Origin of the sequence: Pseudomonas sp. CROZ-RG-20F-R04-15, assembly GCF_022662375.1 — a bacterium.
Taxonomy (GTDB): domain Bacteria; phylum Pseudomonadota; class Gammaproteobacteria; order Pseudomonadales; family Pseudomonadaceae; genus Aquipseudomonas.
In genome coordinates this window covers 287,098-380,687 of the sequence record NZ_JAKNQL010000003.1, presented here as the reverse complement: position 1 = coordinate 380,687, position 93,590 = coordinate 287,098, and the positions used below count along the sequence as shown (strand labels likewise).

The 93,590-nt window shown below is 59.3% G+C and carries 85 protein-coding genes and 1 pseudogene (1 of these 86 running past the window's edge); 30 read left to right on the top strand and 56 right to left on the bottom strand.

The window, feature by feature from the left end; genetic code table 11:
• The 10 genes from L8H52_RS07840 to L8H52_RS07795 form a co-directional block, all read right to left on the bottom strand.
• Positions 1-2,673: DUF6531 domain-containing protein (locus L8H52_RS07840; RefSeq protein ID WP_242206560.1), on the bottom strand; the 2,673-nt coding region annotated here is incomplete at its 3' end.
• On the bottom strand, positions 2,673-3,410 hold the full coding sequence (locus L8H52_RS07835) for a DUF4123 domain-containing protein (protein ID WP_242206558.1): 738 nt from the start codon (positions 3,408-3,410) through the stop codon (positions 2,673-2,675). The genes L8H52_RS07835 and L8H52_RS07840, both read right to left, overlap by 1 nt.
• Positions 3,400-5,442 (bottom strand): type VI secretion system tip protein TssI/VgrG, encoded by a 2,043-nt coding sequence (gene tssI, locus L8H52_RS07830; protein ID WP_242206557.1) that lies wholly within the window; start codon positions 5,440-5,442, stop codon positions 3,400-3,402. Before tssI (L8H52_RS07830) ends, L8H52_RS07835 begins: the two co-directional genes overlap by 11 nt.
• Positions 5,443-5,572: 130 nt before the next feature.
• On the bottom strand, positions 5,573-6,088 hold the full coding sequence (locus L8H52_RS07825) for an Hcp family type VI secretion system effector (RefSeq protein WP_007919523.1): 516 nt from the start codon (positions 6,086-6,088) through the stop codon (positions 5,573-5,575).
• A gap of 345 nt (positions 6,089-6,433) precedes the next feature.
• Complete coding sequence (locus tag L8H52_RS07820) at positions 6,434-7,816, bottom strand: VOC family protein (RefSeq protein WP_242206556.1); 1,383 nt, start codon at positions 7,814-7,816, stop codon at positions 6,434-6,436.
• A gap of 88 nt (positions 7,817-7,904) precedes the next feature.
• Positions 7,905-9,125 carry a glycolate oxidase subunit GlcF gene (glcF, locus tag L8H52_RS07815; protein ID WP_242206555.1) on the bottom strand — a complete coding sequence of 407 codons (1,221 nt, stop codon included), beginning with the start codon at positions 9,123-9,125 and terminating at the stop codon, positions 7,905-7,907.
• 2 nt (positions 9,126-9,127) lie between these two features.
• Positions 9,128-10,177 carry a glycolate oxidase subunit GlcE gene (gene glcE, locus L8H52_RS07810; protein WP_242206554.1) on the bottom strand — a complete coding sequence of 350 codons (1,050 nt, stop codon included), beginning with the start codon at positions 10,175-10,177 and terminating at the stop codon, positions 9,128-9,130.
• Positions 10,177-11,676 (bottom strand): glycolate oxidase subunit GlcD, encoded by a 1,500-nt coding sequence (gene glcD / locus L8H52_RS07805; protein ID WP_242206553.1) that lies wholly within the window; start codon positions 11,674-11,676, stop codon positions 10,177-10,179. Before glcD ends, glcE begins: the two co-directional genes overlap by 1 nt.
• Positions 11,677-11,758: 82 nt before the next feature.
• Positions 11,759-12,685: an alpha/beta fold hydrolase gene (locus L8H52_RS07800; protein ID WP_242206552.1), complete on the bottom strand. Its 927-nt coding sequence runs from the start codon at positions 12,683-12,685 to the stop codon at positions 11,759-11,761.
• A gap of 21 nt (positions 12,686-12,706) precedes the next feature.
• Entirely contained in the window at positions 12,707-14,161 is a 1,455-nt protein-coding gene (locus tag L8H52_RS07795) for an NAD(P)/FAD-dependent oxidoreductase (RefSeq protein ID WP_242206551.1), read from the bottom strand.
• Between the two features lie 177 nt (positions 14,162-14,338).
• Between L8H52_RS07795 and L8H52_RS07790 the strand changes: the two genes are divergently transcribed.
• From L8H52_RS07790 to L8H52_RS07780, 3 genes are all read left to right on the top strand, one after another.
• Complete coding sequence (locus L8H52_RS07790; RefSeq protein ID WP_242206550.1) at positions 14,339-15,412, top strand: diguanylate cyclase; 1,074 nt, start codon at positions 14,339-14,341, stop codon at positions 15,410-15,412.
• Positions 15,413-15,624: 212 nt separating this feature from the next.
• Positions 15,625-16,863, top strand: coding sequence for a M20/M25/M40 family metallo-hydrolase (locus L8H52_RS07785; protein WP_160039324.1), 1,239 nt, complete (start codon positions 15,625-15,627; stop codon positions 16,861-16,863).
• Between the two features lie 532 nt (positions 16,864-17,395).
• Complete coding sequence (locus tag L8H52_RS07780) at positions 17,396-17,698, top strand: hypothetical protein (protein ID WP_034152534.1); 303 nt, start codon at positions 17,396-17,398, stop codon at positions 17,696-17,698.
• A gap of 133 nt (positions 17,699-17,831) precedes the next feature.
• Here L8H52_RS07780 and L8H52_RS07775 read toward each other — a convergent pair whose 3' ends face one another.
• The 8 genes from L8H52_RS07775 to L8H52_RS07740 form a co-directional block, all read right to left on the bottom strand.
• A complete protein-coding gene (locus L8H52_RS07775; RefSeq protein ID WP_007919546.1) occupies positions 17,832-18,701 on the bottom strand; it encodes an oxaloacetate decarboxylase in 870 nt (289 codons plus the stop codon).
• 167 nt (positions 18,702-18,868) lie between these two features.
• Positions 18,869-19,903 (bottom strand): arginine N-succinyltransferase, encoded by a 1,035-nt coding sequence (gene astA, locus L8H52_RS07770; RefSeq protein WP_242206549.1) that lies wholly within the window; start codon positions 19,901-19,903, stop codon positions 18,869-18,871.
• 61 nt (positions 19,904-19,964) lie between these two features.
• Positions 19,965-20,981, bottom strand: a complete 1,017-nt coding sequence (locus L8H52_RS07765) for an arginine N-succinyltransferase (RefSeq protein ID WP_242206548.1) — start codon at positions 20,979-20,981, stop codon at positions 19,965-19,967.
• Between the two features lie 118 nt (positions 20,982-21,099).
• Positions 21,100-22,449, bottom strand: a complete 1,350-nt coding sequence (locus tag L8H52_RS07760; protein WP_242206547.1) for an APC family permease — start codon at positions 22,447-22,449, stop codon at positions 21,100-21,102.
• A gap of 81 nt (positions 22,450-22,530) precedes the next feature.
• Positions 22,531-23,283 carry an N-formylglutamate amidohydrolase gene (locus L8H52_RS07755; protein ID WP_242206546.1) on the bottom strand — a complete coding sequence of 251 codons (753 nt, stop codon included), beginning with the start codon at positions 23,281-23,283 and terminating at the stop codon, positions 22,531-22,533.
• Entirely contained in the window at positions 23,267-24,598 is a 1,332-nt protein-coding gene (locus L8H52_RS07750) for a glutamine synthetase (protein ID WP_242206545.1), read from the bottom strand. The genes L8H52_RS07755 and L8H52_RS07750 overlap by 17 nt, the downstream gene beginning before the upstream one ends.
• Positions 24,595-25,239 (bottom strand): isochorismatase family cysteine hydrolase, encoded by a 645-nt coding sequence (locus L8H52_RS07745; RefSeq protein WP_242206544.1) that lies wholly within the window; start codon positions 25,237-25,239, stop codon positions 24,595-24,597. Before L8H52_RS07745 ends, L8H52_RS07750 begins: the two co-directional genes overlap by 4 nt.
• 2 nt (positions 25,240-25,241) lie before the next feature.
• Positions 25,242-26,096 (bottom strand): MurR/RpiR family transcriptional regulator, encoded by an 855-nt coding sequence (locus L8H52_RS07740; RefSeq protein WP_007919561.1) that lies wholly within the window; start codon positions 26,094-26,096, stop codon positions 25,242-25,244.
• A gap of 329 nt (positions 26,097-26,425) precedes the next feature.
• Between L8H52_RS07740 and L8H52_RS07735 the strand changes: the two genes are divergently transcribed.
• Together L8H52_RS07735 and cobF are read left to right on the top strand one after the other, a co-directional pair.
• The gene (locus L8H52_RS07735) at positions 26,426-26,995 is read left to right on the top strand and encodes a histidine phosphatase family protein (RefSeq protein ID WP_242206542.1); all 570 of its coding nucleotides are present in this window, start codon (positions 26,426-26,428) and stop codon (positions 26,993-26,995) included.
• Positions 26,995-27,750 carry a precorrin-6A synthase (deacetylating) gene (gene cobF / locus L8H52_RS07730; RefSeq protein ID WP_242206539.1) on the top strand — a complete coding sequence of 252 codons (756 nt, stop codon included), beginning with the start codon at positions 26,995-26,997 and terminating at the stop codon, positions 27,748-27,750. Before L8H52_RS07735 ends, cobF begins: the two co-directional genes overlap by 1 nt.
• Positions 27,751-27,968: 218 nt before the next feature.
• Here the strand turns inward: cobF and L8H52_RS07725 are convergent, their stop codons facing one another.
• Genes L8H52_RS07725 through L8H52_RS07715 form a run of 3 tightly spaced genes read right to left on the bottom strand, consistent with a single transcriptional unit; the run spans position 27,969 to position 30,550 of the window.
• Complete coding sequence (locus L8H52_RS07725; protein ID WP_242206538.1) at positions 27,969-29,150, bottom strand: acetyl-CoA C-acetyltransferase; 1,182 nt, start codon at positions 29,148-29,150, stop codon at positions 27,969-27,971.
• An 11-nt stretch (positions 29,151-29,161) separates the two neighbouring features.
• Complete coding sequence (locus tag L8H52_RS07720) at positions 29,162-29,827, bottom strand: CoA transferase subunit B (protein ID WP_242206536.1); 666 nt, start codon at positions 29,825-29,827, stop codon at positions 29,162-29,164.
• 24 nt (positions 29,828-29,851) lie between these two features.
• Positions 29,852-30,550: a CoA transferase subunit A gene (locus L8H52_RS07715; RefSeq protein WP_016983257.1), complete on the bottom strand. Its 699-nt coding sequence runs from the start codon at positions 30,548-30,550 to the stop codon at positions 29,852-29,854.
• A gap of 272 nt (positions 30,551-30,822) precedes the next feature.
• Here L8H52_RS07715 and L8H52_RS07710 point away from each other — a divergent pair, with 272 nt between their 5' ends.
• Positions 30,823-31,710: a LysR family transcriptional regulator gene (locus L8H52_RS07710; protein ID WP_242206534.1), complete on the top strand. Its 888-nt coding sequence runs from the start codon at positions 30,823-30,825 to the stop codon at positions 31,708-31,710.
• A gap of 314 nt (positions 31,711-32,024) precedes the next feature.
• Here L8H52_RS07710 and L8H52_RS07705 read toward each other — a convergent pair whose 3' ends face one another.
• The 3 genes from L8H52_RS07705 to L8H52_RS07695 all read right to left on the bottom strand — a co-directional run bounded on the left by L8H52_RS07705 (position 32,025) and on the right by L8H52_RS07695 (position 36,035).
• Positions 32,025-32,867 carry an NAD-dependent protein deacetylase gene (locus tag L8H52_RS07705; RefSeq protein ID WP_242206532.1) on the bottom strand — a complete coding sequence of 281 codons (843 nt, stop codon included), beginning with the start codon at positions 32,865-32,867 and terminating at the stop codon, positions 32,025-32,027.
• A gap of 80 nt (positions 32,868-32,947) precedes the next feature.
• Entirely contained in the window at positions 32,948-34,966 is a 2,019-nt protein-coding gene (locus L8H52_RS07700; RefSeq protein ID WP_242206531.1) for a tetratricopeptide repeat protein, read from the bottom strand.
• Between the two features lie 22 nt (positions 34,967-34,988).
• Complete coding sequence (locus L8H52_RS07695; RefSeq protein ID WP_242206571.1) at positions 34,989-36,035, bottom strand: class I SAM-dependent methyltransferase; 1,047 nt, start codon at positions 36,033-36,035, stop codon at positions 34,989-34,991.
• Between the two features lie 406 nt (positions 36,036-36,441).
• On the opposite strand from L8H52_RS07695, the gene L8H52_RS07690 reads away from it, so the two are divergent.
• Complete coding sequence (locus L8H52_RS07690) at positions 36,442-37,281, top strand: DUF692 domain-containing protein (protein ID WP_242206529.1); 840 nt, start codon at positions 36,442-36,444, stop codon at positions 37,279-37,281.
• Positions 37,274-38,023 (top strand): putative DNA-binding domain-containing protein, encoded by a 750-nt coding sequence (locus tag L8H52_RS07685; RefSeq protein WP_242206527.1) that lies wholly within the window; start codon positions 37,274-37,276, stop codon positions 38,021-38,023. Before L8H52_RS07690 ends, L8H52_RS07685 begins: the two co-directional genes overlap by 8 nt.
• 118 nt (positions 38,024-38,141) lie before the next feature.
• On the opposite strand, the gene L8H52_RS07680 is transcribed toward L8H52_RS07685, so the two are convergent.
• Positions 38,142-39,449: an ATP-binding protein gene (locus L8H52_RS07680; protein WP_242206524.1), complete on the bottom strand. Its 1,308-nt coding sequence runs from the start codon at positions 39,447-39,449 to the stop codon at positions 38,142-38,144.
• Positions 39,446-40,186 carry a response regulator gene (locus L8H52_RS07675; RefSeq protein ID WP_064392669.1) on the bottom strand — a complete coding sequence of 247 codons (741 nt, stop codon included), beginning with the start codon at positions 40,184-40,186 and terminating at the stop codon, positions 39,446-39,448. Before L8H52_RS07675 ends, L8H52_RS07680 begins: the two co-directional genes overlap by 4 nt.
• 297 nt (positions 40,187-40,483) lie before the next feature.
• Here L8H52_RS07675 and L8H52_RS07670 point away from each other — a divergent pair, with 297 nt between their 5' ends.
• The 3 genes from L8H52_RS07670 to L8H52_RS07660 are packed head-to-tail and all read left to right on the top strand — an operon-like array spanning position 40,484 to position 42,297.
• Positions 40,484-40,747, top strand: coding sequence for a DUF2790 domain-containing protein (locus tag L8H52_RS07670; RefSeq protein WP_242206522.1), 264 nt, complete (start codon positions 40,484-40,486; stop codon positions 40,745-40,747).
• Positions 40,748-40,793: 46 nt separating this feature from the next.
• Positions 40,794-41,048 carry a hypothetical protein gene (locus L8H52_RS07665; RefSeq protein ID WP_242206520.1) on the top strand — a complete coding sequence of 85 codons (255 nt, stop codon included), beginning with the start codon at positions 40,794-40,796 and terminating at the stop codon, positions 41,046-41,048.
• A gap of 37 nt (positions 41,049-41,085) precedes the next feature.
• Positions 41,086-42,297 carry a cytochrome c biogenesis protein DipZ gene (locus tag L8H52_RS07660; protein ID WP_242206517.1) on the top strand — a complete coding sequence of 404 codons (1,212 nt, stop codon included), beginning with the start codon at positions 41,086-41,088 and terminating at the stop codon, positions 42,295-42,297.
• Between the two features lie 17 nt (positions 42,298-42,314).
• Here the strand turns inward: L8H52_RS07660 and L8H52_RS07655 are convergent, their stop codons facing one another.
• Positions 42,315-42,776, bottom strand: a complete 462-nt coding sequence (locus tag L8H52_RS07655) for a GNAT family N-acetyltransferase (protein WP_242206515.1) — start codon at positions 42,774-42,776, stop codon at positions 42,315-42,317.
• Positions 42,777-43,001: 225 nt separating this feature from the next.
• Here L8H52_RS07655 and L8H52_RS07650 point away from each other — a divergent pair, with 225 nt between their 5' ends.
• Together L8H52_RS07650 and L8H52_RS07645 are read left to right on the top strand one after the other, a co-directional pair.
• Positions 43,002-43,274 (top strand): DUF4242 domain-containing protein, encoded by a 273-nt coding sequence (locus tag L8H52_RS07650; protein ID WP_180699504.1) that lies wholly within the window; start codon positions 43,002-43,004, stop codon positions 43,272-43,274.
• 33 nt (positions 43,275-43,307) lie between these two features.
• Positions 43,308-44,120 carry a class I SAM-dependent methyltransferase gene (locus L8H52_RS07645; protein WP_242206513.1) on the top strand — a complete coding sequence of 271 codons (813 nt, stop codon included), beginning with the start codon at positions 43,308-43,310 and terminating at the stop codon, positions 44,118-44,120.
• Between the two features lie 152 nt (positions 44,121-44,272).
• On the opposite strand, the gene pcsA is transcribed toward L8H52_RS07645, so the two are convergent.
• Positions 44,273-44,995 (bottom strand): phosphatidylcholine synthase, encoded by a 723-nt coding sequence (gene pcsA / locus L8H52_RS07640; RefSeq protein ID WP_105709010.1) that lies wholly within the window; start codon positions 44,993-44,995, stop codon positions 44,273-44,275.
• Positions 44,996-45,254: 259 nt separating this feature from the next.
• Here pcsA and L8H52_RS07635 point away from each other — a divergent pair, with 259 nt between their 5' ends.
• The 4 genes from L8H52_RS07635 (at position 45,255) to ligD (ending at position 51,139) form a co-directional block, all read left to right on the top strand.
• Positions 45,255-46,025: a tellurite resistance TerB family protein gene (locus L8H52_RS07635; RefSeq protein ID WP_242206511.1), complete on the top strand. Its 771-nt coding sequence runs from the start codon at positions 45,255-45,257 to the stop codon at positions 46,023-46,025.
• Between the two features lie 163 nt (positions 46,026-46,188).
• A complete protein-coding gene (locus L8H52_RS07630) occupies positions 46,189-47,565 on the top strand; it encodes an iron-containing redox enzyme family protein (RefSeq protein ID WP_242206509.1) in 1,377 nt (458 codons plus the stop codon).
• Positions 47,566-47,576: 11 nt separating this feature from the next.
• Positions 47,577-48,530 carry a class I SAM-dependent methyltransferase gene (locus L8H52_RS07625; protein WP_242206507.1) on the top strand — a complete coding sequence of 318 codons (954 nt, stop codon included), beginning with the start codon at positions 47,577-47,579 and terminating at the stop codon, positions 48,528-48,530.
• Positions 48,531-48,547: 17 nt separating this feature from the next.
• Positions 48,548-51,139 (top strand): DNA ligase D, encoded by a 2,592-nt coding sequence (gene ligD, locus L8H52_RS07620; protein ID WP_242206505.1) that lies wholly within the window; start codon positions 48,548-48,550, stop codon positions 51,137-51,139.
• Here ligD and L8H52_RS07615 read toward each other — a convergent pair whose 3' ends face one another.
• From L8H52_RS07615 to sodC, 3 genes are all read right to left on the bottom strand, one after another.
• The gene (locus L8H52_RS07615) at positions 51,140-51,541 is read right to left on the bottom strand and encodes a hypothetical protein (RefSeq protein ID WP_242206503.1); all 402 of its coding nucleotides are present in this window, start codon (positions 51,539-51,541) and stop codon (positions 51,140-51,142) included.
• Positions 51,542-51,621: 80 nt separating this feature from the next.
• Entirely contained in the window at positions 51,622-51,936 is a 315-nt protein-coding gene (locus L8H52_RS07610; RefSeq protein WP_122594408.1) for a DUF2388 domain-containing protein, read from the bottom strand.
• Between the two features lie 171 nt (positions 51,937-52,107).
• A complete protein-coding gene (gene sodC / locus L8H52_RS07605) occupies positions 52,108-52,629 on the bottom strand; it encodes a superoxide dismutase [Cu-Zn] SodC (RefSeq protein WP_242206501.1) in 522 nt (173 codons plus the stop codon).
• A 247-nt stretch (positions 52,630-52,876) separates the two neighbouring features.
• On the opposite strand from sodC, the gene L8H52_RS07600 reads away from it, so the two are divergent.
• Entirely contained in the window at positions 52,877-54,490 is a 1,614-nt protein-coding gene (locus L8H52_RS07600; RefSeq protein WP_242206499.1) for a methyl-accepting chemotaxis protein, read from the top strand.
• Positions 54,491-54,629: 139 nt separating this feature from the next.
• Here L8H52_RS07600 and L8H52_RS07595 read toward each other — a convergent pair whose 3' ends face one another.
• The gene (locus L8H52_RS07595; RefSeq protein WP_242206497.1) at positions 54,630-55,061 is read right to left on the bottom strand and encodes a nuclear transport factor 2 family protein; all 432 of its coding nucleotides are present in this window, start codon (positions 55,059-55,061) and stop codon (positions 54,630-54,632) included.
• 481 nt (positions 55,062-55,542) lie between these two features.
• Between L8H52_RS07595 and mqo the strand changes: the two genes are divergently transcribed.
• Entirely contained in the window at positions 55,543-57,189 is a 1,647-nt protein-coding gene (mqo, locus tag L8H52_RS07590) for a malate dehydrogenase (quinone) (protein ID WP_242206495.1), read from the top strand.
• A 168-nt stretch (positions 57,190-57,357) separates the two neighbouring features.
• On the opposite strand, the gene L8H52_RS07585 is transcribed toward mqo, so the two are convergent.
• From L8H52_RS07585 to L8H52_RS07570, 4 genes are all read right to left on the bottom strand, one after another.
• Positions 57,358-57,960: a hypothetical protein gene (locus L8H52_RS07585; RefSeq protein WP_242206493.1), complete on the bottom strand. Its 603-nt coding sequence runs from the start codon at positions 57,958-57,960 to the stop codon at positions 57,358-57,360.
• A complete protein-coding gene (locus L8H52_RS07580) occupies positions 57,950-59,098 on the bottom strand; it encodes an ImmA/IrrE family metallo-endopeptidase (protein ID WP_242206492.1) in 1,149 nt (382 codons plus the stop codon). The genes L8H52_RS07585 and L8H52_RS07580 overlap by 11 nt, the downstream gene beginning before the upstream one ends.
• A 58-nt stretch (positions 59,099-59,156) precedes the next feature.
• A complete protein-coding gene (locus tag L8H52_RS07575; RefSeq protein WP_242206491.1) occupies positions 59,157-60,020 on the bottom strand; it encodes a J domain-containing protein in 864 nt (287 codons plus the stop codon).
• A 184-nt stretch (positions 60,021-60,204) separates the two neighbouring features.
• Entirely contained in the window at positions 60,205-60,633 is a 429-nt protein-coding gene (locus L8H52_RS07570; protein ID WP_242206488.1) for a nuclear transport factor 2 family protein, read from the bottom strand.
• A gap of 438 nt (positions 60,634-61,071) precedes the next feature.
• Between L8H52_RS07570 and L8H52_RS07565 the strand changes: the two genes are divergently transcribed.
• Positions 61,072-61,518, top strand: coding sequence for an NUDIX hydrolase (locus L8H52_RS07565; RefSeq protein WP_242206486.1), 447 nt, complete (start codon positions 61,072-61,074; stop codon positions 61,516-61,518).
• Positions 61,519-61,524: 6 nt separating this feature from the next.
• Here the strand turns inward: L8H52_RS07565 and L8H52_RS07560 are convergent, their stop codons facing one another.
• Genes L8H52_RS07560 through L8H52_RS07540 form a run of 5 tightly spaced genes read right to left on the bottom strand, consistent with a single transcriptional unit; the run spans position 61,525 to position 67,489 of the window.
• Positions 61,525-62,640: a DUF3396 domain-containing protein gene (locus tag L8H52_RS07560; protein ID WP_242206484.1), complete on the bottom strand. Its 1,116-nt coding sequence runs from the start codon at positions 62,638-62,640 to the stop codon at positions 61,525-61,527.
• A 43-nt stretch (positions 62,641-62,683) separates the two neighbouring features.
• A complete protein-coding gene (locus tag L8H52_RS07555; RefSeq protein WP_242206482.1) occupies positions 62,684-63,625 on the bottom strand; it encodes a PoNe immunity protein domain-containing protein in 942 nt (313 codons plus the stop codon).
• 5 nt (positions 63,626-63,630) lie between these two features.
• The gene (locus L8H52_RS07550) at positions 63,631-64,950 is read right to left on the bottom strand and encodes a hypothetical protein (protein WP_242206479.1); all 1,320 of its coding nucleotides are present in this window, start codon (positions 64,948-64,950) and stop codon (positions 63,631-63,633) included.
• A 41-nt stretch (positions 64,951-64,991) separates the two neighbouring features.
• Positions 64,992-65,201: a hypothetical protein gene (locus tag L8H52_RS07545; protein ID WP_242206477.1), complete on the bottom strand. Its 210-nt coding sequence runs from the start codon at positions 65,199-65,201 to the stop codon at positions 64,992-64,994.
• Positions 65,198-67,489, bottom strand: coding sequence for a type VI secretion system tip protein VgrG (locus L8H52_RS07540; RefSeq protein WP_242206475.1), 2,292 nt, complete (start codon positions 67,487-67,489; stop codon positions 65,198-65,200). Before L8H52_RS07540 ends, L8H52_RS07545 begins: the two co-directional genes overlap by 4 nt.
• 130 nt (positions 67,490-67,619) lie before the next feature.
• Here L8H52_RS07540 and L8H52_RS07535 point away from each other — a divergent pair, with 130 nt between their 5' ends.
• Together L8H52_RS07535 and L8H52_RS07530 are read left to right on the top strand one after the other, a co-directional pair.
• Positions 67,620-68,831, top strand: a complete 1,212-nt coding sequence (locus tag L8H52_RS07535; RefSeq protein WP_242206473.1) for a helix-turn-helix domain-containing protein — start codon at positions 67,620-67,622, stop codon at positions 68,829-68,831.
• A 31-nt stretch (positions 68,832-68,862) separates the two neighbouring features.
• Positions 68,863-69,495: a PQQ-binding-like beta-propeller repeat protein gene (locus L8H52_RS07530; RefSeq protein WP_242206471.1), complete on the top strand. Its 633-nt coding sequence runs from the start codon at positions 68,863-68,865 to the stop codon at positions 69,493-69,495.
• Between the two features lie 120 nt (positions 69,496-69,615).
• On the opposite strand, the gene L8H52_RS07525 is transcribed toward L8H52_RS07530, so the two are convergent.
• The 9 genes from L8H52_RS07525 to L8H52_RS07485 all read right to left on the bottom strand — a co-directional run bounded on the left by L8H52_RS07525 (position 69,616) and on the right by L8H52_RS07485 (position 79,705).
• Entirely contained in the window at positions 69,616-69,807 is a 192-nt protein-coding gene (locus tag L8H52_RS07525) for a hypothetical protein (protein WP_077572215.1), read from the bottom strand.
• Positions 69,808-70,022: 215 nt separating this feature from the next.
• On the bottom strand, positions 70,023-71,411 hold the full coding sequence (locus L8H52_RS07520; protein ID WP_242206469.1) for an amidohydrolase family protein: 1,389 nt from the start codon (positions 71,409-71,411) through the stop codon (positions 70,023-70,025).
• Between the two features lie 14 nt (positions 71,412-71,425).
• The gene (locus L8H52_RS07515) at positions 71,426-72,793 is read right to left on the bottom strand and encodes a nucleobase:cation symporter-2 family protein (protein WP_242206466.1); all 1,368 of its coding nucleotides are present in this window, start codon (positions 72,791-72,793) and stop codon (positions 71,426-71,428) included.
• Positions 72,794-73,042: 249 nt separating this feature from the next.
• On the bottom strand, positions 73,043-74,098 hold the full coding sequence (locus tag L8H52_RS07510; RefSeq protein WP_242206465.1) for a GTP-binding protein: 1,056 nt from the start codon (positions 74,096-74,098) through the stop codon (positions 73,043-73,045).
• Positions 74,099-74,173: 75 nt separating this feature from the next.
• Entirely contained in the window at positions 74,174-74,803 is a 630-nt protein-coding gene (locus L8H52_RS07505; protein ID WP_242206463.1) for a UbiX family flavin prenyltransferase, read from the bottom strand.
• Positions 74,800-76,185, bottom strand: coding sequence for a UbiD family decarboxylase (locus L8H52_RS07500; RefSeq protein WP_242206461.1), 1,386 nt, complete (start codon positions 76,183-76,185; stop codon positions 74,800-74,802). The genes L8H52_RS07505 and L8H52_RS07500 overlap by 4 nt, the downstream gene beginning before the upstream one ends.
• A 247-nt stretch (positions 76,186-76,432) precedes the next feature.
• Positions 76,433-77,338, bottom strand: coding sequence for an amidohydrolase family protein (locus L8H52_RS07495; protein ID WP_034152486.1), 906 nt, complete (start codon positions 77,336-77,338; stop codon positions 76,433-76,435).
• A 4-nt stretch (positions 77,339-77,342) separates the two neighbouring features.
• Positions 77,343-78,272 carry an amidohydrolase family protein gene (locus L8H52_RS07490; protein WP_242206459.1) on the bottom strand — a complete coding sequence of 310 codons (930 nt, stop codon included), beginning with the start codon at positions 78,270-78,272 and terminating at the stop codon, positions 77,343-77,345.
• Positions 78,273-78,781: 509 nt separating this feature from the next.
• A complete protein-coding gene (locus tag L8H52_RS07485) occupies positions 78,782-79,705 on the bottom strand; it encodes a LysR substrate-binding domain-containing protein (RefSeq protein ID WP_242206457.1) in 924 nt (307 codons plus the stop codon).
• Positions 79,706-79,823: 118 nt separating this feature from the next.
• On the opposite strand from L8H52_RS07485, the gene L8H52_RS07480 reads away from it, so the two are divergent.
• The 7 genes and pseudogenes from L8H52_RS07480 to L8H52_RS07450 all read left to right on the top strand — a co-directional run bounded on the left by L8H52_RS07480 (position 79,824) and on the right by L8H52_RS07450 (position 86,988).
• Positions 79,824-80,288, top strand: a complete 465-nt coding sequence (locus L8H52_RS07480) for a (2Fe-2S)-binding protein (RefSeq protein WP_064119992.1) — start codon at positions 79,824-79,826, stop codon at positions 80,286-80,288.
• Positions 80,288-82,501, top strand: coding sequence for a molybdopterin cofactor-binding domain-containing protein (locus L8H52_RS07475; protein WP_242206456.1), 2,214 nt, complete (start codon positions 80,288-80,290; stop codon positions 82,499-82,501). Before L8H52_RS07480 ends, L8H52_RS07475 begins: the two co-directional genes overlap by 1 nt.
• A 6-nt stretch (positions 82,502-82,507) precedes the next feature.
• Positions 82,508-83,398 carry a LysR substrate-binding domain-containing protein gene (locus tag L8H52_RS07470; RefSeq protein WP_242206454.1) on the top strand — a complete coding sequence of 297 codons (891 nt, stop codon included), beginning with the start codon at positions 82,508-82,510 and terminating at the stop codon, positions 83,396-83,398.
• A gap of 7 nt (positions 83,399-83,405) precedes the next feature.
• A pseudogene (locus tag L8H52_RS30495) lies at positions 83,406-83,501 on the top strand (metal ABC transporter ATP-binding protein); the annotation flags it as partial.
• A gap of 89 nt (positions 83,502-83,590) precedes the next feature.
• Positions 83,591-85,087, top strand: a complete 1,497-nt coding sequence (locus L8H52_RS07460) for a helix-turn-helix transcriptional regulator (RefSeq protein ID WP_242206452.1) — start codon at positions 83,591-83,593, stop codon at positions 85,085-85,087.
• A 138-nt stretch (positions 85,088-85,225) separates the two neighbouring features.
• Positions 85,226-85,483 (top strand): DUF1652 domain-containing protein, encoded by a 258-nt coding sequence (locus L8H52_RS07455; protein WP_242206450.1) that lies wholly within the window; start codon positions 85,226-85,228, stop codon positions 85,481-85,483.
• 854 nt (positions 85,484-86,337) lie between these two features.
• Positions 86,338-86,988 carry a trimeric intracellular cation channel family protein gene (locus L8H52_RS07450; RefSeq protein ID WP_242206448.1) on the top strand — a complete coding sequence of 217 codons (651 nt, stop codon included), beginning with the start codon at positions 86,338-86,340 and terminating at the stop codon, positions 86,986-86,988.
• A gap of 126 nt (positions 86,989-87,114) precedes the next feature.
• On the opposite strand, the gene L8H52_RS07445 is transcribed toward L8H52_RS07450, so the two are convergent.
• Positions 87,115-87,882, bottom strand: coding sequence for an SDR family oxidoreductase (locus L8H52_RS07445; RefSeq protein WP_034152479.1), 768 nt, complete (start codon positions 87,880-87,882; stop codon positions 87,115-87,117).
• Positions 87,883-87,904: 22 nt separating this feature from the next.
• Entirely contained in the window at positions 87,905-88,972 is a 1,068-nt protein-coding gene (locus L8H52_RS07440) for a phosphotransferase family protein (RefSeq protein WP_150648404.1), read from the bottom strand.
• Between the two features lie 190 nt (positions 88,973-89,162).
• On the opposite strand from L8H52_RS07440, the gene L8H52_RS07435 reads away from it, so the two are divergent.
• Positions 89,163-89,558, top strand: a complete 396-nt coding sequence (locus L8H52_RS07435) for a DUF4280 domain-containing protein (protein ID WP_007911072.1) — start codon at positions 89,163-89,165, stop codon at positions 89,556-89,558.
• Between the two features lie 229 nt (positions 89,559-89,787).
• Here L8H52_RS07435 and L8H52_RS07430 read toward each other — a convergent pair whose 3' ends face one another.
• The 4 genes from L8H52_RS07430 to L8H52_RS07415 form a co-directional block, all read right to left on the bottom strand.
• Positions 89,788-90,330 carry a toxin-antitoxin system YwqK family antitoxin gene (locus L8H52_RS07430; RefSeq protein WP_242206447.1) on the bottom strand — a complete coding sequence of 181 codons (543 nt, stop codon included), beginning with the start codon at positions 90,328-90,330 and terminating at the stop codon, positions 89,788-89,790.
• 12 nt (positions 90,331-90,342) lie between these two features.
• Positions 90,343-92,352, bottom strand: a complete 2,010-nt coding sequence (gene tssI / locus L8H52_RS07425; protein WP_242206445.1) for a type VI secretion system tip protein VgrG — start codon at positions 92,350-92,352, stop codon at positions 90,343-90,345.
• On the bottom strand, positions 92,349-93,335 hold the full coding sequence (locus tag L8H52_RS07420; protein WP_242206442.1) for a LirA/MavJ family T4SS effector: 987 nt from the start codon (positions 93,333-93,335) through the stop codon (positions 92,349-92,351). The genes tssI (L8H52_RS07425) and L8H52_RS07420 overlap by 4 nt, the downstream gene beginning before the upstream one ends.
• A gap of 76 nt (positions 93,336-93,411) precedes the next feature.
• Positions 93,412-93,590 carry the final stretch of a hypothetical protein gene (locus tag L8H52_RS07415; protein WP_242206439.1) on the bottom strand. It continues 445 nt past the right edge of the window, so only the last 179 of its 624 coding nucleotides appear in the window; the start codon falls outside the window, past its right edge; its stop codon occupies positions 93,412-93,414.

Genomic DNA, 93,590 nt, shown 5'->3' with positions numbered 1-93,590 from the left:
CCGGGTGATGCGGCCGAGTTCATCGCGTTCGGCGGTGACATTACCGTAGGCGTTATAGGTAAACGCACGGGTAGCACCGCCCGGCAGCGTGACCTGGGCGAGGCGATTAGCGGCGTCCCATTGATATTGGGTGATGGCGCCGGATTCTTCCTGGCGGGTGATCTGCCGACCTAGTGCGTCGTAACGATACTTGCGCTGGCCGCCATCGGGCAGGCGTTCTTCCAGCAACTGGCCGAGGTTGTTCCAGCCGAGTTGATGACGGCTGCCGTCCGGGTGGCGAATCTCCAGCAGACGCCCCTGGCCGTCGTAGCTGTATAGCGTGGCGTTGCCGTCCGGGTCGATTTGTAGGGTGATATCGCCCTGTCGGTTGCGTTGGTACTTCCAACTGGCTTTGCCGCGATGAACATCACTCACGAAGCCGTTGATGTATTCGTACGTTGTGGCTTCGTCTTCCGGCGGGATAACGGCAGTCATCAAGCCGTTGTCGTTGTAGCGGTACTCGGTGACGGCACCCAACGGATCCTTTTCCGCGATCAATTGGCCTTTGTCGTTGTAGGCCTTGAGATGCTCGGCACCGTCCGGGTCGATCTTGCTGATCAGTCGCGCCTGATCATCGTGGGTGTACACCTCTTCGCTGCCGTCGGCGTTGGTGACAGTCACGCTGCCTTTGTCATCCCAGGCGTAGTGCGCTTCCATCTGCGAGAAGTTGGCCCAGTGATGTGTGCAACGAGACAGTTTGCCTTCGTTCTCCCACTCCCAGTAGAAAGCAGCGCCGCCCGCCAGTTGCCGCTCGAGAATGACGTGCTGTTCGTTGTAGCGATAATGTTCGGCTTCACCGGCTGCGTTCTTCGCCTCGATCAGACGATGCTGGGTGTCATAGCAGTAGGTGACCAGCGTCTGCACCGTATTCCAGGCGTCTTCCAGATTGTCCGCGGGCAGGAACTGCTGATAGTCGACCGCGACAATGTGTTTGCGGTCGTAACGTAGAAGCAGGGCGCGACCGGCGCCATTGTCGAGGCGTTTGATACGACCATGGATATCGCGTGTGACGTGCAGTCGATTGCCATAGCTGTCGCTAATGGCGATCAGGGTAGCGCCTTTGCTGTTAGAGCGGAAGTGGTAGAACGATGGTCGCTTGCCGGCTTGCGCTAGAACTAGTTCCGATGGGTCGTCACCGAGAAAAATGGCGGCTTTTGAAAGGCTGTTGGTGATCGCGGGACGTTGTTCACTCGGGAGCGGGAAGGGCGTTGCGCGGTTTTCGTGGTCGGTCCAGATGACTTCATCGCCATTGATATCAATACGATGAGCCAAGGCATGGCTCCAGCCATAACCCAGCCCGCAATCAATTTCCACGGCACTGGTTCTGTAGAGACGCGTCCACTCAAACGGCAGTAGCCCGTCGAGTTGACCGTCGGTCAGCGTCAACAACTCTTCACCGGTCACCATCGAAACCGGGCACCCGTTAGTGCAAGTCTCGGCGGCAGGCTCTGCGCTTTTGTCGGCAGGTGTCTTCGCTTGCTTGGAAGCATCGTCAGCTATTTTGCCATCCGCGAGTTTCGCGTTTTTCTTTCCATCAAAACGCAACTCGGAAATTCCGTTTCTCACCTTGGCCGTCACACCCCGCGCCGCAACAGCGGTGTATTTCGCGACGTATTCCATAAAGCCATTGATGATCTTGAACAGCGACTTAACGAAACCGACCACGGCGTTGATGACAAGCTCACCGTATTTCTTCAGTCGGGCAGCGAGGTAGAGAACCCCGGTACCTTCAGCCGCAATGGTCAATACCACGCCGATGACGATGTCGATGGCGATACCGACGACCATTGCCGTGGTCATCTTCGCGATGTCGCCCGCCATCTTCATTGGCGGCAACCCTGCGAGCCAGATCACGGCGCTGCGTACCAGCAGGAACAAAGCTGCTTCATCGCTGGCCAGTAACATGGCCTTTTTCATGACGTCCGGTGTGCTTTGGGCAATATCGATTAGCTTTTGTGCGCCAGCACCGAGATCATCTTTGAATTTTCCCGGGTCTTGCAGGATGTCGAGCACCTGATTGATGCCATCCCACACACCCTTGATAGCCTCCCAGCCACCTTCAAGAATGCCGGTGCCAATCGCCATCGCGGTGCCCGAGGTGGAAAGGTTCGACCATTGTGGTTTGAAACCAGCCCACTCCTTACGCAGAAAACCTTCCAGATCTGCGGTCACGCCGCTGTAGGAGCTGAAGAGGGCGTCGATCTGCGCTGGTGTCACTTCGTTATGAACGCGGATCTCGTAGAACTTGCCGGGAATGCCGCCGGTCCACGCGGCTTTGCCCTGCGCATCGAGCGTGACCTTGCTGACCGCACCACCTTCCACGGCGACGATCTCGACTTCGATTTCGCCGATAGGAATGTCGTAAACCGACTCGAATTTACTCTCGATCAGCAACGGACCCTTGAGAGGGCACTGCGCCACGTTCGAGGTAAAGTTGCCGTCGGTCATGCTCACCGCTTTGCTGGTGTCGCCAACCTTGATCACTCGCTCCATGCCCAGCAGTGAGGGCAGGTCAGCGGCCCGACTGGCCTTGTCGGCGACCCTTGCGTACCAGGTTTTGGTTTGTTCCTGATACAGCTTCAGACTGTCCTTGAAGGTGTTCAGTTGGTTGTCAACAAAGGCAACGCGATCCATCAGCCTTGCTCCAGAATCAGGTGGTTTAACAGTGCTTCTTTAAGGTTTTTTGGAGCATCTGGCCGGCGTAGGAAACGGGCGACTTTCAACTTCAGGTTGTTCTCGGGCCAAGCGGTGTAAATGTCCGGTCGGTCTTCTTCCAGCCACTGCATCAAGTTGCTGATCAGCGTCGTCGGGTTTTCCTTGGCCAAGCCATCCAGTAACGGCTTCGGCACTTCCCACCACGGCCAATCCTTCACCTTCGGCACAACACGCGTCCCAACCTCCAGCGACTGCCCGTTAATCAGATATCGCTCAAACATCGGCATCACTTCCCCAGCCTTCTCCCCCAGCCCATGCAGAATCGGATAGATATGCCGTCCATCCCAAAACCGGAAAAACACCTCGGTCCCGTCCGGCATCTTCACCTGCGTCAGACTGCGCAGATGCTCGAACACTTCGTTCGGCTCGGAACGCGACACCGCCAGCCAGCCCCAATCGAGGGCATCGGTTTCAGCGATCCACGGCAGGAACGCGGAACTGGCTTTGAGCTCGGTGACGTAGGGCATCACTGGTTGCCAGGTGGAGTAGGGCGTGCCGCCCCAGATCGGGATGAGCTGGGCGGTGGGTTCGGTGAGATACAGGTTTTTCAGCGCGTCGGAATCACTCGCCGCACTGATGACCAGATACAAACGCTCGCCAGTCTGCAACGGCTGTTGCGCCAGCCAGTCCTTGGGCGTAATTCGATCAGATGGCACAGGCACCTGCCTTGCATTTTTCGCATTCTTCGCAGAACGGCGCGTTACGTTTGAGGGTGTTGATCTGGGCCGGGGTCAGGACCTGGCCGGCCTTGTCGGCGTCGGCCTGTTTCAGCAGGCCGGGCATCAGCGGGGCGGCGCCGGTGCCGCTGCCGGGGCTGCCGCCGGAGTTCATGTTGATCACCGGGCCGCTCATGGTCACGCCGCCGGCGTCGATCTTGATGAAGCTGCCGCCGCCGATCAGGGTCAGCTCTGCGCCTGCTTCCATTACCACCTTCATGCCGCTGCTGAGGTGGATTTCCTGGCCGGCGTCGATGAACTGGCCGGTGCCGATCTTGATGTGCTGATTGACGCCGACAGTCAGGTGGTCGTTGGCGCGCGCTTCGACTTTGCGGTCGGCGTAGACGGTGTGGTGTTCTTCGGCCTTGAACTCGCTGTAGCTGTTCTTTTCGACGGTGTCGTGGCGTTCGTTGCCGACGCGGATTTTCTGGTCGTGCTCGACGTTTTCGTCCCAGTCACGCTGGGCGTGCAGGTAGATCTGTTCCTGACCTTTTTTGTCTTCGATGCGCAGTTCGTTGTAGCCGCCACCGCCCATCGAGCTGAGGGTCTTGAAGGTGCTGCGGGTCTTGTTCGCCGGCAGTTCATACGGGACGGTGTTTTCCTTGTGGTACAGGCAGCCGCTGATCAGCGGTTGATCGGGGTCGCCTTCAAGGAAGGTGACCAGCACTTCCATGCCAATGCGCGGGATGGCGATGCCGCCGTACTGGGCGCCGGCCCAGGCGCTGGAGACGCGCAGCCAGCAGCTGGTTTTGTCGTCGGCCTGGCCTTCGCGGTCCCAGTGGAATTGCACTTTGACGCGGCCGTATTCGTCGCAATGGATCTCTTCGCCTTTCGGGCCGGTGACCACGGCGCTCTGGCTGCCGAGGATGCGCGGTTTCGGGTGGCGCAGGGGCGGGCGGTTCGGCACGTCCCACGGCGTGGCCTGAAAGCGGTTGCGGTAGCCCTGGTGGAAATCGTCTTTCAGCGCAGTGGTGTCGCTGGTTACCGACTCTTCGAGGACTTGCGGCTGTTTGCCTTCGTGGAGGACTTCGGTCAGTAACCAGAGGTCGTTCCATTTGGCTTTCGGGTGCGCGGTCAGGGCGAGGAAGTGGCCGCTGACCAGCAATGGCTGATCGCTTTTGCCTTCGGCGAGTCGGAAGTCGCTGCGATGGCGTTCGAGGGCGCGTTTGGCCAGGTGTTTGCCGCGCTCGCGGTCGATGAAGCGACCGGGGTAATCGTAGTCTTCAAGGTCGGGCAGGGCATCGCCACGGTTTTCGCTTTCGAGGGTGAGGCGCGGTTTTTCGAAGTCGTAATCGCGGCGGGTGGTGCGGCTGGTGCGGGTTTCCAGGCGCAGGTCGAAACGCTTGATCACCGGGTCGCTGGCGACCATGCCGGAGTCTTGCTGATAGGCCACAGGCTTGAGTTTCGGGAACACCGTCTGGTCATCGCCGAATACCAGTTTGTGCGCCGTCGCCGTGTGCTCGAAGTGGTAGTGAATACCTTCTTCCTCGCACAGGCGCTGGATGAAATGCAGGTCCGATTCATCGTATTGCACGCAGTAGATGCGCTCGGGATAAATCGAACCGGTCTTGAATTCGTAGGCGTTGCTTTGAATACCGTGCTCTTCGAGAACCTTGCCGATGATTTTCGGCACGCTGAGATTCTGGAAGATGCGCTGGTTGACGCGATGCGCGAGGTAAGACAATTGCGGGCGCAGGGTCACCGAGTAACGGGTCAGGCGTTTGCCGGAATCACCTTGCGCGGCGCGGTAGATCTGGCCGTGGACGCCGCTGCCGTCGGGCGACAGTTGCAGGAAGGCCGGTTTGTGCAGCAGGGTTTCGAGGTCCAGCGACGGCTGCTCACTGACCAGCTCCACCTCGAACACAAAAGGCTGGCTGATGGCTTCCCGGCCTTGCAGGGTGAATACCTGAAAGTCAGCGGAAAGACCTTCGATGGTCAGGGCAAAGTGAGTTTCATTGGCCGGCGCGAACATCCCTTGTTCCTCGTGCTGTACAGCGGCGTGAGTCGACGACCGCAAAACGGCTCAACTTACGCGAAATTCTGGAGGGCGAAAACAACATCGACCAGCAGAGCTGGCCGATGCTTGTAACGATCAGCCGTAATTAAACGACTGGAGCACGCCAGTCATCGGAACCCGAAGTACCGGATACTTCGTGGGTCCAGGTGATTTTACGGTAGGTGAACTGCACTTCTTCCAGGTGGGTGAAGTGCGAGTTGCCTGGATCCTGGCAGTTGTGCATTTTGTTGTTGATGGCGACGATGATCGCGTCTTCCAGTTTGGTGGTGTAGTAGTGCTCTTGGGTACCTTGAGCAGAAGTACGGAACCACTGGATAACGATTTCGCTCATGCGCTCGCCGGAGGTCAGAGCGGCTTGCAGCAGTGGCGAAGCCTTGTCGTAGACCTTGGTGATCACAACTGGCTTGTGAACGCGCTGACCGGTTGGCTGACCGGATTGTGGGTCACGCGGGATGATCACGTCGTGGCTGAAAGCCTGAACCATCACCTGGTCTTCGTGGCCTTCCTGGTAGGTGTTGCCTACGGAGTCAGCGGTGAAAGCGCCTGCAGTGATCAGGCCTTGTTTTTCGCCGGTAACCGACATGTACGCTGGTGTTGCCATGGGGTGCTCTCCTTGCGGAATAATTTAAGGTGCCCGGGAGGCGAAATCGCCCGGTGGGTGCCTGACTGTTATCAAGGAGCGTGCCAACAATTGTGGCGGCCATACGGGCCGGGGTGTTTGACTGATTTTTCCGGTGGACGTGAGAAATAGAGCGGCCATCCAAGGCAAAAGTGCGCAAGAAGTTGCGCAGTACTGCGCAACTTCTTGCGCACTTGGCTGCAGGCCTTGTGCGACGTGGCTCTCAGCGGTTTTATCAGGCTTTTTTGCAAAACAAGTGCGCAACTTCTTGCGCACAATGGCCACGCGCCATCATTTGGTCGAGGCGGCTGCTTCAAGATTTTCAGATCAAAAGATCGCAAGTTGTGTCAGACAATCATCAATCGAACGCTGCTGCGTCGCCGCATACAACCGCAACTCATCAATGGTCGCGCGCCCCAGCGCCTGCTCGAAGGCCTGCCGATTGGAATGCTCGCCATAATGCGCCTGCGCCGCATCGCCAAGGTTCGACTGAAAAATCCCCGCTGCGCTCACCGGCAGGAAATCTTCGTACACCAACGGTTCCGCTTTCACATAACCATCGCGCAACAAATCCTCCAGAGACGACTGCCCAAGCCCTCCAGCGGCCAGGCCTTTTTCCGTGGCGAAATAGCGAAAGTACGCCAGCTCTTGTTCGCGCATACCCTCGACACTGTCAGGAAATTCGCCAAAGTGCTGAGCCATCAGCGCGTTGTAGCGTGCGGCGTTGGCTTCGTTGGGGAAGTCACCGAGTTCATCGCGCGCGGCATTGAGCAAGCGGTCATACAGTGCCCTGCCTTTGGGCGTGAGTGCCGCGCCGCGTTGTTCGATTTCGCCGAAACGCGCGCTGTGGCTGCCACGGGTTTGGTTTTGATCAGTGAAGGCGATCGGCTCGTCCAGCGCCTTGAAACTGGTCTGGCGTAACAGGATTGGGCACTGCCGGCGCGGCGGTCCTTCGATGACGGCTTTCGGGGTGATGCCATGGGCTGGCATCTGTTCCTGCACGCTGTCGATGTCCAGTGTGCGCGGCGTCAGGTGATTGATGTGCGGGCCTTTGAATGCCACCACGTCGGCGATCAAGCGATGTTGCGCGCTCAACGTCTGATATTGCGCAGCGGTGACGGTGGCGCTGTGATGCCAGCGAAAAGTTTCCAGTGCCTGTAAGACGAATGCCTCGGCCTCGCTTTCATTCAATCCACCTGCGGTTTCAGCTTGCGCGATCAGGCGCAACGCCCCCGAGGTAAAGATCGAGCGTTTGGCCAACACGGATTCGGAAAAGGCGCGCAGCTGCGGATCTTCAATCAACTCCAGGCGCAACAACGAGGTGAACACCCGAAACGGGCTGACTTGCAGGGCCTCCTCATGCACCGCGCGAAACGCCGTGGAGTGCACCGGTACGCCCGCCGGAGTCAGGTCGTAATAACCCACCGGTTGCATGCCCATCACCGCAAACAGACGGGCGAGGGTGGCCAGTTCCGTCGCAGTACCAACGCGGATGGCGCCATGGCGCTCCATGTCCAGCCGCTGAATTTCGCCGGTGCTGTCGAGCTGCCGGGCGATGTCTGGCTGACGTGCAAGTACCTCGCGGTTGGTTTGCTCCACCAGTTGCATCAGCGCGCCATACAGCGGCACTTCTTCGCGGTACATGTCGGACATCGCTTTGGAGAAGCGTTGGCGGATCAGGTCGGGGCTGACGAACGGCTGCACGGTCATGAAAAAAATTCCTGCCACGGTCACGAAATGGATAAGGGAAAAGATCGCAGCCTTCTCGCACGCGGGCAAACGAAGAATCCTACGAACTTCATTCTGCCAACGACTGATCCACCAGTTCGATCCAGTGCATCACCCGCGTGCGCCCGGCGCTGGCCAGATGGCTCTGACAGCCGACGTTGGAGGTAACGATCAGCTCAGGGCGGCCACTCTCCAGCGCGTTGAGACGGTTGTCGCGCAATTGCCGGGCCAGCAGCGGTTGCGTCAGCGAATACGTGCCCGCCGAGCCGCAGCAGAAATGGCCGTCGGGCACGGCGGTAAGATTGAAACCCAGGCGGGTCAGCACGGCTTCCACCGCGCCGCCCAGTTTCAACGCGTGCTGTAACGTGCACGGGCAATGCACGGCAATCCGCCGTTCAGTGGCGGCGCAGATCTGCTCCAGCGGTTCCTGCGCGAGTATCTGCACCAGATCCAGCGTGCGTTCGCTGATTTCCCGGGCCTTGGCCGCATACAGCGGATCGTCTTCCAGCAAATGCCCGTAATCCTTGATGAATGCCCCGCAACCGCTGGCGGTCTGCACAATCGCTTCGGCGCCGTTGTGCAGGTGCGGCCACCAGGCATCGATGTTTTGACGCGCGCGGTCGAGCCCTTTGGCCTGGGCGTCGAGGTGATAATCCAGCGCGCCGCAACAACCGGCCTCGGCCACCGGGGTGACACTGATGCCCAAGCGATCCAGCACCCGCGCCGTGGCGTCATTGGTATTTGGCGATAACCCCGGCTGTACGCAGCCTTCAAGCAACAACACCCGCCGGGCATGACGCGGGGCAGGACGCAAACCGGAAAGAGCCAGATGCTTTGGCAGTTTGCTTTCCAGCAAGCGCGGCAACAGCGGCCGAAACGTCGTGCCCACCCGCAACAAGCCTTTGAACAATCCCGGATTCGGCGCCAATGCGCGCAGCCCCTCACGCAACAGGCGTTGCGCCGCCGGGCGCGGCACCGCGTGATCGACCACCGCACGGCCGATGTCGAGCAGGTTGTGATAGTCGACGCCCGATGGACAGGTGGTTTCGCAGTTGCGGCACGACAGGCAACGGTCCAGATGCAGTTGCGTCTGCGCCGTGGCCGGCGCGCCTTCGAGCACTTGCTTGATCAGGTAGATGCGCCCGCGCGGGCCATCGAGTTCATCGCCGAGCAATTGATAGGTCGGGCAGGTCGCGTTGCAAAAGCCGCAATGCACACAGGTGCGCAGGATCTTTTCTGCCTCGGCGGCGCGGGGTAACTGGCGCGATTGTTCGCTGAGGGTGGTTTGCATGGCTAGAACTCCGCGTACATCCGCCCGGGGTTGAACAGCCCTTGCGGATCGAGTTGCGCCTTGAGTTGCCGGTGATAGCGCAGCAGCGTCGCCGGCAGCGGCTGGAACGGCGTATCGCTGGCGCCGTGGCTGAAACAGGTAGCGTGGCCGCCCAGTTCCTGCGCGAGGATGTGGATGCGCGCCGAATCGGATTTCAGCCAGCGTTGTGCACCGGCCCAGTCGATCAACTGCTCGCCGGGCAAGTCCAGTGCCCCGAGATTATTCGGCAGTGACAGGCGCCACAGCGGTTGGCCTTCGTCGAAAAACGCCAGCCGTTGCTCATTCAGATTATGCCAAAACAGCGAATCCAACGGCTCGCCACCGAGGCGTTGATGCGCCGCCGTCACCGAGCCTTCACCGCCCTCAAGCCGCAGATACAGGCTCTGGCCATCGTGGCACGCGGCGCTGATCGGCAGCGGTTGTTGACCCCATTCGGCAAGCTTGGCCAGTGCCCGCGTGCAGTCCATGTCGAGGCGAATGCTCAGGCACTGGCGTGGTTTCGGCAGGACTTTCAGCGACACTTCGGTGAGCACGCCGAGGCAGCCGTAACTGCCGGCCATCAGCCGCGACAGGTCATAACCGGCGACATTTTTCATCACTTCGCCGCCGAAGCGCAGGTGCTGCCCAAGGCCAGTGATCACCCGCGTGCCAAGGACGAAGTCGCGCACCGAGCCCGACCACGGCCGTCGTGGCCCGGACAGACCCGTGGCGATCATGCCGCCGACGGTCGCGCCCTCGCCGAACGCCGGCGGTTCGCACGGCAGCATTTGCCCGGCAGCATCCAGCGCCGCCAGCAGCTCGGACAACGGCGTGCCGGCGCGCGCGGTGATCACCAGTTCGGTCGGTTCATAACGGACGATGCCGCAGTGGGCGCGGGTATCGAGCACTTCACCGGCTACCTCGCGGCCGAGAAACGCTTTGCTGTTGCCGCCCTGAATCTTCAGCGGCGTGGCGTTGGCCCGCGCCTCGTTGACCTGATCGAGCAGGGCGCTGGCGGCGTCGACATCGGCCATCAGAAGCGCTCCAGTTCGGGGAACGGCAATTGCCCGGCGTGAATGTGCATCGCGCCGAATTCGGCGCAGCGGTGCAGGGTCGGAATGTTCTTGCCGGGATTCAGCAGGCCTTGAGGATCGAACGCGGCTTTTACTGCGTGAAACAGACTCAACTCATCGCTGTTGAACTGCGCGCACATCTGGTTGATTTTCTCGCGGCCGACGCCGTGTTCACCGGTGATACTGCCGCCGACCTGCACGCACAGCTCAAGGATCTTGCCGCCCAAGGCTTCGGCGCGATGCAGTTCGCCGGGTTGATTGGCGTCGAACAGAATCAGCGGGTGCATGTTGCCGTCGCCGGCATGGAACACATTGGCCACGCGCAATCCGTATTCTTCGCCGAGACGGGCGATGCCTTGCAGGACACCGGGCAATTCGCGGCGCGGGATGGTGCCGTCCATGCAGTAATAGTCCGGTGACAAACGACCGATGGCCGGAAAGGCATTTTTGCGCCCGGCCCAGAAGCGCACACGCTCGGCTTCGTCGCGGGCCTGACGCACTTCGGTGGCGCCGGCGGCGGTCATGACCTCACGCACCCGTTGGCAATCGTCGTGGACATCGGCCTCGACGCCATCGAGTTCGCACAACAGAATCGCCTCGGCATCGACCGGGTAACCGGCGTGGATGAAATCTTCGGCGGCGCGAATGGCCAGGTTGTCCATCATCTCCAGTCCACCGGGAATGATCCCCGCCGCGATGATTTCGGCGACCGCATGGCCAGCCTTTTCCACCGAATCGAAACTGGCCAGCAACACTTTTGCGACTTGCGGTTTGGGCAGCAGTTTGACCGTGACTTCGGTGATGATCCCCAGCAAACCTTCGGAGCCGGTGAACAGCGCGAGCAAATCGAAACCCGCTGAATCGAGGGCGTCCGAACCGAGGGTCAGGCGTTCGCCTTCGATGGTCAGCACTTCGATTTTCAGCAGGTTGTGCACGGTCAAACCGTACTTGAGGCAATGCACACCGCCGGCGTTTTCGGCGACGTTGCCGCCAATCGAACAGGCGATTTGCGAGGACGGATCCGGCGCGTAATACAGGCCGAAGGGCGCCGCTGCCTGGGAGATCGCCAGATTGCGCACCCCCGGTTGAACTCGCGCGGTGCGCGCGGCCGGGTCGATGTGCAGGATGTTGTTGAAGCGCGCCATCACCAGCAGCAGGCCCTGTTCCAGCGGCAAGGCGCCGCCGGACAACCCTGTGCCGGCACCACGGGCAACCACCGGGACGTTTTTTTCATGGCAGAGTTTGAGCAGGGTTTGCACTTGCTCAAGTCGACGGGGCAGGGCGACCAGCATCGGCGTGGTGCGGTAGGCGGAGAGGCCGTCGCATTCGTAGGGTTTGAGTTCTTCTTCACGCCACAAGATGTCTAGATCGGGCAGCGCTTGCTGCAATGCCTTGAGGCATTCGGCCTTGTTCACCTGCGGCAACGGACCGTCGAGGCGTTCGTCATAAAGAATGTTCATCTCGACCTACCGATTTCTCGCGTGATCGTTCCCACGCAGAGCGTGGGAACGATCAGGGGCAGGGGCAGGGCAGAGTGCATTGTCATCTCTGGCTTCCCAGGAATTCGCGATACAGCCGCGCCGTATTCCCCGGCTGTTCAACCATCGGCATGTGCCCGACGTGATCCCAGACATCCACGCGCAAATTGGCGATGCCCTTGCTCCACACGGGCACGCTGCTGACGTCGATCAGCCGATCCTTGCGCCCCCAGAGCAACAGCGCCGGGCATTTTATGTCGGCCAGTTTCGGCTCCATCGGCGGGCTGGCGCGAAAATCGCGGAAGATCTCTTCCAGTTCATCGCGTTGTTGTTCGTAGCGCTGGGCGATGGCGTCCAGCACCAGGTTCGGCACCCACGGCGGCGATTCCATGGTCATCGCGTAAAACTGGCGAAACTCTTCCCGGGAATTGATCAGAAACGGGTTATGCCCGCGCGCCAGATGCCGCTCCATATCGCTAGCCTCGGGTGCGGTGACGCCCGCCGGGTCGATCAGTGCCACCGAAGCGATGCGATCCGGATAAGTCGCCGCCAGCCACGCGGCGATGTAGCCGCCCATCGAGTTGCCGATCACATGGACTTTCTCCACGCCGCAAACGTCGAGCAACTGGATCATGCGTTTGGCCTGCAACGGAATGTCGTAGCCACCGCCAGCCTTGAAGCCGGTTTCACCGTGGCCGGCGAGGTCCGGGATGATCACCCGATACTGGCGCACGAAGTGCCGGGAAAATCGCAGCCACAGGTTCTTGTCGGCGCTGTAGCCATGCAGCATCAGAATCGCGCTGGCCGCTTCATACGGCCCGCCCTGCCAGGTCGAGACGGTCATCTCGGCGATCGGCACTTCGATCTTGTGCAATTTGTACAACTTGGCCTCGATGGCCATGTTCAGGTCATACAGCCAATGACCAACCGCCGGATAACTCAACCAGCTCCAGGCCACGAAAACCGCGAGGGCGACAAACAGCAAAAGCATCGACGTCTTCCTTTTACGTGTTCAGGACAGAATGTGGTCGGCCGGTTTCAGCGTCCGGGTCAAGCGGTGATAGCTGAAACTGAAGCCGGGAAACATCGCGATCACATGACCGCTCTTGCTTTGATACCAGCTGTGGCAGCCGCCGGACTTCCAGACCGTGCGCTCCATCTCCCGATGAATCATCTCAGTGTAGGTACGTTCCGCATCACGGCGCACTTCGATGCTGCGCAAGCCTTTGGTCTGCACGGTGCGGATGCAGTCGAGGATGTAGTTCATCTGCGACTCGATGATGAACAGCGCCGAGGTGTGACCGATGCCGGTGTTGGGGCCGGTGACGATAAACAGGTTGGGAAAGTCCGGCAGACTGGTGCCCAGATACGCGCGCGGGTATTGCGCCCAGACATCTCTGAGTTGCACGGCGTTTTTTCCGCTGACCGGGTAGGAAATCACCCCGTCGGTGGCGTCGTAACCGGTCGACCAAACGATCAGATCAACATCGATGTGCTGACCGTCCTGAGTGTTGATGCCGGTTTCGTCGATGGAAGCGATGCCTTGCTCGCGGGTATGCAAGGTCACGTTGGGACGGCTCAGCGCCGGGTAATACGTGCTGGAAACCAGTACCCGTTTACAGCCGATGGTGAAGTCCGGGGTGAGTTTGCCTTGCAACACCGGGTCTGGCACTTGGCGTTTGAGAAAGCGCAGCGCGTGCTGCTGGACCATGTGAATCGCCGCTTTCGAGTATTTGAACGCGATGACCCGGGTTTCGAATTGCCAGTAAATCAGCCAGCGCAACAGCTTGTAGGCGGGTTTGCGGCCGAGCAGCCATTGCTGCAGCGGTCCGAACTGACGATCGGCGCGGGGCAGCACCCAGTGTGGCGTGCGCTGAAACACATGCAGTTGCTCGACGTGCGGCGCAATCGCCGGAATCACCTGCACCGCACTGGCGCCGCTGCCGACGATGGCCACGCGTTTACCGCGGTAGTCGTAGCTGTGATCCCAATTGTTTGTATGAAAAGTCTTGCCTTGAAAGCGATCCTGGCCGGGAAAGTGCGGGATGACCGGTTGGCTCAGCGGCCCGGTGGCATTGATCAGAAACTGCGCATGGAAGGTGCCTTTGCTGCCGGTGTACACGTTCCAGCGTTTTTCCGTGTCGTCCCATTCGACGCGCTCGACATTGGCTTGCAACTCCACGCGTTCGCGCAAACCGAACTGCTCGATGACATGCTCGGTGTAGCGCTGCAGTTCGGCCTGTCCGGCGAACATCTGCGACCAGCGGTACGGCGCGAACGACAGCGAATACAGCGGCGACGGCACGTCGACCGCCGCGCCGGGGTATGTGTTCTGGCACCAGGTGCCGCCAAGGAAGTCCCTTCGTTCCAGCAGGCGAAAATCGTCGATCCCGGCCTTCAGCAGGTTGATTGCGGCACACTGGCCGCCAAAACCGCTGCCGATGATCAACACTTGAAAGGTGTGCATGGGCCTCCTTCTTATAGTTGTTTTTCCATTTTGCTCCTTTCATGTATAGCCAAATATTTGCACTGTGTAAGGTGTTGATGGCGCTCTATTCAGCCCGCTGGCCGGTGATGGCTATTTAACGTCGCCCTGATAGACTCCCATCACATCCGTCCTGCGGTGTGCGTGATCGAGGTCCTCATGGGAAATACGGGAGGAAAGGGACTTTCATTGGCCAGGAGGCTTTATACGTCGCGAACCCTCGGGCTGTTGCTTGGGCTGCTGTGTGTTTCCGTTGCGATGTATGCGCTCGATCCGCCGCTGTGGGTCTGGGCGCTGATGCTCTTCAACGGCCTGGTCTGGCCACACCTGGCATTTCAATGGGCGCGCCGCTCCAGCGTTCCCTATCACGCCGAACACCGAAATCTGTTGATCGACGCGTTTCTTGGCGGCTTCTGGGTCGCTGCCATGCATTTCAATCCGTTGCCCACGGCGACGACCATTTCGATGATGGCGATGAACAACGTCGCTATCGGCGGTTCACGCTTTCTATTGGCAGGTTCTGCGGCGCAGTTGCTCGGGGTCGGCGTCGGGCTGGTGGTCTTTGCCCCGGCATTCGTTCCGCAGACCACGCCTGCGCAAATGTACGCCTGTTTTCCGTTACTGCTGCTGTACCCGTTGGCGCTGGGCTGGATCTGCTTTCGCCAGGCCTACACCCTCGGTCGGCATAAACGCGAACTGCTTGCCCTGAGCCGCACCGACAGCCTCACCGGGTTGCTCAATCACGGTGCCTGGAAGGATCAACTGGAGATCGCCTTTCAACGCTGCAAGCGGCAGAAGCAGGGCGCGGCGATTGCGTTGATCGACATCGATCACTTCAAGGCGATCAACGACACCTACGGCCATGTTGCCGGCGACATTGTGTTGCGGCAGTTGAGCAAGTTGCTCAAGCAGAACCTGCGGGCGACGGACATTGCCGGGCGCTATGGTGGAGATGAGTTCTGCGTGATTCTGCCGGAACTGCCGCTGTTCAACGCCGCGCAGGCCATGGAGGCGTTGCGTGAGCGTTTCGCGATTCTGGGCTATGAGCAGAACCCGGCGTTGAAAGTCAGTTTAAGCATTGGCCTGGCGGCGTACGATCCGGCGCATGCCGACGCGACGCGCTGGCTCAATGATGCCGATCAGGCGTTGTACGAGGCCAAGGCGAGCGGGCGCAACCGGGTGATCTGCAATTGTGATGACAAGCCCCGGCGGACTTTGCTGGATTCGGTCTGATCCGCTACACCACACATCCCTTGTGGGAGCGAGCCTGCTCGCGAAAGCGCTGGGTCAGCCAACATTGATATCGCCTGACACGACGCCTTCGCGAGCAGGCTCGCTCCCACAGTTTGTTCGGTGGTGGTCAGGGAGAGGTCGCATTCGGTGTAGAGCCTAGCGCCGATGTCGGGTACGGTTAAATCCCCCCGACGCGAAACAAGGATCGCTTCATGACGTTCTCATTTTCTCGCTCCCTGCTGGCCGCCAGCCTCGGCCTGTCTCTCGCATTCTCCGCTGCCCACGCCTTCGCCGAACCGCACAAACAAGTGCTCGCCGATGCCGAGCAATACCAGCCAGAAGCCCTGAAATTGCTGGAGCGGCTGGTCAATATCGACTCCGGTTCAGGTTACGAGCCGGGCCTCAAGCAAGTCAGCGACATCGCTATCGATGAGCTGAAAAAACTCGGCGCCACCATCGAACTGGTGCCGAACACGCCGGAAAAATCCAACCATGTTCTGGCCACGTTCAAAGGCACCGGCAAGGCGAAAATCCTGCTGATGGCGCACATGGACACGGTGTTCAAGGAAGGTTCGGCGGCCGAGCGGCCGTTCCACATCAAGGACGGCCGCGCCTACGGGCCGGGGGTGATGGATGACAAGGGCGGCATCGTTGCCGGGATCTACGCGCTGAAAGTCCTGAAAAACCTCGATTTCAAGGACTACGCGCAGATCACCTTCCTGCTCGATGCCAGTGAAGAAACCGGCTCGGACGTCGCCACCGACCTGATCAAGAAAACTGCCAAACAGCATGACGTGACGCTCAATCTGGAGCCGGGACGCCCGGCAGACGGTCTGGTGGTATGGCGTAAGGGCAGCGCGACGGCGCTGGTCGAGGTCAAGGGCAAAGCCGCACACGCCGGTGTCGCGCCGGAACTGGGGCGCAACGCCGCGATGGAGGCCGCGCACCAGATTCTGCAACTGGGCAAACTTGGCGATGAAGCGAAGAAAACCACCATCAACTTCACCGTGCTCAAGGCCGGCGATCGCACTAACGTGATCCCCGATCAAGCCACGGCCAAGGCTGACGTGCGTGCTGCGGTGCCGGAGGAGTTCGACCGGATCGAGAAGGACCTGGCGAGGGTGTCGCAGGACAAATTGATTCCTGAAACTGAAGTGAAGACTTCATTGCAACGCGGCTTGCCACCGATGCCGCAGACGCCCGAGTCGGATCGTCTGATGGCCATGGCTCAGGGGATTTACGGCGAGATTGGCCGCAAGTTGACGGAGGAGGGCAGTGGCGGCGCGGCGGATGCCAGTTTGTCTGCCGGGGTCGGCACGCCGACGCTGGACGGGTTCGGGATTGTTGGCGGCAATATTCACACGCCGGAGGAGTACGCCGAAGTGGCGAGCGTGGCGCCGCGGATTTATCTGTTGTCGCGGATGATTATGGAGTTGGCCAAGCCGCGGTGAAGGTGTGATCGTTCCCACGCTCCGCGTGGGAATGCCTCAACGGACGCTCCGCGTTCGGCTTTGTGTGGGACGCGGAGCGTCCCGGGCTGCGTTCCCACGCGGAGCGTGGGAACGATCACTAAGCCGCGGTGAGGTGGTTTGCGGTGTGATGAAGTCGGCGGGGTGCCAGATAAATCGGCCCCTCACCCTAACCCTCTCCCAGAGGGAGAGGGGACTGACCGTGTAGTTTGTGGTCCATGTGGCAACCGGCAGATGAAGTTGAATGCAAATTCGCATTCAGCGCGGTCTCTCACGTCGGCGTAGCTCCCAAGCATCCCCCAATCAGTTCCCTCTCCCTCTGGGAGAGGGCTAGGGTGAGGGGCTTTTGTGGGAAAAATGGAAGTCGCGAACGGCGTACAGAAAATACCGAAAAGTCCGACAGAAGCGCTCATTGCAGCCGTTGAGCGCTGCTCTTATAGTCTCGGCTCGCAGAAAACTCTGCGACGATCTTGGCCGGTCGAATACAGAACCTGACCTTTCTGGAGTGAACTCTATGACCGACCAAGTAATGCCCCGCTTCCTCCCCATCGACACCTACGACGCCGAATCCCCGGTGCTCTTCCTCAATACCCATTCAGAACTCAGCGACATGGCCGCCTGTGCGATGCACCGGTTTGTGGTTGTGCGCGATCTGGCCGACACCTTTGCCAGTCTCAACCTCAAGGGTATTTCCGATTGTGATCTGACGCGGGTGACCAGCGCGGTGCATCTGTTGATGCGCGAGGGCTGTGCGATTCTGAATGTGATTCAGGCGCGGGCGGTGCAGCGGGAAGAGGCTTACAAGACGCCGGTTTAGCGGTGTAGCGGCGGACGCCTTCGCGAGCAGGCTCGCTCCCACAGTGGATCTTGGGTGAACACAATATTCGTGTTCGACACCGATCAAATGTGGGAGCGAGCCTGCTCGCGAAAGGGCCGGTAAAGCGTGTGCATCACTCCTTGACGCTCATGTATTCCTTGGCCCAGAGAATGTATTCCTCCGGCTGGGTATAGGTGTGCGTCAACTCGGTCGCGCTCAGGTCCGAAGCCTGGGTAAAGATCTGCCGCTGCTCGCGCAGGCTGTCGTACGTCGCTTTGATCGCCGCAAAGTAAGCGCCGTGGCCATCAATGGTCACGCGTACACCGAGTTCGGCCAGTCGTTTGTCATCGCGCAACGCCGGGTTGCCGTAGGTCACCAGCATCAACGGTACGGTCAGGTGTTCGGCGATTTGTTCGAGTTGATCAAAATCCTGAATCCCGACCATGCAGATGCCGTCAGCCCCGGCCGCCTGATACTGGCGAGTGCGGCTGATGATTTCCTGGTTCGGCAGGATGCCGGCGTTGGTACGGGCGATGATCGCCATTTCCGTATCAACCCGGGCTTCCAGCGCTGCGCGGATCTTGCCGACGCCTTCGGCAACGGTGATCAGGTCGGTGGATTTGCGGCCGAATTGCGCCGGCAGCAAAGTGTCTTCGATGGTCAGGGCGGCGACGCCGGCGCGTTCCAGTTCGACGATGGTGCGCATCACGTTGAGGGCGTTGCCGTAGCCGTGGTCGGCGTCGGCGATCACCGGCAATTGGGCGACGCGGCCGATGCGGGTGGCCTGTTCGGCGAACTCACTGAGGGTGATCAGGGCAAAGTCCGGGGCGCCGAGCACTTGCAGCGAGGCCACGGAACCACCGAGGATCCCCACTTCAAAACCCAGGTCAGCGGCAATGCGCGCGGACATCGGATCGAACACCGAAGCCGTGTGATAGCAGGTGTCGGAAGCCAGCAGTTGACGGAAGTTACGGCGCAAATCTTGATGGGAAAGCCTGGTCATACGAGTTCCACCAATACAAAGGAATGGAAAGGCTTGAACAAAGGTGTCAACGCCGAAGAATGAAAAGGCTATCACGCGAATGGGTCAAGGATCATGACGAATTTGCAAGGGACAGGTTGTCGCGGACTCTTTTGCTGAAAGGATTTACCTTTTTGCGGTGGTGACCGTCAGGCCGCCACCGCCTGTTGCTGTTGATTGGGCAGCATCGCCGCGCGCACCGAATTGCCCGGTTGCAGCTGCAAGCGCTTGGCCGTGAGGCGGTCGATCACCAGGCTGCTGCCGACCCGGCGGGCGCGGGCGACGGTGATGCGGCAGTTTTCCAGACGGCGGTTGTGAATCAGCCACAACGGCGCCTGTTCATCCGGGCTGCCGAGGCTCAAGGTCAGCTCAAGACTTTCGCGCACGGTGCGGATATTGCGCACTGGCGCCTCGATCACCGGACCGCCGTCGAAAATGTCGATGTAGCCTTTGTGGGTAAACCCTTCGGCCTGGAGGATTTTCAGCGCCGGCTCGGTATTCGGGTGGGCCTGGCCGATCGCCGCCTGGGCCTGTTCGGTGAGCATGCAGGTGTACAGCGGCTGGCGCGGCATCAGTTCGGCGATGAACGATTTGTTGCCAAGGCCGGACAAGTGATCGGCATGGCTGAAGTCCATTTGAAAGAAATGCCGGCCCAGACTGTCCCAGAACGGCGAACAACCGTGTTCATCGGCACTGCCGCGCAGTTCGGCAATCATCTTCTCGCCGAACAGGTGCGGGAATTCGGCAACGAACAGCAAACGTCCCAGCGACAACAGACGGCCGTTGCTGCCGTGGCGCTGTTCGTGACCGAGAAACAACGAGCACAGCTCCGACTGGCCGGTCAGTTCATTGTTGAGGAACAGCGTCGGGATCTGCCGTTGAATGCCCAGATCCGGCGCCGAACTCACCGTCAGCCCGACTCGATAGTTGTACCAGGGCTCGCGCAGGCCGACCGCCCCGGCCAGTGCGCTGACGCCAACTACACGCATATCGTCGTCTTCGAGCACAAACAGATAGTCCGCGTCGGCGCGTTCCACCTGTTCGGCAAACGCCCGCTGCGCCCAACGGACCCGGTGGGACAGGCGATCTTCGTTGGCCGGCAGGGTGGTGAACCCCGGGCCGGCCTGTTGTACCAGCGCCAGCAAGGCAGGCAGGTCGCTGACTTTGACCGGACGGACAATCATGCTGTAACTCCTTCTGCGCGCCTGTTCGGGCACTGTCGTTGACTGCGCAACCGGGCGGGTTTCACAGGGCAATCAGCCGGATCGGGCTGCCATCGGTCACGTTCAGCGCCGCACACATCGCAGGGGTGAGGGACAACGGTTGATCGGGTTGGTAATTGAGCTCGGCAATGATGGCGCGGAAGCCGTGCAGCGCGTCATTGCTCAGCAAGAAACGGCCACGGGCATCGATCTGGGGTCGTTGCTGCACCGTTGCAGTCTGACTGAGGGCAATCGAACGGATATTGGCGGTACGCGCATACAGGGTCGGGCCGGCGTCGAACAGGTCGATGTAGCTGTTGGTTTCGAAGCCTTCACGCTCAAGGATATCGAACGCTTCCTGACCGTCCGGGTGAATACGACCGATACAGTCCTGCGCCACTTGCGGCAGCATCGGCACGTAAATCGGGTATTGCGGCATCAGTTCGGCCAGAAACGAGCGGCTTTGCAGCCCGCAAAGACGTTCAGCCTCCGCGTAGGGCAGGTCGAAGAAGTGTTTGCCCAGTGCATCCCAGAACGGCGAATGGCCTTCCTCATCGCTGTAACCGACGATCTCGGTAATCACCGCCTCGGCAAAGCGCGGTGCATGAGCGGCGATGAACAGCAGGCGCGCCCGTGACAACAACTCGGAAAACGGCGTGCGTACCAGATTGGCGTCGATGTGAAAGCCGCGCAGCAGCGTGTGATCGTTGAGGTCGTGGCACAGCGACAGCGCTGGCACGCCGTGTTCGATGTTCAACTCGCGGGAAGCGCTGGTGAAATGGCGGTTGCGCAGGCTGTAGAACGGCTCGTCGAAGCCTGCCGTAGCCAGAATCTCCGAGCAGCCGCGCAGGCGCTGACCGTCCAGATCTTCCAGCACGAAAAAGTAGTTTTCCGGGCCGTGGGATGCCGCTTCGTTGGCGAATGAAGCACACGACGCGGCGATTTTCGCGCGCAGGCGCTCGCTGTCGTCCGGCAGGGAAGTCACGCCCACCAGACTGTCGCGGGCCAATTGTTGGAGCTGGGGCAGGTCAGTCTGCTCGACTGGGCGTAAGACCAGCATGGATGTACTCCTGTATCAAAAGGTTTGGCGATGTCGCCGAACCTGACTATCACTGTCGGTGTCCACGCGATAAATCGGCGGTCGCCTGATTTGTTGTCAGACGCCGCTCTTTTTCTTGTCAGCCGTTGCTCGGATCAGGCAGCGCGGTGCCGGCGCCGAGTTTGTTGAGGAAGAACAGGTACACCAGACCCAGAGCAATCCAGATCAGGCCGAGTTTTTGCGCATCGACGCCCATGTTGTACATGATGGCCGCGACGATGATGAAACCGACCACCGGGCAGATCAGGTGACGCATGACCTGACCGGACTTCTGCCGACGCCAGTAGTAGTTGATCACTGTCAGGTGCAGCAGCATGAATCCGCTGAGCGCGCCGAAGTTGACCAGCGAGGTCAGGGTGTCGACCGAGTTGATGAACAGGTAGCAGATCACCAGCGACAGCACCGCCACCAGGTAAATACTCAGGTACGGCGTGTTGTGTTTCGGGTGCACCTTGGCCAGCACTTTCGGCAACTTGCCGTCGCGGGCCATGCCGAACAGCAGGCGCGAAACCGCGGCTTGCGAGGTGATGGCCACGGCCACGCCCCAGGCCAGTGCCGTCGCGACAGCAGTCAGGGTCGCTAGCCAACTGCCGGCGGCGATTTCGGCGATTTCATAGAACGCGGTGTCGGCCGATTTGAAACCCATGCCGGCCGCCAGATCGGTGGCGATCCAGGTTTGTGCAACGAAAATCACGCCCATGACTACCAGGGTGATCAGTGCGGCTTTGCCGACGCTCTTGCCCGGATCGCCCTTGATTTCTTCGGCGAGGGTGGAGATCGCATCGAAGCCGAGGAACGACAGCACCGCAATCGATACCGCTTGCATCAGCAGGGCGAAGTTGAAGGTTTCCGGGTGATACAGCGGCGCCAGAGTCAGCTCGCCGTTACCGCCACCGTTGTGCAGGGCATTCCAGGCGTAGAACAGGAAAATGCCCAGCACCACCAGTTGCGCCAGCAGGAAGATGATGTTCATCCGAGCGGTGAAGGTGATGCCGCGCAGGTTGACGAAGGTCGCGCTGACCAGAAACGCCAGAATGAAGCCGACTTTCGGGATGTCCGGGTACAAATGGTTGAGCGCCATTGCCGCATAAACGTAGAGCAGCGGCGGGATCAGCAGGTAATCGAGCAGCATCAGCCAGCCGGCGATAAAGCCGACGTGCTGATTGAGGCCGCGCTGCGCATAGGAATAGACCGAACCGGCAATCGGAAAAGCCTTGGCCATGCTGCCGTAACTCAGCGCGGTGAACAGCATCGCCACCATGCCGATGATGTACGCCAGCGGCACCATCCCCGGCGCCTCGGCATTGACGTAGCCGTACACCCCGAACGGGGCGATGGGGATCATGAAGATCATCCCGTACACCACCAGGTCGGTCAGCGTCAGGCTCCGTTTCAACTCTTGCTTGTAGCCGAATTCTTCAATTTCCATGAAGCGCAACTCCTTGTCAGCCAGTCGGTCGTTTTAGTTGTTATCGGTCCATCGTTTACAGCGTCAGCAGTCTTTCATTCATTACAGCAATGGCGCGAGGTATCCGGCCCAGCGCGATACGGCTTCGGGACTGCGCAGCAAGTCGTTGCGCACCTCGATCAGCACCGAGTCGAGGCCCCGGGCATCGCCGTGTACGGGCACGGTCATGTCGCCCAGTGGATCAATCTTGTACGGCTGATTGCCGGCCACTTTCAGTGGGTGTTCGCCGAGACCGTCGAGCAGGCGTTGCGCGTAGGCCTTGGCCTGACCGAACAGCACGCCGACTTCCAGCGGTCGCGGCTGGCCGTAATACACCGGGGTGAAACTGTGAATCCCTACCACACGCACCGCTTGGCCTTGTGCGACACGTTCGTCGATCAAGGTCTGCAAGCGTGCGTGGAACGGTTTGAACAGCGTTTGGCGGCGGTATTCGCGGGTGGCTTCGTCCAGCTCGCGGTTGCCCGGCACTTGATAAATCTCGCTCTGCGCCGGAATGCTGTCCGGGGCGTGGCGTGGCCGATTCAAATCGATCAGCAGGCGCGAATAGTTGGCGCTCAACAGGGTTGCGCCGAGCCTCTGCGATAACTGCTCGGCCAGTTGCAGGGCGCCAATGTCCCAGGCGATGTGTTCGCGCGCGGCGGCATCGTCCAGGCCCAGGTTGTTCAGGGCGTCGGGGATGTAGCGGCTGGCGTGTTCGCACACCAGAATCAACGGGTGCGTCGACTCTTCGCGGCTCAGGTTGTAGGCCGGTCGGGTGTACAACCCCAGCTCGGCGGATTCAGTACAGGCGTGCATAGTGCTCACACAAGTCAGCGGGCGAGAGCTGTTCCGTCAGCGCCAGTTCCTCGGTTTTCAGGGCGTAATAAGTGTCGAGCAGCGGCTTGGGCAGCCATTCGGTGAAGGTGCCACTGTTGCGCAGGCAATCCAGTGCCTGGGCCAGCGAGGCGGGCAGGGCGACGATGCCCCGGGCCTTGCGTTGCTCGTCGTTGAGTGAATCGGGAATTTCATCGGTGATCGCGTTCAGCGCCAGGCGTTGTTCGATACCCAGTCGCCCGGCGATCAGCAGCGCCGCCATGGCCAGATGCGGCGAGGCAGTGGCGTCCATGGCGCGGAATTCGAGGTTGAACTGGTTGGCCACGGATTTGCCGCCGAGGGTCACGGTCGGGCAGATGCGCAGCGCCGCCTCGCGGTTCTGTTGGCCGAGACAGGCGTAGGACGCGCTCCAGTGATGCGGCTGCAAGCGCTCGTACGACACCGGCGTCGGTGCGGTGAAGGCACAGAGTGCCGGCAAGTAATGCAGGATCCCCGCCGCCCAATGCTGGCCGAGGCTCGACAGACCATTGCTGGTGCCTGCGTCGTAGAGCATCGGCACACCGGCCAGATCGAGCAGGCTGACGTGCAGGTGCACGCCGTTGCACACCGCGTCGGCAGCGGTTTTCGGCGCAAAGCTCAAGTCCAGGCCCATTTGCCGGGCGATCTCGCGGGTGATCTCGCGCACATTGACGGCGCGATCCGCCGCCGCCACGCCGAGCGTCGGGCGGCAGGTGATTTCGTATTGGTGCTTGCCGTATTCCGGCAGAAACATTTCCGGCTCGACACCGCCGGCGCGCAAGGCGCTGAGCAGCCAGCCGCCGAATTCGGCGCCCTGACGCTGAGCCTCGAGGGAGAACGCCAGATGTTCGGCGAAACCGGCGTGCAGATTAAACTCGTGTTCGAACGCGGCGTTGACCTGCAAGCCCAGTTCATCGCGATAACGCTCGATTTCATCGCGCAGCAACGTGCGCGGGCAGGCGCCCCACGGACGGCCATCGGTTTCGCGAATATCGCCGTGGATAAAATCCAGCGCCGGCGCGTTGGCGTCCGGGCCGTTGCCGACGGTGACGCGGCTGCTCAGATCGGGAATCAACCGCAGGTCGCCATAAGCGCCCCATGGATTGGTCGAGGCGATGATGTCCTGCGGCGTCAACGCGCTGTTGGCCGGCACCCAGCCGCAACCCGCCGCTTGATAATGCTCAAGCTCATCGGTGGGGAACGAGCGGCCCCGGGTAATGCCGATCAGGTCGGTGGTGACCAGGGTGGTCATCGGCAGCGGCGTCAGGCGCGTGCTCATGGTCGCATCTCCTGCAGGCGGCTGATCACGGTGTCGGTGTCGGTGATCCAGCAGTAACCCTTGATCGCATTCAGGCAGGCGTCATGGCGTTCGGCGCTGTAGGTGGCGCAAGCGTCCTCGACCAGCGTGACCAGATAGCCGCGGTCAGCAGCGTCGCGCACGGCCATGTCGACGCATTGGTCGGTGACAATACCGGCGATGATCAAATGGCGGGTTTCGAGGTTGCGCAGCACGTAGTCGATGTTGGTCGAGTTGAAGACGCCCGATGATGTCTTCGGCAGGACGATTTCGTTTTCCACCGGGGTCAGGTCTTCAATGATCCTGGCCTGCACGCTGCCTTTGGGCAGGTGCATGTCCGAGAGTTTGTGGTCGAGCGAGCGGTCGCGACCATCGGCGGTGAGGCTTTCGATAATGGTGTGCAGCACGTTCTGCCGCGCCTCGCGAAACGCACTGAGCAAGCGACGTTGATTGGGCACCACCTGCATGTGCGCGCGGGTCAGGAAGTACTCGGCGTCAGGGCCGTTGAGGTGCGCGTCGAACTGCGGTTCGAGCCAGGCACGCTGCATATCCACCAGCAACAGCGCGGTGTGATCGGTGACAAACGGCAAGTCCCGCGGCGAGCGGTGGGGAAGGCTGAACATCCTTATTTATCCTCCAGCAGGTGGGTGTTGAAGTCGTTGCGCAGGGCATCGATGCCTTCCAGGCGATCGGCGAGGTTTTCGGTGCGCAGGGTCAGGCAGGCGATCAGTGCTTCGACCTGAGCCAGCGCCGGCACCATGGTGTCGAACGGCGAGGCCGATTCCACCGGGGCGCTGATGATCAGATCGGCCAGTTCGCGCAGCGGCGAAGCGTAGATATCGGTGAACAGCACCACGCGCGCGTTGTTGTTCTTCGCGGCACTGGCGACGCGCAGGGCCTGAGTCTGGTAGCGGCGGTAGTCAAACAGCAGCACCACGTCCTGGCGTTGCAGATCGAACAGACGATCGGGCAGTTGCGCGTTATCTTCCAGGGCAAAGCAGCCGGGCCGCAGCAGGCGCAGGTGATTGAGCAGGTAGGTGGCCATCAGACTGCTGAAGCGCCCGCCGAAGCAGTACACCTGATGCCGCGCATCCAGCAGCCAGTCGGTGAGAATGCGCACGTCTTCCGGTTGGGTCAGCGATTGGGTTTCGACCAGCAGGCGATGGCTGTCGCCCAGATAGTGGCTCCAGGCGTCGTCCTTGTGCTGATGGGCGCGGGGTTGCAACAGCGTGCGCGGCGAGCGCAGCCGGTGGTCCATGTCGCTGAGCAGGGCTTCCTGGAATTCGGCATAACCGCCGAAGCCGAGTTTTTTCACCAGTCGCACAATGGTCGGATCGCTGACGCCGGCATGTTCGGCCAGTCGCGCCATCGGCCCCAGACCGTTGCGTGGGTACTGATCAAGCAAGGCGCGAACGACTTTGCGCTCCGACGGCGTAAGATCCAGGCCGGGGTCGGTGATCAGGTCTCTGAGAGGGGGCATCCGGGCTCCTGCTGGATGAGGGTGTTGAATTCGCTTCATAATCCATTAAAACAGTATTTATGTAACTGACGTTACATGTCTAGTGAATTTTTCAGTGTGTTGAAAAGGCTTCAGAATGGAGCGAGACGCCCGTGTAACAAGGGCTACACAGAGTTCGACCAGTCTTGTAGTCCATTGCCCGCGAGCGTGTCAGAGATTGCCGTATTTCAGCCTTGGTTCGCTGTTGCCGGGATTTTCCAACAGCCCCGCAGCCCTTGGTTTACGGCACAATTGCCGATAGAACGGCGTTGCGCCGTTGATTTTCATGAAGGCCTACCGGAGCAATCCCTGTGCAGACCACTCGTTTGACATTGATTTGCCATGCGCGAACCGTCGCACAAAAATTGGCGTGTTTTCCTACGAATGAACCTGTTGAAAATAGCGTGTTGGCGCCAGGGTCTTTGGCTGACCGTTTCGATGCCTCGCGGCGCTTGAATTGCGCGCCGGAACTGCGCACGCAACAGACGGCGCAGTGGTTTGGTGCAGATGCGCAAATTGAAGAGGCGCTGCGCGATTGCGACTGGGGCCGCTGGCACGGGAAGTCGATAAAATCCCTGCAAGCCTCGGAAGACGCTGCGCTGCATGCCTGGCTGGTAGACGCCGACGCCACACCCCATGGCGGTGAGTCGGTGACGCAGTTGTGTGAGCGCGTGGCGCAGTGGCTGGCCAGTCTGCAAGGCACTTCGGGACATGTGGTGGCGGTGACGCATCCATTCGTCATCCGCGCCGCGCTGATCCACGTGATGCGCGGCATTGCGTTTCATGACATTGATGTCGAACCGTTATCGATGGTCGAACTGCGCTTCACCGGGCGCTGGCGGCTACGCTTGTCAGGCCTCGACGTTAAAGGAGCACTTTGATGAAACAACTGCTGGTGATCGGTATCGGTGCCGGTAATCCCGACTACATCACGATGCAGGCGGTGAAGGCGCTGAATCAGGTCGACGTGTTCTTCCTGATGGATAAAGGCCAGAGCAAGGACAAGCTGATCGACTTGCGTCGCGAGATCTGTGAACGCTACATCGACGACCCTGACTATCGCCTCGTCGAAGCCCACAGCCCGGAGCGTGTGCGGGGCGATGTCGACTACACGGCCAGTGTCGATGATCTGAACCGCGCCAAGCAGCAGACCTTCGAACGCCTGATCAATGACGAATTGTCTGACGGCCAGTGCGGCGGTTTTCTGGTGTGGGGCGACCCTGCGTTGTACGACAGCACCGTGCGTATCCTCCAGACGATTCTGGCCTCGGGCAGGTGTGCCTTCGAGTTTGCGGTGATCCCCGGGATCACCAGTGTTCAGGCGCTGGCGGCGCAGCACAAGGTGCCGTTGAACACGATCGGTCACTCGATCGAAATCACCACCGGGCGGCGTTTGGCGGCCGGACAGGTGAGTGATACGGACAGTCTGGTGGTGATGCTCGATGCCGAGGATTCCTATCATCAGGTCGCCGATCAGCAGACCGAGATCTACTGGGGGGCGTATCTGGGCACGCCGGACGAGATTCTGATCAGCGGCAGGCTGGCGGATGTCGCGGAGGAGATCGAGCGGGTGCGCAAGGCTGCGCGGGCGGAGCATGGGTGGATCATGGATACGTACCTGCTGCGCAAGCCATAGATTTTCGCTGACCGGGCGGGCCCCTTCGCGAGCAGGCTCGCTCCCACAGTGGAACGCATTTCAAAATGTGGGAGCGAGCCTGCTCGCGAAGGAGCCGCAACATTCAAAGCACATTTCGAACAGGCAAAAAAACACCCGGTGCAACGCAAGTCGCACCGGGTTTTTGTTGCCAGCAAGCGGCGGATGTCGTGGATCCGCCGATCACTGTTGAACTCTGGTTATGCGCGTTCCAGCGCCAGTGCCACACCCTGACCGCCGCCGATGCACAGGGTCGCCAGACCTTTTTTCGCATCACGCTTGATCATTTCATGCAGCAGGGTCACCAACACGCGGCAACCCGATGCACCGATCGGGTGACCGAGGGCGATGGCGCCGCCGTTAACGTTGACCTTGTCCAGATCCCATTGCAGATCCTTGGCCACCGCCAGCGATTGTGCGGCGAACGCTTCGTTGGCTTCGATCAGGTCAAGTTGGTTGATGTTCCAGCCGGCCTTGTCCAGGCAGCGACGGGTCGCCGATACCGGGCCGATGCCCATGATTGCCGGGTCAACGCCGGCGTTGGCGTAGGCGGCGATTTTCGCCAGAACCGGCAGGCCGAGGGCTTTGGCTTTCTCGGCGCTCATCAGGATGACCGCAGCGGCGCCGTCATTCAGCGACGAAGCGTTGCCAGCAGTGACGCTGCCGTCCTTTTTGAACGCCGGGCGCAGTTTCGCCAGGGATTCGGCGGTGGTGTCGCCACGTGGTTGCTCATCGACCTTGAACGCCACTGGATCGCCTTTGCGCTGCGGGATCAGGATCGGGGTGATCTCATCGACAAAGCGACCGGCCTCAATCGCGGCGGCGGCTTTCTGCTGCGAGGCCGCGGCGAAGGCGTCCTGTTGCTCACGGCTGATTTCGTATTTGTCGACGAGGTTCTCGGCGGTGATGCCCATGTGGTAGTCGTTGAACGCATCCCACAGACCGTCGCTGATCATCGTGTCGACGATTTGCGCGTGGCCCATGCGCAGACCGGTGCGTGCGCCCGGCATCACGTAGTTGGACAGGCTCATGTTTTCCTGACCGCCGGCGATGATCACCTCAGCGTCGCCGCAACGGATCGCCTGTGCGCCGAGGTGCAGGGCCTTGAGGCCCGAGCCGCAGACCTTGTTCAGGGTCAACGCCGGCACCGCGTGCGGCAGGCCAGCCTTGATCGCTGACTGACGCGCCGGGTTCTGGCCGGCACCGGCGGTCAACACCTGACCCATGATCACTTCATCGACCTGCGCACCGTCCAGACCGGTTTGTTCGAGCAATTGGCGGATCACCGCCGCGCCCAGATCAACGGCGGACACGCTGGCCAGCGAACCCTGGAAACTGCCGATCGCGGTACGCGTGGCGGCAACAATTACGACGTCTTGCATTTTCGAATTCCTCACTCGGCAGCGAACTGCATTTCCGGTACGTGATCCGGGACGATCAGTTTACCAGCGGTTTTGGCGACGATTTCCTCGACGCTGACGCCAGGTGCGCGTTCCTTGAGGACAAAAGCGCCATTTTCGATCTCGAGGTAGGCGAGGTCGGTCAGCACGCGCTTGATGCAGCCGGCACCGGTCAGCGGCAGACTGCATTTGGCGAGCAGCTTGGACTCACCGTCCTTCGATGCGTGGGTCATGATCACGATGATGTTGTCGGCGCCGGCCACCAGATCCATCGCGCCGCCCATGCCCTTGACCAGTTTGCCGGGGATCATCCACGAAGCGATGTTGCCTTCGACGTCGACTTCGAAGGCGCCGAGTACGGTCAGGTCGACATGACCACCGCGGATCATTGCAAAGGATTCGGCAGAGTTGAAAATCGACGCGCCAGTGCGTGCGGTAACAGTCTGCTTGCCGGCGTTGATCATGTCGGCGTCGATGGTGTCTTCCGTCGGAAAAGGGCCCATGCCAAGCAGGCCGTTTTCCGATTGCAGCATGACTTCCATGCCTTCGGGAATGTAGTTGGCGACCAGGGTCGGAATGCCGATGCCGAGGTTCACATAAAAGCCGTCCTGCATTTCGCGGGCGACGCGCTGAGCCATTTGTTCGCGGGTAAGTGCCATGTTTTTATTCTCCGTCAGCCTGAATTATTTGCGGATGGTGCGCTGTTCGATGCGTTTTTCGAACGTGCCGCAAATGACCCGATCGACGTAGATGCCCGGGGTGTGGATCTGCGAGGGGTCGAGTTCGCCGGGTTCGACGATTTCTTCGACTTCAACCACGGTGATCTTGCCGGCGGTGGCGGCCAGCGGGTTGAAGTTCTGCGCGGTGTGACGGTAGATGACGTTACCGAAGTGGTCGGCTTTCCAGCCTTTGACGATAGCGAAGTCGCCAGTGATGGACTCTTCCATCAGGTACTTGCGGCCCTTGAACTCACGCACTTCCTTGCCTTCGGCGACCGGGGTGCCGACGCCGGTGGCGGTGAAGAAGGCCGGAATACCGGCGCCGCCCGCGCGCATTTTCTCGGCGAGGGTGCCTTGCGGGGTCAGGATGACTTCGATGTCGCCTTTGAGCAGTTGCTCTTCGAACAGCTTGTTTTCGCCGACGTAGGAGGCGATGACTTTACTGATCTGGCGATCGGTGAGCAGCACGCCGAGGCCAAAACCGTCGACGCCGCAGTTGTTGGAGACGACGGTGAGGTCGCGGGTGCCTTTGCGCTTGATCTCGGCGATCAGGTTTTCCGGAATGCCGCACAGACCGAAGCCGCCGGCGATGACGGTCATACCGTCCTCAAGCCCGGCCAGGGCTTCCTCATAGGAACTCACACGCTTGTCGAAACCTGCCATATGCACCTCTTTTATTATTTGCGGGCGGCTGGCTAGCCGAATGGTTGGAGTGTCGCGCTGGAGGATATATTTGTTAAGTTGATTTTTGAGGTCGATTGATTGATAAAGCTCAATAGTCGCGTTATGGCTTGCCGCTTAACGCTTTGATCGTTCCCACGCTCCGCGTGGAAATGCCTCTAGGGACGCTCTGCGTCCAGTGACGCGGAGCGTCACGGGCTGCATTCCCACGCAGGAGCGTGGGAACGATCATGTACCACGCCTGAGGCTTCAGTATGACCATCAAACAGATCCGCGCCTTCCTCGCCGTGGCCCAGAGCCTGAGTTTCGCCGTCGCCTGCGAGCGGCTGCACCTGTCGCAATCAGCTTTGAGCCTGACCATCAAAGCGCTGGAAGAAGGATTGGGCGGACGCCTGTTCAGCCGCAACACGCGCAATGTGGCGCTGACCGCAGAGGGCGAATCGCTGCTGCCACTGGCCCGGCGCCTGATTGCCGACTGGGACAACGCCGAAGACGAAATGCGTCAGCGCTTCAGCTTGCAGCGCGGGCGGGTAACGCTGGCGGCGATGCCGTCGTTTGCCGGCAATCTGCTGCCGCCGATCCTCAAAACGTTTCGCGCGCGCTATCCGAACGTCAACGTCACGGTCAACGATGTGATCAACGAGCAGGTGCTGGAAATGGTCCGTGACCGTCAGGTGGAACTGGGTGTGGCGTTCGAGCCGATGCAAAACACTGCCATGACGTTCACGCCGCTGTACATGGATCGCTTTGTTGCGGTGGTATCGAAGGATTCGCCGTTGGCGCAGCGCGGCGAGATCGATTGGCAGACGTTGCTGCAGGAGCCGTTCATTACCTTGCAGCGGCCATCGACGGTGCGGGTAATGCTCGAAGAGCACTTGCAGGCGCGGGGCATGAAGTTGCCGGTGGAGTTTGAAAGTCATCAATTGGCGACGGTCGGGCGCATGGTCGCCAGCGGTCTGGGGGTCAGTGCCGTACCAGCGTTGTGTGCCGGGCAGATGCAGGAGTTGGGCGCCCATTGCCTGACGTTGGATGACTCGGTGGAGCGGGCCATTGGCGTGCTGACAGAGCCGGGCAATGAACTGTCGGCGGCGGCGCAGGCATTGTTCGATATTCTCCAGGCGGAAGATCTGGGGCGACTGTGAGATCTACCCCCTCACCCCAGCCCTCTCCCCCTGGGGCGAGGGGGAGAGGGAGCCAGTCGGGGATTTCTCAAATCCTGAGTTCGACTCGAAATTTTCAGGTTGATGTATCGCGTGAGAACAACTCGGTCAGTTCCCTCTTCCTTGGTAGAGGGCGAGGGGGGAAGGGAGCTGATCGTGGGTTATTGAGATTGTGAGCTCGACTCAGTATTTTCAGGCCGCCGTATTCAGACCTGACAACTCGGTCAGTTCCCTCTCCCTTGGGAGAGGGCTAGGGTGAGGGGCTGGGCCTTAAGTCGAACCTGGATTGCAGCAACTCACCGAATCAGTTGCCGTACCAATAAAGGCAACAGCTGTTCACACGACGCTTCAATCTTCAAATCCAGCAAATCATCCGCCCGTGTCTTGCCCAGATTGATCGCAATCAACGGTTTGCCGCGATCGGCAATTACCCGGCACAAACGAAACGCCGAATACGCCATCAACGAAGACCCCACCACCAACATCCCTGCCGCATTTTCCGCCGCCGCCATCGCCCGTGCCGCCGTGGCTTGCGCGACGTTCTCGCCGAAAAACACCACGTCCGGTTTCATCCGCTCACCAAAGCAATGCGGGCAGTGCGGCACTTGAAAACGCGCCTCGAACGCCGGGTCGAGCAGGGTGTCGCCATCCGGCGCCTGCACCGCATCAACGCCAGCCAGATACGGATTTTGCAACTCCATCACTTGCTGAATCGAATCACGCTCACTGCGCTGGCCGCAGTCCAGGCACAGAACCCGATGCAAGCTGCCGTGCAACTCGATCACATCGTGACTGCCAGCCTGATCGTGCAGGGTGTCGACGTTCTGAGTGATCAAATCGCGGATCAACCCATTGCGCTGCAAATCGGCCAACGCTTCGTGAGCGGCATTCGGCTGCGCCTGACGCACCCTCGGCCAGCCGAGCATGGCGCGTGCCCAATAGCGGCGGCGTGATTCAAGGGCGGCAAGAAATTCCTGGTACATCATCGGTTGCCGGCCGCGGCGTACACCGTCGCTGTCGCGGTAATCCGGAATGCCCGATGGCGTGCTGATGCCGGCCCCGGTCAATACGATGAATTCGCCTTCAGCCATGGTCTGGAGCAGGTAGTCGAGATGCTGATGAATGGGACTGGCAAACATGCTGAACGCTCCGCAGATTCATGAAGTCGAGGCCGGTTGACCGAAACAATCCCCGGCGAGCAGCGCCACGCCGAACACCTTCAGGAAAACTCGACACCTCGCAGGTTGAAATGGTTGGCTACTCTGCTTTCGCGATTGACAAGAATCAGCCGGAAATTGCCATCATAGTTTTCCTGAAAGCTTTCGAGGCCACCCATGATTCTGGGTGTCGTACCGGTAATCGTGAGTGCGTTGATCTGGAGCGTTATCAGGCAACGGTCTGGCAACACCCTGATCTTCCCATGATTCAACTTATTGTCTTCGTTGTCCGTGTCTGAAGCGATCAACAATAATGCCTTGAGGAAGTCTTCGCGGGTGTCGTACACCTTGGTGATATGCGGGACCAATTCACCCGTTCGCAGGGGCAGGGTCCCTATGCTCACTGAGTCGTTATTGGGCCAGGAGACCATCACGCTGAGATCGTTGTAACAGAATTTCAACTGTTTATCCGTGCTTCGTTCAATTGTGATCAGGCTGCTGCTGCTTCCTCCAGGAACGGTGATTTCAAGAGATTGGCCGACGTTCAGTTCCAGCAGTTTTTTCTCGTGATGGTTGATCAGCAAGCCCACACCGGATACATCGCCCAGTGCAAGGCAACAATAGGCCAGGCCCGCCAGGCTGATGGCGTTGTCGCCGTCACTGCTCAAAGCCCTTTCAAACAGCCCAGCAGCGTCTGAATGGTCACCGAGGAATCTCAGAATTTCACCTTTCTGCGACAACGCATCCGCTGCACCTGGGTCCAGAAGCAGGGCCTGATTGATGTGATCCAAGGCATTATTACAATCGCCACTCAAAAACAGGCTTACTCCACAATTCAGATGTGCAGAGCTGTTGTCGTTATTCAGTGCCAGTGAGCGTTTGTAGAAGTCAGTGGCCTTGGGCAAGTCCTCTTTTTGCCAGAACACGCCGAGGTTGTAGAGCAGCGCAGGATCAGAGGGGTTGATGGCGTAGGCGGCTTCGAAATGATTGAGACCTTCTTTTTTGTCATCCGTGGCGCAAGCGAGTGTGGCCAGAATGAAGTGGGCGCCAAAGCTGCGTCGGTTGCAATCCAGTGCCCGGCCGGCAACTTCTCTGGCGGCGGGCATGTCGTCCAACATGTCGTGCAACATGGCGCATGCAAGAAATATCTCATCGGTTTCAATGAACTCCGACAAGGACGTGTAGATTTTCAGCGCTTCGCGCAAATCGCCTTTTTTCTGCAAAATTTCTGCATGAAGGATTTTTTCCGCAATCTTGTCCAGCAGTTGCGGCGCAGCCCCTCCCACGGAATTTAGGACTTTCTGAGCCATTGGCACTTCAAACGAAGAAAAATGGCTCTCGATAATATGGACGTCAGCGGTGAACCCGGAAATAACCGCAAGCAACTGCTTTTTGTCGAAGTAATTTCTTTCGCTGCGAGCGTTGGCGAACAGGCTAAGCAGTTTACTGATGCATTCGTCAGTATTCACGAGTTGCCGTCTGCTGTTGGCTATGCGGTGGATATTGTGCGCGATGTTTTCATACAGGCCGGCGCGAGGCACATGTTGCAATGACCAAGAGGAAGGGATGTCGGGTAAGTGGAGTTTTTTAACGACGACCGCAAAATCAGCGTCTATTTGACGTTTTCTTTCTGGCGCCTCGCCGCTGGCTTGAGCGTTTCTATATTGCGTTAAATACGCTAGGAACGTTTCCACCTCTTTTTTGATGCCGGACCCTATTAACAGCTGGTTCTCGGCAACGTGGGCTTTTATCAGCGCCGAGGACAATTCACTGTCTTTTACTTGAACATTGATGCGCTGGTGGTGGAACAAGAGGCAGAAGTCGTCCTCCGTTTCGATGCCGATGCTTTCAAATTCGTTGTCTTGCAAACTCTGCACAGCCTTGAGCAGTGCGCAGTGGTCTTGATATCTGTAGCCGTCCGAAGAAAAGGCACCGGCGGTGTTTTTTCTGGAGAAGTAATCCATGCCGACAGCCGTTCCTGTTCGAAAAGACAATATGTTCGGCGATGGGATCTGAGCGTGTCCAGTATTCCCATGACGAATCTGCACCGAATCGGGCGGTGATCGGTGCAGTTCGTTCATGGTTCCGACGCATCCGAAACACTTACTTGCGCGCCTCCAGAATCAGATTGAACGGCGTTTGCGTGGCCCGACGGAACTGCTTGAACCCAGCCTCGAAAAATACTTTACGCAAGCGCATTTCCCCGGCTTGCGCACCCAGGCCGAGGCCGACTTCCTGCGACAGCGAGTTCGGTGTGCAGATAAACGTCGAGGCTGCGTAGAACAGCCGCCCGACCGGGTTGATGTTGTCGTCCAGCGTGTCGTTGGCGAACGGTTCGACCAGCAACACCGTGCCGTCGTCCTTCAGTGAATCATAGGCGTGACGGGCGGCACCGACCGGGTCGCCCATGTCGTGCAGGCAGTCGAAATAGCAGATCAGGTCGTAGTCATTGCCCGGGTAGCTTTTCGCCGAGCCCTGAAAAAACTTCGCCCGGCTGCTGACGCCTCCTTCCTCGGCGCGCTGGGTGGCGACGGTGATCGAGGGCGCGTGATAGTCGTAGCCGACGAAGCGCGAGTTGGGAAACGCCTGGGCCATGATCACCGTCGAGGCGCCGTGACCGCAGCCGATGTCGGCGACTTTGGCGCCTTCCTCCAGTTTTGCTACCACACCGTCCAGCGCCGGTAGCCATTCGGCGATCAAGTGGCCCTTGTAGCCGGGCCGGAAGAAGCGCTCGGTGCCGCTGAACATGCACGGATGGTGATCGCCCCACGGCAGGGCGCCATTGCCGCGCATGGCTTTGACCAGTTTGTCCTTGTCATGGAAAAACGACGCCACCACGCCGAGCCCGCCGGCAACGTAGACCGGCGAGTCTTCGACGGCCAGGGCCAGCGCCTGTTCTTCCGGCAAACGGAATTGGCCGTCATGGTGCTCCATGTAACCCGATGCCGCGTGAGCGCTGAGCCATTCGCGCACCAGACGCGGGTTGCAGGTGGTTTTAGCGGCAAGGGCATCAGCACTGATCGGCTGACTGTCGGCCATCGCCCGATACAAACCGAGCTCTTCGCCGACGATGACATTGGCCAGCATCGCCGCGCCGCCCATGTCGTTGACCAGTTTGCCCATGAATTGGTTGAGCTTCGCCTCGTCCATCATGTGTGCTCCTGAAACAGGATCACGGTCCGGCGGCGTTGAAGGTCGAGGCGTGCGCCACCGGGCGGTGGTCACGGAGTTGGGCAGGGCACGGCTGACGTCCTGCGTCCCCCTCGACTGGGTAATAAAGGAGTCTAGCCCCGGTCTGGGGGGGACGCTGGATTTGTGAACACTGAAATACCTGTGGGAGCGAGCCTGCTCGCGAAGGGGCCGGCACAGTCAACGTCGTTGTCGACTGTTCAGCAGTCTTCGCAAGCAGGCTCGCTCCCACAGGTTTTTCAACGTGTATCACTGTGTATCGCGGTTGATGAGAGATACATCGAGCTGCAAATGTTTAGTCAGTTGTACACACCAGCGATACAGCCAGCGCTTCAACTGGAGAAAACCCACTGCTGAGGTACTCCCTATGCAAACGCCTGTCTCATTACTGCAACCGAGCGTCGGCCTCGGCCTGCGCCGTGGCCTGCTCAAAGACCTGCAAGCGGCTCCAACCGGTGATTTCGATTTCCTCGAAGTCGCCCCGGAAAACTGGATCGGCGTTGGTGGTGCCCACGGTGCGGCGTTGCGTGAACTGGCTGAACGCTACCCGTTGTCCTGCCACGGCTTGTCGCTGTCGCTCGGTGGCTCGGCGCCGCTGGATGTCGGGTTCCTGCAGGAAATCCGGGTGTTTCTCGATCACTACAATGTGCCGCTGTACAGCGAACACCTGAGTTACTGCAGCGATGACGGGCATCTCTATGACTTGCTGCCGTTGCCGTTCACCGAAGAAGCGGTGCACCACGTCGCCGCGCGAGTCCGTCAGGCTCAGGACATTCTCGGCCGGCGTCTGGCCGTGGAAAACGTTTCCTACTACGCCGCACCGCGTCAGGACATGGACGAGGTGAGCTTCACCAACGCCGTTTTGCGCGAGGCCGATTGCGACCTGCTGCTGGACGTCAACAATGTCTACGTCAATGCGATCAACCACGGATTTGATCCGCAAGCGTTTCTCGCCGCTATCGAGCCGGGCAGGGTGGTCGGTATGCATGTGGCTGGGCATTTCGATGAGTCCGATACGTTGAAAATCGATACTCACGGCGCCTCGGTGAAACCGGTGGTGTGGGCGCTGCTGGCCGAAGCCTATGCGCGGTTTGGCGCGCAGCCGACCTTGCTTGAACGGGATTTCAACTTTCCGGCGTTTTCCGAGCTGGTCGTCGAGTTGCAGACCATTCGCCACTTGCAAGCGGAGGGTGGCTTTCGTGGATAACCTGATGCAGCAACAACAGGCGCTGACTCGATATTTGCGTGATCCCGAACATCAGACGCCCCCGGCCAACATGAATGCGGCGCGGGTCAACGTCTATCGCGATCTGGTGTTCAACAACGTATCGCAACTGTTAAGCGGCACGTTTCCGGTGCTGATCCGCATTATCGGGGAGCAACGCTGGGGTCTGCTGGTGCGCGGCTTTTTGCGCGACTGGCGGGCGCAGACCCCGAAATTTGGAGAGATTGCCGAAACGTTTCTCGACTATCTCGCCACGCAACCGCAGGTGCTGCGAGAGGGGCAGTGGCCGGCGTTCCTGCTGGAGCTGGCGCATTACGAATGGGTCGAGATGGTCCTGCAGCAATCGGATGCCCAAGCGCTGCCGGCAACGGATCCGGCACAGTTGCTGGAGCGTCCGCTGCAGATCTCGGCACTGGCCTGGCCACTGGCGTATGTCTGGCCGGTGCATGAACTCGATCCGGATCATCAGCCAGCCACGCCACCGGCGCAACCGACGCTGTTGCTGGTGCGGCGTACGGCGGACTGGAGCGTGAAGTTTTCCGAGCTGAGTCCGCTGGCCTGGCGCTTGTTGCAGCGCATCACCGAGTTTGCACCGTTGACGGGGCGCGAGCAGTTGCAAGCCCTGGCGCAGGAGGCCGGGCAGCCTGCCAGCAATTTGTTCAAGGACAACGGCCTGATGTTGTTGCAGCAGATGCATGAGGACCAGGTGATCGGCATAGCTTGAATGGATACAAGCCATTGTAGGAGTGAGCCTGCTTGCGATTGCGTCCTTCCAGTCAACCCGCATTGAATGGAAGGACGCAATCGCGAGCAGGCTCACTCCTACAGGGTTTATGTAGCCTTCAAAGATTGAGAGGGAGTTTCAGTTCCGCACACAACCCGCCACCCTCGCGGTTGCTCAAGGTCAACGAGCCACCCAACGCCATGGCCAGTTGCTGGGCGATCGCCAACCCAAGGCCGGTGCCGCCAGTGTCGCGATTACGTGAGTTCTCCACGCGGTAGAAAGGTTGCAGCACTTGCGCCAGTTCGGCGTCGGCGATGCCCGGGCCGCGATCCATGACAGTGATCGCCAGACTGCCCTTATTGGCTTCGACCCAGACTTCGGCGGCGCCGGCGAACTTCAGCGCGTTGTCGGTCAGGTTCACCAATACCCGGCGCAAGGCATGGGGCCGAGTGTCGATGACCGTTGCACTCTTGCCGACCAGTTGCACCTGCTTGCCCATGTCCTGATAGTCGAACACCAGGCTTTCGAGGAAGGAATCCATGTTGGTGCGGCGGCTTTCTTCGGTCGAGCCATGGATGCTGCGTGCGTAGGCCACGCCTTCGCGCACCAGATGTTCCATCTCGCTGAGGTCATTCCACAGTTTGTCTTTCTCCGCCGAATCGTCCATGAACTCGGCGCGCAGTTTCATCCGCGTGATCGGCGTTTGCAGGTCATGGGAAATCGCCGCCAGCAGTTGCATGCGTTCTTTGAGGTAGGCGGCGATACGCGCCTGCATCGCGTTGAATGCACGCGCGGCGTAAACCACTTCGGTCGGGCCTTTTTCGTCGAGGCTGATCGGGTGGGCGTTGGGATCGAGGGTTTCCACGGCGTTGGCCAGACGGGTCAAAGGGCGGATCGCAATGCGCACCGCCAGCCAGGTGCAGGCGAGCATCAGCGCCAACTGGCCGAGCAAAACCACCGGCAACCACGGCGACAGCGGGGCCATCGCCGGGCGCACGTCGATGGTCACCGGGCTGCCGTCGCTCAGGCGCAAATGGCCCTGAAAGTGTTTTTTCGGTCCGGGAATATCGGTGAAGGTCAGCGGGTATTGCTCGCCGATGGCTTCGGTGATCGAGGTGACGGCGATCGGTACATCACTGGCGCCGATCGGCGTACCCGCTTCGCCTTCGCTCAACAGATAGCCGTAATTGGCCCGCGCCAGACGCGTGAGCCAGGCCGGACGCTCTTCGGCAGGCAAGCGATCGAGGATCGCAATCGAGGTCGACACGTCGGTTTGCAGATTGCCGAGCATGGTGTTTTTCGCACTCTGGTAACGCTCGTAATACTGCGCACCGAACGACAATGCCTGGGCCAGCAGCAAGCCGATCAGGAAAATCAGCGACAGGCGCGAGGCGAGGGTGCGCGGCCAGTGCAGATTGCCGGTCATGCCGGCGCCCCGAGAATCTCGACCGGCAGCGAGAACACGTAACCCTCGCTGCGCACGGTCTTGATGTAGGCCGGCTCGCGCGCATCATCGAGCAGACGCTGGCGCAAACGGCTGACCAGCAAATCGATCGAGCGGTCGAACAGGTCAGCGTCACGGCCCTGCGTGAGATTGAGCAGTTGATCGCGGCTGAGCACCCGTTGCGGGTGATCGAGAAAAACCCGCAGCAATCGATATTCGGCACCGCTGAGGGCGACCATGGTGCCGTCCTTGTCGAGCAGGTGGCGGGCCGAGGTATCCAGTTGCCAACGGCCGAAGGCGAGCAAGCGACCGGCCTCGGTGACCACCAGATTCGGCGGCAGCATCCGCGTGCGGCGCAGCACGGCGTTGATCCGCGCCAGCAGTTCGCGGGCGGCGAACGGTTTGGTCAGGTAGTCGTCGGCGCCCATTTCCAGGCCGATGATGCGATCGGTTTCATCGTTGCGCGCGGTCAGCATCAGAACCGGCGTGGCTTTGTGTTTGCCGACGCGCAATTCCCGGCACAACTGCAGGCCATCGTCGCCGGGCATCATGATGTCGAGCACGATCAGATCGACGGTGTTGGCTTCGAGAAAGCTGCGCATCTGCCGGCCATCGGCGACCACCGTGGTGCGCAGGCCGTTTTTCTTCAGGTAGTTACCCACCAGTTCACGGATCTCGCGGTCGTCATCGACGATGAGAATGTGATCGACATGTTCCATCGGGTCCGAACCTCTATCAAAGGGGAATGCCGTGCAGTCTATCGAGCCTCGTGCGGCTCGCCTGCCTGCCTTTGTATTGCAGTGTATCTGCCGTGACAACGGATACATGAGCACGCAAAAACGCGGTTTTTTCAGGGTTTTGTATCGCTGTGTATCCCTCACTGGCAGGGATACACAGCGATTGAAACGCGCCTGTTCCTGACACAGACGCGATACCTCGCGAGCCTCAAATAGGCTCCATCGAGGCACACACAGACCGCCTCGGCTCAAACCCACTGAAGCCTTGAGGAAAACGCCATGAACAACAAATCCGTAATCGCCGCCTGCCTGTTTGCCGCGCTGAACATCTGCATGTTGTCGGCCCGCGCCGAAGCCGCTCTCACCCCGCAAACCTACACCTACGGCACCCACCTGGATATCCAGAAAGTGATCTCGCTGAAACAGGACAACTCGGTGTCCTGCGGCATCGTCGAGGCGCGCATGACCTACCTCGATTCGGCCGGTCAGACCCGCGTACTCGATTACAGCAAATTTGCCGACGGTTGCAACAACGACAACTGAGTCATCAGCGGCAATCAGGCCAACTCTTTATAGAAGGATCAACACCATGAACAACGTCTCGCGCTTTTTCACCGCCGTCGCTTTCTCCCTGGCCGGTGTCGCCGCCCATGCCAACGCTGCGGTTGAACAGCATAGCTGCCACAGCGGCAGCTGCTTTCAACTGACGCCGCTGGCCAAGCAGGGCAGCGATGGCCTGATGGCTGCGGACGGCTCCAGCCGCACGCCACAGGGCCAGCTATTTGCCGAGAACGGCTCAAGTCGCACGCCGCAGAGCCAATGGCTGGAAAGCCAGAGCGTCTGAACGGCTCGTCACAATCATTGATCAAGGGTGATTCACTATGTATCTCATCGCATTTCTCGGCGGTCTGTTGACCGTGCTCAGCCCCTGCATTCTGCCGGTGGTGCCGTTTCTGTTTGCCGGTGCCCAACGCAGCCGCACCTCGACTCTGCTGACCCTCGGCGGCATGGCCCTGACCTTCGCGCTGATCTCAAGCCTCGCTGTGGTCAGTAGCGAATGGGTGATTCAGGCCAGCAACAGCAGCCGTTACGTTGCGCTGATCGTGATGAGTGTGTTCGCCCTGTCGCTGATCTCGGCGCGCATCGGTGACTGGCTGACACGTCCCTTGGTGATGCTCGGCAATCGCCTCGACCCGGACACGCGGAAAAAGGCCGGGCCGATGGGCTCGATCATGCTCGGCGTGGCCACGGGACTGCTGTGGGCACCCTGCGCCGGACCGATTCTCGGCGTGATCCTCACCGGCGCCATGCTGCAAGGCGCCAACGCGCAGACCAGTCTGTTGCTGCTGGCCTATGGCGCCGGCAGTGCGTTGTCGCTGGGCACGCTGATTTTCACCGGGCGCGGCTTGGTCAATCGCCTGAAACCGTCGATTCCGTTCACCGGCTGGTTGCGCCGTGGTGCCGGTGTTGCGGTGCTCGCGACGGCGGCGGTGATTGCCACCGGCTTCGATAAAACCTTGCTGGCGAACACGTCCTCCCAAGGCGTGGCCAGCGTCGAGAAAAGCGTGCTGGAAAACGTGCCGAAAGTGGTCGACTACTTCGTCAGCAAAGTCCGTGCGGACTCGCCGATGGAGGAGGGCAAAGGGGCGATGCCGTCACTTTCCGGCGCGGTGCAATGGCTGAACTCGCCCGAGCTGAACGCTGAAGCCCTGCGTGGCAAAGTGGTGCTGGTGGATTTCTGGACCTACGACTGCATCAACTGCCAGCACACGTTGCCGTACGTCAAAGACTGGGCGAAGAAATACGAAAAAGACGGGCTCGTGGTGATCGGCGTGCACACCCCCGAATACGGTTACGAGCGGATCATCGACAACGTCAGAGATCAGGTGGAAAAGCTCGGCATCACCTACCCGGTGGCCATCGATAACAACTATGCGATCTGGCGCAACTTCGACAATCAGTACTGGCCGGCGCATTACCTGATCGACGCCAAGGGGCAGGTGCGTTACAGCCACTTCGGCGAAGGGCGCTACGAAGCGCAGGAGCAGATGATCCAGCAGTTGCTGCAAGAGGCGAAGGCGCCTGCCGCTTGATCAACCAAACCAATGGCTCAGAGGTCGCGCACCATGAGCCATTGCTCGTTGTCCCAGGCACGAAAACGCTCCAGCACCTGCCAGCCGCGTTTGGCGTAGTAGTCCTGCTTGTTCTGTGTGTGCAGATACAGACGCGCAAACCCGCAGTCTTTCGCCTCCCGGAAAACCCCCTCAATCAAGCGTTCAGCCAGACCTTGCCCGCGTGCGTCGGGGCTGACAAACACGCAGGCCAGCCAAGGTCCGAGATCAGGGCGCAGGGCAAGGTCATCGCGTGCCAGCGCGGCGCCGCCGAGCAGGTGTTCACCGTCCATGGCGATCAGACAGGACCAGTCGCCATTGCTTTGGCCCTCGGCAAATTCACGCTGCCACTTGGCCAGCGGGTGGTCGACGTATTCGTAGGGGAATTGTTGGTGGATCCATTGAGCATAACGGTCGCTGTGGTGCATGTGGTGCGCGAGCCAATCGATTTGCAATGACATCAGTCGAGTCCGTTCCAGAAGCGAGAACGCATCAGAAACCAATAGCCGAACCTTGGCAATGCTCAAGGTGTTCCAGCCGCTTTACAGATTTCCGCCGCTCATCGGCAAACCCCCGGTTTTGCGGGGTTGACAGACGATTGGCAGGGACGCCGAGCGGTCTCGGCGCGATAGTGCAGGAGCAGGGTCACTGCCGGCCTTGCCACATAACAAGAGCGCGAGGTTGCCATGCCGAAATTCGTGATTGAACGCGAGATTCCAGGGGCCGGAAAGCTGTCGCAAGCAGAACTTCAGGCTGTGTCGCAAACGTCGTGTCAGGCGTTGCGCGAACTTGGCCCGCAGGTGCAGTGGCTGCAGAGTTACGTCACCGCTGACAAAGTCTATTGCGTGTACATCGCACCTGATGAAGAGCAGGTACGTGAACACGCCAGACTCGGTGGTTTTCCGGCCAACAGTGTGGCGCGTGTGGTGACGGTCATCGATCCGACCACGGCCGAATGATCACCGGCCCAACCTGCAGCGGAGCTCACGTTTATGAGTACCCCGATTGATCTGACTGCCTTGAAGGAACGCCAGAAAGTCGCCTGGGCCAGTGGCGACTACGCCGTGATCGGCACCACATTGCAAATCGTCGGCGAAAACCTCGCCGAAGCCTGCGACCTGCGTTGTGATGAAGAGGTGCTGGATGTCGCTGCCGGCAACGGTAATGCCACGCTGGCAGCGGCGCGACGCGGTTGTCTGGTCACCTCGACCGACTATGTCGCGGCGCTGCTGGAACGCGGCCAGGATCGTGCCCGCGCAGAGCATCTCGACGTGACGTTTCAGGTCGCTGACGCCGAGGCATTGCCGTTTGCCGATGAGAGTTACGACGCGGTGCTGTCGACCTTTGGCGTGATGTTTGCGCCGGACCAGGACAAGGCTGCCACCGAACTGGGACGGGTCTGTCGCCGTGGCGGGCGGATCGGCCTGGCCAACTGGACCCCGGAAGGTTTCGTTGGGCAGATGTTCAAGATCCTTGGCCGACATCTGCCACCGCCTGCCGGTGCCCAGCCCCCCTCGAACTGGGGCTCCGATGCCTGGCTGCACAAGCATTTCGATGACCGTGATTTTCTGCTGCGTGTGACGCGGCGCGAGTTCAATTTTCGCTATCGCTCGGCCGCGCACTTCATCGACATTTTCCGCCATTGGTACGGGCCGGTGCACAAGGCCTTCGCGGCACTCCCGCCGGAGAGCGGGCAGGCGCTGGAAAGTGATCTGGCGGATTTGCTCAATCGTTTGAACCGGGCGGGGGAGGAGTCGCTGGTGGTGCCGAGCGAGTATCTGGAGGTGGTGATTAACAAACGGTGAGGCACACAACCGATTTCAAATTTGTGGTGATCCCCTGTGGGAGCGAGCCTGCTCGCGAAGACGGAGTGTCAGACAACATCTAAGTTGAATGACACAGCGCTTTCGCGAGCAGGCTCGCTCCCACAAGGGTAAATGTAGTTGGCGCGGAATGCCTATTTCACCTGCGGCCGCTCAAACCACTCCAGCGCCGTGCGCCAGATGCAGATTCCCAGAAAATACGCCGACATCAGCAACCACAACCCCATCACCAACGGGTTGATCACCGGGTGGTTGAGCACCAGCGACAAACTGCACAGCAGCCAGATTGCCGTCACCGCAATGTTGATCGGCATGAACCGGCGCACGCGGAACGGGTGCAGGAACTTCATTCGCGTCACCGTCAGCAACGCCAGGCCGATCACGGTCAGGAAGGTGATCCACGGTCCCGGTCCGATGATGTACAAACACAGCGCGACCACATTCCACGCCGCCGGAAAGCCGACAAAGTAGTTGTCCTTGCTCTTCATATTGACGTTGCAGAAGCAGAACAGCGACGACACCAGAATCAGCGACACGGTCAGCAACAGGGTGTAGTCGGGCAACGGAATGTAGCGATAGATGAACAGCGCCGGGATGAACACGTATGTCAGGTAATCGATCACCAGATCGAGGATCGAACCGTCGAAGCTCGGCAGCACCGATTGCACGTTGACCTTGCGCGCCAGTGCGCCGTCGAGACCATCGACAATCAGCGCCACGCCCAGCCACATCAGGCAGTGGGTCGGCTGGTTTTCCAAAAGGGCGAGGGTGGCCAGAAAGGCAGTGACCACGCCAGTCGCGGTAAAACCATGGGCGCCCCATGCTTTGAGCCTGGCGATGTGTACGGTCGATATCACGGGGGCGTTCTCCAGAAAGTGAAGCAAGCCGGGTATCACCCTTGGACAATAAGGGCGCCGGCAAACCGGGTCGGGGTTGCAGCTATCGACCGGTCTGGCCGGGATAAGGTTCACCACTGATAAATCTTAGCTGGCCGGCGAAAAAAAACGCGGGCGAAATCGCCGCAGCTTCGAGTCTCAGCCAAACGGTGCTGGCGCAATGGCTGTCGGGGTCTATCGTTGCCAGACGCAGTCACTGCCCTTGCCTGAGGATGACGTCATGAACACCAGCGATTTGCTCGAACAACTGCTGCGAGGCCAGGCCTCGGCGGGACAACAATCTTCAGCCTCCGCCGGTGATGGTTTGGGCGGCCTCGGTGGCTTACTGGGTGGTCTGCTCGGAGGCGGCTCGGGCACCGCCAGCGGCGGCGGATCTGCCGGTGGACCTGGCGGCTTGGGCGGCTTGCTCGGTGGTTTGCTCGGCGGCGGTGCCGGTGGTGGTCTTGGCGGCGCATTGGGTGGGGCACTGGGCGGTGGGGGCGGCACGCAAAGTCGCTCCGGCGGCACCAACTATGCGGCGCTGGCGTCACTGGGGATGATGGCCTATCAGGCGTATCAAGCCTGGCAACGCAGTCAGGCCAGCGCGGCCCCGCAACAGGTCCCGCAAACGGCGAATCTGCTTGCCGGGCCGGAAGTCGAGGAGCACGGCCATGCTGTGTTGCGCGCGTTGATTGCGGCGGCCAAGGCTGACGGTGAGATCGACGCCCGGGAACAACAGATGATCAATGGGGAAATCAGCAAACACACCGACGACCCACAATTGCAGCAATGGTTTGATGACGAAGTCTCGAAACCGCTGGACGCCAACGAAGTCGCGCAGGCGGCCAAAGGCGATCCGGCCATGGCCGCTGAAATGTATCTGGTCAGCGTGATCCTCGTGGACGACCAGCAGGACGCCGAGCGCAGCTATCTGGATGAACTGGCCGCCGCACTGCAGATCGATCCCGACTTACAAGTGCATCTGGAACAACAGGCCAAAGGTCAGGCCTGAAGTCACGTTAAAAAAATCATTGCCACCCGCAGCTCCGCCAAGGAGCTGCTTCGCCGTCCGTCCGGGCATTTTTCACGTCGATTGAATTTTTCGCAGGCGCTGCCTCTCTGCTGCTGTAGAGGCGTGTGGAACAGCGTCCTGCCAACCGACCGAGAATTTTGCCATGACTGTCCTGACACACCTGCAGGCCGGACCTGCCCAACCGCAAGCAATGAACACCGCCGGTAACATCCGGCAGGTCTATGAAGCGTTGTTGCGTGATGATAATTCCCCGGACCTCGCTCAGGCATTTTTGCAGGAGCAACTGCAACATGCCGCGCAACTGGCCGACTCTCTGCCCGAAGATCCCACGACCTGGCACGCCTGGGTGGCCGAACACTGCGCCGATGTCGCCCGGCAATACGCCGATTACCTGCAGCAGCGCAAGGCCGGCGGGCCTCGGCAATTCTTCCGTGGCAAGGCGCAGGCACTGTATTTTCTGCAAGCGGTCGCACCGACCAAACTGGTCGATGGCGCTTGGCTCCATGGGCTGTTGCCGCGCTGGCAGGACCCGCGTTTCCAAGGCCTGCTGCGAACTTTTCTGGAAGAACTGGGCGAAGGCAATCCGGCGCAAAATCACGTGGTGATTTACCAGAAATTACTCGCCGAGCACGATTTGCAGGATGGCAGCGCCATCGACGATGAACGCTACCTGCAAGGCGCGATACAACTGGCGCTCGGTGTCTGCGGTATGGATTACTTGCCCGAAGTGATCGGCTACAACCTCGGCTATGAACAACTGCCGTTGCACCTGTTGGTCAGCAGTTACGAACTCAGTGAGCTAGGCATCGATCCCTACTACTTCACCCTGCATGTGACCATCGACAACGCCAGCACGGGCCATGCGCAAAAGGCTGTGCAGGCGGCGCTCGATCTGCTGCCCCTTGAGGCCGATCGCGGCGAGTTTTTGCGCCGGGTAGCGCTGGGCTATCGGCTCAACGACCTAGGGCAGGGCAGCCGCGCGATCATCGAAGGTTTCGACCTTGAGCGTGAGTTGCTGGCGATGCTTGAACGCAAGTGTCCGTTCGCCCAGCACATGCACTCCGATTACTGCCGCTTCGAAGGGAAGACCGTCAATCAGTGGCTCGCCGCACCGGAGCAATTGCCCGGTTTTCTTCAAGCATTGCAAGACAAAGGCTGGATCAAACGACATGAAGACCCGCAGGCCAGTCGCTTTTGGCAACTGATCGCCGGCGACGGTGCGGCGATGTTCGGCGTGTTCAATGCCTACGAAAAACAGCTGGTGCACGACTGGATTGCCGGCGACTGGACACCATCGGATAAAGCGAAACCTGTTCGGCGACACAGTCACACCGCAGCGTCCATCGAAGGGCTTGAACAGGACCCCGACGTCCATGCGCTCAACGCCGCGCTGCAAGGTCAGGATGCCATCGCGCAGATGGCAATTCTGATCCCCTGGCTCGCACCGGCCCGCCATGCACATCCGGCCGGACTGCTCGCTACCCGTCGTTTTATCGAACTCAAATCCCGTTTGCCTTAAGGAAATTGCCGATGAATCAGGAAGAACAACTCTGCCCCAACGACCTCGTGCTGCTGCAACTGGGCCGACGCTTGTTGGCAGACGGCTATCGGTTCATCACCCCGACGCCGTTGACCCATCAACGGGTCAACCAGCGTGATGAGGGGCAGATGGCCGACTCTTTGCGTGACGTCTTCGGCTGGTCGCGACCGTTCGCACCGGGATTGTTGTCGGCGGACGAACAGCGGCAGTTGCAAGACGCTCAGGTCATTGATAATTACGAAGGCCACCTGAAGAGTCGCGTGCGCTGGTCGAGCCTGGATGATTTGCTGTTCGTGCATTCGGCATTCCCCACCGAGGCGGCGGATGCGGTATTTTTTGGCCCGGACACCTATCGTTTTGCGCAACTGATCCACGCTCACCTGCAACAGAACTTCGCGCCCATCCATCGCGCGGTGGACATCGGTTGCGGGGCGGGCGTCGGGGCAATCCTGATCGGCCGTGCCCGTCGCGAGGCACACGTGCTGGCGCTGGATATCAACCCCGTAGCGCTGCGTCTGACCGCGATCAACGCCGCCTTGGCGGAGGTCGCCAACGTCGAGGTGCACGCCAGTGATCTGCTGCAGGGGGCCGACGGCGAATTTGACCTGATCGTCGCCAACCCGCCGTACATGGCCGATCCGGCAGAGCGCGCTTATCGTCACGGCGGCGGGACGCTGGGGGCGGGGCTGTCGCTGCGCATTGTCGAGCAGGCGCTGAATCGACTGGCACCCGGCGGTTCGCTGCTGCTCTACACCGGTGTGGCGATGGTCGATGGTCGCGACCCGTTTCTCGACACCGTGCTGCCGCGACTGGACGAGAAGCGCTTCGGCTGGACCTACCGCGAACTCGATCCGGATGTCTTCGGCGAAGAACTGCTCAACCCCGGTTATCAACGGGTCGACCGTATCGCCGTGGTGGCGCTGACCGTGACCCGAATTGGCTGAAGCAAGGCAGGTGCGCGATGAACAGAAACCTCGACGACTACAACCGCATGCGCGATTTTTCGGCGACTTCGGAACCGGCAGCCAACAAGCGCTCGGGTCGCAAATCCGCGAAGGATCACGCCTTGCAGTTCTGCATCCAGAAGCACGACGCGTCGCACCTGCATTACGACTTTCGCCTGGAACTCGATGGCGCACTGAAGAGCTGGGCAGTGCCGAAAGGGCCGTCGCTCGACCCCAAGGTCAAGCGGCTGGCGGTGCATGTCGAAGATCATCCGCTGGATTACGCGACGTTCGAGGGCAGCATTCCCGAAGGGCATTACGGTGCTGGCGATGTGATTGTCTGGGATCGTGGCGTATGGATTCCGCTGGAAGATCCGCACAAGGCCTACGAAAAGGGCAAGCTCAAGTTCGAACTGCAAGGCGAGAAGCTTGGCGGCATCTGGAACCTGGTGCGCACGCACATGCCGGGCAAGAAGGAGCAATGGTTTCTGATCAAACATCAGGACAACGCCGCACGGCCGCAGGATGATTACGATGTACTGCTGGCCGAGCCGGACAGTGTGCTGAGCGAACGCACGATCGTCGACAAACCCAAATTGGCCGCCGAGCAAAGCAAACCGCTGAACAAGCCAGCGGCGAAAACCCGCAAACCTGCGAGCGGCAAGCTCACCGGCGCGCACAAGGCCAAATTGCCGGCGCAGCTCAAACCAGAACTGGCCACCCTGGTCGACAGCGCGCCCGAAGGCCAGTGGAGCTACGAGATCAAGTTCGACGGCTACCGGATCATGGCGCGCATTGATCGTGATCAGGTGCAACTGTTCACGCGCAACGGTCACGACTGGACGCACAAACTGCCGCAACAGGCCGCAGCCCTGGCCGCGCTGGGATTGGAATCGGCGTGGCTTGACGGTGAAATGGTCATTGCCAATGAACAAGGCGTGCCAGACTTTCAGGCCCTGCAAAATGCGTTCGAGGCCGGGCGCAGCGGCAACATTCTCTACTACCTGTTTGATCTGCCGTATCTCAACGGCGTCGACCTGCGTGAAGTGCCGGTCGAAGAGCGTCGCGCCGCATTGGCCACGGTGCTTGGCAGCCATGAGCAGCCGTTGCTGCGCTTCTCCGAAGCCTTTGACGAAACGCCGGACGCATTGCTCAACAGCGCCTGCCAGATGCAGATGGAAGGCCTGATCGGTAAACGCCTCGGCTCGCCGTATGTGTCACGGCGCAGCAGCGACTGGATCAAGCTCAAGTGCAAGCATCGTCAGGAGTTCGTGATCGTTGGTTACACCGATCCGAAAGGTTCGCGCAGTGCGTTCGGTGCCTTGTTGCTGGGGCTGCATTATCGCGACAGTGGCGAGTTGCGCTACGCCGGCAAGGTCGGCACTGGCTTTAACGAATCGACGTTGAAAAGCATCCTCGCGCAACTCAAACCCTTGCAGGTGAAGAAAGCCGCTGTGGCCAATCCACCGAGCGGATTCGAGGTCAAAGGCGTGCACTGGCTCAAGCCAAAACTGCTGGCGGAGGTCGCGTTTGCCGAAATGACCAAGGACGGCTCGGTGCGCCACGCTGTCTTCCATGGCTTGCGCGATGACAAACCGGCCAAGGACATCACTGAGGAGCGAGCGAAACCCGTGAAGACCGCAGAGAAGAAAACCGCCGCGAAAAAAACCACGAAAAAAGCCCCAGCGAGCAAAGTCGACACCGCGCCGTCGCAACTCGGACTGGCCAACAACAAAGTGCGCATCACCCACCCGGATCGAGTCATCGACGCGGTCAGCGGCACCACCAAGATGCAACTGGCCGAGTATTACGCCAGCGTCGCCGAATGGATCCTGCCGCAGCTCAAGGATCGCCCGGTGGCACTGGTGCGCGCCCCGGACGGCATCGCCGGCGAGTTGTTCTTCCAGAAAAACGCCGAGCGCCTGGCGATCCCCGGTATCACCACGCTGGACAAAGACCTCACCGGGCAGCCAGTGATGCTGATCAACAACGCCGAAGCGCTGATCGGCGCGGTGCAGATGAGCACCGTCGAGCTGCACACCTGGAACGCCACCACGGTCGATCTGGACAAACCCGATCGCTTCGTCCTCGACCTTGACCCGGACCCGGCGCTGCCGTGGAAAAGCATGGTTGAAGCGACGGCACTGACACTGACCGTGCTCGATGAACTGGGATTGAAAGCGTTCCTTAAAACCAGCGGCGGCAAGGGCATTCATCTGGTCGTGCCGTTGACCCGCAAGCTCGGCTGGGATGAGGTCAAGGACTTTAGCCATGCCATCGTCAACCATATGGCAAAGCTGTTGCCCGACCGCTTTTCCGCAGTGTCCGGGCCCAAGAACCGCGTCGGGCGGATATTCATCGATTACCTGCGCAACGGTCTGGGCGCCACCACCATTTGTGCTTATTCGGCGCGTACCCGCGAAGGTTTACCGGTGTCGGTGCCGCTGTTTCGCGAAGAAGTTGCCGAGATCAAGGGCGGTAATCAATGGAACGTGCACAACGTGCACGAGCGCCTGGCCGAAGTTGGCGATGCGCCATGGGCCGAGATGAAGAAAACCCGCCAGAGCATCACCGCCGAGATGCGTAAACGCGTCGGGCTGAAAAAGTGATCAGGTGTCGCGCAGCAAGTCGTGGGCGTTGAGCAGTTCGAAGGCGATTTCGGGATGGTGTTCCAAGCCGCGACGAATGGCGGCGGGGATGGCCGCGCGGGTCTTGCGACACAGGCCCGGCAACTCGTCGATCTGAATGGCAATGCCACGCATCGTGCGAACTTCGTTGAAACCGGGGGAGACTTCAACGCGCAGTCCCAGTTGTTCATACATGCGTTGTTTCAGGTGTTCGAGATCGGCGAGGTCTTTGAGTTTTTCCAGCCGCGCCAGCAGGACTTTTTCTTCCTCGCGGGTCAGGCGCAGGATGCGCAAATCCGCGCCGGGTGTCTCCAGCAACGGATCGCGCCCGCAAATGCAGGCGCCGGGCGGGCAGGGTGAGCGCAGAGGCACAGAAGTCGTCATGGCCTCCATCATAGAGGCCGTCGGACAGTTTTGCCTATGTGCCTTCAGCGGCCGTCCATCGGCTGCTTCATCCGTGACAGCTACTGATTCAGGCCTTCGTAATGCACCAGAATCGCGTTGGCGAGATCTTCATCACTGGCGTTCAGGCCAGGATTGTCCTGGCGAACCTGTTGCAGCACCGATTCAAGATAAACCCCACGGATGGCCCCGCCACTGGCGACAAATGCAGACAAGTCGTCACGGGCCGGGATCACCATTTTGTGATCCTTGAAGGTCGAGTACAGCGACGCGGAGACACCTGCCGAAGTGGCGACATCACCCGCATCAACGCGGGCCAACGCCGAACCGACCGGCAGGCATAAGAGTAAAGAAGAAACGAGCACTAACTTGCGCATGACGGTGTTCCTCCACAAGCGCGAAGCAAAAAGGGAAGGACTACATAATGTGAGAGGGGCGCGGTCCGTGGGAGTTCCGTGAGGCTGGAAAGTCTGCGCTATTGCGAGTCAGACGCGGGCAACGCCATGACGGATTGCCCGGTCTTGGCCCGGTCTTGAATGTGCGATGGATCAGATCACCCCGCAAGCCATGCGGTCACCGCCACCGCCCAGCGGTTTGGGCATGTCAGCGTGGTTGTCGCCGCCGGCGTGGATCATCAGCGCATGGCCCTTGATCTCGGAGATCTTTTTCAGACGCGGCGCCAGTACCGGATAGTTGGCGATACCGTCAGCGGTCACGTAAACCGCAGGCAAGTCACCCAGATGGCCGTCGGCGTAGGGGCCGAGGTGCTTGCCGGTTTTCTGCGGATCGAAATGCCCGCCAGCGGCCAGTGCAGCACCTTTCACGCCATCCTTCATCCCGGCTTCGCAACTGCCGTTCTCATGCACGTGGAAGCCATGGATGCCGGCCGGCAGCGACTTCAGATCCGGGGTGAACAACAAGCCATACGCGGTTTCGCTGATGGTGACCGAACCGATCGCTTGGGGTGCACCGTCGGCGCTGACCAGGTTGATGGCGACTTTTTCCGTCGCCGCCTGGGCGCTGCCGATGGCCAAGGTGCCAAGCAAACCCAACCACATTGCGCGTTTCATAGGCGTCTCCTTTTGCTGCATGAGTGTTCAAAGCGACGGACTCAATAGCCTGCCGGCATTAACTGGCGGTGAAGGCGTTGGCCGTGCGCGTTGAAAAGTGAGACTTGCCGCTCATTGTGAAAGTTTTGCGGCATTTGGCCGTCATGCCGACATCTGCCGACACGCTCTGGTGCAGCAGACCTGCACAAATAGGCTTAACTGAAGGTCTGACAGGCGCTTGCGGCGCGTGGCCAAGGAGAAAACCAAGGTGTCGATCAAACTGCGTTTAGTGTTGCTGATTGTGACAAGTCTGCTGACGGCCGTGATCGTCAGTCTGGTCAGTTACGTCGGCAACCAGCGGATGGCCTCGGCGGTCAGCGACAACGCAGTCAGCATGAGCGCGCTGCGCAACCACATGGAGGCCGACATGATGCACGACGCCCTGCGCGCCGATGTCTACTCGGCGATGCTGGTCGGGCTGGGCAAAAGCACCAGCACGGCGAGCGAGGTACGTGATTCGATCAACGAGCATGCCGGGCATTTCCGTGAGGTACTCGAGGAAAACCTCAAACTGCCGATCAACCCGACATTGCGCACGGCCCTGGAACAGATCAAACCGAGCCTCGATACCTACATCAACGCGGGCGAACGGATCGTCGGGTTGGCGCTGGACAATCCTGATGCCGCGCAACAGGAACTGGGCACCTTCAACACGGTGTTTGGTCAGCTTGAAGAGCAAATGGCCGCGTTGAGCGAGTTGATCGAGTCCAATACGCGGCGGACCAGCGCTGCAACCGAATCAGCCATCCACAGCGCCAACGTTGCGCTCGGCGTGGTGTTGATCGCCAGCCTCGTGCTCCTGTTGATTCAGGGGCGCTGGGTGATTCTGAGCATCATGGGGCCGTTGAAGACCGCCAGTCGCATCGCCGAAAGCATCGCCCACGGCAACCTCAGCGAGCCGATCACCGAGCCGTCCGGCAAGGACGAAGCCAGTGTCTTGATTCGTACGCTGGCGACCATGCAGCGCGACTTGCGCAACATGATCGATGTAGTGCGGCGCAATGCTCACGGTGTCAGTGGCATGAGCGAACAACTCAGCCACGGCTGCCATCAGGTCGCCGACAGCAGTCAGCAACAAAGCGTCGCCGCCAGCACCATGGCCGCCGCCGCGAGCCAGATGACCGCGAGCATCGAGGAAATTACCCGCCATGCCGAACGTGCCCTGAGCATGGCCAATCAAGCCGAAACCCTGGCGAAAGAGGGCGGTGGCGTGATTCATCAAGTGGTCAGCGACATGGACGATATCGCGCGTTCGGCGCAACAGTCGGCACAGGTGATCCGCACACTGGATCAGGAATCCGAAGCCATTTTCAACATCATTCAGGTGATCAAGAGCATCGCCGACCAGACCAATCTGCTGGCGCTCAACGCCGCCATTGAAGCGGCCCGGGCCGGCGAGCAGGGTCGGGGTTTTGCCGTGGTCGCGGACGAAGTGCGCAGTCTCGCGGCGCGCACCAGCGCTTCCACCCAGGAAATCGCTGCGATGGTCGCGCGCATTCAGCACAGCACCCGCGAGGCAGTCAGCAGCATGGAGGCGGGTGTCGCGCAGGTCGACAAGGGCATGGCGGTGACGGCGGATGTCGAGCGGGCCATCCGCGAAATCCTCGAGGCGACGTTGAGCACGACGCAACTGGTCAACGACATCACCCGCACGATCGGCGAGCAGAGCCAGGCCAGTAACGAGATTGCCCATCAGGTGGAAATGATTGCCGGGATGTCCGAGGGCAACAGCCGGGTGATCGGGCAAACGGCGAATACGACTGATGAGTTGTCGAGCCTGGCGGGGCAGTTGGCGCAGTCGGTGGATCGGTTTCGGTTGTGACCAGGAAGATTTGTATTGCCTGGGCTGCCGCTTTCGCGAGCAGGCTCGCCCCACATTGGAATGCGTTCCCCTGTGGGAGCGAGCCTGCTCGCGAAGGCGGCAGCCCAGTCAACATCTATTCAGAGTCGGTTAACCCCGATCAGAACTTGAACGCCTGCCGCCCCACCAGCAACCACTTGCCATCCTGCTTCTGCCAGATCTGAAAGTTCTCGATCTCGGTCGGCACCACCTCGGTTCCTTTCAACGCCTGCGCGGAAAAGTGGTGGCGTACCAGCGCGGTATCGCCGGACAGGGTGATGGTCTGATTTTGCATTTCCAGGGTCTTGAACGCGCTCTTGCCGGTTTCAATGTCGGCAATGAATTCCTTCTTGTCCTGAATCTTGCCACTGGAATGGCCGTAGGTCAGGTTGGGCGCGGTGAGCGCATTCAGTTCGGCGATGTCCTTGTGCAACATTGCCTGGGTCAAATGATCGACCGCTTGGGCGACATCTTTTTCCGCCGGGGCAGCGGCGGCCATGGCGTAGCCGTTAAAGGCGCAGAGGAAACCGATGAGGAGTCGGGTTTTGGTCATGGAAGTTGTTTCCTTGTTGTTATGGGTGATGACTGCGCGACTTGTTCGTCAGTCATCGTACAACTTAGCAGGTTATCCAGAACTTAGGCACTCGTTCCACATCCTTAGTCTTCAGGGGTCATGTTCAGCCTTCGTCGGCCGATAGTGTCCTGAGCGGAAAAAGACTCTCAAGTCGGGAACAGACGCGCGGGTTTGCCCTGACGTGATATTCTTCGCGCCAACTTGGTTTGACCTTATTCAGTTTGCTTGCCTTCGGGCGGGCTGACGGAATCCCTGTCGCTCAAGTAGCTGAAGCCAATAATGATAAGAAGTCAGTTCAGAAGGGACATTAACTGAGGTCGATGCTGCATGTCGGCCTTGTGTGCCCACCCGTCAAAATTGAAGTGTGCCGGAATCTGCGACGCTAGCCTGAGCGTCATCAAAGCGGATCGCATGCAGATAACAGCGGCGGGCGGAAGGCGTTTTATCATAGGTGCAACAGATGTTTAAAAAAGTGAACACAGCCCTGCTGGGTCTGGCTTTGGCGATGGGGATGACATCCGCCAATGCTGACGAAGCAAAGAAAGTCGACGTTCTGCTGATCGGCGGCGGCATCATGAGCACCACCCTCGGTGTGTGGATCAATGAGCTGGAGCCAAGCTGGTCGATGGAAATGGTCGAGCGCCTCGACGGCGTCGCCCTCGAAAGCTCCAACGGCTGGAACAACGCCGGTACCGGTCACTCGGCACTTGCCGAGCTGAACTACACCCCGGAAGACGACAAAGGCAACGTAACGATCCCGAAAGCCGTCGAGATCAACGAAGCGTTCCAGGTCTCCCGTCAGTTCTGGGCCTGGCAGGTTCAGCAAGGCGTTCTGAAGAACCCTCGCTCGTTCATCAACACCACGCCGCACATGAGCTTTGTGTGGGGCGATGACAACATCAAGTTCCTGAAAAAGCGCTACGAAGCCCTGCAAGCGAGCCCGCTGTTTGCCGGCATGCAGTACTCCGAAGACCCGGCTGTGATCAAGAAGTGGGTCCCGCTGATGATGGAAGGGCGTGACCCGAACCAGAAAATCGCGGCCACCTGGAGCCCGCTGGGTACCGACATGAACTTCGGCGAAATCACCCGCCAGTTCGCCACGTACCTGCAGACCAAACCTAACTTCGATCTGAAACTGTCGAGCGAAGTCCAGGACATCACCAAGAATGCCGATGGCACCTGGCGCGTCAGCTACAAAAACCTGAAAGACGGCACTAAAACCGAAACCGACGCCAAGTTCGTGTTCATCGGCGCTGGCGGCGGTGCACTGCACCTGCTGCAGAAGTCGGGCATTCCTGAAGCCAAGGAATACGCTGGCTTCCCGGTTGGCGGCTCGTTCCTGGTGACCGATAACCCGGCCATCGCTGAACAGCACCTGGCCAAGGCCTACGGTAAAGCTTCGGTTGGCGCACCACCGATGTCCGTTCCGCACCTGGACACCCGTGTTCTGGACGGCAAGCGCGTCATCCTGTTTGGCCCATTCGCGACCTTCAGCACCAAGTTCCTCAAGGAAGGTTCGTACCTGGACCTGCTGACCAGCACCACCACCCACAACATCTGGCCTATGACCAAGGTCGGCATCAAGGAATACCCGCTGGTCGAGTACCTGGCTGGCCAACTGATGCTGTCGGATGAAGACCGCATGAACGCGCTGAAGGAATACTTCCCGAACGCCAAAGCTGAAGACTGGCGCCTGTGGCAAGCCGGCCAACGCGTGCAAATAATCAAGCGTGATGAAGCCGCTGGCGGCGTGCTGAAACTGGGCACCGAAATCGTTGCTGCACAAGACGGCTCCATTGCCGGCCTGCTGGGCGCATCGCCAGGCGCGTCGACCGCTGCACCGATCATGCTGAGCGTGCTGCAAAAAGTCTTCAAAGACAAAGTCGCAACGCCAGAGTGGCAATCCAAGCTGCACCAGATCGTGCCAAGCTACGGCACCCAGCTGAACAGCGATCCGGCCAAAGTGGCTGCAGAGTGGGCCTACACCGCCAAGATCCTCGAACTGCCGACACCTCCAGTGATCGGTCAGGTGGCTGCTCCGGCCGCACCTGCAGCTGAAAAAGCTGAAGCTCCGAAGGAAAACGCTGCACGTGACATGGCTCTGTAACCAGACCCCTGACACACAAAACCCACTGAACCGGCGACGGTCAGTGGGTTTTTTTATGGTAGACGGATAATCAATTCGACGGTAACTCTGGATAGGATCCTCCGACTTGACTGCACAGCAGGAGTGGGCATGTCCGGACAATGTAAATTGTAGAGTGAAAAAAGTTTTTTATATCCTCTGTTGAGGATTTGTGAAGTGCAGCGGAGTTATACGGTATTGAAGTGCAGTCTCATAAGCTTCATTAAAGTATCTTGTCAAAGGACGTCTTTCAAATGACTCATGCTCTTTAACAATGTCGGTGTGGTCTGTATCGTTGAGCTTTAAGTTGTAATGAAGCCATCCATATAGTTTTGGCGTAGTTTCTACTCGTAGAGCTAAAGTATCTTCGGAAAATTTTCGAGCCAATTTCTCATCTGTCATAACCGCAATAGTAGATAGATTGTATGACATCGCTATGCATGATAGCTCTCCGCTGCTCAATTTTTTGGGAGCTTTAAGGGCGATTGTAATCAGATCCCTAAGGTCGCAGTGTTGAATAGATATCTGGTTTTTTGATAATGCTAAATTTAAGCGCTCTTTCAGTTGGTCTTGTTCCTTGGTTGGTTGTTTTCTTGTTTTGTATAGGCATTCATAATTTACCATTGGAGTAATTATAAAGTGCACGCCAGATGAAAATGCAGCTAGACTCAGTTTTTTTGCGGATAGTATGTTCCATATGGAACAAGTGTCGACAGCTACTAATTTAGAGAAATTCCGCGGGTCAAAAGCCATGTTTGATAGTCCATCCAAATAATTTTCCAATTTCAGAAAGATCTTGATGCTCTACTCCGAGTAGTTCACACAAGCGATGGGTGCTGATCAAATTATTTTCATGTGCTTCGCAACATAGAGATACATAGTAGTCTGATAGTCCTTTTTCTAATAAATTTGTTCTTCTCTCTCGTTGTAATTTTGTTAAATTTTGAGGCGCTTCAGGGTCGACTTTTTCTGAGTTCGCCACTCTGGCGATTTTTAGCGCGTCCGCTTGTTGTGGAGTGATAATGCCTTCGTCTTTTAATGCTTTTGAGAGCGCAGAAGTACTAACTCGGAACTGTTGAGCCCAATGTACTATGGTGTTTTGGTCCCAGTGAGAAATGGATCTTAGCATTGCTGGAGGCATTAGGTAGTTTGAGGCAAAGCTGTTGGCTCGAATCTCAATAAGATCTTTTTTTGAATACTTTGTGCTGCCAATATCGTAAGTGACTCTGATCTTTTCTTTGGAGTCAAAAATAGAGTGGGCTACTTCGTGAGCTACCGAGAAGCGCTGGCGATAGATGTCTTCATTATAATTTATTAGGATGCAATGTCCCGCTATAGGATCTTGTATATATAGTCCGGAAATTTCACTGTTGCTCAGTTTTCGGCGAAAAATATGTATCCCAATTTCTCTAAAGTCAGAGTAAATATCTCGTTGTACGCTGTTGGAGGGAATCCCTAAATACTTTCTTAGCCAGCTGGCAGCATCTGCTCCGTGCTTTTTGAAGAAGTCTCCCGTCCAAATAAAGTCTGGTTTTGTTTTTTTTCTTTCTAGAATAGTCTCCAATTCATTTTCACATTGACAAAAATATAAAAATTCTTGTACGGAACGGCGATCTTGCTTGTTGAAAGTATTTCCGAAACGGCGAAATAGAATTTCCGTAAGGGAGGAAGGCGCGGGGCGCTTTTCATCAAGTAGCTGTAGAAAGTCGCATTTGTACAAAGATGCGAGTATCAAAATTTCATCACCCGTTGGTGCGGACGAACCGAGTTCTAATTCCGTCAATCGTTCGCCTGCGATGCCGCACGCATTGCTAACTTCGGAGAGGCTATACTCAAGGTTTTCTCTGCTGTTTTTTAATCGTTCGCTAATTAGTGTTAAGTCAACATTCATTTGATTTGCCTCTTTTTGTTTGGTGTGCTGGATGTAAGAGGTCTTCAGGCATGTGTGATTAATTGTCGTTTCTAGACGGCCACTCGACAATATTTTCTATGCTTGCTTTTTCCTTTTGAGAACTGATGCTTGTGCGATTTCTTTCTTGGAGATATCGCTGATTTTTTAGTACGGTTTTTGAAGTGTTTTCGATGAGAACGCTTGGTTTGTATTTTACAAGGTGTTGTTGATTTTTAATTTTTTCAGGTTTCGGAGTTGCACGGCTGGAAGGAGTTTTGCTATTTTTTATTGTACTAGAAGCTGCTGAATTGAATTGGTTGTTTGTTGTGGGTTTTGCCTTGCTAACTGAGTATTCCGCTGTGCTAATATTTTGTCCAGGTTTGCTATTGAACAGGTAGGTAGCGAAGGCTGCAGCGGCTGTAACTAATAAATAAGGGAGCAAATGACGTCGTGCATGCTTGGCGGCGCGCAGAGGAATCATAATTAAAGCTGATGTTTTCTTAATATTATTAGGGTCAATTTTTACATAGGAGGAATTGTAAAAAATCGAGGCCGAACGGGGTTCTCTGGTTTTCTCGGATGCAGATGCGGATGCGGATGCGGGTGGTGGTGGTGGTGGTGGTGGTGGTGGTGGTGGTTTAACAGACGCGCGAGCGTGCGCTCGCATCTTAAGAAACTGCTCTCTCAGGAGTTGTTTTTTTCGAGTTTCGAGTTCGGCATCATGGTTTTTTCGAAGGTCGGCGTTAGATAGCACATGATGTGCTTCATTTATTTTTTGCATAAATTCTGCGGCTTTTGAATCACCAGGGTTTTTATCCGGATGATGCTTTTGAGAAAGCGTTTTATAGGCCGCTTTTATCACTTCAGGTGGTGCACTTTCTGAAACTTTCAGAATATCGTAGTGATTGATTATGTCTTGCATTCGGCAACTGCGTCCTTGATTTGTCGATAGAGAATGATGGCACATAGCCTTCGCTCAGTCATCACAAACTAGGCTCCGACGGGGGCCTCCAGGAAAGCGCATCAAGGATGCCTTTTCAAAAAAATCTCTGCATAGGTGGGTTCAGCAGATGCATTCAATAATGCCTAGATGAGGTGGTCGAAAATTAAGTTTTGGCCTTGGCCAGATAAGCACCCAGTCGCCGTCCCATCTCCTCACCCAGCGCTTGCAATCCGCTCAACGGGCGAACCATCACCTCGAACTCGACAATCTTGCCGTGCTCATCGAAGCGAATCATGTCGATGCCTTTCAGCTCCTTCGAACCCACCTTGGCACTGAACTCCAGAATCACATTCAAGCCATCGGCAGTCGCCAGCTCACGGTGGTAGGTGAAGTCTTCAAACACCTCGAACACAGTATTGAGGATCATCGACACCACTGGCGCGCCCGGATAAGGCGTGTGCGCCATCGGCGAGCGGAACACGGCTTGCGGGTCGAGCAGGCCGGGCAGGGCGCTGAGGTTGCCGGTGCGGATCATTTCGTGCCATTTGCCCAGCGATGCGGCGACGTTGGGTTGCAGGTTCAGGTCAGTCATGTTCACTCCAGGATTTTTCTTGTTGTTGTCGCGACGGCAATGACTCTAGATCAACCACGCCGAAATTGAACCCTTGTGCCGCGATCTGAATATCGGCCCATGGCCCATGCGGATCAGATGCGCATCTGATCCGTATTTTTTCACTGGATCTGCCTCTGTTACCAGCTCAGTCATCCGCTCAAAATAGCCCCACGGTTCGGCACTCGCGGCAGTCCTTCATCCCGAAGCGCCCAGTGCACCGCAGGCTCAGCATTGAGGAGAGCAACATGAACAAGATGGCGTTTTTTCTGGGTGGTTTTCTGACACTGACCATTCTGATCGGCCTGCTCGCAACGATTTCTCCGGTCTGAGGCGACCCTTTTCCAGTGACGTCCACGGGTGTGTCGCGCAAAGCATGTTTAAATGCCGCGCCCTCACACCTGTAAATGGACTTCAGTCATGGCCGAACACCGCATTCGCGCGCTCGCACTTTGCGTTTTTCATCACAACGGCAAAATTCTGGTTAACGAATTTCGCGACCCGGTCAGCCAGCAAACCTGCTTCCGGCCCGTCGGCGGCGGTATCGAATTCGGCGAGACCAGCGCCGAAGCAATCGTGCGTGAAGTGCAGGAGGAGTTGCGGCTGTCCATGACGGACATGCGACTGCTCGGCACACTCGAAAGTCTTTTCGTTTACAACGGCAAACCGGGACACGAAATTGTCCAGGTATACGACGCGACGTTCGTCGATCAGGGCGTCTACGACAACGCACAGATCGATGGCCATGAAAGCGACGGCGCGCCCTTCACTGCACGCTGGCATGACAGCTCAAGCTTCAGCGAGCAGGCGCCTTTGGTGCCGAATGGCTTGCATGAGCTGCTGAAAAGCGCCGGATTGCTCGGATGAATTCACTCACGCTTCCCCCGACCAATACCAAAGCGTATCGCCCCAATTCGAGCCACTGAACCGAGGCATGATTTCCCCCAAATCGAAGTAACGTCGGGAGTTTGCCTGTGCAGGGCTGAACCAATAACCCGCGGCGCTACAAGGCTGACCGGCCTCTATTCGTGCTGGAGTTTTCGAATGCGCATCGTCTTGGTCGAATCGCGCGTACCAGCGCTCGGTACTGTCTTGTTCGAAGCAGTTACCGTAGGGTGAATAAGTGTGCAGTTGATCGGGTTTTGGATTACGAAGCTGTTTCAAAACACGGTTCACCGCTACGTAGGTGACGGGTAGAGGTTCATGGATAGCGCCCAGTTCGGGTAAAGCGCCGGCGCGAATGATCACTCCGCCCTGATAATCCAGCATCTCGACGTCGCCACGTCCGCTGAAGGCGTGGCGTAATCCGTCTTTGCCTCCCAGTTGCTCGGTAAATCGAGTGCCAACAATGGTGTACCAGTTGACACCTTTGATGTGATCAAGCAGTTCTCGTTTGAAGTTGTGCACCATTGAGTCAACTTCCAGACCGACATATTGCTGCGCCAGTTGAAATTCCATGGGCATGTAACGATCGAAGTCGTAGGGCAGTATGCTCGAAAGTCCGCCGTAGCCATGTTCGGCTTCAACCTGATCGCACAAGTAAACCAGCCATTCTTGAAAGCGCGCGACGCCATCGGGCTCTTTCAGGAAACTCCAGGGCAATGTCATCTTCAGGTATGAGCGTTTTTGATCGCCATGCACCTCGAACGAGTTCAGTGCGGACAGGCTGTACGCAGCAGCTTCGTTCGCGGTTGCGGCGCTGCTGATGTGCCATTCGTATTGTTCGTTCGGCCCTGACTCGCGGATTTTTTCCTGGGTTTTGCTGAATCCGGAATCTGTCAGCTTCTTGTAGCGGTCGTCGAACTGACCCTTCAGATGTTGGCCGAACTCTTCCTTGAATCGGGTGAAGCATTGCATGACATTGCGCTTGCTTTGCAGCGAGTAGCCTTCCTTGAAGTAGAGGGTTGCGATCAGCCCGAGTCGTACAACGGGGGTGTTGTCGGGTAGCTCAAATGTCAGGTTCGCAGATTGTTCACTCAGTTTGTTCAAGCTCTCCCTGATTGAGCCTTCGTCCTGAAGGACGGACTTCAACTCAAACTTCCCCCGACCAATACCAAAGCGTATCGCCCCAATTGGAGTCGTTGATCTTCGGCATGAGTTCACCCTGTTGGAAATGACGGCGGGAGTTCGCCTGAGCAGGAGTGAACCAATAGCCGGTCCGGCTGCATGCATCGCCGGCAACGATTCGGCCAACTTGTGTCACTCGTGGGCTTTGGTGATTTCTCGCATAGTCGACCAGATCTTTTGGATAAACCATATGGTCGACTTTGCTGTCGTCGATGCCATACAAAAACGCGATGGCGGCGGCCTCGATTGCCCAATAGCCAACGTAATTGCCGTCTTCTCCTTGTAAATGAGTGTCGTGCCACGGTGCTTGTTTAAAAGCGGGGTACCAGCCCTGGCAATACTTTTTCAGCAGGGCGGATGCCTCTTCGCGCGTGTCGGCGTAGATTGCTTGTATTAGCGGGGTGTATACGTCGTGATACCACTGGTCAACGTCATGACGGTTGGGCAGTACCTTCTTCAACAGGTCTTCGAATAGCGTGTCGTCCCCGGCATAACCTGCGTTGTCCAGCATTTTGACAAAGCGTATGAGCAAGTCGTTACGGTGCAGCAGAATACACAGACCGATTACTTGCACAGCTTCTTCGTACTGATCTGGCCAGTCATCGATAGCCAACGGAGAAATCTGTGGCGCTCCTTCGAAGTCGGCGAGGGTTTGCTGGCGCACTTCATATTTTTCGATCAGGTCCTCAAGTAACGGAACCAGAGACTCAACGTCCACTCCTGCGGTGTAAGTTGCCAACAATTTGTCCAAAGCCAGACTTTGGAAGTATCGGGCACGCTGGGATGCTTCTTCTTCATCGGAGTCGGATTTGAAACGATTGGTCTTGAAGAACTCGATGACTTCGTCATGTTCTTTCAGGAAGTGGTTGTACTGATGATCAGAGAAGAATTTCTGGCGTTTGCTCATTGATGTCATGCCTCAAGCTTGAGGGAGTCCCTCGCACCGTATTTTTTTGCCAAGGATTTTTTGCGCTTGTTTACAGCCGCTTTCACCTCGGTTTCGTTGTAATGAAACGCCTTGTGTGTGCGATGGGTGCTTTCTGCAAGATTCTGAAACCGCGCTTCGGCATGGTCTTTCGGGCTTGCGCTGGAATGATAAAGCGGGGAATAAAACAGATGGCGACTGTAAGAGGCCAGGACCTGTGCGGCAAGTGCGCGACCAGCCACAGCCTTGTTCAGGTTTTGGGTGATCCACTGACTGCTCATTTGAACCAGTATTTCTTTGATCTTGGCAGAGGGCGCGGGTGAGCGGCTGGATGCCTGTGGTTTGTTTTTTCCGGTTCTCATCGACGTTGAGGGCTTACTGTCACCGGCCTCAGGGGTATCTTCGATCGGTTCAAGCAGTTGGCTTGCGTCGGCGATGCGCGTTACGCCCGCTATGCCCGATTCTCCCAGTTTGGAGGCGATGCCGGGTTTTCGAGTGTTATTGGCTCTACGCATGAATTTTGGTGCATCTTCTTCGCGGCTCGCCTTCGCTTCGACAATCGCGAATTTTTCGCCGCCATTGTTCGCTGGCTTCGCGCGCCAGACCGCGTCGATACCGGTTCCATTGGCGCCGTCAGACAGTTTGTAAAGGACATGCCTGGCTTTAGGGCAGCCTCCCGAAGAGAGTTTTCCGGTTTTCGTGGCACCCGGCAGCCCTTCCAGCCATTTGCCATCTGCCCCCTTGTCATGCCCATCCCAATCCTTGCCCCAACCGAATTCGACTGCGCAGATGTAATCGGCGATATGTTCGCCGCTGACGCCCAAGCCTTCATTCAAAATGCTCGAAGGCGCCTGAACGCCGACCTTGGAGGATTCGACACGGTTGGAGTGGGTGCCGCTGGCGCCGTCCTTGCCTTGAGTGCCGACGGAGGAATCGCGGTTGGCGGGTTTTTCCGCGCGCCGCGGGTGACTGGTGCCGGACGAGGCGGCGGAGCTGTTGCGCTGCATGCCTTTCCATTTGATCAGGCGTTTTTCAACAATGCCAAGCATCGCCGGCATGTTGTCTCGGGCGGTAGCGAGGACGGTCACCACGGCGGTTTGAACCCAACCCGGCGAGCCCTTGTAAACAGAGGAACTTCTGATCGCGGAAATGATGTCGTCCATTTCTGCACGCAGTTTGCCGGCGTTGAAAATACGTGACAGGAGTTCTTCCGGACTGGTCTTGATGCCGCATTCCTGCAGAACGAACCGCAGCAGATCGAACAACACCGGGGCGAATCGTTGAGGGTTGCGGTTGACGATACGCATGCTTTTTTTCAAGCCGTCACCCGCGCCGGGTATCCAGCCGATCACTGCCAGGAGCAAGTCGAACTGGGCATCTCCTTGGCTCCGGGCGTGTCCGATTTGTACAGCAGAACGGCGGACTCGATGGTGTCGTACACGTCAATGGCCTGGCCCAGAAACGGCACCGCACCCATCGCAATGCCTTTGCCCAGTTCGATAGCCGCTTCCTGATAAGCCCCGGTGCGGTCGTCGTTGCTGCTTGCTTGTTCGCTCATGCCAGCCTCCCTGCGGCTTTTTCGACCAATGCCTGTAGATCAACGGTGGCGGGGTCGAGACCCAGTTTTCGCAGATCTTCGTCGATTTTGTCGTCAGAAGCGTCAACCACGGCCACTGCCGGACGATCATAGGGACGAGGGGCTTCACCGTAATAGACTTTGGCGGGGCCTTTTGGCACGTCTTCCAGCCGGGCGAATCCGTCGCTGTCGAGCACACCTTCGCGAGTCGAACCATCGGCGAATTCAACGCGATAAGACGCGCCGGGTACGGGTTCGAGATTGTCGTAGTGCAGGTTCAGTTCAAGCCAGGTGGGATTGGTTTTGGCCCGTTCCATCAAGTTGCCGGCCATGTCAGTCGCCGCCAGTCCGGGAATCAGCGGAGCAAGAATCCCGATCCCGGTCCCCACGCCCGGCGAGCCGCCGGTATTGATCTTCACTTCCGCGCCGCTGATGGTCACACCACCGGCGTCGACCTTCACAAAACTCCCGCCAGCCTTGGCCGTGAGTTCCATTGCGCCTTCGACCACCACTTTCTGGCCGGCGTAGTAATGGATTTCTGACCCGGCTTCGACAAACTGCGCAGTCCCCACTTTTAGGTGCTGGGTGACACCGACGGTCAGGTGATCATCCGCACGCATCTCGCTGATTCGATCCAGATGCGTAATCCGATGCTCTTCAACCTTGAATTCGCTCAGCGTGTTGGCTTCGACGGTGTCGTGCCGTTCGTTGCCGACGCGGATCTTCTGGTCGTGCTCGATGTTCTCGTCCCAGTCGCGCTGGGCGTGGATGTAGATCTGCTCTACACCTTTCTTGTCCTCGATGCGGAACTCGTTGTAGCCCTTGCCGCCCGGTGAACTCAGGGTTTTGAAGGTGCTGCGGGTCTTGTTGGCCGGCAGGTCGTAGGGGACGACGTTTTCCTTGTGGTACAGGCAACCGGTCACCAGTGGCTGATCGGGATCGCCTTCAAGGAAGGTGACGAGGACTTCCATGCCGATGCGCGGGATGGCAATGCCGCCGTACGCTGCGCCGGCCCAGCCGCTGGCGACGCGCATCCAGCAGGTGGTTTTGTCGTTGGACTGACCGTCGCGGTCCCAGTGGAATTGCACTTTGATGCGGCCGTACTGGTCGCAGTGGATTTCTTCGCCCGCCGGGCCGGTGACGACGGCGGTCTGGCTGCCGAGGACTTTTGGTTTCGGGTGTTCAAGGGCAGGGCGGTAGTGCGCGTCCCACGGGGTGGCGAGGAAGCTGTTGCGGTAGCCCTGGTGGAAATCGCTTTTGTGGTCGGTGACGTCGCTGGTGACGTTTTCGCCGAGCACTTGCGGCTGTTTGCCTTCGTGGAAGACCTCCAGCAGCAGCCACAGGTCGTTCCATTCGGCGCGCGGGTGTTCGGCCAGCGTGAGGAAATGGCCGCTGGTGAGGGTCGGTTCGTCACCTTTGCCTTCGGCGAGTTTGTAGTCGCTGCGATGACGCTCGAGCGCGCGGGTGGAAAGGAACTTGCCGCGCTCGCGGGTGGTGAAGCGGCCGGGGTAGTCGTAGTCCTCAAGGTCCGGGGCGAACTCGGTTTTGACCGCGCCTTCGGGGAGGATCTGCGGTTTTTCGAAGTCGTAGTCGCGGCGGCTGACGCGGGTGGTGCGGGTTTCCAGGCGCAGGTTGAAGCGCTTGATCACCGGTTTGTCGGCGGCCATGCCGGAGTCTTGCTGGTAGCTCACCGGTTTCAGTTTGCGGAACACGGTCTGGTCGTCGCCGAACACCAGTTTGTGGCCGCTGCTGCTGTGCTGGAAGTGGAAGTGAATGCCTTCTTCTTCGCACAGGCGCTGGATGAAATGCAGGTCGGATTCGTCGTACTGCACGCAGTAGTCGCGTTCCGGATATTCGGCGCCGAGCTGGAAGCTGTAGGCGTCGGCAAGGATGCCGCGATCTTCAAGGACCTGAGCGATGATCTTCGGCACGCTCAGTTGCTGGAAGATCTGCTGATCATGGTTGTGCCGCAGGTAGGCCAGTTGTGGCACCAGGCTGAGGCTGTAACGGGTCAGGGTCTTGCCGGAGTCGCCTTGCTCGATGCGATAGACCAGACCGTGGATCTTGCCTTCGCCGGTCGGGCCGAAAGTCAGGACGCCGGGCTTGTGCAGCAGCTCTTCGAGATTGAGGTCGGGGCGGGCGCTGACGAGTTCGAGGTCGAAACGGAACGGTTCGTTGAGGGCTTCGCGACCGGTGAAGCTGAGGACTTGCAGGTCGGCGTTGGCGCCTTCGACAGTGAAGGTAATGTGGCTAGCGTTTGCATCCAGCATGCTCGACTCCATCCATTGGAAAAGCTGTGCCGATGTTGCAACAACTGAAACAGCCGATCAAGCGTCCAAACGCGCCATAATCAGCGATCAGACTCAGCTCACGATTCAGCCACCGAGGGACGGACGAGCCATGGATTCGCTGATCAACGCCGCCGGCCGCGCGCTGTCTGCTGGTGACCCGCTAGGCGCGTTGAACTACGTCGCTCTGCGTGAGGACCCGCCAGCGCTGGCCCTGCGCGCAATTGCCATGGCTCAGCTCGGTGATCTGCCCCGCGCCAAGGCGTTGTTGCAACGGGCGATAAAGGCGTTCGGCAGCAATGAACCGCTGTCACGGGCGCGTTGTGTGGTCGCCGAGGCCGAGGTGGCGCTGGCAGCGCGGGATCTGGGCTGGCCGGTGAAGGCGCTGGAGGCGGCGCGGCAGGTCCTGCAGGAGCACGGTGACGGCGTGAACGCGGCGCACGCGCGCTATTTGCAGATTCGCCGGTTGCTGTTGATCGGCGAACTGGATGAGGCCGAAACGTTGCTGGGTGAAACTGACCCGGCGCCGTTGCCGCCGGCGCTGTGTACTGCTCATGAGTTGATCGCCGCCGGAATCGCCGTGCGTCGGGTCCAGGCACACAAGGCCAGCGCGGCGCTGGCTCGGGCGCAGGCTGCGGCGCAACAGGCCGGGATCGCCGCACTGAGCGCCGAGGTCGATCACGCCTGTCACATGCTCGCTGCGCCGGCAGCGCGGCTGATCGTTGCCGGTCAGGCGCAACGGGTGAATCTGGCGCAGGTTGAAGCTTTGTTCAACTCGTCGACACTGATCATCGATGCCTGCCGCTATAGCGTGCGCGGTGCCGGCATGACGGTGACGCTGGCCACGCGGCCGGTGCTGTTCAATCTCGCACGATTACTTGCGCAAGCCTGGCCGGACGATGTGGCGCGCGAAACGCTGTTCGCCACAGCCTTTGGTTTTCCCCTCACGGATGAATCGCACCGTGCTCGCCTGCGGGTCGAAATCGGCCGATTGCGTGCAGCGTTGGCACCGCTGGCAAACATCAGCGCGACGCCAAAGGGGTTTGCGCTGATGGCCAAGGACTTGGCACTGCTGACACTGCCGGTCGAAGACAAATACGCGGCGTTACTGGCTTTGCTCGCCGACGGCGAGGCCTGGTCGAGTTCAGCGCTGGCACTGGCGTTGGGCAACAGTCAGCGCCAGGTGCAACGCGCCTTGGAGGCTCTGGCGCGGGCGGACAAAGTGCAGGCGTTCGGTGTCGGCCGGGCGCGGCGCTGGATGACGCCACCGCTACCGGGTTTCGCGACGATCTTGTTACTCCCGGTGTCACTGGGCAATGGCTAGGCTGGACCCACACATCCACGAGGAAGTTGCCATGAAACAAGCAGATGCAGAAGTCCTTCGCGAGTACGGTCCTTTTGATGACATCAAAGGCATTCACGGCGTGACATTCGATGGCCAGCAGGTCTGGTTCGCCAGCGACGGTCAGCTCAACGCTCTGGATCCAGCCAGTGGCGAAACCGTGCGCACGATCAAGGTTGGCGCTGACGGCGGCACTGCGTTCGACGGCCAGCACCTGTACCAGATTGCCGACCGCCACATCCACAAGATCGATCCAGCCACCGGCCGCGTACTCCACACCATCCCGGCCCCGGGGAATGGTGGCGACTCAGGCATGGCCTGGGCGGATGGCTCGTTATGGGTCGGGCAGTATCGCGAGCGCAAGATTCATCAGATTGATCCGCAGACTGGCAAGATCCTGCGCACGCTGGAGTCGAACCGGTTTGTCACCGGGGTAACGTGGGCGGATGGCGCGTTGTGGCATGGCACCTGGGAGGATGATGAGAGTGAGCTGCGGCGGATCGATTCGCAGGATGGCAAGGTAATCGAGTCGCTGAAGATGCCAAAGGGTTCGGGGGTTTCGGGGCTGGAAGCCGATGGTGCCGATCGTTTCTATTGCGGTGGCGGCGACAGTGGTCGGGTGAGGGCGGTGCGTCGGCCCAAATGATGGGCGTCTGCACCGGCCTCTTCGCGAGCAGGCTCGCTCCCACAGTGATTGCGGATGAACACAAATGTTGTGAACAACTTCAAACCCTGTGGGAGCGAGCCTGCTCGCGAAAGCGCAGTGTCAGGCACCGCTGTTTCGACGACGTTCAATACCCTCCGGGCCGCCGATGTCCAGCAACCTCCTTTCCAGCAAAACATTCTCAAGTGCCTGACGCTCGACCGGCGCCATTTGGTGTTCACGTTTTTTCAGCTCCAGCAGAATCGGGCTGGACCAGGTGCGATAGGTCTGTTCGATGTTGCGACGCGACGTCATCAGTCTCTCCTTGATCAAGAGCCCGGTGTAGCTGGCAGGGGCTCAATCCGATGAGGTACTAACGTTAGTCGACAAAGCCGGAAGTCGCGAATGCGACGGCTTAATGTGGGAGCGAGCCTGCTCGCGAAAGCGTTGGATCAGTCAATGTTGCAGTGGCTGACAGTATGCCTTCGCGAGCAGGCTCGCTCCCACATTGAAGTTGAGGTGGATTGGAATCAGTCGTCGACGTCCATCAGTTGTTGGACACCTTCCCACGCTTCGGCGCGCATGCGTTCGATATCCAGCCCCGGAATCACACCGTTATCGACGACCACGCGGCCGCCGACCAGGCTGTATTTCACGGTGATCGGTTCACCCGCCACCACTGGCGCGACAGCGCTGTCGTGGAAGCCATAGAACCGTGGGTGATCGAGGCTGTAGATCACCAGGTCCGCCGCTTGCCCGACTTCGAGCGTGCCGATCGCGCCGAGGCCGAGCACCTGTGCGCCACCCGCTGTGCCCCAGTGAATGACATCTTCAGCGGTGGTCGCCGACGCGCCTTGTTCCGCCCGGTGAATCAGCCACGCGGTATTGGCTTCACCGACCATGCTGCCGGACTCGTTCGACGCTACGCCATCGACGCCCAGCGAAATTGGCACACCCGCCTCATACATTTGCGGCACCGGCGCGACGCCGCTGCCCAGTCGGGCGTTGCTCACCGGGCAATGGGAGATACCCGTTCCAGTCTGCGCAAGCATGCGGATTTCACCGGGTTGTAGATGCACGGCATGGGCGAACCAGACGTCGGGGCCGAGCCATTCGTGTTCGGCGACGAATTCCACCGGCAGGCAGTTGTATTTTTCGCGGCAGAAATTCACGTAGTTCTGCGTTTCCGACAAATGTGTGTGCAGGCGCAAACCGAGGCCGCGTGCGGTGTGGGCGAGTTCGCGCAGTAGCGTCGGCGGCAGCGAGAACGTTGGCGTGGTCGGGGCGACAACCACGCGGCGCATCGCGTCCGGGGTGTCCTGGTGGTACAGCGATTTCAGCCGTTCGATGTCGCCGACCATTTGCTCGAGGCTTTCCGGTTGCAGCGCGGTTTTCGAGAAACCCGGATGCGCGCTTGCCGACTCCAGTGCGCCGCCACGGCACAGCACGAAGCGCAGGCCGAATTCATCGGCCATGTCGAACAGCAAGTCGCCGGTCTCGGTGCTGCCGTGGGCGTGATAGAGGTAATGGTGGTCGGCGCAGGTGGTGACGCCGGACAGCAGCAATTCGACCATGCCCAGCCGCGCGGCGATCCGCGCCAGTTGCGGGGTAAAGCGGTTGAGGCGCGGGTAGGGCACGCTGGCCAACCAGCCTTGCAGGTCTTGATTCAAACCTTCGGGCACGGCTTTGAGCAGGTTCTGGAACAGGTGGTGGTGAGTGTTGATCCAGCCCGGATAGACCACGCTGTTGCGCGCGTCGATCACCCGTTCGCCGGGTTGTGGCTCAAGGTTCGCAGCCATTTCGGCAATGCGACCGTTGACCACGCGAATGTCCACGGCACCGGCCCGCGCGCGAGGCCCGCGCAGGCCGGTCATCACCGCGACCGGGTTTTTGATCAGGATGTTCTGAAGTTGAGTCATGGGGCAGCTCCAAACTAAAGGATGTGCGAGGCAGATTTGCTGGCGGTGGTTTCCGGCACGCTGACGCCATTCAGCGCGGCGTTGAGCAGCACTGACACCAGGCAAGCGATGACCACGCTGCTGTGCAGGAACGGCTGCGACCACTCGGGGAGTTGTTTGAACAAGGTGGGGGCGAGCACCGGCACCAGCGCGGCGGCGATGGTGAAACCGACGATCAGCACGTTGTAGCGATTGCGCTCGTAATCGACTTTGGCGAGGGTCTGAATGCCCGCCGCCGCGACCACGCCGAACATGGCAATGCCGGCGCCACCGAGAGCGGCGGTCGGCATCGAAGCGATGATCGCGCCGGCCTTCGGCACCAAGGCAATCGAGCACATCAGCAAGCCGCTGACCGCGACCACCCAACGGCTGCGCACGCCGGTGAGGATCACCAGGCCGACGTTTTCCATGAAGGCGATAAAGGGAAACGCGGCGAACATGCCGGCGATGGTGCTGGCCAAACCATTGGCGCGCAGACCGTTGATGACCTGTTTGTCCTCGACCGGTTTTTCAACGATGTCGCCGATGGCCACGAACAGCCCCATCGACTCGACCATCTGCACGATCATCACCACGACCATGGTCGCGATAGGTATCAGGCTGAAGGTCGGCAATCCGAAATAGAACGGGTAGGGCACGGTCAGCCACGGCGCTTCTTCGACGCTGTGAAAACTGCCCATCCCGAGACCGTAGGCCAGACCGGCACCGATCAGCATGCCAATCAACACCGCCATGTTGCGCAGCAAAGGGCTGCCATAACGGTTGACCAGCAGAATCGTCAGCAGCACCACCACCGCCACGCCAAGGAACGCCGGCGCGCCAAAGTTGCTCGCGTTGCGCCCGCCGCCGACCCATTCATAGGCAATCGGGAACAGTTGCAAACCGATCACGGTGACGATGCAACCGGTGACCACCGGCGGAAAGAATCGCCGCAATCGACCGACGAAGGGCGCCATCAGCATGGTGAACAATCCCGCCCCGATCACCGCCCCACATACTCCGGCGAACCCCACCTCGGGGTTGCTGCCGATGGCGATGACCGGGCCGACGCTGCTGAACGCCACGCCTTGCAGAATCGGCAGGCGCACGCCGAATTTCCAGAAGCCGACGGTTTGCAGAAGGGTGGCGATGCCCGAGCAGAACAGCGTGGTGCTGATCAGCACCACCGTATCGGCGTGGGACATTTTCAGGGCACTGGCGACAATCAACGGCACGGCGATGGCGCCGATGTACGAGACGGCCATGTGCTGCAGGCCGAGGGTGAGCATCTGTCTTACCGGCAGGATTCGGTCGACGGGGTGCACGGTGGATGCGGTTTTTGATGGGGATGTGGCTGACGACATGGGGAAACACCTCTGGCTGTTTTTATGCGGTAGAGAGGGGTATTCGTCTGATGCCTTTGGATCCGGAAACACTGAGATTCCTTGTGGGAGCGAGCCTGCTCGCGAAAGCGGTGTGTCAGTCGACATCACTGTTCAATGGCCCACCGCATTCGCGAGCAGGCTCGCTCCCACAGGTTTTGCAGCGTTTCGCTGATCGGCATCAGTCATTCGTGCTGCGAAGCCGCCATCCACCGGCTCCGATGCCTTGTTTCAGCCTGCCAGGCAGGCGGCGAAGCCCTGGTTCAACGCCGCGCGATCCAGGTCGCGGCCGATGAATACGATCTTGCTAGAGCGGGGCTCCGTACCCCACGCGGTCGAGGCGCGGAATTCGACCAGGCTGTGCACGCCTTGCAGCACGTAGCGCTGGTCTTCGTTGGCCACCGCGAGCACGCCTTTCATGCGGTACAGGTTGTCGGCCTGGGAGGAGCGCAGCTCGCTGATCCAGCGATGGAACGCCATCAGGTTGACTGCGCCGTCCACGGCGATGCCTACCGATGACACGCTTGGGTCGTGTTGGTGATCCTGCTCTTCAATAGAGTGCTCAGCGTGATGCTCATGGTCGTGGTGATCGTGCTGTTCCGCGCCGATTTCCATGAGCTTCTGCGTGCATTCAAACGCGCCGATGCCGAGAATTTTCGTCAGGTCGATTTGCGCATGGGTCGAGGTCACCAGATCCGCCGTGGCGTTCAAACCACGGATCTTGCCGCGCAGGTTTTCCACTTCTTCAGGGCTGACCAGATCGACCTTGTTGATGACGATCCGGTCGGCGCAGACAATCTGGTCCACCGCCTGATTGTCGACGCCGTCGAGTTGCAGATCCTCCAGATGCTGGGCGATGTGCTTGGCATCGACCATGGTCACGATGGCGTCGAGTTCCACTTCCTCGGCAATCGGGTCATTGATGAAAAAGCTCTGTGCCACCGGGTACGGATCGGCCAGACCGCTAGTCTCGATGAGAATGTGATCAAGGCGTACCGGGCGTGCGACCAGCTCGCGGACGATGCGCACCAGATCCTCGCGAACCTCGGCGGTGCAGCACACGCAGCCGTTGACCATCTCGTAGATTTCTTCGGTCTCGGAACTGAGGACGAGGTCGCCGTCGATACCGACTTCACCGAATTCGTTTTCGATCACGGCGATCTTGCGGCCGTGGTTTTCCTTGAGGATGTAGTTGAGCAGGGTGGTTTTACCGGCACCGAGGAAACCGGTGAGGATGGTTACAGGGATTTTGGTGTTGCGGGTTGGGGCGTTGAAGGGGGTAGTCATCTGGATCTCCTTACCTGTTTTTTTTGTCGGAGTACGGTCAACTGTGGGAGCTAGCCTGCTAGCGAATGCGGTGTGTCATTCAGCGGTGATGGCGACTGATCCACCGCTTTCGCGAGCAGGCTCGCTCCCACAGGGGTTTGGGTGTTCACGCCAGCGGGTGGCGACGCCGGCATCGAGGCCGAACAGGTCGAGCACGCGGCCGAGGCTGTGGTCGACCATTTGCGCGAGGTTTGCCGGGCGGGCGTAAAACGCGGGCACCGGCGGGGCGATGATCCCGCCCATCTCGGTGACAGCTGTCATGTTGCGCAAATGGGCGAGGGTCAGCGGGGTTTCGCGGGCCATCAGCACCAACGTGCGGCGCTCCTTGAGGGTGACGTCAGCGGCACGGCCGATCAGCCCGGATGAAGTGCCGGTGGCAATCTCCGCCAACGTCCTCATCGAACACGGCGCAACCACCATGCCGAGACAACGAAACGAACCGCTGGCGATCCCGGCAGCGACGTCATCGGCGCGATGGTAATGACTGGCCAGCGCAGTCAAGTCAGCGAGTTTGTAGTCGGTTTCGTGGGCCATGGTCAGCAGCGCGGCGCGGCTGATGATCAGGTGGCTTTCGATGTCCAGTTCGGCGAGCAATTGCAAAAGGCGTACGCCATAGATAAACCCGGACGCACCACTGATGCCGACCACCAGCCGTTGCCGGTTCACGATTCAAGCCCTTTGAGCAAACTGCGCGCGCGCTCCAGAACTTCCTGGTCGAGCTGCGCCTTGATCCCGTCAAACCCGGAACCGCGAGTCGCATCCAGGCCCATCCGCGACGTGGTACCATTGACCGAGGACGAAGGATCGAGCGGACTGCCCGGCAAGCCATCAATGGTGAAAATATCCAGGTGCGGCTGAAAGTGCGTGGCCAGCGCCCACAACACCTGGCTGTCATCGCTGATGTCGATATCGCTGTCCACCGCAATCACGGTTTTCAGGTACGGATCCCAGCCGAGCAGCGCCAGCATGATTTGCCGCGCCTCGCCATCGCGGCTCTGATCCAGCGCCACGTAGCAGTGAAAGTGCGTGCCGGAATTGGGGTAATGCACAGCGGTGACGGCAGGGAAACGCGTTTTCAGTTTTTCGCTCATCTCGGCTTCGCGCGGCAGGCGGGCGAGGGTCAGGTGTTCGGCGTAGCGGCCGCCCATGACGTCGACCAGCCAAGCGTCTTTGCGTTTTAACAGGGTGTCGACCCGCAGCACGTTGTTGGTCGAACGATCCGAGGAATAACCGCTGAATTCACCGAACGGGCCTTCCTCTGCATAGGCCGCCGGGTCGATGGCGCCTTCCAGCACAAACTCGGCATAGGCCGGGACACCGATGCCGTAGCGCGGGGTTTTCACCAGCTCCAGCGGCGCGCCGAACAGTCCGCCAGCCACAGCGCGTTCATCGCTGCCATACGGCAGACGCGCAGCAGCGGCGAGCATGAACAATGGATGCGCGCCGACCACCATCGCCACGCGCAACTCTTCGCCACGTTCGCGCGCGGTTTGCAGCATCCGCCACAGATGACCGCGTGAATGCAGGCTGGTCGCAAGCGCCTGGCGGGCGTGGCGCATCGAGCGGTGGTAGCTCATGTTGGCGATGCCGGTCAGCGGGTCTTCGGCAATGATGATTGCGTTGGTGATGTACGGCCCGCGATCACTGTCGAAATGCTTGAGCATCGGCAGTAGCGCTAGATCCAGCGCTTCGCCTTCGAAGACTTCATCAAGGACCGGGCCGCTTTCCACGTAGCGCGGTGCGATAGGCTGGTTGGCGCGGGTTTGAAAGGTTTCGTGCAACTGCGCAGGCGTTACGCCGAACAGCCGGGCGATGCGGGTGCGGGAGGCGAACAGATTGGTCGCCACCGGCACGCCGAGGTTGCCGACATTTTCGCAGATCAGCAGCGGATCTCGGCCTTGGGCGGCGAGGGCATCGACCAGGGCGGTAACGTCCTGATCGGCGGAAATCGGGTGGGTGACGGTCAGCACATCGTCCGGGTACTCACGGCGATAGGCGTCGATGAACACATGAAAATCCTGAGAATCGCCGAGCGTCGAACGGGTCATGGTGTCACCTCGTAAAAAGCAGGCACGCAGGGGGGAGAGGGCGTTCGCGCGGCCAGCCGTTGGCCTGCCGGACGAGCGAAACGCCGGGTCATCTTCGTGCCTGTAAAGTCGCTGTGTGCCTGGGTTGAACACTGATCCCCTGTAGGAGTGAGCCTGCTCGCGATAGCGGTGTATCAGTCGCTATCACCGCTAAATGACACACCGCTATCGCGAGCAGGCTCACTCCTACAGTGGGATATGTGTATGGCTACAGGTATGTGGTGGTCAGGCGAATATCGGCCTCGACCAGATCTTTCGGCGGTGGCGTCGGTTCGATCCCGCACAACCGGGCGATGTTGTTGCCCAAGTAATCCTCGAGATGATCCTCATCAATCCCCAGGCCCTGCGGTGCCGGTGAGCACAACACCTCCAGTTCCCGCAGCCACATCCCCGGTTCGTTCGGCGGCGAATCCGTGCCGAACACGATCTTGTTGCGCGGCAGTTCCTTGGCGAATTCGACGATCCGCGACTGGAAGCACCAGCCCGATTCGCAGTACACGTTTGGCGTGTCCATCGCCATCCAGAACGCTTCGAACGAGTAGTTGCCGCCGGTCTGGATACCGAAGTGACCGATGATGAAATTGACCATCGGGAACTCGCGGATGATCGGGTAGAACATCGTCGGAATGGTGTACGGGCCGTCACCGGTGTGGATCAGCACGACGATGTTGTACTTGGCGCAGACTTTCATTGCCGGGCGCAGCCAGTCGAGTGCGCGATCCGGGCGATAGCCGTGCATGTTGGCGTGCAGTTTGAGCATCTTGAAGCCGTATTCCTTGATGTGGAATTCCAGCTCCGCCGCACCGTTTTCCGGTCCCCAGCGCGGGTTGAAGTTGAAGTTGCCGATAAAGCGATCCGGGTACTTCATGCACAGTTCGGCGATGTACGACATGTAATCGCGCACGCCCTCGCGGCCCCGGCGGTTGCCGTCGCGATAGCCGGTGTTGCCCGGTGGTGGCTGGATGAAACCCATGTCGATGCGGCGCGGTTTGCCGTTGATCATGTACGGGCCGTCCATCAACTTGAGCATGCGCTCGCCGGTGAACGGTTCGCCGGTGTGGCGCCAGGCCTCGTCGACCAGGTTGGTGGGGTGCAGATGGGTGTCGATGATCATCGGTTCAGCTCCTGGCCAGTTGAGTGGTGACGGGGCGCTTGAATTGCGCCTCTGCTTCGGAAACGGAACGGGGTGGCGGGGTCGGTTCGAGGCCGATCATCCGCGCGGTGTTGTTGCCCAAATAGTCTTCGAGGGTGTCCTCGTCGAGGTTCAGGCCTTGCGGCGGTTCGTGGCAGAGCACCTCAAGCAGGCGCAGCCACATCCCCGGTTCGTTTGGTGGCGTGTCGGTGCCGAAGAGGATCTTGTGCGTCGGCAAGACCTTGGCGAACTCGACGATCCGCGATTGCAGGCACCAGCCGGATTCGCAGTAGACGTTGGGCAATTCCATCGCCCATTGCATCGGTTCGAACACGTAGACGCCGCCGGTCTGCACACCGAAGTGGGCCATGATGAAATTGACGTTGGGGAATTCCTTGATCATCGGCACCCACTCCGACGGGATGCTGTACGGCCCGTCGCCGGTATGCAGCTTGACCGGGATGCCCAGTTCGGCGCATTTCTCGAAGCACGGGCGTACCCAGTCGAGCGCACGGTCAGGTCGGTAGGCATGCATGTTTGCCTGCATCTGCACCATGCCGAAACCGTGCTCCTTGACGTAGCGCTCGATTGCCTCGACGCCGTTTTCCACACCGCAGCGCGGGTTGTAGACGAAGCAGCCGATGAAACGGTCCGGGTAGGTCTGGACCATTTTCAGGGTGTAGGCCATGTAGGCGTCGATGGATTCGCGGCCGGTCAGATCGCCGTCGGTCCAGGTGTAAATCGTGTTGCCTTGCGGCGGCTGGATGAAGGCTTTGTCAATGCGGCGAGGCTTGCCGTTGACCATGTACGGACCATCCATCATCTCCAGCAGACGCTCGCCGGTGAACGGGTCACCGTCATGCCTCCAGGCGAGGTCCACGAGATCCGTGGGATAGCAGCTGATATCGATGATCATTGCAGTCGATCTCCTGATAGCGGGGAAGGGAGCCTTGCGGCTCTCGGCATCCACGTCCCGGGCAATCGGCCGTTTCTATGCGCAGGATTCGCGCATTCCCTCGCCTGTTCGCATCCGGCCCGGGTGGGTGGTTGCTGAGGGCGAGTATTGGAAAGGGGGGTTGGGTTCGTACAATATTAATTGGGCGCGGTGGTGATATGTATTCGATATGGGCAAGTCAAAAGCGACCCTCACCCCAGCCCTCTCCCAGAGGGAGAGGGGGCCGACCGAGGTGACTTGTGCGATACATCGACCTGAAAGATCGAGTCGATTATGGATTCACGGCAGAAGGTGCACGTCGGTGGAATTCCTCAATATCCCCCAATCAGTCCTCTCAATTTCCAGGAGGGAGAGGGGGCTGACCGAGGTGTCTTGTGCGATACATCGACCTGAAAGATCGAGTCGATTATGGATTCACAGCTGATCTATCAAGTCGGTGTAACTCTTCAATATCCCCCGATCGGTCCCCTCTACCTCTGGGAGAGGGCTAGGGTGAGGGCAGGGTTCTCAAGCGTACACAGGACTAACTGCCTAACCGCATCAACCACCGGCGCCACACGCTCAGCCTGCCCATGCGGCCACACCGCGTAAAGGTTGTAATGCGCCACAATCTGCGCCTCGTTCAACGCCACCAACCGCCCACTGCGCAACGCATCAGCCGCCAGTAATCCCCGCACCAACCCCGCGCCAACACCAGCCTCAGCCGCCGCAATCAAATTCGCCGCATTATCAAAAATCACCCGCGCTGGCGGTTCAGTCGGTGTCATCCCGGCCGCATCCAGCCACGGAATCCACGAGCGCCGCGTGTACCCCAACAACGGCAACTGCAGAATCTGCGCCGGGCTCAACGGCACCTGCAATCCGTGCCGCGCCAGCAGTTCAGGCGAAGCCACTGCCAACACCCGATCGCCACAGATCTGCGTCATCTCGCAGTCATCCCAATCGCCATAACCGTAACGCAACGCCAGATCGACCCGCTCGAACGAGCTGCGATCACTGCGCGGCATCGACAGCATTGTCACCTCGTAATCCGGCAGCCCATCGAGCAATTGCGGTAGGCGCGGATTGAGCCAGCTCTGTGCCAGTTCACTGTCGACATCCAGGGTCAACCGTTGCGCCACGCTGCGGTTTTTCACCGACGAGATTGCCCGGTCAATCTGCGCCAGACCATCCGACAACACGCTGGCAAACAACTGCCCGGCATCGGTCAGATTGCTACCGCCACCTTCTCGCACGAACAGCGGCTGGCCGATGAAATCTTCCAGCGCGCGAATCTGCTGGCTGATCGCGCTGTGGGTCAGATCAAGCTTGCGCGCTGCACTGGAGAAACTGCCGCTGCGTGCGGCGTGGATAAACGCGCTCATGGACTGCACCGACGGGTATCGCTTGTACATGTTGTTAGTCCTGCTTACAGCGGTTGGCAGAAATCGTCGCTGGCCGCGTATTGCTCAGGGTTCCAATAATCGGTGACCAGGCCCGCACAAAGACGGGCCGCTCTTTTGGAGCCTGACAATGATTGCATTCACGGTTAACGGCGAACGACGCGAGCTGGATGAGGCGTCCTCCTCCATGCCCTTGTTATGGGTTTTGCGTGATCAACTGAAACTCACCGGCACCAAGTTCGGTTGCGGCATGGGCCTGTGCGGTGCCTGCACCGTGCACCTGGACGGCGTCGCGGTGCGTTCCTGCCAATTGCCGGCGGCCGCCGTCGCGGGCCACAGCATCACCACCATCGAAGGCTTGTCGCCAACGCAAAACCATCCGTTGCAACTGGCCTGGGTCGCCGAAGATGTGCCGCAATGCGGCTACTGTCAATCCGGGCAGATCATGTCCGCCGCCGCGTTGCTCAACACCGGCGCGGCGGTGACCGACGATTCGATCCGCAATGCCATGTCCGGGAATATCTGCCGCTGCGGCACTTACGGGCGCATCAACAAAGCGATCAAACGTGCGGCGAATGCGCCGAAGGAGGCCTGATGAGCCTTATCGACGATACCCGCATCGAACTGCCGCGCCGGGTTTTTCTCAAGCAGGCAGCGACGGTGGCTTCAGGCCTGGCGATTGCCCTGTATCTGCCGGGCGGCATGGCGGCCACTGACCCAAAAGCCCCGGCGCCGGCCAACGAGTTCGAACCGAATGCCTGGGTGCGGATCTTCCCCGACGGCACGGTGAAACTGGTGGTGCACAAGCACGACTCCGGCACCGGCACGCAAACCGCACTGGCCGCGTGCGTGGCGGAGGAGTTGGACGTCAACCCGATGACCGTGCAGGTCATCACCCCGGAAGATCCGTTTTTCGAGACCTACATTCATCCGGTCTGGAAGGTGTTTTCCACTGGCGGCAGCACCAGCGTTTCCCTCGAATACGAACGCTTGCGCATGGCCGGTGCCACAGCGCGGGCGCTGTTGATCACGGCAGCGGCGAAGCAGTGGAAAGTCAGTCCCGACAGTTGCACCACCGAAGACGGCCGAGTGGTTCACAGCGCCAGCAAACGCAGCCTCGGCTATGGCGAACTGGTCGGCGTCGCGGCGAATCTGCCCGCCCCGACAAACGTCACGCTGAAGGATCCCGCGCAGTTCAAATACATCGGCAAACTGCGCCACAAACGTGATGCGGCGGCCAAGGTGTGTGGGCGCTTCAAGTACAGCATCGACGTGCAATTGCCGGACATGCTGGTGGCGGTGATTCAGCGTGCGCCGGTGGTGGGAGCGAAAGTGCTCAGTGTCGATTCGGCGGCGGCTTTACAGGTGCCGGGGGTGCGCAAAGTGCTGGCGATTCCGGGACGTCCCGACGTGCTCGGCGGCAATCTGGAAGGCGTTGCAGTGCTGGCGGATACGTTCTGGGCAGCGCAGCAGGGCCGCAAAGTGCTGGAGATCAAGTGGAGCGATTCGGCGCTGGCCGGGTTCGACAGTGAACAGTTGGCCGGCGCGCAAGCCAAGGCGATCGGCGATCCGCAAGCACAAGCCGTCAAAGCCATGACCCAAGGTGATGTCGCCGGGCAATGGGCGGGCGCGGCGAAGTTGATCGAAGCCGATTACACCATGCCCTACAAAGTGCAAAACCCGCTGGAACCGATCTGCATCACCGCGCAGGTCAAGGACAAGGCAATCACCTATTGGGGCGGCGTGCAGGTGCCGTCCTCGGCGCTGGAAGCGGCGCAAACCGTGTGCGGCATCGACAAGGCTAACGTCACCATTCATGAGTTGGTATCTGGCGGCAGTTTCGGTGCGCGGGAGGCCAAATACTGGTTGTTCGAGGTCGCGTACCTGGCGCAGAAAACCGGCGTGCCGGTGAAATTGCTCAACAGCCGCGAAGATGAAATGCACGCACTGTTCAATCACCCGGCGACTCTGCATCGGGTCAAAGGTGCGCTGGATGCTCAAGGCAAACTCAGCGCGCTGCAACTGCACGCCGTATCGCCAGCCTCGCCGGAACAGTGGGAGCCGGGCTATTTCGAACGCCCGGACAAGATGGATTACAGCACCACCGAAGCGATCACGGCGTGGGACTTCGCCTACCGTCCGCCGCATCTGGAGCTGAACTGGGTCAAGCACGAAAGCAACGTGCCCAGCGGTTGGTATCGTTCGGTCAGTTTCATTCCCAACGTGTTTGCCGTGGAAAGTTTCATGGATGAGCTGGCGCATGCCGCCGGTGCAGATCCATTGGCATTCCGCTTGGCCAATATGCAGGAAAGGCCTCGCCATGTGGCGGTGCTCAAGCAAGCTGCCGAGCGCGCCGGTTGGGGTAAACCGCTGCCACCCGGCACGGCGCTGGGGATCGCGACGAATCAGGGTTACACCAGTTTTATCGCGGTGGTTGCGCGGGTGGCGACAGTCGATGGCAAGGCGAAAGTCGAGAAACTCACCTGCGTCGTCGATTGCGGTTTGGCGGTGTCGCCGGGCGGTGTTGAAGAGCAGATCTACGGCGGTTTGATGTGGGGTTTCGGCCATGCGTTGTTCGACCGGCTCGACATCAAACAGGGCAGAGTGGTGCAGAGCAATTTCCACGATTACCGCGTTACGCGCATGTCGGACATGCCGGCCACCGACATCCTCGTGCTCGACGGTGAGCCGAGCAAACCCGGTGGCGTTGGCGAGTTGGGCAGTCCGTCGGTGCCGCCGGCCATCGCCAACGCGCTGTTCGCGCTGACCGGCGTGCGCCAGCGTTCGACACCATTGAGCCTGGGATAAATCGCCATGGACTTGCGCCTGCTGCGGTACTTCATGGCACTGGCCGATGAGCTGCATTTCGGTCGCGCCGCCGAGCGCTTGCATATCTGCCAGCCACCGCTGAGCCAGCAGATTCGTTTGCTGGAGGAGGAACTGGGCACACCGCTGTTCGAGCGCAGCCATCATCGGGTCGAACTGACAGCGGCGGGGCAGATGCTCAAGGAGCAGGCACCGCTGGTGTTCGAACAGCTCGAACGGGCGCTGGACCTGACGCGGCAGACCGGGCGCGGGCAATTGGGCGAGCTGGAAATCGGCATGATCAGTTCGGTGATGGTCGGCGTGCTGCCCAAGGCCTTGCACCTGTTTCGCGAGCGCTATCCGCAGGTCAATTGGCGCTTGCACGAGATGACCCCGGCGGCACAGGTCAAGGCGTTGAAGGAGAAGCGTATCGATGCCTGCGTGTTTCGCGTCGGTTATGACGATCCGCTGTTGCGCAATGAATTGCTGATCTACGAGCCGATTCATGTGGTGATGCCGGCGGATCACCCACTGGCGCAGCGCGAGGTGCTGGCCCCGGCGGATCTGGCGCAGGAGCCGTTTGTGGCGCTGGAGTTGAAGCAGTCGCGGTTCGCCAATTTTCTCTATCAGTGCTGCATTCAGGCCGGGTTCACCCCGCAGATTCGTCAGCAGGTGATTGAGGTGCAGACCTTGCTGAGTCTGGTGCGAGCCGGTTTTGGCGTGGCGCTGTTACCGGCGTCCATTGAGCAATTGGCGCCGGCGGGGCTGGTGTTTCGGCGGTTGACGCCGGCGTTGCCGGAGGTGCCGTTGTATGCCACCTATCGCGCGGATGATGCTTCGCCAGTGCTCAAACTGTTTCTCGACACCCTGCGTGAGTTGAAAACCCCATCCCCCGGTTGATCACGTTATCCCTGTGGGAGCGAGCCTGCTCGCGAAAGCGCAGTGTCAGTCGGCATCTGCTTCGAATGACACACCGCCTTCGCGAGCAGGCTCGCTCCCACAGGGGAATGGTGATCGGGTAGAAGTAGTCGGCACGATCCGAGGGCGCTGCGGTCGTACTCTTCACATGGGCGTATCACTTGTGGAGATCCAATGAGCCAGGAAGTCCTGACCACCGAAACCAACCGCCGCCAGTTGCAGCAGATCATCGCCGGGCTGTCCGACGGGGTGATTCTGCTGGAGCTGGATCAGAGCATTCTCTGGGCCAACGAAGCCGCGATGGCCATGCACGGTGTCAGCCGGATCACCGATCTGGGCCACAATGCCGACGAATACGCCAAGAAATTCAACCTGCGCTATCGCAATAATCACTCGATCAGCGCCGAAAACTACCCGATCAGCCGGGTAGCGCGCTGTGAGAGTTTCAATGACGTGCTGATCGAAGTGTCGCCGACCGATGATCCGGAGCGCATCTGGGTGCACAGCGTGCGCAGCATGATTCTCACCGATCGCGAAGGGCAGCCCGAGTCGCTGGTGCTGATCATGAGCGACGTCACCGACTGGGCCAACGCCGAGCAGCGCTTCGAAAAGACCTTCAATGCCAACCCGGCGCCGGCGGTGATCTGCCGTCTCAGCGATCTGCGCTACATCAAGGTCAATTCGGGGTTTCTGGACATGACCGGGTACACCCGCGAACAAGTGATCGGCACCTCGGCCTATGAGATCGACATCTTTGAGCAGGCGGAGAAAAGGGATCTGGCGATTCAGCGTCTGCGCGATATCGCGACCATTCCGCAGATGCAGTCTGAATTGCGTCTGCCTGATGGCGGCAGCAAGCAAGTGATCGTGGCCGGCCAGCCGCTGACGCTCAACGATGAGGATTGCATGCTGTTTTCCTTCGTCGACATGGAACCGAGGCACAGGGCCGAGGTGGCGTTGCGTCAGAGCGAGGAGCGATTTGCCAAGGCCTTTCGCCTGACGCCGATGCCGATCCTGATTTGCAGTGCCGATGAGCAGCAGGTGATCGACGTCAATCAGGCGTTCCTCGAAACCCTGGCCTACGACAGCGAAGACGTGCTCGGCAAAACCGTGACGCAGCTGGATTTCATCGATGACAGCGGTGCGCGCACGCGCTTGCTGACCGCTCTGGCGAAAAACGGTCGGGTGGATCGGGTGGATGTGCGGGTGCGCAAGAAGGATGCGGAACTGCTCGAATGTGCGCTGTCGGCCGACACCGTGAATATTCATGACATGCCGTGTTATTTGCTGGTGTTGATGGACATCACCGAGCGCAAACGCACCGAGCTTGAGCTGGTGGCGGCGATTGAAGAGGTGATGAAGGACGCTTCCTGGTTCAGTCGCACGCTGATCGAGAAACTGGCCAATGTGAAGAAGGTCAATTCGCCGCAATTGCCCAGCGTGTCGTTCACCGATCTGACGGCGCGCGAGCGTGATGTGCTGGGGTTGATCTGCGAAGGGCTGGCGGACAAGGAGATTGCGGCGCGGCTGAAACTGGCGCCGAATACGGTGCGTAATCATGTGGCGACGGTGTATTCCAAGCTTGATGTGCACAGCCGCAGTGAGGCGATTGTCTGGGCGCGGGAGCGTGGGTTGTTTTCCGGTGGCGCGGAGGGCAAGGGGCAGCGATAGGGGTGCAAATGCACTAGTGCGCATGGTGCAATTTGGTGTGTTGATGCCGGGTGACTGTTCTTAGTCTGGTGGGGTGCGGTGCGAGCCTTTTGAGGTTTGTGGTCGCGTCCCTTCGAAGTTGTTAAAGGAACAGCCGCAATGATGAATCTTGCGCAGTTGCGCGCGCAGCTTGAGCGTAGTTTTTCGCCGCTGGCGTGTGAGTGTCTGGTGGATGGTGATCATTCGCTGACGGTGAAGCTGTATCACCCGGTGTCGGGGCAGGTGGATCTGGTGATCAGTGGGTTGAAGCTTGATGCGTTGCGTACGGCTGAGTCGGTCGAGGCGTTGGTTGAAGAGTTGCGGTATGAGCTTGAGAGCAACTCTTTGCGTTCTTCTCGGGATCCGGATTTGGTTTAGGGGTTGGGTTTGGGTTTGGGTTTGGGTGTATATCCGTTTTTAGGGTGTTGCGGATTACGGTTCCGCCCTTACGGCGGGTCACTTTTTCCAGACGCCGAAAAAGTAACCAAAAAGGCTTTGCCCTGACGTTCGGCCCTCGCTGTGGCTCGGGTTCCTTCGTTCCGGGATCGATCCGGGGGCAGCGCCTACGGTTTGCTTCGCTGCACCTCCTCTCGCTGTGTTTGGCTGCGCCAAACGGTCGCTGCGCTCCCACCCCGGATCAATCCCTCCACTCAGCCTGCCGACGGGCTTTAAGATCAAGAGCTGCAGCCGAGCTAACGCTCATCCTGTTGAGTGGTGAGAAGCGGATGCGGTTTGCTTTTGCTTTTCTGTAGGAGCGAGCCTGCTCGCGAAGGCGGCCTGACAGCCGACCAATATCTTCCAGATATACATGATCCCTGTGGGAGCGAGCTTGCTCGCGAAGGGGCCCTGTCTGGCAAAGCACATTTCAAGTTGCCAATCCTCTCGAATCCGAACGCAAAATCGACAGCCACTTTCTCCCGATCCGGCCGATTCACTGGCGCTTGCAGAGCGCTCGGCTATAAAGAATGAGTGGTCAGGTCTTCCGTGGTCGGTTCGGTTGCGGGAGTGGCTCTTCCATTTATCGCGGGTCGTCCTATGAACAATCCTGGGAAACGCGTGTTGCCGTTGGCTTTTTTTACCGTTTTGCTGGCGGGGTGTGCCAGTCCGCCGCCGCCTCCACCTGCTGCACCGCCTCCGCCACCGGAACGTACATGTCAGGTCCTCGAAAATACTGAGGTCGCCGGTGACATGTATGTCGATGGGCAGGTCACTCGACACATCACGACCACCCGTTGCGTCACGCAATAGCACCGGCGGGGCGCAAGTCCCGGGTTGAGCGGATTGTGCTGGTGGCCGACCTCGCCGGCACGGCGGTGTTTGCTGTCGAGGGTGCGATTGCGGCGATGCGCAGTCAGCTCGATCTGCTCGGGGTGATGGTGATTGCGTTCATTGTCGCCCTCGGCGGCGGGGTCACCCGTGATCTTTTGATTGGTGCGACGCCACCCAATGCCGTGGCCGATTGGCGTTACCCGGCGCTGGCGTTTGTCATGGGTGGGCTGGCGTTTGTCTTTCATGAACAAGTGTTGGGCTGGTCTGGATCGACGCTGATTGTGCTGGATGCAGCGGGCCTGGCGCTGTTTGCCGTGGCGGGTGCGCAGAAGGCGTTGAATTTCGGCATCACGCCGTTTGTGGCGATGTTGATGGGCACGATCACGGGCGTTGGCGGCGGGGTGATTCGCGACATTGTGCTGGCGCGGATTCCGGTAGTGTTGCAGGCGGATCTGTATGCCAGTTCGGCGTTTGTTGGCGCGGCGGTGTTGATCGTCGGGCGCAGGCTGGGTGTTTCGCCGGTGGCGGCGGCGCTGTTGGCCGGGGCGGCGTGTTTGATCCTGCGATTGCTTTCGGTGCATTTCGGCTGGCAACTACCGAAAGTCATTGTCTGATACACAATTCCTGTGGGAGCGAGCTTGCTCGCGAAGGGGCCATGTCAGCCAACATATTTGTTGAATGGCATACCGCATTCGCGAGCAGGCTCGCTCCCACAAGGGGTTATGCGTTAGCAGTGGGTATCAGGACAGGAACCCGCCATCCACATTCAGCGCAACGCCCGTGGTGTAGCTCGACGCATCACTGGCCAGGTACAACACTGCGCCAGCCATTTCACTCGGATCCGCCACACGCTTGAGCGGAATCTGCGTCAGTGCTTGCTTGAGGATCGCATCGTTCTTCACCAGTGCTGAAGCGAATTTGGTGTCGGTCAGGCCCGGCAGCAGGGCGTTGCAGCGGATGCCGAACTGCGCGCATTCCTTGGCAAACACCTTGGTCATGTTGATCACCGCCGCTTTGGTCACCGAGTAGATGCCCTGGAAAATCCCTGGCGAAATACCGTTGATCGATGCGACGTTGATGATGCTGCCGCCACCGTTTTCGCGCATCAGCTTGCCCGCTTCAACCGACATGAAGAAGTAGCCGCGAATGTTGACGTCGACGGTCTTCTGGAACGCGCTCAGGTCAGTATCCAGCACGTTGCAGAATTGCGGATTGGTCGCGGCGTTGTTGACCAGAATGTCGAGGCGGCCGAACTGTTCCTTGATCCCGGCGAAGACCTGGCTGATCTGCTCCATCTCACCGATGTGGCAGGCCACCGCAGTGGCTTTGCCGCCAGCGGCGATGATCGCGTCGGCGACATGCTGGCAGCCGTCGAGTTTGCGGCTCGAGACGATCACATGGGCACCTTGCTGGGCCAGCAGTTTGGCGATGGCTTCACCGATGCCGCGGCTGGCGCCGGAAACGAAAGCGATTTTGCCGTCGAGGTCGAACAACTGAGTCTTGGACATAGGGGTTCCTTGGTGTGGGCCGTCAGAGGCTCGATTTCGCGATGACTTGCAGGCTCATCTGCTCCAGCAGTTTGTTCATGTGAATGAACTGCGCGAAGCGTTTGTCCTGGGTCTGGCCGTGATAGAAGCGGTAGTAGATCTGCTGCACGATGCCGGCCAGGCGGAACAGGCCGTAGGTGTAGTAGAAGTCGAAATTGTCGATCTGGATGCCCGAGCGTTCGGCGTAGTAATCGACGAATTCGCGGCGGGTGAGCATGCCCGGCGCGTGGCTTGGCTGGCGGCGCATCAGTTGCACCGGCGCCGGGTCATCGGCCTGAATCCAATAGGCGAGGGTGTTGCCCAGGTCCATCAGCGGGTCACCGAGGGTGGTCAGTTCCCAGTCGAGCACGCCGATGATCTGCATCGGGTTGTGCGGGTCGAGGATGACGTTGTCGAAACGGTAGTCGTTGTGGACGATGCTCGACGTCGGGTGGTCGGCCGGCATTTTGTCGTTGAGCCAGGCTTTGACCTTTTCCCAGTGTGGCGCATCGGGGGTCAGGGCTTTCTCGTAACGCTCGCTCCAGCCTTTGATCTGGCGGGCGACATAGCCTTGCGGTTTGCCCAGATCGCCGAGGCCGCAGGCGTTGTAGTCAACGCGGTGCAGTTCTACGAAGCGGTCGATGAAGCTTTTGCACAACGCTTCGGTTTTTGCCGAATCGAGGCCCAGCTCCGGCGGCAGTTCCGAGCGCAGGATGATGCCGTTGACCCGTTCCATCACATAGAACTCGGCGCCGATTACCGATTCGTCGGTGCAGTGCACGTAGGCTTTCGGGCAATACGGGAAACCGTCGCGCAATTGATTGAGGATACGAAATTCACGGCCCATGTCGTGGGCGGATTTGGCCTTGTGGCCGAACGGCGGGCGGCGCAGGACGAATTCCTGTTCCGGGTATTCCAGCAGGTAGGTCAGGTTCGACGCACCGCCGGGGAACTGGCTGATCGCAGGTGTGCCGCTGAGGCCCGGAATGTGCGCCTTGAGGTACGGATCGATCAGGCTGGCATCGAGTTCTTCGCCAGAGCGGATACGGGTGGACTGGTCAGTAAGCGCCATGCTTATCCCTTCTGCTTATTTTGGAGGCCAGACATCATTGGCTAATCTAATGGGGCGCTCGGGCGGTCACAAGCGCGGGTCGGTCTTATAGGTTAGCGTGTTGCCGGATAATCACCTTTGGGAATGTGCGCGACGGGCTGCGGCAGACTAAGGTTTAGCAGGTATGCCATGGTCGCAAAGGAGCGTTGAAATGGGCTGTCCGCAAGTCTGTGCCACGGCCACGTTGCAATGCAGCTTCGGCGCCGCGCCGTCGATGCTCAATGTGTTGCCGGTTAACCGCACGCTGACCGGCGGGATGCCGGCGGCGAACATCATGGATCACATTCCGCTGGTCAATATCCTGCCGTTCGGGGTGTGCATGAGCATGGCTAATCCGATGGTCGCCGCGGCCACCGCTGCGGCGTTGGGGGTGTTGACGCCGATGCCGTGCATTCCGGCGACGGCGACGCCGTGGATCCCCGGTGGCGCGCCGACGTTATTGTTGGGCGGGATGCCGGCGATCGATGCCAACTCGACGTTGATGTGCAACTGGGCGGGGGTGATCAAGATTGTCGTGCCGGGGCAGATGCAGATGCTGATTCCCTGAACCGCTGAACCCTCACCCCAGCCCTCTCCCGGAGGGAGAGGGGGCCGACCGAGGTGTCTTGCGCTGTACATCGACCTGAACGACCGAGTCGATTATCAGCTCTGCGCATCGAACCGAGTTGATTTTGGATTCACTGCATATCTTTCACGTCGGCGAACCTCTTCAATCTCCCACAATCGGTCCCCTCTCCCTATGGGAGAGGGCTAGGGTGAGGGGCTCTTCAAGGTTCTCAGACCTGCTGCGGATCCGCCCACTGCCGATACCACCAGCGCACCCGCGAAATCGGTTTGCCATCCGCCCCCAACGGCCGCCCATCCTCGGCAAAACCTTGCTCCGGCTCCAGCAGTTGGCCATTCACATAGCGCGCCTCCAGCGCCGGTTTCCCATTGGGATGAAAGCGCTGATAACGCCCCTCTCGCACGCCATCGCGATAAAACTCCGCCTCCGCCACTTGCCCATCCGGGAAGTAATTCAACGCTTCGCCGTGCAGCAACCCGCGCCGATACGTCGCCTTGCGCTGCAGAAAACCCTCAGGCGCATAAAAACTGGCGACCCCTTGCAACTTGTCGCGCACAAACGGCATCTGCGCCGAGACCTTGCCGTTGGGGTGATAAAGCAGCGATGTACCTTGCAGTTCGCCCTGGCTGTAATTCAGGTCCGCCTGTTTGCGCCCGTCATCCTTGATGTTCAACGGCCCCTCTAGCTGACCGTCCTGCAAGCGCCCCTTGATTTGCTTGTCGTCCTGCTGCAGATCCAGCGGTGTAATCGCCATGGCTGCTCCTTGTCAGTTGACCTGCACCAGACCACCCTTGATGGTCAGCATGCCGCCGCCATCCACGGTCTGCGAGGCTGCGCCCTTGTTGGTCAGGCTGATGCCGGCGTCGTTGGTCAGGGTTGTTCCGGCCTTGTTGTCCAGAGACGTGCCGGCCTGATTGGTCAATGCGGTGCCGGCCTTGTGCGTGATCGAGGTGCTGGCGGACGTCGCCAGATCGGCGCCGCTCTTGATCGTGAAGCTGCCGCCACTTTGCAGGGTCAAGGTGCCGCTGACCTTGATCGTCAGGTTGCCATCCACCGTCAGGCTGTAATCGCCGCTGACCTTGTCGGTGTAGTTACCACCGGTGCTGTGATTCTGGTCGGCGCCAACCTTGACCGTGCGCGTGTCCTTCACATCGAGGCAGTCGCTGCCGGTCTGGATCGTCACGCTGCGTTTGCCTTTCTCCAGCGTCACGGTCTCGTCGCCGTCCTTCACCGTGCGGGTGCGGGCGTTCTGCACTGTGAGCGTTTCATCGTGACCGACGGTGGCCGTGGTGTCGTTGAGCACGTTGATATTCAGATCCTTCTGCGCCTGCAAAAACACTTCTTCCGCGTCCTTCTTGTCCTCGAAGCGCAGTTCGTTGAAACCGCCACCGCCCTTGGACGATTGGGTCTTGATCCCCGATTGCGTCTGATTGGCTGGCAAGGCATAGGGCAGGGCGTTGTCGCCGTTGTAGACGCAACCGGTCACCAGCGGCCGATCCGGATCACCGTCGATAAACGTAACGATGACCTCCTGACCGATGCGCGGAATGAACTGCATGCCGAAGCCCTTACCGCTCCACGGCAGCACCACACGCACCCAGCAGGAACTGGTTTCGTCATTCTTGCCGTCGCGATCCCAAGGGAACTGCAACTTGATCCGCCCGTACTCATCGGTCCAGATTTCCTCGCCAGATTTACCGACGACAATTGCAGTCTGCGGGTGCATGCGCGGTTTTGGCGTGAGACGTTGTGGACGGAATGGCGTGGCTTTGGGGATCGCTTCGAAGCGGTTGCGATAACCTTCGTGGCTGGCGTCATGGGTGACTCGCGTCACCACCCAATCGATGTTCAGGCTCGCATCGTCATGCTCGTCGAGGGTGAACCAGTGGCCGGGAATCAGCCAGCGGCAGTCGCTTTCACCGACAAAGCGTTTCTCCTCGCTGCGCAAGCCGTCAACCCGCTGCTTGGTCAATGTATCGCCGCGTGCCTTGGCGGTATAACCGCCCGGATGCTCGTACATCGACAGCGGCCCGGCCACCGCTTCAGCCTGCCCGTACAGTGAGGTGGTCGGTGTGGTGAACTCATAATCCGTCGCCCGATAGACCCCGGCTACCGCTTGCAGACACACCTGCCCGGAGCGGATCCCATGCAGTTCACGCTCGCCCAATCCCTGGCCCAGGTACTTGACCGTCGGCCCGTTGGGCATTTGTACGAAGGCGTCGTTGCTGTCGCCGAGCACTAGCGTGTGCTTACCGGCGTCATGGGTGAAAAACCAGAAGATGCCTTCTTCCTCCAGCAGCCGTGAGACGAAGGCGAAATCGGTCTCGCCGTACTGAACGCAGTAATCACGCGGGGTGTAACTGCCGGTCAGCGACAGCTTGAAATCGCTGAAGCCATGGGCCTTGAAAATCGTCGTGACGATGTCCGAGGTGGCGAGGTTCTGGAACACGCGGTTATTACTCGCCAGCGTCAGCCACCAGAGCCAGGGTCTTAGTACCAGTTGATAGCGCTCGGCCGTGGCGTCGGCAGGCAACTGGCGGATCTCGGCGACCAGCGCATCGAACGGGCGCAGTTGCGCGTCGTTGTGAAACGTCGTGGTGACGTGTGTGGCGACGGCGCTGGTCAAGGTCAGGGACGCACCGTCATTGAGGCCGCCGAGGGTTTGCGAACCGAGTGCATTGAGGGCTTCTTCACCGGATAGCGATTCGGGATAAAGCGCCGACAATGAAGTCGCGGAGAGGGACAGGCTGGTGTTGCTGTCGGTGGAACGCGTCACTCGCTGCCCCCGGTTTTTTCGTTCATGTAAATGAAACCTGGAGCCTGGTGATAATTGACAGCAATTTTTGATCGGTCACTGAAAGGGTTGTCATGTGCCACTGCGGATCTTTTCAATCGTGCCTCACTGAACTTCGTGGTGCCACGGGCCCAGTCGGGAGTCAGTTCGGGGGCAGTGATCTTTTTAAAATCGACAGTCGCGGCACCACCACTGTTGGGTTTTAAAACGACCCAGTTTCGATGTTTATAGCGACGGCTCAGATAGTCAGAAATGAAATGACCTTTGAGCGGAGCGAGTTTTTTTGAGTACCCCAGCAAATGGCGTGTCACGTTATTAGGCGAGCGATAGGTGTCAGTTGTCAGAACATCACCTCTTGCGCCGCCGCCATCTAACGGAAAACAATCGACCAATAGTTGCCAAAGATTAATGCCGAATTTTTTGTCGACCCAACTGTAGTAGTCCACCGATCTTGCGTAGAGTTCTGCAATAGGCGACGTGGTTTTTCCTGTCAACTCTCTGGCCAGTACCAGCCACTGCAAACTGTGGCTATGCTCACCATGATCCGTGGCAATGACGTCTTTCCAGAATATTTTGTGTCTTATCAGATAACCGATATACGGATCGGACTCGGTGAGTTTTACCGACAGTGGGACTGTATTGAAGTCAGTCTCGGCAACCAGTCCCTGCTGGAAAGTGAACTGGTACTGGTGGGCCACCAGGCTCAATGCCCGAGTGAACAGGTTCCCAGGCGGTTTCGCCTTTCCAGGTGTCACATCGGTCTGCAGGGTGAACATGCGATAGTGGCTCCACATCAATGCGGAGAGTCGACTGAGCGCGGGCTCGAACTTCTGTTTGTTCTCCAGAAAATCAAAAATCAGGTCGTAGTCAGCGCGGTCTGTTTCTGGGGTAGCGGCCGCTCTGCTGCGATCCTTTTCTGGTTTTTTTTCGGTCAGAACAAAATTCATTTCACTGGGAACCGGCATGTTGAAATCCTCTTGGGGCTATTTCCGGCTTCACCAGGTGTTAAGTGCTTTTTGTCTTTCTGGCGGTGTCCGGCCTTCAAAACATATTGGGGTTTGCGTTGCGTGCGCCATTACAAGGAGGACACAGCGGCCTGACATTGGTGATGTCATTACGCAGGACTTCGATTAAATCAAACTCCTTGGCCGCCGCCGCTATCCCCGTTGTGATGGGGAAACTCACCGTTATTTTTCGACTGATAGGGTTGTAGGTGTAAT

Bases quoted from the DNA above. Each gene is read 5' to 3' on its own strand.
- tssI (WP_242206557.1), bottom strand. From the start codon at position 5,442: ATGTTCGCGCCGGCCAATGAAACTCACTTTGCCCTGACCATCGAAGGT.
- L8H52_RS07825 (WP_007919523.1), bottom strand. From the start codon at position 6,088: ATGGCAACACCAGCGTACATGTCGGTTACCGGCGAAAAACAAGGCCTG.
- L8H52_RS07820 (WP_242206556.1), bottom strand. From the start codon at position 7,816: ATGACCGTGCAGCCGTTCGTCAGCCCCGACCTGATCCGCCAACGCTTC.
- glcF (WP_242206555.1), bottom strand. From the start codon at position 9,125: ATGCAAACCACCCTCAGCGAACAATCGCGCCAGTTACCCCGCGCCGCC.
- glcE (WP_242206554.1), bottom strand. From the start codon at position 10,177: ATGGCCGATGTCGACGCCGCCAGCGCCCTGCTCGATCAGGTCAACGAG.
- glcD (WP_242206553.1), bottom strand. From the start codon at position 11,676: ATGAACATTCTTTATGACGAACGCCTCGACGGTCCGTTGCCGCAGGTG.
- L8H52_RS07800 (WP_242206552.1), bottom strand. From the start codon at position 12,685: ATGCTTTTGCTGTTTGTCGCCCTCGCGGTTTTCGTGGCCTGGAGCTGG.
- L8H52_RS07795 (WP_242206551.1), bottom strand. From the start codon at position 14,161: ATGCACACCTTTCAAGTGTTGATCATCGGCAGCGGTTTTGGCGGCCAG.
- L8H52_RS07790 (WP_242206550.1), top strand. From the start codon at position 14,339: ATGGGAAATACGGGAGGAAAGGGACTTTCATTGGCCAGGAGGCTTTAT.
- L8H52_RS07785 (WP_160039324.1), top strand. From the start codon at position 15,625: ATGACGTTCTCATTTTCTCGCTCCCTGCTGGCCGCCAGCCTCGGCCTG.
- L8H52_RS07780 (WP_034152534.1), top strand. From the start codon at position 17,396: ATGACCGACCAAGTAATGCCCCGCTTCCTCCCCATCGACACCTACGAC.
- L8H52_RS07775 (WP_007919546.1), bottom strand. From the start codon at position 18,701: ATGACCAGGCTTTCCCATCAAGATTTGCGCCGTAACTTCCGTCAACTG.
- astA (WP_242206549.1), bottom strand. From the start codon at position 19,903: ATGATTGTCCGTCCGGTCAAAGTCAGCGACCTGCCTGCCTTGCTGGCG.
- L8H52_RS07765 (WP_242206548.1), bottom strand. From the start codon at position 20,981: ATGCTGGTCTTACGCCCAGTCGAGCAGACTGACCTGCCCCAGCTCCAA.
- L8H52_RS07760 (WP_242206547.1), bottom strand. From the start codon at position 22,449: ATGGAAATTGAAGAATTCGGCTACAAGCAAGAGTTGAAACGGAGCCTG.
- L8H52_RS07755 (WP_242206546.1), bottom strand. From the start codon at position 23,283: ATGCACGCCTGTACTGAATCCGCCGAGCTGGGGTTGTACACCCGACCG.
- L8H52_RS07750 (WP_242206545.1), bottom strand. From the start codon at position 24,598: ATGAGCACGCGCCTGACGCCGCTGCCGATGACCACCCTGGTCACCACC.
- L8H52_RS07745 (WP_242206544.1), bottom strand. From the start codon at position 25,239: ATGTTCAGCCTTCCCCACCGCTCGCCGCGGGACTTGCCGTTTGTCACC.
- L8H52_RS07740 (WP_007919561.1), bottom strand. From the start codon at position 26,096: ATGCCCCCTCTCAGAGACCTGATCACCGACCCCGGCCTGGATCTTACG.
- cobF (WP_242206539.1), top strand. From the start codon at position 26,995: ATGAAACAACTGCTGGTGATCGGTATCGGTGCCGGTAATCCCGACTAC.
- L8H52_RS07725 (WP_242206538.1), bottom strand. From the start codon at position 29,150: ATGCAAGACGTCGTAATTGTTGCCGCCACGCGTACCGCGATCGGCAGT.
- L8H52_RS07720 (WP_242206536.1), bottom strand. From the start codon at position 29,827: ATGGCACTTACCCGCGAACAAATGGCTCAGCGCGTCGCCCGCGAAATG.
- L8H52_RS07715 (WP_016983257.1), bottom strand. From the start codon at position 30,550: ATGGCAGGTTTCGACAAGCGTGTGAGTTCCTATGAGGAAGCCCTGGCC.
- L8H52_RS07710 (WP_242206534.1), top strand. From the start codon at position 30,823: ATGACCATCAAACAGATCCGCGCCTTCCTCGCCGTGGCCCAGAGCCTG.
- L8H52_RS07705 (WP_242206532.1), bottom strand. From the start codon at position 32,867: ATGTTTGCCAGTCCCATTCATCAGCATCTCGACTACCTGCTCCAGACC.
- L8H52_RS07700 (WP_242206531.1), bottom strand. From the start codon at position 34,966: ATGAACGAACTGCACCGATCACCGCCCGATTCGGTGCAGATTCGTCAT.
- L8H52_RS07695 (WP_242206571.1), bottom strand. From the start codon at position 36,035: ATGGACGAGGCGAAGCTCAACCAATTCATGGGCAAACTGGTCAACGAC.
- L8H52_RS07690 (WP_242206529.1), top strand. From the start codon at position 36,442: ATGCAAACGCCTGTCTCATTACTGCAACCGAGCGTCGGCCTCGGCCTG.
- L8H52_RS07680 (WP_242206524.1), bottom strand. From the start codon at position 39,449: ATGACCGGCAATCTGCACTGGCCGCGCACCCTCGCCTCGCGCCTGTCG.
- L8H52_RS07675 (WP_064392669.1), bottom strand. From the start codon at position 40,186: ATGGAACATGTCGATCACATTCTCATCGTCGATGACGACCGCGAGATC.
- L8H52_RS07670 (WP_242206522.1), top strand. From the start codon at position 40,484: ATGAACAACAAATCCGTAATCGCCGCCTGCCTGTTTGCCGCGCTGAAC.
- L8H52_RS07665 (WP_242206520.1), top strand. From the start codon at position 40,794: ATGAACAACGTCTCGCGCTTTTTCACCGCCGTCGCTTTCTCCCTGGCC.
- L8H52_RS07660 (WP_242206517.1), top strand. From the start codon at position 41,086: ATGTATCTCATCGCATTTCTCGGCGGTCTGTTGACCGTGCTCAGCCCC.
- L8H52_RS07655 (WP_242206515.1), bottom strand. From the start codon at position 42,776: ATGTCATTGCAAATCGATTGGCTCGCGCACCACATGCACCACAGCGAC.
- L8H52_RS07650 (WP_180699504.1), top strand. From the start codon at position 43,002: ATGCCGAAATTCGTGATTGAACGCGAGATTCCAGGGGCCGGAAAGCTG.
- L8H52_RS07645 (WP_242206513.1), top strand. From the start codon at position 43,308: ATGAGTACCCCGATTGATCTGACTGCCTTGAAGGAACGCCAGAAAGTC.
- L8H52_RS07635 (WP_242206511.1), top strand. From the start codon at position 45,255: ATGAACACCAGCGATTTGCTCGAACAACTGCTGCGAGGCCAGGCCTCG.
- L8H52_RS07630 (WP_242206509.1), top strand. From the start codon at position 46,189: ATGACTGTCCTGACACACCTGCAGGCCGGACCTGCCCAACCGCAAGCA.
- L8H52_RS07625 (WP_242206507.1), top strand. From the start codon at position 47,577: ATGAATCAGGAAGAACAACTCTGCCCCAACGACCTCGTGCTGCTGCAA.
- ligD (WP_242206505.1), top strand. From the start codon at position 48,548: ATGAACAGAAACCTCGACGACTACAACCGCATGCGCGATTTTTCGGCG.
- L8H52_RS07615 (WP_242206503.1), bottom strand. From the start codon at position 51,541: ATGACGACTTCTGTGCCTCTGCGCTCACCCTGCCCGCCCGGCGCCTGC.
- L8H52_RS07610 (WP_122594408.1), bottom strand. From the start codon at position 51,936: ATGCGCAAGTTAGTGCTCGTTTCTTCTTTACTCTTATGCCTGCCGGTC.
- sodC (WP_242206501.1), bottom strand. From the start codon at position 52,629: ATGAAACGCGCAATGTGGTTGGGTTTGCTTGGCACCTTGGCCATCGGC.
- L8H52_RS07595 (WP_242206497.1), bottom strand. From the start codon at position 55,061: ATGACCAAAACCCGACTCCTCATCGGTTTCCTCTGCGCCTTTAACGGC.
- mqo (WP_242206495.1), top strand. From the start codon at position 55,543: ATGTTTAAAAAAGTGAACACAGCCCTGCTGGGTCTGGCTTTGGCGATG.
- L8H52_RS07585 (WP_242206493.1), bottom strand. From the start codon at position 57,960: ATGGCTTTTGACCCGCGGAATTTCTCTAAATTAGTAGCTGTCGACACT.
- L8H52_RS07580 (WP_242206492.1), bottom strand. From the start codon at position 59,098: ATGAATGTTGACTTAACACTAATTAGCGAACGATTAAAAAACAGCAGA.
- L8H52_RS07575 (WP_242206491.1), bottom strand. From the start codon at position 60,020: ATGCAAGACATAATCAATCACTACGATATTCTGAAAGTTTCAGAAAGT.
- L8H52_RS07570 (WP_242206488.1), bottom strand. From the start codon at position 60,633: ATGACTGACCTGAACCTGCAACCCAACGTCGCCGCATCGCTGGGCAAA.
- L8H52_RS07565 (WP_242206486.1), top strand. From the start codon at position 61,072: ATGGCCGAACACCGCATTCGCGCGCTCGCACTTTGCGTTTTTCATCAC.
- L8H52_RS07555 (WP_242206482.1), bottom strand. From the start codon at position 63,625: ATGAGCAAACGCCAGAAATTCTTCTCTGATCATCAGTACAACCACTTC.
- L8H52_RS07550 (WP_242206479.1), bottom strand. From the start codon at position 64,950: ATGCGTATCGTCAACCGCAACCCTCAACGATTCGCCCCGGTGTTGTTC.
- L8H52_RS07545 (WP_242206477.1), bottom strand. From the start codon at position 65,201: ATGAGCGAACAAGCAAGCAGCAACGACGACCGCACCGGGGCTTATCAG.
- L8H52_RS07540 (WP_242206475.1), bottom strand. From the start codon at position 67,489: ATGCTGGATGCAAACGCTAGCCACATTACCTTCACTGTCGAAGGCGCC.
- L8H52_RS07535 (WP_242206473.1), top strand. From the start codon at position 67,620: ATGGATTCGCTGATCAACGCCGCCGGCCGCGCGCTGTCTGCTGGTGAC.
- L8H52_RS07530 (WP_242206471.1), top strand. From the start codon at position 68,863: ATGAAACAAGCAGATGCAGAAGTCCTTCGCGAGTACGGTCCTTTTGAT.
- L8H52_RS07525 (WP_077572215.1), bottom strand. From the start codon at position 69,807: ATGACGTCGCGTCGCAACATCGAACAGACCTATCGCACCTGGTCCAGC.
- L8H52_RS07520 (WP_242206469.1), bottom strand. From the start codon at position 71,411: ATGACTCAACTTCAGAACATCCTGATCAAAAACCCGGTCGCGGTGATG.
- L8H52_RS07515 (WP_242206466.1), bottom strand. From the start codon at position 72,793: ATGTCGTCAGCCACATCCCCATCAAAAACCGCATCCACCGTGCACCCC.
- L8H52_RS07510 (WP_242206465.1), bottom strand. From the start codon at position 74,098: ATGACTACCCCCTTCAACGCCCCAACCCGCAACACCAAAATCCCTGTA.
- L8H52_RS07500 (WP_242206461.1), bottom strand. From the start codon at position 76,185: ATGACCCGTTCGACGCTCGGCGATTCTCAGGATTTTCATGTGTTCATC.
- L8H52_RS07495 (WP_034152486.1), bottom strand. From the start codon at position 77,338: ATGATCATCGACACCCATCTGCACCCCACCAACCTGGTCGACGAGGCC.
- L8H52_RS07490 (WP_242206459.1), bottom strand. From the start codon at position 78,272: ATGATCATCGATATCAGCTGCTATCCCACGGATCTCGTGGACCTCGCC.
- L8H52_RS07485 (WP_242206457.1), bottom strand. From the start codon at position 79,705: ATGTACAAGCGATACCCGTCGGTGCAGTCCATGAGCGCGTTTATCCAC.
- L8H52_RS07480 (WP_064119992.1), top strand. From the start codon at position 79,824: ATGATTGCATTCACGGTTAACGGCGAACGACGCGAGCTGGATGAGGCG.
- L8H52_RS07475 (WP_242206456.1), top strand. From the start codon at position 80,288: ATGAGCCTTATCGACGATACCCGCATCGAACTGCCGCGCCGGGTTTTT.
- L8H52_RS07470 (WP_242206454.1), top strand. From the start codon at position 82,508: ATGGACTTGCGCCTGCTGCGGTACTTCATGGCACTGGCCGATGAGCTG.
- L8H52_RS07460 (WP_242206452.1), top strand. From the start codon at position 83,591: ATGAGCCAGGAAGTCCTGACCACCGAAACCAACCGCCGCCAGTTGCAG.
- L8H52_RS07455 (WP_242206450.1), top strand. From the start codon at position 85,226: ATGATGAATCTTGCGCAGTTGCGCGCGCAGCTTGAGCGTAGTTTTTCG.
- L8H52_RS07445 (WP_034152479.1), bottom strand. From the start codon at position 87,882: ATGTCCAAGACTCAGTTGTTCGACCTCGACGGCAAAATCGCTTTCGTT.
- L8H52_RS07440 (WP_150648404.1), bottom strand. From the start codon at position 88,972: ATGGCGCTTACTGACCAGTCCACCCGTATCCGCTCTGGCGAAGAACTC.
- L8H52_RS07435 (WP_007911072.1), top strand. From the start codon at position 89,163: ATGGGCTGTCCGCAAGTCTGTGCCACGGCCACGTTGCAATGCAGCTTC.
- L8H52_RS07430 (WP_242206447.1), bottom strand. From the start codon at position 90,330: ATGGCGATTACACCGCTGGATCTGCAGCAGGACGACAAGCAAATCAAG.
- L8H52_RS07420 (WP_242206442.1), bottom strand. From the start codon at position 93,335: ATGCCGGTTCCCAGTGAAATGAATTTTGTTCTGACCGAAAAAAAACCA.